Here is a 113,775-nt window from a genome sequence, read left to right on the forward strand (position 1 = left end):
AAATCCTGGCGATAAGGGCGATCGCGTCCGCTTAAAAATACGCGGACACCATCGCCCTTAATGCTGGAGTTCGGTAGGTGACTTGGCCGGACGCTTACGAAATATCCCCTGACATTGCAAGTAATCGCCCTGGAAGCGCCTCCTTTACTCTGGTGACCGCAGATCACCGATCTGCGGTCACCAGCAATCGCAAGGAGCGAGCAATGTATTTTGAGATTTACAGACAAATCCGCGGCACTGTCCTGACTGGCAAGGGCCAATGGCGTTGGCGGTTGAGGGCAGGGAATCATGAAACGATTGCCAGCGGGGAGGCGTACGTCAACAAGGCCGATTGCCTGCATGCAATCAGTTTGATCAAGGGGACCTGCGAGCAGACCCCGATCAAGGAAATCTAGTTTGAGGAGGATGAAGCTGCTCGTTCAGGGCAGCTTCGTTTTCAATCTGCGTCAGGCTGTTGGACCTGAGTCGGATAGACGGCAGTCGCATCCGCTACCTAAACTGTCTGCAGATTTAGGGATCGGGGGGCAGTGGATGAATCGCAACGAACTTCGCAAGGCGGATATCAACCTGATGGTGGTATTCGAAACGCTGATGCTCGAGCGCAATGTCACTCGGGTGGCGGAGAAGCTGTTTCTCGGTCAGCCGACCATCAGTTCCGCGCTCAACCGCTTGCGTGCGATGTTCAATGACCCGCTGTTCATACGTGTTGGCCATCGCATGGAGCCGACGGCAAGGGCCGAAGAAATCATCAGGCACCTGTCGCCGGCGCTGGATTCGTTGTCCGTGGCCTTGAGCCTGACCCATGATTTTGACCCGGCCAGCAGCACGATGTCGTTCCGCATCGGGTTGTCCGACGATGTCGAGTTCGGCCTGTTGCCGCCATTGCTGCGAGCGCTGCGCCAGGAAGCGCCCAACGTGGTATTTGTGGTGCAGCATGTCGATTACTGGCGGATTCCCGATTTGCTGGCGTCCGGCGATATCACGGTGGGTATCAGCCAGACCCGTGGCTTGCCGGCCAATGCCAAGCGCAAGTTGCTGCGGCACATCCAGCCCAGCATTTTGCGCGCCGATGCCTCCGACACACCGCTGACCCTCGATGAATATTGCGCCCGGCCGCACGTGCTGGTGTCCCATACCGCCAACGTCAGTGGCTACGCCGACGAGTGGCTGGCGGACATCGGCCGAACGCGCCAGGTGGTGCTCTCGGTCCCGCAATACAGTTCTTTGCCGGCCCTGCTTGCCGGGACAGACCTGATTGCCAGCCTGCCGGACTACACCGCCGAGGCGATGGCTGCATCGGGAGTGCTGTTCAAGGAACCCTTTCCCATCCAGACACCCACCCTGGACCTGTCCATGGTCTGGCTCAGTCATGTCGATACCGACCCTGCCGAACGCTGGTTGCGCTCGCGCCTGGAAGCGTTCATGAGTGAGCGTGCCGTTTTGCCGCTGCCCGAATGAACAGGGCGGCGCTGTGCTATATGTACGACCTTTCCACCCACTTACAGGAACTGACTCATGCCTCACCTGCACATGGAATACACCGCCAACCTGACTGATCTGAATGCCGATGTGGCATTGATGCGGTTGAACAATACGTTGGTGGGTTCCGGTCAGTTTGCTACCGAATTCGACATCAAGAGCCGCGCGGTCAAGGTCGAGACGTTCAAGGTCGGCACGGCACTGGCTGAGCGGGCGTTCGTGCATGTGAAACTGGCGCTGTTGAGTGGTCGTTCCTCAGAGATCAAGAAACAGCTGTCTGAAAGCCTGTTGGCGGTAGTGCAGGGCCTGTGTGAGTGGCCGAGCAGCATTGAGGTCCAGTTGTGCGTGGAAATTCTCGACATCGATCGCGACTCCTACAGCAAGACCGCCCTCAACAACTGAGTATCAGGCCGTTTCCTGCTCGACGCAGGCCCGGATCATTTGCGCTCGCAGCCAAATGTTGGCGCTGTCCTGATCGACACTTTGGTTCCACTGCATGTCGAGGCTGAAACCCGGCAAGCCTTCGGGCGCTTCACAGTGATTGAAGGTGTCTGCACTGGCCAGCAATCGCTGGATGCGCCGGGGCAGGGTCAGGGCATAGTCGGTGCCGGTAATCAGCTTCAGCGCTGCACTGTAGCTATTGGCGCGTGCGACGATCTGGCGCTGTTGTGCCTGCTGCGCGAGCCAGCCGTCGACCATGTTGGTGGCGGACGTCCAGGGTGTCGGGAACACATGTCGACGTTCGACATAGGTTTGCAGGCTCAGGCGTGGTTCCGTCGGTGTGGCGTGCTTGTCGAAAACACACACCAGATCATCGTCGAGCAGCGTCTGCGATTTGAAGTCAACGTGACTGCGATGAAAGTTCGGGCCGAAGCACATCACCAGGTCGAGGCTGCCTTCGCGCAACGCTTCGGCTGGGATATCGGCCTGGAGTTTGAACACATTGACCATCACCGGAAGATCGGCGAGGTCGAAGGTTTTCAACAGGCGCGGCAGGATCAGTTGCTCGAAGTATTCCGGTGCGCAGATATTGAAGGTCACGGGTTGCAGGCCCGGATCGAATGTGGGTAAGCCTGCGTGACACAGATTGATGCTTTCGAGGATTTTCAGCACGTGAGGGTACATCGCGCTGGCCTTGCCGGTGGGCTGCATGCCATCGGTACGGGTATTGATGAACAGTTCGTCCTCGAAGCCGGTGCGCATTTTTTTCAGGCAGTAGCTTACCGTGGACTGGCTGACGCAAAGCGTCTCGGATACGGCTGTGACGCTGTTCTGCTCATACACGGCGACGAACACCATGAGGTCCTGCATGTCGAGTTTTCTAAGCGAATTACTGTTCAGCATCCATGGCGTCTCGCTACGTCCCTTGCGCTGACCGTGTGCAAGGTGGGTGAATCATCCTAGCGGAATGAGCGAGCAGGGAAAACGCCTTGCAGGACGTTTCGCCCAAGACCCTGTCAGCCCTGGACCATCGCCGACACGGCGCGGCGGCTGGACATCAACAGCGCGAACATGCCGAGACCCACCAGCACCGCGCCGGCCATTTCCAGCGGCAGCGGCATCTGGCGGCCCCATAGCCAGTGAAACAAGGTGATGAACAGCGTACTCACGTAGATGTAGGAAATTACCGAGGACGGTGCGATCACGCCGATGGCCCGGTGCAGTAGCCAGAACGTCGCCAGAGTGGCGAACACCGCCAGGTACATCAGCCAATAGAAATCGTTGAGCGTCAGTAGTGATGCCGAGCGCCAACCGCCACTCAATCCACAGAACACCAGCAGAAACAGCGCACCGAACAGCATGTTCCAGAACGTCAAGGGCACCGGCCCGCGTCCCTTGAGGCTATCGGCTTTCAGGCGCTGGCTGAGGGGGGCATAGAGCGCCATCGCCAGGCAGCCGATGCCGTACACCGTCAATGCATAGGGCGATGGCAACTCGCTGGGGCCGGTGCCTTTCATGATCAACAAAACTGCCCCAGCGGCGGCGAGCAGCATCGGCACAATCCGTCGTTTCAGACGGCTGTCAGGTGCCAACACGGCTTCGAAACCCAGGGTCATCAGTGGTACCAGCGTGAACATCGTCCCGGTATTGACGGCCGAGGTGTAGCGCAGTGCTTCGAACAGCGAACCGAAGTACAGCGCCAGCAGCAGGCCGAGCACCGCGTGACCGAACAGCGCGCGGGCGGTCATGACGGCATCGCTTTTGAGCAGTAACAGTGGCAGAAACACCAAGGCGCAAAACAGCAGGCGCAAACCGGTCAGCAGGATCGGGTCGATGGCCTGGCTGACTTGCGCCGCCGCGGAAAACGATGCGGCGATCAACAAGGCCCAAAGCAGCATGCTGGCATGAGCGCCGGCAAAACCGGTGGTTTTCATGGCAGGCTCCGGATCAATGGATGTGGCGACTGTAGTGCCTTGGGTTGAAGCGCAAAACCATCAGCATCATCAGCGCCATGACCGCCGTCAGCGACCACCAGGCCCATTCAAAACTGCCGAGCCGGTCGCGGATGATCCCCGCCAGCAACGGCGACAGGCCGGCGATCAAGTAGCCGATGCCTTGCACGAATGCCGTCAGGCCACCGGCACGCACGGGATTGTCCAGGTGATCCAGCGATACGATCAGGCTCATCGGGAACAGGCCGCCAATGCCCAGCCCCAGCAGGCATGGCCATATCAGGCTCAAATGCCGTGGGCTCAGAATCAGTCCGCAGAAACCGGCGATGATCAGTGTCAGCAGCACCATCAGCACGACGCGGCGGTCGCGGCTGCGGTTGGCGATGACGGGCGTCAGCAGGCCCGACAGCACTTCCATGGCAGTCAGAAACCCGAGCAGCAATCCGGCATGCTGTTCGCTCCAGCCCTTTTCCACGTAGTACGGCGCCAGCCAGGCCAGAACACAGGTGTAGGACGCAGTGCCCAGGCCGAAGAAAATAGCGAGTAACCACGCGCGGGAATTGGCGAAGTACGAACCTTTACTGCATGCCCTCGAGTCCAGTGTCGGCATCCCCGCGCTTTGGCTACGCCAGAAGAGCAACGCCAGCACGGCGAGAACGGCCCAGATCGCCAGGCCCATACGCCAGCTGCCGGTACGCTCCATCACCAGCGGCGCAAAGGAAGCACCCATGGCGGCACCGCCCATGATCGACGTGACGTAGAGTCCCATGCACAGGGCAACGTGGTCGCTGAAGCGGGATTTGATCAGCGCCGGCATCAGGGCCTGGATCAAGGCGATCCCGATACCTGCCAGCACTGCGCTGAGGAGCAACTGCGCGGCTGAATCAAGGAACAACCGCGAAAATGCGGCCGCACCGATGATCAGCAACGAGAACACCACCGTGCGCTGCTCGCCGAATCGCTGGCTGACGCGCAGGCCTACAAACATCGCCAGTCCCATGGCCGTCACCGGCAACATGGTCAGCAGTGAAGCCTGGCTGAAGCTCAGCGCAATGTCGTCGCGAATCGCCGACAGCAGAGGCCCGACAGCCGCCATGGAAGGGCGCAGGTTCAGGGCAACCAGGACAATGCTGAACATGAGCCAGAGGGCAGGGCGGGAAGTGGCTCGGGTGTTTTCCATGATCGGACCTAGAACAATAGGGTTCCGATTAGGCGCGCGTGGCCTGGAGGCGGCAAATCAGAAATTCCGGCGAAGTATTTAGAAATTAAATACATGTCGCAGCCAAATGTTTAGCCAGACGATATCCAAGGTTCTTCAAATCCTGATTTAACGACTTAAGCTGTCGTGTGACGCTGCGGGTCATCTGTTTTCTGCGGTTCTCTCTATGGACGGTTGGCCAGTCGCAATCCACCTCAAGGCATCCATCGACGCTCGGGCGTCGAGCCTTGGTCGTCGATTCACGCCCGCCACCGCGCCAAATCTCTCTGCACTTCCGTCTGAACTGGCTTTCTGGGCGCTGTGGCATTGCCGCCATGCGCGCCCGCCGGATTCCTGCTTTTTCCGCTGATTGTTCCTACATATTCCGCTCGATGGCGGGATTAACGTGCGGGTGCTTTTGGGTGCCCGTCTGACACGGAAAAAGAGAGTTCCCATGAGTTGTGCCACGACCTCGTTTGCCACCCGACAAGAAGCCCTGACCTTTCTGGAGCAGAACCCGGACATTGAAATGTTCGAGCTGTTCATCCTCGACAACAACGGTGTGCCACGGGGCAAGTTGCTCCATCGTGACGAGTTGCTGGCGGTGTATGAAAGCGGGCGGCCATTGCCGAGCACCATCCTCGGCTTGACCATCAACGGCGACGACGTGGAAAACTCCGGGCTGGTCTGGGACGTCGGTGATATCGACTGCCGGGCCTACCCGATCAGCGGCAGCCTCACGCGCATGCCGTGGCGTCTGATACCAACCGCAGCCGTGCAGGTCAGCATGCACCCGACGGAGGGAATGCCCGCCACCATTGCCGATCCCCGTCATTTGCTGGCCAAAGTCATCGAGGGTTTGCAGGCCGACGGTTATTACCCGGTCATGGCAGCGGAACTGGAGTTCTACCTGCTCGATCAGCAACGCGACAGCAATGGCCGACCTCAACCGGCACGGGATGTCGATGGCGGGCGTCCGCACGGTACCCAGGTCTATGGGTTGCGCGAGCTTGAACAGATCGAACCATTCCTGGCCGATCTCTACAGCGCCTGCAAGCTCCAGGGGATTCCGGCGCGCACGGCCATTTCCGAATACGCGCCGGGGCAAGTGGAAATCACCCTTGAGCACCGCTCCGACGCGCTACAGGCGATGGATGAGGCGGTGCGCTACAAGCGTCTGGTCAAGGGGGTGGCGCACAAGCACGGCATGACAGCCTGCTTCATGGCCAAGCCTTTCGATGACCTGGCCGGCACCGGGATGCACATGCACGTGAGCCTGGCGGACAAGGACGGTAACAACCTCTTCGCCAGCCAGGCCCCGGATGGAACGCCACTGCTCAAGCAGGCCGTCGCCGGCATGCTCAGTACCTTGCTCGATTCGCTGTTGCTGTTCTGCCCCAACGCCAACTCATACCGTCGATTCCAGGCCAATAGCTATGCGCCCCTGGCGGCCACCTGGGGCGTGGACAATCGCACCGTGAGCCTGCGCGTACCTGGCGGGCCGGCGTATTCCCGGCACATCGAACACCGAATCTGTGGCGCAGATGCCAATCCCTATCTGGCGGCTGCAGCGATTCTGGCCGGTATTCATCGCGGTATCCGCGAACAGCTCGATCCCGGTGCGCCGGTGGAAGGCAATGGCTATGCCCAGGCTGCGAAACTGTTGCCGACAGACTGGCTGACCACCTTGCGATCGCTGGAGGGTTCAAGTTGGGCCAGGGAAGCCTTCGGCGGCGAATTCCTCGGCGTCTACCTTGCGGTGAAGCGCGCTGAATATCGTCAATTCATGGGGGAGGTCGGTGAGCAGGACTGGCGCTGGTATTTGCACCAGGCCTGAGTCGGATCTGAATCAGGGCTGAACCATTCTCAAATGCTCTGTAAGTGTAAGGCGGGATAAATAAGCCAACTAATTGTTGGCTTATTTTTCACAAAAAATTGATGGTTGGCTACCTAAAATCAGGGCTGTCTCGGTAAATGAAATTTTCACATTTGCCGAAGACACCTTTTTTCAGGACCCGCCGAAACTCATGCTTAAGATTAAATCCGTGCGCCCCGAATGGGTGACGCTGATTGCCAGTGCATTTTTGTTAGTTGGCTTCAATTATGTACTCTGGCAACACCTGTTCGAAATCACCGCGTCCGATGGCAAAGGCATCGTCATGCGCGTGGCCTTCGGGGTGATGATCTTTGCGGCTTTCAACATTGTGCTGACCCTGCTGGCATTCCGGCCGCTGCTCAAGCCGGTCCTGACCCTGCTGTTCATGACCAGCGCTGGCGCGGCGTATTTCATGAGCCAGTATGGTGTTCTGATCGACACCGGCATGTTGCGTAACTTCGCTGAAACCAATGCCACGGAAGTGCGTGACTTACTGTCGCTCAAATTATTTGTTTATATTTTTCTGCTCGGCGTTTTACCGTCCTGGCTGTTGTGGAAGATGCCGATTAATTATCGTCGTTGGCACCGTGAACTACTCAGTAAAGTTCTGGTGGCGTTTGCCTCGGCAGCGGTCATTGGTGGTGTTGCACTGGTTAACTATCAAGGCCTGTCTTCGCTGTTTCGCAATCACCACGAGTTGCGCCTGATGGTGGTGCCAAGCAACTACATTGGTGCCTCGGCTGGTTTCTTGCGTGAGCAGGTCGCGTCTGCACATCAACCTTTTGTGAAGCTCGGTGAAGATGCCCGGCGCAATCCGGTCTGGCAAACTCACGGGCGCAAATCCCTGACGGTGCTTGTCGTGGGTGAAAGTGCCCGGGCGGAAAACTTCGGCATCCTTGGCTACAACCGTGACACCACTCCGAAACTGAGTAAGGAAGATGGCCTGATCGCTTTCACCGACGTGCATTCCTGCGGTACTGAAACCGCCGTATCGGTGCCTTGCATGTTCTCCAACATGGGGCGCAAGGACTACAACGCCAGCAAGGCAAAGAACGAAGAAGGTCTGCTGGACGTGCTCAAGCACGCGGGTATCGACGTGATCTGGCGTGACAACCAGTCTGGCTGCAAAGGTACGTGCGATCGCGTCACCCTTCAGGACGTCAGCAGTCTGAAAGATCCGGCGCTGTGCGCCAACAGTGAATGCCGCGACGAAATCCTGCTGCAAGGGCTGCAGCATTTCATCGATACCCTGGACAAGGACACGGTACTGGTATTGCACCAGATGGGCAGCCACGGTCCGGAGTACTTCAAGCGTTACCCGAAAGAGTTCGAGCGCTTCACCCCGGTTTGCGAGAGTAATGCCCTGAACAATTGCAGTCGCGAAAGTATCGTCAACGGCTACGACAACACCCTGGTCTATACCGACCATGTGCTGTCGACCTTGATTGATCTGCTGCGCAACAACCAGGACAAAGTGGATACCGCGATGCTGTATCTGTCGGACCACGGCGAGTCCCTGGGTGAGTACAACTTGTTCCTCCACGGCACGCCTTACATGCTGGCACCGGAGCAGCAAAAGCATGTAGCCATGTTTGCCTGGTTCTCCGACAGCTATAAAAAATCGTTTGCGGTAGATACCCGCTGCTTGCAACAGAGCCGTGAAAAATCCCTGAGCCAGGACAACCTGTTCCATTCGATGCTTGGGCTGCTGGAGGTCAACAGCAAGGTCTACAACCAGGATCTGGACATGTTTGCAGGATGTCGTGGTCCAGTGACCGACGGCGTGTTGGCCAAGGATTGAGCACTCCCATTCTGTTTCTCGCGGCGGCCGCCGACCTGCGGTCAGTAGAACTTTTACCAAGAGCCATTGCACATGTCCGCTCAGCCCCCATCCGCCATCGAGCTTGAGATCGCCCGGCGCTACGACCAGGAGCACGCGCGCGTCTGCCTCCGGCCGCAAGCACCGGATCTGGGCGGCCGTCTGGCGCTCTGGCGTGAGGAGCGCCTGGTGCACAATGCACTCAAGGTCGCTGGCGAGCCTGGCTTGATCCTTGATGTGGCTTGTGGTGTGGGGCGTTTTTGGCCAGTGCTGGCCGAGCACGCGAATCGGGTGATCCTCGCGACGGATCCGTCCCAGGACATCCTCGATCATGCCCGGACACATCATTCGCAGAGCCTGTTGAAGCGGGTCAAGACCTTCCAAAGCTCCGCGTTCTCGATTGGCTTGTCGGAGAACGCGGTTGACTGCATTTTTTGCATGCAACTGTTCCAGCACCTCCATAACCCGCAACATCGTCTGGCGATGCTGGGCGAGTTTTACCGGGTCAGTCGCGATACGGTGATTGTCGCGGTGCGCCTCGACGGTCTTTTCAAGGGCGCGCGTTCGGGTGTGGAAGGGCCGTTACCGAGCAAGACCGAGGTGGAAAGCGAGTTCAGGCAGGCGGGTTTCCGTTTGCTCAGCCATCAGGACTTTTTCCCCGGATGCGCGCGCATGCGGGTCTACGTGCTGGGTAAGACCAGCTAGCTCGGCTTTGTAGGACTATTCTTTATGTCACGCAGTAATTTTCGCTAACGCTCTTGTTCAGTGGATGCGCGGAAATCGCCGGGGGCGATATATACTGCGCGCCATTCTTCAAGGGAGAGCCGTGTGGCCATCGATATTCACTGGATTCGCGACAACGATAGCCTCGGACGGTTGTGCGCCGAGTGGCAGCAGTTGCCATTCGTTGCCCTCGACACCGAATTCATGCGGGTCGACACCTTCTACCCAATCGCCGGCCTGCTGCAGATCGGTGATGGCGTTCGCGCCTATCTGATCGACCCGCTGACCATCGACAACTGGCAGCCATTGGCCGCGTTGCTGGAAAACCCGGCGGTGCTCAAGGTTGTCCACGCGTGCAGCGAAGACCTCGAAGTCCTGCTACGCCTGACCGGCAGCCTGCCGGCGCCGCTGTTCGATACGCAGCTGGCTGCCGCTTACCTGAACCTCGGTTTTTCCATGGGCTATTCGCGATTGGTGCAGGAGGTGCTCGGCATCGACCTGCCCAAGGGTGAAACCCGTTCCGACTGGCTGCAACGTCCGCTTTCCGAAACCCAGATCAGCTATGCCGCCGAAGACGCCGTGCATTTGGCTGAAGTTTTCGTAAAGCTGCGTCCAAAGTTGTCTGACGAGAAATACGCCTGGGTCCTGGAAGACGGCGCCGAACTGGTGGCCAACCTGCGCCGCGAGATCGACCCGTATGAGGTCTATCGCGATGCCAAGCTGGCCTGGAAGCTGTCCCGCGCCCAACTCGCCGTTTTGCGTGAGCTCTGCGCCTGGCGCGAAAAGGAAGCCCGGGTCCGCGATCTGCCGCGCAACCGGATTATCCGCGAGCATTCGTTGTGGCCGCTGGCGCGTACGCAACCGGATAACCTCGGCGCCCTGGCGAAAATCGAAGACATGCACCCGCGTACCGTGCGTCAGGACGGCGAGTTTCTGCTTGATCTGATCAAGCGCTCTGGCAGTGTGTCGCCTGATCAATGGCCGCCAGCCGTGCCGGAGCCGTTGCCGGTGGATGCTGCTGCGTTGCTCAAACAAATGAAGGCCATAGGCCAGGCCGAAGCCGAGCGCCTGAACATCGCGCCGGAACTGATGCTGCGCAAGAAAACCCTGGAAGCGCTGCTTAAAAGTGGCTTCCCCAATGGTCCCTACCAATTGCCTGATTCGCTGCGTGGCTGGCGCCGCGAATTGATGGGCCAGGCGCTGCTCGACAGCCTGGCCACCGCCGGAGAACAGCCTTGAAACGTATTTGTTCCATCTATCGCAGCTCGAAGAGAAACGAAATGTACCTGTATGTGCTCAAGAGCGATGCTCTGGAGCGCGTGCCGGAGTCCCTGATGGCAGCCTTCGGCAAGGCCATCCACGCGTTCGACCTGGTGCTGAGCCCCGAGCGCAAACTGTCGCGCGAGGACATCACGGTCGTGCTGGATAACCTCGAAAAACAGGGCTATCACCTGCAAATGCCACCTGCCGAAGACGAGTATATCGAGCACCTGCCGGAAGAGTTGTTGCGTCGCAACGATCCGATGTGAGCGGCAGACAGACTCTGTTCAGCGTGGTTATGAAACACTGATTGATTTTAGCGATTGGCAGCATCGGCGGAGCACTTGCTCCGTCGGCGGCCGTCTGCACCGTTTTTGAAAGGTTTGAAGCATGCGCGTCCTGATTGCTGAACACGACCACCCCGTGTACGCCCAACTGTTGCGCGAGGCGGCACCGGATCTGGAGGTGCTGACCAGCGGTGATTCCGCCGAACTGGCCAGCCAGGCCGCCGATTGCCCGGTGTGGCTCGGCCAGCCTGATTTGCTGGCGACCCTGTTGCGCCAGGGCCATCAACCGCAATGGCTGCAATCGACCTGGGCCGGCATCACGCCGCTGCTGGCCGATGGTTTGCCGAGGGACTATCGGCTGACCCGTGCGGTCGGAATCTTCGGCCAGGTCATGGCCGAGTACGTGCTCACGTATATGCTTGGTCACGAACGTGAAGTACTGGCGCGACTGGTCAGCCAGGTCGAGCGCAAGTGGGACAGTCGCCAGGTCCAGAGCCTGGCGGGACGCAAGGTGTTGATCGTCGGCACCGGTGATATCGGTCAAAGTGTCGCGCAGTTCCTCGTGCCGTTCGGCGTCGAGTTGTATGGCGTTGCCAGCACGGCGCGGGAGCAGGCACCGTTTATCGAGGTCGGTTCACTGGCGGATCTGCCGCGGCTGGTCGGCGAAGTCGATTACGTGGTCAATTTGCTGCCGAACACCGTGGAAACCCACGATATCTACGACGCGGCGCTGTTCAAGCAATTCAAACCGACCGGGTTGTTCATCAACGCCGGACGCGGTGTGGCGGTGGTCGATGCGGATCTGGTGGAAGCCTTGAAGGAAGGTCATCTGGCGGGCGCAGTGATCGACGTGTGCCGTCAGGAGCCCTTGCCCCAGCGTCATCCGTTCTGGACGGCCTGGGGCCTGTTGCTGACCGGCCACAGCTCGGCACCGACTTCGCCGTCGATGATGGTGAAGCTGTTTGTCGAAAACCTGCGGGCGTATCAGGCGGGAGAGGCATTGCGCGGGGAAGTGGATTTCGATCGCGGGTACTAAGGCGCAACGAAAAAAGATCGCAGCCTGCGGCAGCTCCTACAGGGTTATGTGTACACCTGTAGGAGCTGCCGCAGGCTGCGATCTTTTGCTGTTAGAGGGTGAAGTCACCTTCAGCCGCCAACTCACTCAACGGACGACGCGGGCTTGGCTCTTCACGGGCTTGCAGGTAATCCGCCAGGCTCGCCTTGTCCCCCAGCTTGCCCACCGCGACGGCCGCGTGCAGGGCGTAGCCTTCAGGAATGTTCAGCTCTTTGCGGGTCAGCTCCTGGTCGAAGCCGGCCATGCCGTGGGTGTGCCAGCCGCTCAGGCTCGCTTGCAAGGCCAGGTGGCCCCAGGCGGAACCGGTGTCGAAGGTGTGCCACAGGGCCGGGGTTTCTTCGGTGGCGCCAGGCGCGGTGAAGGTGGTTTTCGAAATCACGATCACCAGGGCCGACGCATGTTGAGCCCAGCTGCGGTTGAATTCGTTCAGCAGGCCCAGGTAACGCTCCCAGTTCGGCGTGTCGCGACGTGCGTAAAGGAAACGCCAGGGTTGCGAGTTGTAGGCCGAGGGTGCCCAGCGGGCGGCTTCGAAGAAGCTCAGCAGGGTTTGCTCTGGAATCGTTTCGCCAGTGAAGGCACGGGGCGACCAGCGCTCGGTGAACTGAGGGTGAATGGCGTAATCGGCAACGCGTGGGTTGGCACTCATCAAGAGATTCCTGGCTACGTTTGAAAGTGGGAGCAACGCAAAACCCTACTTGGCGGCGCAAAAACTGACAAGCCCGTTCTACCGACAGTCGCCAATGCTTGGCCCAAGGGGCTACGGGCACTAGACTGGCGGCCTTTTCACCACCTGATGTCGATACTCGAACCATGGCCGCCAAAGTAGAACCGTTCTGGATACGCAAGACCCTCGATCAACTCGATCAAGAGGAATGGGAGTCGCTGTGCGACGGCTGTGGATTGTGCTGCCTGCAAAAGCTTGAAGACGAAGACGACAACAGCGTCTATTACACGCGCATCGCCTGCAAGTTGCTGGATCTGAAAACCTGTCAGTGCAAGGACTATCCTAACCGTCGTGACTCCGTGCCGGACTGTATCCAGCTCACGCCGGGCAAGGCCGACGAATTCAAATGGCTGCCGCCGACCTGCGGCTATCGCCTGGTCAGTGAAGGCAAGGACCTGCCGTTGTGGCATCACCTTGTGTGTGGTGATCGCGATGCCGTTCATCACGAGCGGATTTCCCAGTCCGGGCGCATGCTCGCCGAAGGCAGCGTGCCGGAGGATGACTGGGAAGATTACCTGATTTTCCGCGCAGGCTGACTGCCTGAGGTTCAACGTTTCACGAAGGAGTGTGTATGGCTGTGGGATGGCGGCAGGCGTGGGTCGTTGGATTACTGGCCGTGAATTCGCCCGTATGGGCTGCGAACAAGGTCAATCTGGATTACCACGTGCACCTGCTGCCCCAGAGCGATCAGGCCGAAGTGCGCCTGACGCTCGCCCAGGGCACGGCGGTACGCAGCCTGGATTTCAACCTCGGCGATGGCAGCCACTACAGCGATTTCAAGGCTGACGGCCAATGGCAGATGACCCCCGGCAAAGCGGCGCGCGGTGTGTGGCATCCGGCTGCCGACAAGGCCAGCCTGACCTACCGCGTGAACATCAGCCACGGGCGCAAGAACGGCAGCTTTGACACGCGCATGACGCCAAACTGGGCGTTGATGCGCGGCGACGATCTGGTGCCGGCTGCCAGACTCGATCAACAGGACGGCATCGAACTGGTTGCACGCCTGGAGTTCGAGCTGCCCGGTGGCTGGAAAAGCATTGAAACTGCGTGGCCACGAATCGGCCCGAATAAATTCCGTATCGACAACCCCTCCCGACTGTTCGACCGGCCCACGGGCTGGATGCTCGCTGGCCAGCTCGGCAGCCGCCGTACCCGTCTGGGCGAGACCGAGGTCACCGTCGCCTCGCCGCTGGGGCAGGGCATGCGCCGTATGGATGTGCTGACGCTGCTGACCTTCGTCTGGCCGCAAGTGCAGGCGCTGTATCCGCGACACCCGGGCAAACTGCTGATCGTCGGGGCCAATGACCCAATGTGGCGCGGCAGCCAGTCGGCGCACGAGTCGATCTACCTCAACAGCCGTCTGCCATTGGTCAGCGAAAGCGGCACCAGTGCCCTGGTCCGCGAATTGGCCCAGATGTTCGGGCGGATCAAAGGCACCCAGCGCAGTGACTGGATCAGCGAAGGCTTTGCCGAGTATTACGCCATCGAACTGATGCGCCGGGCCGGCGGCATGAGCGATGAGCGCTACGAGAGCCTGCACGGCAAACTGGTCGGGAGCAGCCAGAAAGTCACCACGCTGCGTGGAGATCAGATCACTACTGTTCAGGTGACCAGGGCGGTGGTGTTGCTGCAGGAGCTGGATCGTGAGATTCGCCTGAAAACCCACAACAAGCGGTCGCTGGATGATGTGCTGCGCGGGGCGATGCGGCAGGGGGTTATCGATACCCAGGCGTTTGTTCAGCTCAGCGAGAGCGTGATCGGTGGTTCTTCAAAGGTACTGAATACCGAGTTGATTCAGTGAGTCCGTCATCGCGAGCAAGCTCGCTCCCACAGTGATTGGAGGTGAACACAAATGTTGTGAACGCCACATAATCCTGGGGGAGCGAGCTTGCTCCGGGCGGCGTTCCGACGATAGGGCCATCAGCCCGGCCGGACAAGCCTGATCAAACCCCGGCTTTGGGCGACTTCAACGAATCATTGCCGGTAACGGTGGCGGTTTTGGTCGCCGCCTCGGCATTGGCCTTCAACTGGCTCAGTTCTTCCCCCGCCCGCTGGATTTTCGCCCGCACGTTGTTCATGTCCTGGCGGCCCTTTTCCAGCAGGCTTTTCGCCGAGCTGTGGCCGGTAATGCCACGGGCCAGGGCCACGCCGCCGATGGCTACCTGGATCAGGCCGAAGATCCCGCCACGTCGCAGCCCCTTGCCCACCATCACCACGCCACCGGCCAGGGAACCGATGCGCTCCCAGCCCTGCACATTCTGCTCGGAAGGGCTCTGGAACGGGGTGGATTCGATACGCTCGACGCGTTTGAGTTCGCTCATGGTCTGTCTCCAGGCTTCAGGGATCGATAGTCAAGCTGACAGCCGGGGCGGGCAGCTCGTTCAATCGGATGTGCGGCGATTAGCGGAATTTTGGCCCGGAGCGGGTATTGAGCCCCTTGGACATGCGGTCGTAGAGCACGACGTTGACCGTGGCGGCCAGGTTCATGCAACCGGTGGTCGGAATGTAGACCACGTCTTCGCACCAGTCGCGAATCTCTTTATCCAGCGATCCGTCTTCCGGGCCGAAGATGTAGAGCGCGCGATCCGGGTGGGTATATTCCGGCAACGGGCGGGCGCCTTCGACCAGTTCCACGGCGACGGGCACACAGTTGAGGGGCAGGATTTTCTTCAGGTCGTCGATGCCGATCAGCGGGATGTCGTAGTGCACGCGCTTGGTATCGGTGACGAAGTCGGCCGCGCGCTCATAGCGCTTGCCGGTGTAGAACACCGACGCCACGCCATAACAGCCAGCGGCGCGCATCACCGAACCGACGTTCTCCGGTGATTTGGGGTTATACAAACCAATGCAGCTGTACCGTTTGTCTGCCACGAGCGGGGTGCCTTTGGGGAAAAAGCGCGATTATACGGGGATTGGGGCGGGGGTGTTCGGTTTGAGATTGGTGGCGAGTGGACGTCCGTCTTCGCGAGCAAGCCCGCTCCCACAGTTGACCGAGGTGTCCGGACGGACGCGATTCAATGTGGGAGCGGGCTTGCTCGCGAGGAGGCCAGTTCAGGTACCGAAGAACTTCAGTCTTCTTTCTTCATCAACCCCGCCAACGCCGCAAACGGGTTGTGCGTGGCCTTCGCGATTTTCGGCGTGCTCAGCGAGCCTTCGTCGAAATACTGCTGGTCGGTATAACGCGAGTGCTCGTTATCGTGGCAGTACAGGCACAACAGCTCCCAGTTCGAGCCGTCCTGCGGGTTGTTGTCGTGGTTGTGGTCGCGGTGGTGCACGGTCAGTTCGCTCAGGCGCTTGCCGGAGAATTCACGGGCGCAACGGCCACAGACGTGCGGGTACATCTTCAGGGCCTTGTCGCGGTAGCCCATTTCCTTGTCGCGCTGGTTGTCGGCGAGGATGCGATCCAGCTTCGAAGTGTTGGTCGGGGTGGACGAACTCATGGGTTCACCTTTGTAGAAAGACTAATGACGGTTATAGGGTGAAGTTTAGCCTAGCCCTTGAGCTTCTCGGCAATCCAGATGGTGTGGCGGGTGCCCTTGTTGCCGTGGGCGAAGACCTGTACTTCCTCGGCCTTGAAACCCGCTTTTTTCAGTTTGTCGGAAAATTGCCGGTCAGCGCTGGCCGACCACACGGCCAGCACGCCTTTTGGTCTCAGGGCCTTGGCGCAGGCGCTCAGGCCGCCGGCGGAGTACAGCCAGCTGTTGGCTTTCTGGGTCAGGCCTTCGGGGCCGTTGTCGACATCGAGCATAATGGCATCGAAGCCTTGGGGCTCGGCCTGCAGGACTTTGGCCACGTCCTCCATGCGAATAACGGTCCGCGGGTCTTGAAGCGGGTTTCCGGCTTTCTCGCCGAGTGGCCCGCGATTCCATTCCACGACGCCAGGCACTAATTCAGCGACCACCACTTCGGCGGTCTTGCCTAGATGCTTGAGCGCCGAAGCGAGGGTGAAGCCCATGCCCAGGCCGCCGATGAGCACTCGTGAATCTGGTCGGCCGGCGACTTTGCGGCACGGGATCTCGGCCAAGGCATCTTCGGAGCCGTGCATGCGCGTGTTCATCAATTGTCCGCCGTCGCCGCCCTGGATCTTGATGACAAAATCCTCGCCGTATTCGAACAGGCACAGGGCGCCGCCGTTTTCAGGGATGGGGGTGGTGTCCAGCAGAACGAAACGTTTCATGGGGCTCACTTGAAGAAAATTGGCAGAACTCGGGAGGGCAAACAGACGCAGTTGGGAGTAGCCTGTTCATGACGACAAGGCCAACGGAGCCATTGATGAAGCGCACCATTCTAACGGTCATTGCCCTGGCCGCGCTCTCGATAACTGCAGTGCAGGCTCAACAGCTGCAATCGATTCCCGTCAGCCCCGCGCCGATGCCCGGTTCGCCCGGTACCGCGACGCCTACACCGTACCCGCAGATCACCCCGGCGCCTTTGCCTAGAGTCGGCCCCGGCAGTAGCGGTCCGCCGTTGGTGCCGATCGAGATGCCGAGCCCGCCGATCAAGGACCAGCCCGTGCCGGGCCTGGAGACCAATCCGCCGAAAGCCAAGTCACCGGGTGGCTAGACCTGCTGCGAAAGCAGTTGGCCGTCGGCCATGCGCAAGCGTTTGGAGAGGGACACGGCGAGGGCGCGGATGATTTTGGCGGCGATTTTCGGTGCGTCGTTGAGCATCTTTTCCAGCGAGTCCTTACCCAGGTTGAGCAACTGGCAGTTGCTCGCGGCCACGCAACTGGCCGAGCGCCGTTCGCCATCCAGCACGGCCATTTCACCGAATGAGCGGCCGCTGCGTAACGTGGCGATGGTGACTCGCTGCCCGTCAGCGTTGGTTTTTTGCACCGCCACCTGACCGGTGTGGATGATGCACATGAAACTGCCGGCATCACCCTCCTGGAAAATCTCCTCGCCCTGGGCAATGGTGCTGATACTGAAATAGCCCGAAGCCGCGGCGAAGTCCGCCGGCAGCAGTTGATTGAACAGGCCGCAATCCATCAGCCAGTCGCGAATTTCGTTGTTCAGAAAGGTTGGTTCAGACATGTCGTCACGGTCTTTTTTGTAGTGTCTGTTGTTCCGGGGTTGAGCCGTTCTTATGGAGATATGCAGTGTATCGGCCTGTCTTGTGCGGAATTAAGACCGGTTCGTCGGCCCAAGTTCCTCAGGCAATGCCTAGAACCTTGAACAAAAATGCATATTCGAGTGCTACGTCACGCAATCCCTGGTATCGACCGCTCATCCCGCCATGCCCGGCACCCAGTTTAGTCTTGAGCAGCAGGGGATTGCTGTCGGTCTTGGTTGCGCGCAATTTCGCCACCCACTTGGCCGCTTCCCAGTACTGCACGCGGCTGTCGTTGTAGCCAGCGATCACCAGGGTCGCCGGATAAGCTTGCGCGGTGACGTTTTCGTACGGGGCGTAGGCCTTGATCCGATCATGGACGTCCGGTTCTTCAGGGTTGCCCCACTCGTCGTACTCCGTCACGGTCAAGGGCAGGTCAGGATCGAGCATGGTGTTGAGTACGTCGACGAACGGCACTTCGGCGATGGCGGCGCCAAACAGCTGCGGCCGTTGGTTGAGCACCGCGCCGATCAGCAAGCCACCGGCGCTGCCTCCACTGATCGCCAACTGCGCTGCAGTGGTGAAGCCTTGGGCGATCAGGTGTTCGGCGCAGGCGATAAAGTCGCTGAAGGTGTTGTGCTTGTGCTCCTGCTTGCCGGCGCGATACCAGGCTTCCCCCAGTTCGCCGCCGCCACGTACGTGGGCAATGGCAAACGCCATGCCGCGATCCAACAGGCTCAGGCGCGCATGGGAAAACCATGGGTCGAGGCTTTCGCCGTAAGCACCATAACCGTAGAGGTACAGCGGCACGGGTTTGCCCAGGTCTGCGCGTTTGATCACCAGGCTGATGGGCACTTGCGTGCCGTCTGGCGCGGTGGCCCACAGGCGCTGGCTGATGTAGGCGTCGGCATCGAACGGGCCGAGCACCGGGGTTTGCTTGAGGACTTTCTGCTCGCCGGTCGCCAGTTCAAGCTGACGGATTTGCGCCGGACGGTTCAACGCTTCGTAGCGCAGGCGAATACGGTCGCTTTCGAACTCCAGGCTGTTTTGCACATGCAGGCTGTAGGCCGCATCCGGCAGTTGCACGCGATATGGCGCCCGGCCTTGTGGGTGAACTTCAATGACCGGCAAGCCGCCAACCCGCAGGCTCAGGGTCATGGCCCCGGTGTTCAGGCTGATCCCGTCGATCATCACCGTGTCGCTGTGGGGGATCAGGTTCTGCCAGTCGGCTTCGGTGGGCGCGGCTCCGGTATCGGCGGCGGTGTACAAGGCGAAATTGATGCCGTCACGGTTGCTGCGAATGAACCAGGTCCATTGGCCGTCTTGTACGCCGTGGTCGACGTCGTACTCATGATCCTCGACCCGTGGCGCGATGCAGGTAAAAGCGTGCTGCGGCTGGTTGGCGTCGAGGACCCAGGCTTCGCTGGTGGTCTTGCTGCCCACGGACAGCAGCAATTGCTGCTCGGAGCTTGAACGATAGCAATGCATGAAGAAGCGCCCGTCCGGCTCATGGAACACTTCTTCGGCCGCCGTGCCGTCCAGGCGATAGCGATACAGCTTGTGCGGACGATGGGTGTCGTCCAGCTCGCCGAAGAACAGCGTCAGGCTGTCGTTGGCCCAGGTCATGCTGCCGTCGCAGTCCTGGAATTCCAGTTCACTGACACGACCATCGGACAATTCCTTCACGAACAGCGTGTAAATCTCATCGCCCGTGGAGTCGATGCTGTAGGCCAGGCGCTGATGGTCCGGGCTGATGCTGAACGCACCCAGGGAAAAGAAGCCGCCCTTGGCCAGTTCGTTGGGGTCCAGCAGCAGTTGTTCGCGGCTTTCGTCGAGGGTCAGGCTGTCATCGGCCGGGCGCGGGCAGCGGTAGTGCCGGGCGTACTCATCGCCCGCCGTGGTGCGGGTGTAGTAAAGATACGGTCCCCACGGCGAGGGCAGGGACAGATCGGTCTCGAGAATCCGCCCCTTGATTTCCTCGAAAAGGGTTTCGCGCAATCCGGCCTGGTCGGCGGTTTGCGCCTCCTGATAGCTGTTTTCGGCTTTCAGATAGTCGAGTACTGCCTCGGTGTCGCGCTCTTGCAGCCAGGCATACGGATCGGAGCCTTCAGCCTTGCGGGCAATCGGAGCGTCGTGAATGGTGGCGGATAGGGGCATGAAGGGCTCTCGAACAGTGTACGGAATAGGGGCTTGGCAACCTGGATAGCACCCGACAGTCAGGCATTGATGCAGCCTGACGGGCGAAAAGCCGTTATCATAAGCGCCTCTTTGCCTGCCTTGCCATGGACACCATGACCGAGAACGACTATCTGATCGCTTGGGGCCTCTACGCCTTCGCCGCTTTGGGCTGCCTGTTGGTGTGGATGCGCTTGACCCGCTGGATGTGGCGTTGGCTGCGCGAGCCGCTGCGGCTGGCGATGGCCGTGCTGCTGTTCAGCCCGACCATCATCGACCCGGTGAAGGACAAAGTCGCACCGGCTGTCGCCATTACCGCACTCGACCTGCTGTTCAAGGTCGGCAACAACGCCTGGCGGGCGATTTCCGATCTGTTCATGTACAGCATGATCGCGTTCGGCCTCTATCTGGTGCTGGTGGCGATCCGTTTCCCTATCGAACGCGCCTCCAACGCCCGCAAGGAACGTGAGGCCGCCACCAAAGCCGCCGCCCGTGCCGATGAGCCCGAGGACGATCAACCGTTTGGCGGTGCCGGCGATGATCGTTACGGTCGTCCGCCTGTGCCGAGCAGCCCTCAGCGGATGCGAGTCGAACCCCGTCTGTAACCTTGCCCCTGCGATTGAGCGAGAGTCCGAGCATGTGTGAGTTATTGGGCATGAGCGCCAATGTCCCGACCGATATCGTGTTCAGCTTCACCGGGCTGATGCAGCGCGGCGGGCGTACCGGCCCGCACCGCGATGGCTGGGGCATCGCCTTCTATGAAGGCCGTGGGCTGCGGCTGTTCCAGGACCCGGCTGCGAGCAGCGAGTCGGAAGTTGCGAACCTGGTGCAGCGCTATCCGATCAAGAGCGAAGTGGTGATCGGGCACATCCGCCAGGCCAATGTCGGCAAGGTCTGCCTGTCCAACACGCATCCGTTCGTTCGTGAGCTGTGGGGGCGCAATTGGTGTTTCGCCCATAACGGCCAGTTGGCGGACTTCCAGCCAGTGGCCAGTTTCTATCGCCCGGTCGGCGATACCGACAGCGAAGCGGCTTTCTGTGATTTGCTCAACCGTGTGCGTGCGGCGTTTCCCGAGCCGGTCGAGGTCGAAGCCTTGCTGCCTGACTTGGTGGCCGCTTGCGCCGAGTACCGCAGCAAAGGCGTGTTCAACTGCCTGCTCAGCGACGGCGACTGGCTGTTCTGCTATTGCTCGACCAAGCTGGCACAAATCACCCGTCGCGCACCGTTTGGCCCGGCGCGCTTGAAAGATGTCGACGTGATCGTCGATTTTCAGGCCGAAACCACGCCAAACGATGTGGTGACCGTCATCGCCACCGAACCCCTGACCGAAAACGAAACCTGGACCCGTTACGAACCGGGTCAATGGAGCCTGTGGCGACGCGGCGAATGCGTCAGCCAGGGCCAGACCGAATAAGGACTCCTTGCATGTTGCTCAGTTATCTACGGCTGGTGTTGTTCGCGGCGGGCCTGTTGATCGGTGTCCAGGTGCCGGGCTTCATCAGCGATTATGCCAAACGGGTCGAGGCGCACCTGATCGAGGCGCAGACCAGCCTGAGCGGCTTCCAGAACACCGCCAATCAGTTCTTCAAGGGGGACATGCAAGCCTTGGTGGCCCACTACCGCGCGAGCGAAGACCCGATATTTCGCAGTGACGCCGACAGCCTGAGCAACCTGCTGACTCGTCAACTGGCGCTGGACAAGCAATTCCAGGCGATGCAGGGCCCGTGGTACATCCGCTTCCTGCAGGTGATGCTGGCTGCCGATCCGGATATCCGCAAGGAAACCTGGAATGGCTACAGCTACCAGATCCTGTTGACGCCCGAAGCGATGGTCTGGGGTATGAGCGGCGCGTTGCTGCTGTCGTTCGGGATCGAGTGCCTGTTCCGGCTGATTGACTGGGTGGTGTTGGGCGGTAAGCGTCTGCGCCAGAGCCGGCCGATCGAAGAGCGGGATTTGCGCGGCTTGTAACACCCTTGAGCGTCAAGGAGCCGGCAAGCCGGCTCCTTGTTTGATTACCAATCTATCGAATAGGTCATGCTCAAGGTACGCCCTTCGGCGTTGGGGTAGGGCGCTCTGGCGTTGGCCTGGGCGAACAGGTTGACGTATGTGCGGTCGGTCAGGTTGTACACCCCGCCTTCCAGGCGACCGACCGGCAAGTCCACGGAGCCGAGCAGGTCCACCAGCGTATAGCCTTCGATGTCGCGCCCGTTGTTGTCCTTGGCGGCGGCGTCGTAACTGGCCAGGTGCATGCCTTGCAGACGCAGGGAGTAGTCGTCTTCGGTGTAGCCGACGAACAGCGTGGTCTTGGCCGGAGAAATGCGTGTCGCCGGCAGATCGATCCATTTGCCGTTCTGCTGGGTTTCGCCTTTGGCCCAGGCATAGGTGCCACCCACCGACCAGTGATCGGTAGCGCGGTAGGTCAGGCTGTTTTCGATGCCGCGAACCCGCTCCTTCTGGTTGATCAGACGCAAGACACGTTCATTGGCATCGTAGAACTGAGTCACGTCCGAGGTGTTTTCATAGACGGTGACGTCGGCCTGCCACTGGTCCCAGTCACCGCGCCAACCCAGCTCGTAGCTATCGACCTTGATGGCCTGGGCGTTGAGGCTCTGGATGTCGAAGGTGCTGTTCACGTCACGCAAGAAGCGCTGGATGTCCGGCAGCGAAAACCCCTGGCTGTAATTGGCGAAGACGTCCTGATGTTCACTCAGGTGATAGACCGCGCCCAGGTTATAGAGCGTGGCATCGTATTTGAGGGTGTCACCGGGCAGGATGGCGCGTACGCCGGTCTGGACGATCTGACCGTAGGCGATGCTGTCGGAGACATCGCTTTCGATCCATTCGCGGCGCACGCCGCCACGCAAGGTCCAGTCTCCGATGTCCCAGGACATCTGCCCGAACAGCGCCTTGGTGGTGGTTTCGATATCCGGGCCCAACTCGTAAGTGGTGCCGGTCTTGGTGTAGGTCAGCCCATTGAGGGTGTATTGGTCACCGCGCTGGCGGGACCGTTCGTGATCATAGTCGGCGCCCCAGACCAGGTTGCCCGTGGCGCTGCCGATGGCCGGCAACGGCGTGTCGATGGCTGCACGCAGGCCGTACACATCCTGCACGCTGTTGTTGTCGGAGATCCCGGCCTTGCCCCGCGACAGGTCCGGAAAGAACAGCGCGTCGGCCCGGCGCCAGTAGCTTTCCACTTGCAGGCCCTGGCCGTAGAAGTCGTTGTCGGTGTAGTTGAGGTTGGCCGCCTGGTTATGGGTGTAGGGCTGGTCGTCGAGTTTCAGTCCTTTGACCGCCACGGCCTCTTGCCGGTTGTTCGGGTCTTTTGTGTAGCCGGTGTCCTGCTGGTCCTTGTAGTCCTGCAGCGACAGGCTGAGTTTTTTGTCGGCATCCAGTTCGTAACCGAAACGACCTTGCAGGTCATAGGTGTCGGTGTCCATGTTGCTGCCCTGGGACGTGTCCTGAGGGATGCGATTGCCGTTGCCGTCGTACTGATCGTTGCGCTGGGTCAGGTCGGCGGACACATACCAGTCCAGGGCATCCTTGCGCCCGGTCGCACTCTGAAAGGCCTCGTAGGCGAAACCCTTGCTGTTGAGGTTGTTGCCGGTGGTCAGGCCCAGTTTACTGCTGTAGGCGAGGTCCTGACCCTGATTGCGCTTGGTGATGATGTTGATGATACCGCCGGAAGCACCGGCGCCATAAATGCTGCTGGCGCCGGAAACCACCTCGATACGTTCGATACTGGCCGGTGCGATGCTGTTGAGCTGGCGGAAGTTGTCACGCGTGGCGTTCTGCGACACGCCGTCGATCAACACCAGCATGTTGCGCCCGCGCAGGGTCTGGCCGAAGTTGCTCATCCCGCCGCTGGACGGCGCCAGGCCGGGAACCAGTTGCCCCAGGATGTCGGAGACCCGACGCCCGGCGCCACTCTGTTGGCGGATCTGTTGTTCGTCGATCACCTGGACCGAGCCTGGAATCGAGGCAATGGTCGCTTCACTGCGCGTCGCGGAAACGACGGTGGCCTGCATGTTTAAGGTGCCGGGTTGCTGGTCGGTGTCTTCGGCCCAGGCCTGGGCGCCGACGGAGCCGAGCAACGGAATCAACAGGGAAAGTTTGGTTCGGGTCATGAGGTGGTCTTTTTTTAGTCGTGATAAGTGTGGGCAGATACGATTGCGGGGGCAGGTGTGGAGCTGAAAGAGCGCACCCAGCGGATCCCGATGGCGGCCAGTGCGTAGGTCAACGCTACCAACCAGAAACTGTGGGCCAGCCCGACCAGCCCCATGCCGATCCCGCCGAGGACGGCACCGAGCAGAGCGCCAGCCTTGGCCGCGCTGTTGCCCAGGCCGAGGGCAAAACCCTGCTGGCTTGAAGACACGGTGTTGGCGATCAGCGCATAGGCGACGGGGAGCAGTGCGCCTTGCCAGATGCCCCAGACCAACCGGCTGACGAGAAAACCCAGCCATTCGCTGGCCAGTGCCGTGGCCGCGAGCGTCAGGGCGCAGAGCCAGGCAACGCCTTCGATGACGCGCAAGGTGTAAGCCGGCTGCCAGCGGTCGAACAGACGCCCCCACAGCGGTGCGGAGATGGCCAGGGTCGCGGCGCTCGCCGCGTAAGTAGCGCCAATCAGCCAGCCCGGCGCGCGCAGAATGTCGGCGACGTACAGCGCGTAGAAGGGTTGCGGCATCATCTTCGCGGTTTGAATCAACACGATCACCAACAGGATTCCACTGAGCCAGCCTTTAGGCAGGGCCACAGGGGCAACCGGTTTCTTCGTCGAGGCACGCGCCTTGTCGGCCGGCAGGAAAAAGCTCCCCAGTGCACACACCAGGCAAATCGCCGACGCGCCATAACAGAGCAGGGCAAACCCCGAGATGTCCATCAGCCAGCCACCCAGTACCGGGCCGATCAGCGAGCCGACGGCGGTTGCCGACTGCAGGCGGGCCAGGGTGTGACCGCGCCGGGAGCTGTCGCAACAGGTCAGGGCATAGGCTTGCGCGGCGGCGAGAAAACCGGCCAATGCGCCTTGCATCACGCGAATGCCCACCAGCAGCCACGGGTCGAGGGTAATCGCCGCCAGCCCCTGGCACAGCGCAAGTGCCAGCAACGCCCGAACGATCATCGGCTTGTGTCCGGTGCGATCACCCAACCGTCCCCACGCTGGCGTCAGCAGCATGGCCGCCAGCATCGGGCCGGCATACACCAGCGCCGATAGCAGTGCGGTGTAGCCGGCGCCCTCTGGTCCAAGCAGATGCTGGATCTGCAAGGGCCAGAACGGGCCGCTCATTTCCATGGCGCCCATGGAGACAAACTGGATGACGATCAGCAGTCGTAATGCACGACCATCAGCGAGCATTGGCGTTGGTTCGCAGCGGATTACTCAGGCGTCCGACGATGTCGGCGTGGCTGTCGTGCAAGCGCATGCGCATGAACGATTTGGCCGGCCAATCCTGTTCCAGCAGGGCGTGACGCTCGCTTTCCCAGCGCGCCGGTTCGACGTGCTCGCGCACGTTCTCGAAGCACTGTTCAACGTGCATGGCCAAGCGATCCCAAAGGCTGTTTTCCGGCACATTCCAGTGGCGGGCGCAGAGCAACGTCAACTCACCGAGGTGGCACATGAACGTGGTGTGCAGGAGCTTGTCGCGGACAAAACCGGCGTCGTCGAACAGGGTCATTTTCGGATCGTGCAGCTGGATATCCAGACCCTTGGCGTGCAGGGTTTTGCGATCAATGCGAATGTCGCCGAAGTCTCGCAGCAGCAGCCGATTCAACTGCCCGTCAGCACCCATCACCATGAAGCTGTTTTGCTGGTGCGCTTCGAACGCCACGCCATACATCAGGTAGATGCCCAGCAGGCTCGGGACGGCAATCGACAGGTAATCATCGAAGAACGCCAGCATGGTCTCGCTGTCGTCACGGCCCTGAGCCAGTTGCACCCAGTCACGCAGCAACGGTTGTTCGAATTCGTTGACGGCGAACAGGCTGCCGACCGGCACGGCCAGTTCGCCTTCTTGCAGCAGGGTCAGCGGGTTGTCGCGGTACAACACGGCGGCATGCCGGGACCGTTCGTCATTGGCCGGTTGTGGCGCGTAATGAACGCCGATGCGCTCCGGCACGATGTTCAACAGGCGTTGAATCTGCGGTTCATGATCGAGAATCTGCAATATCAGTTGGCTGATGCGCGGTCCCATCCGGGCCGAGCGCGGCGATACGGTGCGCTGTACGCTGGTCAGTCGCAAGGCCACCGGCAGTTTGACCATCGGCGCAACGCGGCTGGCCTCAGGTACGACCGTGCGGAAGGACATGGTCGGGTGGCCGGTGAAGGCAACGATGTCGGTGACGATCAGCAGGTTGTCGGCGATCTCGCCGGCAAACGAATTGGACAGTTCTTGATTGACTTGCCATGGGTGCGACGGCAGCGGGAGATAGTCCGCTGCCTCCAGGCCCCGTTGCTGCAAATGGTGCTGCAATTGTTCAGCGGCCTGCGGGAAGTGGCCCTGCCACCAGTCCCAGTAATCGGCGGTGCCGGCCAGTGACTCGACGTGTGCGTACTGACGGTGCAGGGCGCACAGCAGAATCGGAAAACTCGCTTCGAATTCCGGCGAGAACGCGATGACCTGTGCAGCGCTCAAGCCCAGTTTGGTCTTGTAGTTCGGATGCCAGGGGTGGCCGAGCGTGCCCCACTGTTCGAGCAATGACGTCGGGTTCTGATGGTCGGGGCTGGCTTTGAGCCAAGCGAGTAAGTTGTCGTCGTGCTCGGTGTCGATCTGCTCTCTCAGGCGCTCGGTCCATCCATGGTGGAACGCCAGGCACAGGGTGTCGTTGCTGTAGCTATCGTCCAGTTCGCGGGCCAGACGTTCCAGTACCTGCGGGGAGGCGGGCGGGTTGAGCTGAGTGCCGAGGTGAGCGAGCAGTTCGCTGGGCAACTGGATTTTGTGGGGCAGGCTGTCGGGGGTGTGCAGGACGATGCTGCCGCGAACGTCCCAACTGTTCATTCTTCCGCTCGACAGGTGATCGAAGCAAAGCCGCGCACCGTCGCCAAGCGGCAACCAGCAACGGCTGTTGTCGTCGTATTCGCAGGCGTCAGGGTTGATCAGGCCTTCGCGAAACAGCGCCTGGATCAGGCGTTGGAAGCTGCGCTGCGCGGCGGGCTCCAGGGCATTGCTCAAATGGTCGAGGGTGATGCGTTGGGACTGGAAGGCCGGAGTGCCGAGAGCTTCGCTCCAGTTTGAGAGCAATTGCTGCTGTTTTTGCGTGTAAGCGCGCATCGAGTCCGACTCCTTCTGGACAGTGATTTAGCTAAGTGCGCGCAGAGAATACATTTTCAAAATATTAATGCAAATGATAGCAATTACTACTTATGACATTAGGGGTCGCCTTTTCAGGGGCTGGCCAGGGGTTTGCTCAAGACCATGTAGCGCTCTCCCACCTTTCGCGCATATTCCTCCAGCACTTGCTGACACAACGTCACAATCTCCTCGACCCATTCCACGCCCACTCGCCACGACACCACCACCTGCAGGTCGGGTGGTCGCTGATCGATGTCCAGCAGGGTCAGTTCACCCCGTGCCAGCTCTTCGGCCACCAGCACCGGAGGCAACGCGCCGATGCCAAAGCCGTCGCGCAGCAGCCGGGTAATCGCCGACACCGAGTTCACACAATTCAGCCGTGGCGCCGTCACGCCATTGGCCTGCATCAGGGCGAGCACTTGCTGATGCGGGTGAGAGTTTTTCGAGTAGGTAATGATCCGCTCTTTCGCCAGATCGGCGACGCCTGAATACTCACGGTTGTACAGGGAGTTGCTGGCGGCAATCCAGCCCATCGGGTGGCTCGCCAGTTCCAGGCTGCGCACGCTTTCCTGGCGCAGCAGGTCGGTTTGCAGGATCACATCGAGGAAGCCTTTTTGCAGCTGATCGCAGAGGTTGAGCGAGGTATCGGCCACCAGTTCGATTTCCACCAGTGGGTAGTGATCGGTCATCTGCGCCACCAGCGGGCTGAGCCAGGTGTGGATCACTGTGTCCATCACGCCGATGCGCACCCGTCCGGCCTTGCTCGAGCGGGTCTCGATCGACTGCTTGAGTGCCTGCATGGTGTCCATCATCTGCTCGGCGTAATCGAGCACCTTGAGGCCTTCGGGCGTCAGGCTTACGCCGCGTGAATCCCGCAGAAACAGCTTTACCCCGAGCTCGCCTTCAAGCACTGCGATGCGGCTGGAAATCGAGGCCTGGGTGGTGAAGAGCTTGTCGGCGGTCAGGCGAAAACTCTTGAGTCGGGCGACCCAGACGAAGGTCTCGAGAAACTTCAGGTTCATGGGATAAAGATTTCTTATGTCTAAGGCGGGTTTTTATTAGTTGGACGCAGCAGGGGCACGCGTCCAAAAATCGGCGCATCCGGTTCCCACGATAGGCGTCGTCGGGGCTCAGAACAATACCAATAAAATCAGCGCGGAGATTTGCCATGAGTGCGCCCGACACCCCCTTCATTCCGAAAGCCTCGGCCCGCCCGGGACCTTTCGACTGGTATCGCAACATCAATCAGCAGGAACGCCGCACCTTCTGGAGCTGCAAGATCGGCTATGGCCTGGACGGCATGGACACCCAGATGCTCAGCTTCGTGGTGCCGACCCTGATTGCCATGTGGGGCATCACCACCGGCCAGGCCGGGCTGATTCACACCAGCACGCTGATCGCTTCGGCCATCGGTGGCTGGGTGGCGGGGATTCTGTCCGACCGCATCGGTCGTGTGCGCACCTTGCAACTGACCGTGCTGTGGTTTGCCTTCTTCACCTTCCTCTGCGGCTTTGCCCAGAGCTATGAGCAACTGCTGATTGCCCGCACGTTGATGGGATTCGGTTTCGGCGGCGAGTGGACGGCCGGAGCGGTGCTGATCGGCGAAGTGATTCGTGCCCAGGACCGTGGCAAGGCGGTGGGCATGGTGCAGTCCGGCTGGGCGCTGGGTTGGGGGCTGACCGCGATTCTATATGCGCTACTGTTCTCGGTATTGCCACCGGAAGACGCCTGGCGCGCGCTGTTCATCCTTGGCATCGTGCCGGCGATTTTCGTGATCTTCGTTCGCCGACTGGTGAAAGACCCGGAAATCTACCGTGAGGCCAAGGCTAAACAGGAGCCGAGCAATCCGTCGAAGTTCTACGAGATCTTCGCCCCCGGCATGCTGTTCACCACGATTCGCGCTTCGTTGCTGACCACCGGCGCGCTGGGTGGCTACTACGCGATCACGTCCTGGTTGCCGACTTTCCTGAAAAACGAGCGCGGTTTGAGCGTACTCGGCACAGGCGGTTATCTGGCAATGGTGATCGTCGGGTCCTACGTCGGTTATGTCATCAGCGCCTATTTGACCGACATCCTCGGACGCAAAAAGAACTTCATCCTGTTCGCCGTGGGCTCGTTCACCATTGTCTTGCTGTACACCCAACTGCCGGTCAGCAATGGCGTGATGCTGTGGCTGGGCTTTCCGCTGGGCTTCTTCGCCTCGGGGATTTTCAGCGGCATGGGCGCATTCCTGACCGAGTTGTTCCCTACACGCATTCGCGGTTCGGGCCAGGGTTTCTGCTACAACATCGGCCGGGCGCTGGCGGCGTTGTTTCCGCTGCTGATCGGCCTGCTCAGCCAGACCGTGCCACTGAGTGTAGGCATCGGTGCCTTTGCGGCGGTTTCCTACGGGGTGGTGATCCTCGCGGCCCTGAGCCTGCCGGAAACCCGTGGCAAGCAACTCGACGCCCAGTAACTGATAACCTGCGGGGCTGTCTTATAGATATGTCCCACAGCTGAAAAGAATAAAGCCTACAGGAGTGTTCAGTGTGAGCCGCCTGCTATTGAACTGCGACATCGGCGAGAGTTTCGGCAGCTGGACCATGGGTCTGGACGCGGAAATCATGCCCTTCATCGATTGCGCCAACATCGCCTGCGGTTTTCACGCCGGCGACCCGAGCATCATGCGCAAGACTGTCAGCCTGGCCCTCGGCCACGGTGTGCAAGTTGGTGCGCATCCGGCCTATCAGGACCTGGTGGGGTTCGGCCGTCGCTCCATGGCCTATGCCACCCAGGAACTTCAAGACATCCTGCATTACCAGATCGGCGCCCTCGACGGTATCTGCCGGGCCCAGGGCGGGCGGGTCAGCTATGTCAAACCCCATGGCGCGATGTACAACGACATGATGGCCAACCCGACACTGCTGCGCGCTGTGCTGCAAGCGGTAGCGTCCTATGACCGCAACCTGCCGTTGATGTTGATGGCCACCCGCGACAACAGCGCCGCCCAACAACTGGGCGATGAATACGGCGTGACCCTGTGGTTCGAGGCCTTTGCCGACCGTGCTTATGACAGCGCCGGCAGGCTGGTGTCACGACAACTGCCGGGAGCGGTGCATCACGACCCGGAAACAATCATCGGGCAGGCACTGACCATCGCCCGTGGCGATCCGCTCACCGCCAGTGACGGCAGTGCCCTGCATTTGCAGGCCAATACCCTGTGCGTGCACGGCGACAACGCCAGTTCGGTCGCTGCCGTGCAACGTATCCGTGAAGCCTTGAACCGGCAGAGCGCGTCATGAAGCTGCGGGTAGAGGTTGTGGCGCTGGATTGCCTGATGGTGCGCCTGTTCGATGAAATTGCCGAAACCAACATGCCGTGGATGCTGGCGGCCAGTGAAAGTCTGCGCGCGGCATTCGCCGGGCATCTGATCGATCTGGTGCCGTCCTACACCACCTTGATGGTGCATTACGACTTGAACGCACTGAGTCCCGCCCAGGCCCGCGAGTTGATTGCCCTGGCACTGATCGATCTGTCGCCCAATGCGCGTACGCGCGGTACCTGCCATGTGTTGCCGGTGTGGTACGACTTGAGTGTCGGGCCGGAGCTGAGCCTGTTGTCGCAACGCAGCGGATTGGCGGTGGAGGAGGTGATCCGTCGTCACTGCGAGCGTGAGTACCAGGTGTTTGCCCTGGGCTTTGCGCCGGGCTTCGCCTTCATGGGGTTGGTGGAGGAGGTGCTCGCCGCGCCGCGTCTGAACACGCCACGCAAGAAAGTCGCCGCCGGCAGTGTCGGCATCGCCGAACGACAAACGGCGGCCTACCCGGTGGTGTCGCCGGGGGGCTGGAATTTGATCGGCCGCACGCCGACCAAATTGTTCGATCGCAACCGTGACGGCTACAGCTTGATGCAACCCGGTGACACCGTAAGGTTCGAAGCGGTCGGCCATGCCGAATTCATTAACCTGGGCGGTGACGATACGCCGCTGGAGGCCCAGGCATGAGCCGTCTGATGATTGAAGCGAGTACGGCGCTGTGCCTGTTGCAGGATGCCGGCCGATTCGGCGTGCGGCATCTGGGCGTGACCCAGGGCGGAGCGGCCGATTGGCGTTCGATGTCTTGGGCCAACTGGCTGTTGGGCAACGGACTGGATGCGTCGGTGATCGAAATCACCCTCGGCGGGTTCACCGTCGTTGCCGAGGATGATTGCGTACTGGCGCTGGCCGGAGCGGATTTGGGTGCGCAGGTGGATGGCGAGGCGCTGGCGCCTTGGCGCAGTTTCAGGTTGCACAAAGGTCAGCGTTTGCAATTCACCCGGCCGCTACTCGGTGCCCGGGCCTATCTGGCGGCGCCGGGTGGGTTTGATGCACCGAAAGTGCTGGGCAGCAGCGCGACGGTGGTGCGTGAGGAACTCGGCGGCCTGGACGGAATGGGCCATGCGCTGGGTAAAGGCGCGTCCTTGAGCTACTCGGGGAACTCGCTGGTATTGCTCCGGGAGTTGCCGGGCCAATGGGTGCCGGATTTCACCGGTGAGCCATTGCTGGATCTGGTGCTCGGTGCGCAGATTGGCGAGTTTGGCGGGCAGAGCCTGTTCGATGCGTTCAACAGCGTGTGGAGCATCGACAGCCGAGCCGACCGGATGGGCATTCGCCTGTTGGGCACGGCGCTGCAGTACCAGGGCCAACCGATGATTTCCGAAGGTATTCCGTTGGGGGCAGTCCAGGTGCCGCCCGACGGGCAGCCGATTGTGTTGCTCAACGATCGACAGACCATTGGCGGTTATCCGCGATTGGGAGCGTTGACGCCGTTGGCGCTGGCGAGGCTGGCGCAGTGTTTGCCGGGGGCGAAGGTGCGGTTGCGGCCGGTGGTGCAGGAAATGGCGCATCGCGAACAGGTCGAGTACTTGCAGCGTTTCACTCACCGCTAAAAGCTTCGTCGGATCGCCGCCCGGAGCAAGCCCGCTCCCACATTTTATCTGTGTCGTGCACAAAACCAATGTGGGAGCGGGCTTGCTCGCGAAGAGGCCTTCACAGGCGACGAATTTCTACTTGGACAAAAACCGCATCCCTTCCTCCAACCCCCGAAGGGTCAGCGGATACATCTGGTCCTCGATCAAATCCCGCACGATATTGGTCGACGAGGTATAGCCCCAGGTGTCCTTCGGATACGGGTTGATCCAGATGAGCTTCTTGTACTTCTCCTTGAACCGCTGCATCCACACGTAACCGGCTTCTTCGTTCCAGTGCTCGACGCTGCCGCCCGCCTGGGTGATTTCATAGGGCGCCATGGCGGCGTCACCGATAAAGATCACTTTGTAGTCGGCACCGTACTTGTGCAGCAGGTCCATGGTCGACGTGCGCTCGGAGGTGCGGCGCATGTTGTTCTTCCACACCGATTCATAAATGAAGTTGTGGAAGTAGAAGTACTCCAGATGCTTGAACTCGGTCTTGCAGGCCGAGAACAGCTCCTCGCAAATCTTCACATGGGCGTCCATCGAGCCGCCGATGTCGAACAGCAGCAATAGCTTGACGGTATTGCGCCGCTCCGGTCGCATCTGGATGTTCAGCAGGCCGGCATCCTTGGCGGTGTGGTCGATGGTGCCATCGATATCGAGTTCTTCCGCCGCGCCCTGACGGGCGAATTTGCGCAAGCGACGCAGCGCGACCTTGATGTTGCGCGTACCCAGCTCAACCGAGTCGTCGAGGTTCTTGTATTCGCGCTGGTCCCAGACCTTGGCCGCCTTGCCCTGGCGTTTGCCGGCATCACCGACCCGAATGCCTTCCGGGTTGAAACCGCCGGAGCCGAACGGGCTGGTGCCACCGGTGCCAATCCACTTGTTGCCACCGGCGTGGCGTTCCTTCTGTTCTTCGAGGCGTTTCTTGAACTCTTCGATCAGCTTGTCCAGGCCACCGAGGGACTGGATTGCCGCCCGCTCTTCGTCGGTCAGCGAACGCTCGAATTCCTTGCGCAGCCAGTCTTCCGGGATCAGTGCCTGCAGGTGGTCGTCGAGCTTTTCCAGGCCATTGAAGTAGGCGCCGAAGGCCCGGTCGAACTTGTCGAAATGCCGTTCGTCCTTCACCAGGATCGCCCGGGACAGGTAATAGAACTCGTCCATGTCGGCGAAGGTCACGCGCTGTTTCAGCGCGTTGATCAGGTCCAGCAGCTCGCGCACCGAGACCGGCACCTTGGCTGCGCGCATTTCATTGAACAGGTTGAGCAGCATGGCATCAGCCTCTTAGCGGGTGCCGCGACGGCTCATGAACGCCAGACGCTCCAGCAGTTGCACGTCCTGTTCGTTCTTGACCAGCGCACCGGCCAGCGGCGGGATAGCCTTGGTCGGATCGCGCTCGCGCAGCACCGCTTCGCCGATGTTGTCGGCCATCAGCAGCTTGAGCCAGTCCACGAGCTCGGAGGTCGAAGGTTTCTTCTTCAGGCCCGGCACCTTGCGCACGTCGAAGAACACGTCCAGCGCTTCGCTGACCAGGTCTTTCTTGATGTCCGGGTAGTGCACATCGACGATCTTTTGCAGGGTGGTGCGGTCGGGGAAAGCGATGTAGTGGAAGAAGCAGCGGCGCAGGAAGGCGTCGGGCAGCTCTTTTTCGTTGTTGGAGGTAATGATGATGATCGGACGTTTCTTGGCCTTGATGGTTTCGTCGATCTCGTAAACGTAGAACTCCATCTTGTCGAGTTCTTGCAGCAAGTCGTTGGGGAACTCGATGTCGGCCTTGTCGATTTCGTCGATCAGCAGGATCACCCGCTCTTCGGATTCGAAGGCTTCCCAGAGCTTGCCCTTTTTCAGGTAGTTGCGTACGTCGTGGACTTTTTCGTTGCCCAGTTGCGAGTCGCGCAGGCGGCTGACCGCGTCGTACTCGTACAGGCCCTGGTGGGCCTTGGTGGTGGACTTGATATGCCAGGTGATCAGCTTGGCGCCAAAGGATTCGGCCAGTTGCTCGGCGAGCATGGTCTTGCCGGTGCCCGGTTCGCCCTTGACCAGCAATGGCCGCTCCAGGGTGATGGCGGCGTTGACCGCCAGCTTCAGGTCATCGGTGGCGACGTAGGCCTGGGTGCCTTCGAACTTCATCTGCTAATCCTCGAACGGTAACGCCGACCTGAACGAGGCAGGGCGGGGGCGCAATAAAATGGTCAGCCCCGACTATAACGCGCAGCCCGGTCGACTGTGAACGCAGACGGCTTATTCAGTCTCTGAATGGGGCGTCACATCTTGACTCAGTCTCGGTTACTGGCCAGCATAGAGATATCGCCATTTTGGCGATAGCATGCCGGGCATGTCTACAAAATACCGATTTCGAGATACATACCGCATTCAGTTGCGCGAAAAGGATCATCCACCGCCACACGTTCATCTGACGGGTGGCGGGCTGGACGTCATGTTGAGCCTGGAAACTGTCGAAGTGATGGTGGGCAAGGCGCCGCCGCTGATTCTCAGGGAAGCTCTGGAGTGGGTCAGAGCTCACCAGACTCAATTGCTGGAGGATTGGAAACGATGCTACCCATGAAACGACCACGGCTATCGGCAGTGCAAGCGTTGTCGGATTATCGTCTGGCGCTGACATTTATCGATGGCCAGCAGCTGCTGCTCGATTTGAGCCGCGACCTGCATGCCTATCCAGGCCTGCAACCTTTACAGGGCGTTGCTTTTGAGTATGTAGCGTTGGGTGACGATGGCTGGAGTGTCGAATGGCCTGAACTTGATATCCAGATTGGTGCAGATACTCTCTACTTGGATGCCTTGGCGCAAAATGCAGCCGACGAGAACACCCGAATCTTTATCGATTGGCGTGCTCGCACCGGGTTGCCGCTAAATCAAGCGGCTGAAGCGCTGGGGGTCAGTACCCGTAGCATCACCCGATACAGCAGTGGTCGCGAAGCGGTGCCGCGATCGTTGGCCTTGGCCTGCCTGGGGTGGGACTTCCTGCAACAGCAAACGAATTCATCCCGTGCGGCAGAAGACACCGGCCGGTACATCGTCACGCGCAAAAGTTAGCCAGCATCCGGTTGGGGTCGCTCATACCGCGCATTGAATGCCTGGATGAAACCATTGCGTAAAATCTGTAAAAAAGCCTGGAATGCGCTGACATCTTTCTGATGCACGTTGCCCTTGAGTTCAACCCGTGTCGCAAACTGGTTTTTGCCCTGGTTTTTCAGGACGGTCTCGGTACCGCCGACGAGGGCCTCCCAAATCGAGCGGAACAGTCCTTTGTCCTTGTTTTGTACATCCTGCTGCCAGTTGAACACATCAACATCGCGCAGCAGTGGCTTTATATAGCCGGTCAGTCGCCCCTTGCTGGCCGAGGCTTCGATCACCACGTCGCCATGGCCGGCATTGAAGTCGAACTTGCCGTAGGCCGCGGCGAAGTCGTTCAAACGCTTGAGTTCGATATCCGTGGTGCGCAAGCGAAACTCGAAGTCTTCGAAGTCGCTCAAGGGATCGAAAGTGGCCGTGGTTTCCAGTGGCGCGTGCCCCAGCAGCAGGGCTTTACCTTTGAAGCGCGCATCACGCTTGCCTTTGGTGTCGACCACGTTGGTCAGGTTGTAGATGTTGGCATCCACTTTTGTGGCATTCATGTTTACGGGTGGTTTGGAGTTGAAGTTGCGAAAACTGATCTTGCCATCGTTGATCTGCACTTCGTTCAGGGTAATGGGCAGTAGCTTGCCTAGTTGCGCGCGCCAGTCGGTACCCTCGCCGGTCTGGGAGTTTTTCTTGTTGGCCCCGCCGTCGACGAAGTTGATCTCGGGATTGATGAACTGCACTTCGGCCACTACCGCCCGGTCGTACCACAGCGAATGCCAACTGACCGAGAGGTCGATCAACGGCGCGTTGACGAAAGGCACCGGAACCTTGCCATCGATCTTGACGATTTTCAGTCCGTTGATTTTGTAGGCCCCGCGCCACAGGGCCAGGTCCACGTCGGTGATCTGGCCACGGTAGTCGCCCATGTTCGCCAGCCGCTCATTGAGGTAGTCGCGCACCAGATAGGGCAAGGCGATGTGGAGCGTTATCAGCAACACAACGAGGCCGATGAGGGTTAGCAGGGGCCAACTGTATCGACGTTTCATGGCGGCAAATCTCTGGCGATCTAAAGCCATTGACTGCACTGATAAGCGGACGTTCGACCTGACTGGACGCCTGCGGGCAAGAGGGCTTACCTTGATGCCCTATTTCAATGCTGTCGTTAAGGACCCAGCCATGAGCCGCATTTTCGCTGACAACGCCCACTCCATCGGCAACACGCCTCTGGTGCAGATCAATCGCATTGCGCCGCGTGGTGTGACCATCCTGGCCAAGATCGAAGGGCGCAACCCCGGTTACTCGGTAAAGTGCCGGATCGGCGCGAACATGATCTGGGATGCCGAGGGTAGCGGCAAACTCAAACCGGGCATGACCATCGTCGAACCCACCTCCGGCAATACTGGCATAGGCCTTGCCTTCGTGGCCGCCGCCCGGGGCTACAAGCTGATGCTGACCATGCCGGCGTCCATGAGTATCGAACGCCGCAAGGTGCTCAAGGCACTGGGCGCCGAACTGGTGTTGACCGAGCCGGCCAAGGGTATGAAGGGAGCGATCGAGAAAGCCGGTGAAATCGTTGCCGGCGACCCGTCGAAGTACTTCATGCCGGGGCAATTCGACAACCCGGCCAACCCGGCCATCCACGAAAAAACCACCGGCCCGGAAATCTGGAACGATACCGACGGCGCGGTCGACGTGCTGGTGGCAGGCGTCGGAACCGGTGGAACCATCACCGGGGTTTCACGGTATATCAAGAATACCCAGGGCAAACCGATACTCTCGGTGGCGGTGGAACCCGTGGTGTCTCCGGTGATCACCCAAGCCCTGGCCGGTGACGAAATCAAGCCGAGCCCGCACAAGATCCAGGGCATCGGTGCCGGTTTTGTGCCGAAGAACCTCGATTTGTCGATTGTCGATCGGGTGGAGCTGGTCAGTGACGAAGAGTCCAAGGCCATGGCCTTGCGCTTGATGCAGGAAGAAGGAATCTTGTGCGGGATTTCCTGCGGTGCCGCCATGGCAGTGGCCGTTCGGCTGGCCGAGACCCCGGAAATGCAGGGCAAGACCATCGTGGTGATTCTTCCGGATTCCGGTGAACGTTACCTGTCGAGCATGCTGTTCAGTGATCTGTTTACCGAACAGGAGAATCAGCAGTAAGCACTAAACATTGGCCGATTGTGGCTGGCGGTGATGGCTGAGGCGTTATCGCTGGTTGCGATCCATTGAACTGGTCCGGTTGATGATGGATTACATCAGCCAGCGTTCAGGCACCTTATGTTAATAAATGCTTTGTTGCACATTCATTAACATTGAATGTTGAAAAGTGCAGGTTTTCACCGGGTCGGTAGTGTTTATCATACTGGCAGCCATGTCGGGCAATAGACGTGGTGCAGTGCAGTCTATCTTCAAAGGAGTTGTTGATGACCTTATCGGTTGCCGCGAAGGCATCGTTGTTGTTGCTGTTTCTCGGCAGCACCCTCTATGTGCATTTGCGTGGTAAGGCGCGCCTGCCGGTTCTGCGCCAGTTCGTTAACCATTCGGCACTGTTCGCCCCCTATAACGCCTTGATGTACCTGTTTTCCGGTGTGCCTTCGAAACCGTATCTGGATCGCAGCAAGTTCCCGGAACTGGATGTGCTCAAGGACAACTGGGAGGTGATTCGCGATGAAGCGATGCACTTGTTCGACGAGGGGTATATCCGCGCGGCGGCAAAGAACAACGACGCCGGTTTCGGATCGTTCTTCAAGAAGGGCTGGAAACGTTTCTATCTCAAGTGGTATGACAAACCGCTGCCTTCCGCCGAGGTCTTGTGTCCGAAAACCGTGGAACTGGTCAACAGCATTCCCAGCGTCAAAGGTGCAATGTTCGCGCTGCTGCCGGGCGGCAGCCACCTCAACCCGCATCGTGATCCGTTTGGCGGCTCCCTGCGTTATCACCTGGGCCTGTCCACCCCCAATTCCGATGCTTGCCGCATCTTTGTCGATGGGCAGGTTTACGCCTGGCGCGACGGTGAAGACGTGATGTTCGACGAGACCTACGTGCACTGGGTCAAGAATGAAACGGAAAAGACCCGTGTCATTCTGTTCTGCGATATCGAGCGTCCACTGAGCAATCGCTTCATGACCCGAGTCAATCGCGGTGTCAGCACCTGGTTGGGTCGCGCCACAGCCCCTCAGAACCTGGACGACGAGCGTGTGGGGGGGATTAACCGGGTCTATGCCTGGAGCAAGAGTTCCAGTGATAAATTCAGTGGCGTGGTCAAGCAATTGAAGCGGCGCAACCCCAAGGCCTACCGCGTACTACGTCCGGTGCTGGCGGTGGCGGTGGCGACGTTGTTGGGGTATTGGTTGTTCGGCTGAAGCCGTAGACAGAATAAAAAACCGCTCGTTGTGAGCGGTTTTTTATGGATCTTCACGTAATCCCTGAGTGCTCCTCCACCGCACAATGCGGACTCTGTGCCGACTGTCGTTGCCGAGTCGTTGCAATCCATGTCGTACGCTGGTTATAGTCGGCGCACGGTGAGTTTCGGACTCACTTTTTATCCTTCGAGAAAAGATCAGCCCAATGCCTGCATCCCTCATCAACGCGGTAGTCGATTCAGCGGTCAACGCTGGCGTCGTGCCGTGCGGGAATCAGCAGCCCGGGCAGATCAGTCATTACCCCCCACCTGTCAGTAGCACGCCGGTGTGCGCAGTCGTATCACCGCCAGGCGTTGGAATTTCGGGCTGATCAGCTGCTTTGTGCTGTTCCCCTGCCTGCCTGGAAAAACTACTGAATTTCAGCTTCGGCTGAGTTGGCTTTTTGCCTGACTACAGGTGGTCTTCATGTTTGTCCTTTCGAAAAAGTCCGCGCTCGCGGCGGCGTCCACGAGCCTGTTCGTTCTGCTGTGGAGCAGCGGGGCGATTTTCTCCAAATGGGGGCTTGCCCACGCGTCGCCCTTCGCCTTCCTGATGTTTCGTTTCGTCATCGCCCTGGGCGGCCTGGCGTTGCTGGTGCCGTTGCTCAAGCTGAAGTTGCCCGCGGGTGGCAAGCCGATGCTGTATGCGATGGCCACCGGCGTGGTGTTGTTGGGGGCGTATCAGATTTTCTATCTGCTGGCCCTGGACCTTAAAGTCACGCCTGGGGTGATGGCGACCATCATGGGCGTGCAGCCGATCCTCACCGTGGTGCTGATGGAGCGCCAGCGTTCCTGGAGCAGGATGTTCGGCCTGGCCCTGGGGCTGACCGGGTTGGTCATGGTGGTCTATCAGGGCATCGGGCTGGCCGGGATGTCGCTGGTCGGGATGCTTTTCGGTCTGCTGGCGCTGGCGAGCATGACCTTCGGTTCGATCATGCAGAAACGCATCACCGACAATCCCCTCGGCACACTGCCGGTGCAGTATCTGGCCGGACTGCTGTTGTGCGGGATTTTCGTACCCTTCCAGCCGTTTCACTTCGAGCACGGCAGCGGTTTCATCCTGCCGGTGCTATGGATGGGGCTGGTGGTGTCGGTGCTGGCGACACTGTTGCTCTACCGCTTGATCGCCCGGGGCAATCTGGTGAATGTCACCAGCCTGTTTTACCTGGTGCCGGCGGTCACGGCGGTGATGGACTATCTGATCTTCGGCAATCGCCTGGCGCTGTTGAGCCTGTTCGGTATGCTGTTGATCATCGTCGGTCTGGTGTTTGTGTTCCGTAAAACCGCGTAATTGCGGGCAAACCCGGGAAGGCCTGGAGCAATGCTCCAGGCCTTTGTGATTTTTGGCGTCTGATCAGCCGCCTTCGCGGGCAAGCCCGCTCCCACAGTGATTGATGTCGTACACGGATTTTGCGTACAACACGGAACCCTGTGGGAGCGGGCTTGCTCGCGAAGGCGTCATCCACAACACCACAACTCTATCGATTAGCCGCCAAAGCTGGTTTCACCACAGCCGGCTTCAACACCAGCCACAACGCCAGCGCAATCAACAACCCGCCATAGATATGCGCCAACGACAGCGGCTCATCGAGAAACAGCGCCCCCCACAACACGCCGAATAGCGGGATCAAAAAGGTCGTAGTCATCGATTTCACCGGACCAATCGAGCTCAGGAGCCGGAAGTAAATAATGTACGCAAACGCCGTGCATCCCAGACCCAACCCCAGCAACGAGAGCCAGACACTCCAGCCGCCCCAGCTTGCGGGTGGCTGGCTGATCACGCTGTAGCCGAACAGCGGCAGCAGGAACAACGTCGCGCCGAGCATGCTGCCCAGTGCCGACAAACGGCTGTCCAGGCCACCGGCCTGATCGAGCCAGCGGCGGGCCAGAAACCCCGCAAATCCGTAGCAGGTGGTCGCAAGCAGGCAGGCGACGGCACCCATCAGCAGTTCCATATCGAACGCCACCGGCCCGGCACGGGTCAGCACGCCCACGCCGAACAGCCCCAGAAACACGCCGCCAAGTTTGGCGCCAGTGAGCCTTTCATGGAAAAACAGGCCGCCGATCAGCACGCCCATCAAGGGTGTCGTGGCATTGAAGATCGACGAGTAACCGGCCGGCAGCACCTGCGCGGCCACCGAATAGAGCGTCGCCGGAATTCCGGAGTTGATCACCCCGAGCAGCATCACGGTCTTGAGTTTGCCCTTGAAATCCCAACTGATGCGCATCAGCCCAAGAATCACCAGCAGTCCGGCAGCGGCTATCGATACTCGGAAAAAAGCGGTAGGAATGCTGCCAATCACCGGGGCGATGATGCGCATGAACAGAAAACTCGCACCCCAAATGGCCGCCAGGGACAGTAAACGGAAAATATCGACGGGGTTCACAGCGAGGTCCTTCCTTGGGGGAGGGGCGAAAGTGTTGCTGAGTGTGTGATCGATGGCAACCGAAAACCGGGCATTTAATTCGGCTGGAAAATTACGCTTCTCCTGCACCCGGTTCACTGGCTAAGCTCAAGCCTCCCGAATTCCCGAAGAGGTCTCACCATGCCGCAGCAATGGCCAGCCGCCGACATCGCCCGCTTGATACTCGATGGCTTCGACGATTACCGCGAGCATTTTCGCCAGATCACCGACGGCGCCCGGGCCCGCTTCGAACAGGCCAGGTGGCAGGAAACGCAGACGGCGTCGGCGGCACGGATCAATCTGTACGAAGACAAGGTCGGTGAAACGGTGGAGCGACTGCGCACCGCGTTTGACGCCGACACCCTGGACGTCAGCTGCTGGCCGCTGGTCAAAAACGCCTACATCAGCCTGATCGACCTGCGTTTTGACGATGAACTGTCCGAGACCTGGTACAACTCGATCTTCTGCGGGCTGTTCAGCCATGACCTGATCAGCGACGGTTGCATGTTCATCCACACCACCCGGCCGAGCCTTCGCCGTGCCCGGGCCGCGCAAACCCGCACCTACAAGCCGCAAGGCCAATTGTCGGCGATGCTCGCCAGCATCTTCGCCGACTACCGCTTCAGCGAGGACTACGCCGACCTGGCCGGGGACCTGAAGCGCCTCGAAGCGCAACTGCGCGAAAATCTGCCGGACTGGGTGTGCAAAGACCCGGAGCTGAGTGTCGAGCTGTTTTCCTCGGTGCTGTACCGCAATAAAGGCGCGTACCTGGTGGGGCGCATCTACACCGCCGACGAGCAATGGCCGCTGGCAATTCCATTGCTGCACCTGGAGGGTCGCGGCATCCAGATCGATGCGCTGATCACCGATGAGGCGGACGTATCGATCATCTTCTCGTTCACCCGTTCGTATTTCATGGTGGATGTGCCGGTGCCTGCGGAGTTCATCGGCTTCCTGCGGCGTATTCTGCCGGGCAAGCACATTGCCGAGCTGTACACCTCGATTGGCTTCTACAAGCACGGCAAGTCGGAGTTCTATCGGGCGCTGATCAATCACCTGGCCAACACCGACGACCAGTTCATCATGGCCCCAGGCGTGCGCGGCATGGTCATGAGCGTGTTCACCCTGCCGGGTTTCAACACCGTGTTCAAAATCATCAAGGACCGTTTCTCGCCGTCGAAAAACGTCGACCGCGCCACGGTGATCGAAAAGTACCGCCTGGTGAAAAGCGTCGACCGCGTCGGGCGCATGGCCGATACCCAGGAATTCGCCGATTTCCGTTTTCCGCTGAGCAAGTTCGATCCGGCGTGCCTGGAGGAGCTGCTGGAAGTCGCGCCGTCCACGGTGTCGGTGGAAGACGATACGGTGCTGATCCGCCACTGCTGGACCGAGCGCCGCATGACCCCGCTGAACCTCTACCTGGAACACGCCAACGAGGCGCAGGTGCGCGAGGCCCTGGAAGACTACGGGCTGGCGATCAAGCAACTGGCGGCGGCCAACATCTTTCCCGGCGACATGCTGCTAAAGAACTTCGGTGTCACCCGTCACGGTCGGGTGGTGTTCTACGACTACGACGAGATCTGCTTCCTCACCGAGGCCAACTTCCGCCATATCCCGCAACCCCGCACCCCGGAAGATGAAATGGCTTCCGAACCCTGGTATTCGATCGGGCCGCTGGATGTGTTCCCGGAGGAGTTTCCGCCGTTCCTGTTTGCCGATTTCGGGCAACGCAAGTTGTTCGATCAACTGCATGGCGAGCTGTACAACGCCGATTACTGGAAGAGCCTGCAGGAAGCGATTCGGGCGGGGAAGGTGATTGATGTGTTTCCGTATCGGCGTAAAGGCCTCGATAACGAGTAGGAGCTGCCGCAGGCTGCGATCTTTTGATTTTGTTTTTCAGACGCGTCGACAAGATCAAAAGATCGCAGCCTTCGGCAGCTCCTACAGGGGAACCAGCCAATCCATGCCAAATCTGCGACAATCCGCACCCTGCGCCACTAGACGACTGAATTGCGTACCCGATGACCGACGAATCGCCCTCCATCGACAAACTGCTGAAAAACCTCGATCACGCCATGCTCGCCGACCGCCACCGGCTGCGGCGGCAGTTGCTTGAGCTTCGCAAGAAAACCGACGAGGCCAAACTGGGCCAGTGGGTGACGCGGATGCAGGCGTCCTGCGAGCAGGTGTTGGCGCGCAAGGCCAGCCTGCCGGTGATTCGTTACGACGACAGCCTGCCGATCGCCGCCAAGCGCGACGAAATCAAGAAGGCGCTGGAACAACACCAGGTGCTGATCATTGCCGGTGAGACCGGCTCGGGTAAAACCACTCAGTTGCCTAAGATTTGCCTGGAAATCGGTCGCGGCCAGCATGGCCTGATCGGCCACACCCAGCCTCGACGGATCGCTGCGCGCAGCGTCGCCAGCCGTGTCGCCGAAGAACTCGGCACGCCGCTGGGCGCGCTGGTCGGTTATCAGGTGCGCTTCGAGGATCAGAGCGATTCCAGCACCCTGATCAAGCTGATGACCGATGGCATCCTGCTGGCGGAAACCCAGAACGACCGCTATCTGGAACGCTACGACACGATCATCGTCGACGAAGCCCACGAACGCAGCCTCAACATCGACTTCCTGCTCGGTTACCTGAAAACCCTGCTGCCGCGTCGTCCCGACCTGAAGGTCATCATCACTTCGGCGACCATCGACCTGGAGCGTTTCTCCAAGCACTTCGATGACGCGCCGATTGTCGAGGTATCCGGCCGCACCTACCCGGTGGACACCTGGTATCGCCCGCTGACGCTTGAGCAGGACGAAGAGGGCAACCGCGTCGAGGACGACCTGACGGTGGATCAGGCGATCCTCGCCACCCTCGACGAAATCGCCGCTTATGAGCGCAGTGAACGCCGCAGTCCCGGTGACGTGTTGGTGTTCCTGCCTGGCGAGCGCGAGATTCGCGACGCCGCCGACATGCTGCGCAAGGCCCAGCTCAAGCACACCGAAATCCTGCCGTTGTACGCGCGGCTGTCGCCGGCCGAGCAGCAGCGGATTTTCCAGTCGCACCCGGGCCGTCGCGTGGTGCTGGCAACCAACGTCGCGGAAACCTCGCTGACCGTGCCGGGCATACGTTATGTGATCGACAGTGGCACCGCGCGCATCAGCCGCTACAGCTACCGGGCCAAGGTCCAGCGCCTGCCGATCGAAGCCATTTCCCAGGCCAGCGCCAACCAGCGTAAAGGTCGGTGCGGACGGGTCGAGCCGGGCATTTGCGTGCGCCTGTACAGCGAAGAGGACTTCCTCGGTCGCCCGGAATTTACCGATCCTGAGATTCTGCGCACCAACCTTGCGGCGGTTATTTTGCAGATGCTGCACCTGCGCCTCGGCGAGGTCAGCGAGTTCCCGTTCATCGAGCCGCCGGATGGCAAGGCCATCAGCGACGGTTACAACCTGCTGCAAGAACTCTCGGCAGTGGACCGCAACAGCCAGTTGACCCCGCTCGGTCGGCAACTGGCGCGCCTGCCGGTGGACCCGCGCATGGGCCGCATGCTGCTCGAAGCGGCGAAGCTCGGCAGCTTGCAGGAAGTGCTGATCGTCGCCAGCGCCATGTCGATCCAGGACCCGCGCGAGCGTCCGCCGGAGCGTCAGCAAGCAGCGGATCAGGCCCACGCCCAGTGGAAAGACGCCGACTCGGATTTCGCCGGGCTGGTCAATCTGTGGCGCGGTTTCGAAGAGCAGCGCCAGGCGCTGACTGCCAGTCCGCTGCGTAACTGGTGCCGCAAGAATTTCCTCAACTACCTGCGCCTGCGCGAGTGGCGTGACTCCCATCGCCAATTGAGCCTGATCTGCCGCGACATGCAGTTGAGCCTCAATAAAGAGCCGGCGGACTATCCGAAACTGCACAAGGCGGTGCTGGTGGGGTTGCTCAGCCAGATCGGGCAGAAAACCGAAGACGGCGATTACCTTGGCGCCCGTCAGCGGCGCTTCTGGATTCATCCGTCCTCGGGCATCGGCAAGAAGCGCCCGCAGTGGCTGATGACGGCCGAACTGGTGGAAACCACCAAGCTATATGCGCGTATGGTCGCCAAGATCGACGCCGACTGGATCGAGCCGCTGGCCGGTCACCTGATCAAGAAAAACCACTTCGAACCCCACTGGGAGAAGAAGCGCGGTCAGGTCGTAGCGTTCGAGCAGATCACCCTGTTCGGCTTGATCGTGGTCGGGCGCCGGCCGGTGCATTACGGCCCGATCGACCCGGTGGTGTCCCGCGAGTTGTTCATCCGCGAAGCGCTGGTGCGCGGCGAAATCCAGTCCAGGGCCAAGTGCCTGACGGCCAACAAGCAATTGCTGGAACAGCTCGACGAACTGGAAGCCAAGGCCCGTCGTCGCGACATCCTCGCCGACGAAGAAACCCTGTACGCCTTCTACGACGCGCGGCTGCCGGCGGAGATCCACCAGACCGCGACCTTCGACAGCTGGTATCGGATCAACAGCCAGAAAGACCCGCAGCTGCTGATCATGCGTGAAGAAGACGTGCTGGCCCGTGAAGCCAGTGAAGTCACTGCCCAGCACTACCCGGATACGCTGCACATCGGCGATCTGGAATTGGCCCTCAGCTACCACTTCGAACCGAATCACCCGCGCGACGGCGTGACCCTGCGCGTGCCGGCACCGTTGTTGCCGATGCTGCCGCCGGAACGCCTGGAATGGCTGGTGCCGGGTGTCATCGAGGCCAAGTGCATTGCCCTGGTGCGCAACCTGCCGAAGGCACTGCGCAAGAATTTCGTGCCAGTGCCAGACTTCGTCAAGGCGGCCTTGCAGCGCATGACCTTTGCCGAGGGTTCTCTGCCCCAGGCCCTGGGTCGCGAACTGCTGCGCATGACCGGTGCCCGCGTCAGCGATGAAGCCTGGGCCGAGGCGGCACAGCAGGTCGAAAGCCATCTGCGGATGAACCTGGAAATCGTCGATGCCCAGGGCAAGTTCCTCGGTGAAGGTCGCGATCTGGCTGAACTGACTGCGCGTTTCGCCGAGGCCAGCCAGGCAGCATTGGCCGTGCCGCAAACCGCGAAGAGCCAGCAGCCGGTGGAGCCGAAAGTGTTCGCCGCGGTGGCCGAGAAAACCCAGCAGAAGATCGCCGGGCTGTCGATGACGGTCTACCCGGCGCTGGTGGAAGAGGGCGGGACGGTCAAGGAAGGGCGTTTTTCGACCCCGGCCGAGGCCGAGTTCCAGCATCGCCGTGCCTTGCAACGCTTGCTGATGCAGCAACTGGCCGAACCTGCCAGGTTCCTGCGTGGCAAGTTGCCTGGCCTGACCGAACTTGGCCTGCTGTACCGCGACATGGGCCGCGTCGATGCGCTGGTGGAAGACATTCTGCTGGCCAGTCTCGACAGCTGCATTCTTGAGGGCGAAGACCCGCTGCCCCGTGATGGCGCCGGTCTGGCGTCCCTGGCTGAGCGCAAGCGTGGCGCCTGGACCGAGCACGCCGAGCGTGTGGCGAAGCTGACCCTGGAAATCCTCAAGCTCTGGCATGGCCTGCAAAAACGCTTCAAGGGCAAGATCGACCTGGCGCAAGCCGTGGCCCTGAACGACATCAAGCAGCAACTCAGCCACCTGGTGTATCCGGGGTTTGTCCGGGAAACGCCGATGCAGTGGCTCAAGGAATTGCCGCGTTACCTCAAGGCGATCGAGCAGCGCTTTGAAAAAATCGCTGCCCAGGTGCAGCGCGATCGGGTGTGGAGCGGTGAGTTGAGCGGGCTGTGGACGCAATACCAGACCCGCGCCAACAAACACGCCCAGGAAGGCAAGCGCGACCCGCAGTTGGAGTTGTATCGCTGGTGGCTGGAGGAATATCGGGTTTCGTTGTTCGCCCAGCAATTGGGGACCAAGGTGCCGATCTCCGACAAGCGATTGAACAAGCAGTGGAGCCAGGTCGAGCCCTGAACCCGAGGTTGGCGCAATACCTGTGGGAGCGAGCTTGCTCGCGATAGGGCCATTACATTCAACATCTATGTTGCATGTCAGGCCGCCATCGCGAGCAAGCTCGCTCCCACAGGTTTTTGTATGGCCTGCAAGTGGGAGTTATCCAGCAAAAAGGGGCCAAAACCCACGGTTTATGGCAAACTTCGCGCCTATAAACGCCGGCCCCGCGGTTTTGAGCCTTCACGGTCTCGGGCAGGTCGGAATAAAGCGATGCCAGGTTTTCGTCCCACGGATGGGAATAGACCCTTTGTGTGTTGGTACGAAGGTACCAATGCTTTCTGCCTGAACAGATTAGAGACACGACCATGCATAACGTCGTCATCAGCGGCACCGGCCTGTACACCCCGGCCAACAGCATCTCCAACGAAGAGCTGGTGCAGTCTTTCAATACTTACGTCGCGCAATTCAACGCCGACAACGCCGACGCTATCGCGCGCGGCGAAGTGGAAGCATTGACCGAGTCCAGCGCCGCGTTCATCGAAAAAGCTTCCGGCATCAAGAGCCGCTTTGTCATGGACAAGGAAGGCATCCTCGACCCGCAACGCATGGCCCCGCGCCTGCCGGAGCGTTCCAACGACGAGTGGTCGGTGCTTTGCCAAATGGCTATCGGCGCTGCCGAACAAGCCTTGCAGCGTGCCGGCAAGACCGCCGCGGACATCGACGGCGTGATCGTCGCCTGTTCCAACCTGCAACGTGCCTACCCGGCCATTGCCATCGAAGTCCAGGAAGCGCTGGGCATCCAGGGTTTCGGTTTCGACATGAACGTGGCGTGCTCGTCCGCAACCTTCGGTATCCAGACTGCCGCCAACAGCGTTCAACTGGGCCAGGCCCGGGCAGTCCTGATGGTCAACCCGGAAGTCTGCACCGGCCACTTGAACTTCCGTGACCGCGACAGCCACTTCATCTTCGGTGACGCTGCCACTGCGGTGATCATCGAGCGTGCCGACCTGGCGACGTCCAGGTACCAGTTCGACATCGTCAGCACCAAGCTGCTGACCAAGTTCTCCAACAACATCCGCAACAACTTCGGCTTCCTCAACCGCGCGGCGGAAGAGGGCATCGGCGCCAAGGACAAACTGTTCGTGCAGGAAGGCCGTAAGGTGTTCAAGGAAGTCTGCCCGCTGGTTGCCGAGCTGATCAGTGAGCATCTGCAAGAGAACCAGCTCAACGTCAGCGACGTGAAGCGTTTCTGGCTGCACCAGGCCAACCTCAGCATGAACCACCTGATCGTCAAGAAACTGCTGGGTCGCGACGCCACCGAACAGGAAGCGCCGGTGATTCTCGACACCTACGCCAACACCAGTTCCGCCGGTTCCGTGATTGCGTTCCACAAGAATCAGGACGATCTGGCCGCCGGTTCGCTGGCCGTGCTCAGTTCGTTCGGTGCCGGTTATTCGATTGGTAGCGTGTTGCTGCGCAAGCGCTGAGTCTGCGGCTTAAAAAGATCGCAGCCTGCGGCAGCTCCTACGGGACTGGATTTCAACGTGATATCGCGGTGAATCCGCTCTGTGTAGGAGCTGCCGAAGGCTGCGATTTTTTTGCGGGAGAGAAAACAGTCTCGCGTTGATGCATCGGAGGATGATGGGGACCGACACATCAACAGCCAGGCTGTAAAAGGGGCCCGGGCTTCCTTGCCCGAGTCGTGTAGCGGGGGGGGAATCAGAACTTGGCTTCGGCATCCAGTTGCAGGGTGTTGATGTCCGAATCCTTCTTGTTGATGTTGGCGTTGGTCTGGTCCGAGGTCGCCATGAAGTAGGTCGCGCCCAGGGCAAAGTTCTTGTCCAGGTCGTAGCTCACTTTCAGCTTGCTGCCGCGCGAACCGGTGTAGCCGTTGGCGAAGTCGGAGTCGGTGAAGGCACCCACCACAGCGTTACGCTGCACGTCGCGGTAGTTGTAGTCCACGTTGAAGCCGTAGAGCTTTGACTTCACGCCGGCCAGCCAGCCGGTGTCCTGGTCGTTGCTGGCATCGGTGTTGTTGACGTACTGACCGTAGATCGACAGCGGTACTGGCAGGTTGCTGAAGTCCAGCTGACCAAAGCCTTCGTACAGTTTGAACTGCTCGCCCGGGCTGTTGCCGTTGACGGCCAGTGCGCATGGCGCGGTGACGGTACCCGAGGTAGGGCAAGCGCTGCTGTCGTCGTTGTCGTAGGCGTAGAGACTGCCGCCCAACGTCATTTTCATGCTGTCGGTGATGGCGAAGCGCGCACCCAACTGGCCGGCGTACAGACGCAGGTCGTGCTTGAACTGCACGCCTTCGCCGTCGACGTTGTCCTTGAGGGTGTAGTGACCGGCGCTACCGAACAGCTCGGTGCTGCCGCTCAGTGGGTATTTGTAGGTGACGGCCAGACCTTCCGGGTTGATGTCGCTATCCCAGATGATGTCGCCCATGCTCACCCATTGTTGCGGCATCTTGCCGCCAACCAGGTGCAGGTTCTTGATCGCGTCCGGGTGGTAGTCGATGTAACCCTGGTCCAGCCAGATCTGCTTCTTGTCGAAGTAGTTGTTCAGGTCCTGGTTGGTCGAGCGAGCGTCGTCGTTGCTGCCGGTGGCGATACGGATACCGGTGTCGACCTGCGGGTTGATTTCGCTGTAGGCACCCAGGCGGGCACGAATGCGCTGACGGTCCTGGTCCTTGTTGTTTGGCACGCCATCGTTGTGCACGGTTTCCTGACGGAAGCGTACGTCACCCTTGAACTGGGTCTTTGCCGCCCATGCAAGCTTCTGGTCGAAAGCGCTCAGTGTGTCGGTTTTCTTCGCGGTGGCCGCGATTTGCTCGTTGGTCTCTTGCTGAGCCTGACGGGCGATCTGCTGGTCTTTCTGATCCCTGGCCAGCTCGGCTTGCAGTTCGCTGTACTGCGCGTTGGTGATCGAGCCGTTAGCCTTGAGCATGTCGAGCAGTTTGGCGTCGACTGCGGCACTGGCCGGAACACTCATGGCCAGCAACAGGCCACCGCACAAGGCCGCCGCAGTTTTCATGGAAGCAAGACGCATATCAATCTCCGAAGATGAGAGGGGATGACAGAGCCATCCGGGACACAACCGACCGTAAGGGGCGGAAAACAGTGGCCGGGTATAACCCGACGCTCTAAAAACAGGCGCCAGTATCGCGATGGTTTATTACAGACCGGTGGCAATGTGATGTCATGTCGGTGACGATACAAAGTCGCCGTGAACTATTGAGTTAGAACACTGCCGTCGTTTTGCCCGTGTGCATTGCAAAGCGATAGGCGATACTCGCGGGGCTTTCACGCCATGAAGAGTGAGGATGGTGATGCCGTTGCAACGCCTGCAAAAACTGTCAGAAATCGCCCCGCAGACGTGGGACGCACTGGTGCCCGAGACTCAGCCTTTTCTGCGTCACGCTTTTTTGAGTGCACTGGAAGACAGCGGCAGCGTCGGACCCCATACAGGCTGGCAGCCCGAGCATTTATTGCACGTCGAAGGAGATCGACTGATCGCCGCGCTGCCTGGTTACCGCAAGTGGCATTCCTACGGCGAGTACGTGTTCGATCACGCCTGGGCCGATGCCTGTGAACGTGCCGGCATCGACTACTACCCCAAACTGTTGAGCGCGGTGCCGTTCAGTCCCGTCACGGGACCACGGCTGTTGGCGGCCACGGTCGAAGACGGTTTCGAGTTGTTGAAAAGCCTGCCGGGCTACCTTGAGCTTGAAGGGCTCTCCAGCGCCCACATCAACTTCACCGATCTGTTCACCGACGCGGCACTGAGCGAGCAACCGGGCTGGCTGCAGCGCGTTGGCTGTCAATACCACTGGCAGAATCGCGGCTACCGGGATTTCCAGGACTTCCTCGACGTGCTCAGTTCGCGCAAGCGCAAACAGATGCGCAAGGAGCGCGAACAGGTGGCGGGGCAGGGCTTCGATTTCGAATGGCTCGAAGGTCGGGAACTGAGCCAGGCGCAATGGGATTTCGTTTATGCCTGCTACGCCAATACTTACGCAGTGCGCCGGCAAGCGCCGTATCTGACCCGGGAGTTTTTCAGCCTGTTGGCCGAACGCATGCCGGAGTCGATTCGCGTTGTATTGGCCAGGCAAGGTTCACGGCCGGTGGCGATGGCGTTCAGTCTGGTGGGGGGCGACAGCTTTTATGGGCGTTACTGGGGATGCCTGGCGGAGTTCGATCGCCTGCATTTCGAGACCTGTTTCTACCAAGGCATGGACTATGCCATTGCCAACGGTTTCCAGCGTTTTGATGCCGGTGCCCAGGGCGAGCACAAGTTGATTCGCGGATTCGAGCCAGTCATTACCCATTCCTGGCACTACTTGCGACATCCGGGATTGAAAGCGGCGGTGAAAGACTTTCTGGAGCAGGAACGCCTGGGAGTGCTGGCTTATGCAGAGGATGCGAAGTCAGCCTTGCCTTATCGACAAGGCTGATCTTCAGCGTTTCAGCTTTCTTCCTTGCCCAGCCAGCGATACAGCACGCCGCCGGCCACTGCGCCGAGTAGCGGTGCGACCCAGAACATCCACAGTTGTTGAATCGCCCAGCCGCCGACGATCAATGCCGGGCCGGTGCTGCGCGCCGGGTTGACCGAGGTGTTGGTGACCGGGATCGAGATCAGGTGGATCAGCGTCAGCCCCAGGCCAATGGCAATCGGCGCCAGTCCTGCCGGTGCACGCTTGTCGGTGGCGCCGAGGATGATCAGGATGAACATCGCGGTCATCACCAGTTCACAGACAAACCCTGCCGCCATCGAGTAGCCGCCAGGGGAGTGTTCGCCGTAGCCGTTGGACGCCAGGCCTCCCGCCAGTTCGAAACCGGGTTTGCCGCTGGCAATGAAGTACAGCAGGGCGGCGGCAATCACGCCGCCGATGACCTGGGCAATGATGTAGGCCGGCAATTCCCTGGCCGGAAATCGCCCACCCACCACCAGGCCGAGAGATACCGCGGGATTGAGATGACAGCCGGAAATATGGCCGATGGCGAAAGCCATGGTCAGCACGGTCAGGCCAAACGCGAAGGACACCCCGAGCAGGCCGATCCCCACCTCCGGAAAAGCCGCGGCCAACACCGCGCTGCCGCAACCACCCAACACCAGCCAGAACGTACCTACCAACTCAGTCGCCGAACGTTTTAACAGAGACATAAGAGAGTGCCCTTTCGAGATTATGCTGCCTTGAGCATCCAGCCGATGGACTGCAGAACCATCTCCAGAACGTTGGAGTGAGTACAGCACGGTTTTTTCATAATTCCAGCAGGCATAAAAAACCGCCAGGCCCCGTTGTTGAGGGGGCCTGGCGGATATCTGTGATCGATCTGCTTCACTGGGGACCCTGTGGGAGCGAGCTTGCTCGCGATAGCGGTGGACCAGGCAACATTGCTGTCGACTGACACTCCGTCTTCGCGAGCAAGCCCGCTCCCACAGGTTTTGTGGCCGCCGCAATACTCAATCGATCCCGACAAAACCACCGGTCTGGTGTTGCCACAACCGCGCATACAAACCGCCATGGGCGAGCAGTTCGGCGTGGGTTCCGGTTTCGGCGATCTTGCCGTTTTCCAGCACCACCAGCCGGTCCATCCGGGCGATGGTCGAGAGCCGGTGAGCGATGGCTATCACGGTTTTGCCCTGCATCAGGGTTTCGAGGCTTTCCTGGATCGCTGCTTCGACTTCCGAGTCCAGTGCCGAGGTGGCCTCGTCCATGATCAGGATCGGCGCGTCCTTGAGCAGTACCCGGGCGATGGCGATGCGCTGGCGCTGGCCGCCGGAGAGTTTCACCCCGCGCTCACCGACGTGGGCATCGAAACCGGTGCGGCCTTCACCGTCCGACAGTGATGGAATGAAACCGTCGGCCCGGGCCTTGTGCACCGCTTCCCAGAGTTGCGCGTCAGTGGCGTCGGGTTTGCCGTACAGCAGGTTGTCGCGGATCGAGCGGTGCAGCAGCGAGGTGTCCTGGGTGATCATGCCGATGCGTTCGCGCAGGCTTTCCTGGCTGACGTCGGCGATGTTCTGGCTGTCGATCAGGATGCGTCCACCTTCAACGTCGTACAGGCGCAGCAGCAGGTTCACCAGGGTCGATTTGCCGGCGCCGGACGGGCCGATCAGGCCGATTTTCTCGCCAGCCTTGATGGTCAGGTTGAGGTCGCCGATGATCCCGCTCTGCTTGCCGTAGTGGAAATCCACCTGTTCGAATCGCACTTCGCCACGGGCCACCGCCAGGGGTTTGGCCTGGTCGCGGTCGGTGATGCCGACCGGTTGCGAGATGGTCTGCAGACCGTCCTGCACCATGCCGATGTTTTCGAAGATGCCGGTCACCACCCACATGATCCAGCCGGACATGTTGACGATGCGGATCACCAGGCCGGTGGCCAGGGCAATCGCCCCGACGCTGATCAACGACTGTGTCCACAACCACAGGGCCAGGCCGGTGGTGCAGACGATCAGCAAGCCGTTCATGCTGGTGATAACCACGTCCATGCTGGTGACCACGCGGCCGGCCAGTTGCGCTTTTTCGGTCTGCTCCTTGATGGCTTCGCGGGCGTATTGCTGTTCGAAGTTGGTGTGGGCGAACAGTTTCAGGGTGGTGATGTTGGTGTAGCCGTCGACAATCCGCCCCATGAGTTTGGAGCGCGCATCGGACGCCACCACCGAGCGATCCTTGACCCGTGGCACGAAATAGCAAAGGGCGGCGATGAAGGCGAAGATCCATGTCAGCAGCGGGATCATCAGGCGCCAGTCGGCTTCGGCGAACAGCACCAGGGAACTGATGGCGTAGATCAGCACATGCCACAACGCATCCACCGCCTGCACGGCGGAATCGCGCAGTGAGTTGCCGGTTTGCATGATGCGTTGGGCGATGCGCCCGGCGAAGTCGTTCTGGAAGAAATTCAGGCTCTGCTTGAGCACGTAGCTGTGGTTTTGCCAGCGGATCATGCTGGTCATGCTGGGACTCAGGGTCTGGTGCACCAGCAGGTCATGCAGGCCGACAAATATGGGGCGCAGCACCAGCGCAACCACCACCATCCAGGTCAGTTCGAGGGCATGATCCTGGAACAGACTGACGTTTGGCGTGCCTTGGGCCAGGTCGATGATGCGGCTCAGGTAGCTGAACAGCGCCACCTCGATCAAGGCACCAATCAGGCCGACGATCAGCAGGGCGGCGAAGCTCGGCCAGACCTGCTTGAGGTAATAAGTGTAGAAAGGGAAAACCCGGTCCGGCGGAGACGCCGTCGGTGCTTCACGGAAAACATCGATCAGTTTTTCAAAGCGGCGATAAAGCATTGGTTGTTCACCCGCGAACGGGCTCTCCTTTTAACGTGTTGAGCGTTGCCGGCAGACACCGGCAACGGCTCGGACATCCTTGTCCAGCTTAGTCTCAGTCGATGCGCTTGGCCGACTTGATGAACACCGGGTCCGCCGGCACGTCTTTCATGCCGCCACGGGCGGTGGTTGGCGAGTTGACGATGATGTCCACCACGTCCATGCCTTTGACCACTTTGCCGAACACCGCGTAGCCGTCGCCCTGGTCAAGGAAGTCGTTGTCCTTGACGTTGATGAAGAACTGGCTGGTGGCCGAGTCAGGCACCGACGTACGGGCCATGGACAAGGTGCCGCGCACGTTATGCAGGCCGTTCTTCGATTCGTTCTTGATCGGTGCGTTGGTGTCTTTTTGCTGCATCTGTTGAGTGAATCCGCCGCCCTGGACCATGAAGCCCGGGATCACCCGGTGGAAAATCGTGTTGTTGTAGAAGCCTTTGTCGACGTACTCAAGAAAATTCTTGGTACTGATCGGGGCCTTGACCGCGTCCAGTTCGATTTCGATCTGGCCGTTGGTGGTGTCCAGCAGCACATGCGGTGCCTTTTCCGGCGTCGCGGCCATCAGGTTGGCGGCAAACAGGACGGAGCCTGCGGCGAGGGCGATTTTTTTCAGCATGGGTCAGTGATCCTGAGTGGTGGTATCGACTGCGGTCAGAAACTCCAGCAGTGTTTGGTTGAAGTGTTCCGGCTGGTCCAGCGGCGTGGCGTGGCGTGAATCGGCGATCACCACCAGCCGCGCGTCGGGCAGCAGTTTTACGTAGTTTTCCTTCAGCGCCACCGGCGTGTAGTCACGGTCGGCGCTGACGATGAGGGTTGGACAGGTGACCTTCGAAAGTCGTTCCTGAACCCCCCAGCCGACAATGGCGTTGAAGCTGGCGAGATAAGCATGTTTGTCGTTTTTTGCCCAGCGCTCGGCCATTTTTTGTCGCAAGTCGGCCTGCTCGGGTTTCGGGAACAGCTTGCCGCCCAGCGCCTTGCCGATGGTACCCAGGCTAAGGGCGCGCATCAGGCTCCAGCGCTTGAACCACTGCCAGTAATCGTCGCGGCTGCGCAGTTTGACCTCTGGCGCGCTGTTGACGATGCATAGGCTTTTGAGCAGTTGTGGCTGATCCACGCCCAGCTGGAAGCCGATCATGCCGCCCATGGACAGGCCGACATAATGTGCCGGACCGAGATTGAGGTGTTCGATCAATGCAATCAGGTCGGCGCTGAATCCGGCAATGCTGTAGCGCTCCCGGGGTTTGTCCGAACGGCCGTGACCGCGCACATCCGGGACGATCACCCGGTAGCGGGTGGCCAGTGTCGGGATCTGTTTTTCCCAGTCCAGGGTGCTGGAGCCCAGGCCATGGACCAGCAGCAGCGGCGTGCCGTGGCCATATTCCTCATAGTGCAGGTTGCAACCTTCGTGTTCGAAATAGGCCATGCATACACTCCGTGTCAGGCTTGTTCGGGGGCGGCGAACGGTGCGTCCAGTGGTGCGGTGTCAAAGGTACGCAGCAGTTCGATGAGAATCTGCGTGGCCGGCCCCAGCGGTTTGTCCTTGTTCGAATACAGGTAGAAGCTCGGGTTACGGCTGCCGCCCTGATCCAACGGTAGCAGCTTGAGCGTGCCTTCCTTGAGTTCCCGTTCGATCATGTGCCTGGGCAGCCAGGCAAAACCCAGGCCGCTGCTGACGAAGGTCGCGGCGGTGGCCAGGCTGCCGACGGTCCAGCGCTGTTCGGCGCCGAGCCAGCCGACGTCCCGCGGTTGCTGGCGGCCTGAGTCGCGGATCACCACCTGCATCTGGCTTTCCAGGTCCTGGAAGCTCAGTTCGCGGTTGAGGCGGTGCAAGGGATGCTCCGGGTGGGCGACTGCGACGAACTCGACGTCGCTCAATTCCGCGCCCAGGTAACCGGGAATACTGAAGCCCGTGATGGCCAGGTCGGCCACGCCTTCGAGCAAGACTTCCTCCACCCCCGACAGCACTTCCTCACGCAGGCGCACCCGGCAGCCACGGCTTTGCGGCATGAACGCGGTCAAGGCGCGGACGAGGCGGGCGCTTGGGTAGGCGGCATCGACCACCAGGCGCACTTCGGCTTCCCAACCCTGCTCCATGTGATGGGCCAGGTCTTCGAGTTGGCTGGCCTGTTTCACCAGTTGCCGGGAGCGGCGCAACAGCACCCCGCCGGCTTCGGTCAGTACGGCTTTGCGTCCGTCGATGCGCAGCAACGGCACGCCAAGTTGATCCTGCATGCGGGCCACGGTGTAGCTGACTGACGATTGCGAGCGATGCAGCGCCTCGGCGGCCTGGGCGAAACCACCGTGATCGACCACGGCCTGCAGCGTTCGCCATTGATCGAGGGTCACGCGGGGCGCTTTCATGTTGAGCTCCTCTTGTCCTAAGCTGGCAGCCCTTATTGGAGGCTGCCGAATGAAAAAAATCTGTTGTGTGCTGCTGGCGCTGCTGCCGCTGACGGCGTTTGCTTATCCGATTGATGTGCAGAAGAACCTCAACGGAATGAAGATAGACTTTGAAACCTTCGACACCGACAGCGATATCGGCTCCATCCGGGTCGCCAACTACGGCGACGTCGATGCGAGCTGCAAGGCGGTTTTCAGCAATGGCCCGGAAGCCCCCCGCACTCGCAAGATCGATGTACCGGCCGGCAAACACAAAAACGCCACGGCCAAATTCAGCCGCAACATCATCAAATTGCGCATCGAGCTGACCTGCACCCCGAAATGACGCCAGGCTCTTCTGTGGGAGCGAGCCCGCTCTCACAGGGTATGCAGAGCTTATAAACGAATTTCTTGATGGGTTATAGCAGTTATTTGCGCTTTTTCATCGATATGACTCTGTTTAACCTTCACTCCATCGACCTACCGCATTCTCAGATGGAGGCTACATCCCATGTCCCGCGTTCTGATCATCGAAAGCAGTGCCCGTCAGCAAGACTCGGTTTCCCGCCAGTTGACCCAGACCTTCATCAGCCAGTGGAAAGCCGCTCACCCGAATGACCAGATCACCGTCCGGGACCTGGCCGTCAAGCCCGTGCCGCACCTGGACATCAACCTGCTGGGTGGCTGGATGAAGCCCGCCGAGCAGCGCAGCGACATCGAGCAGGCGTCCCTGGAGCGTTCCAACCAGTTGACCGATGAATTGCTCGCTGCCGACGTACTGGTCATGGCCGCGCCCATGTACAACTTTGCGATCCCCAGCACCCTGAAAGCCTGGCTCGACCATGTGCTGCGTGCCGGCGTGACCTTCAAGTACACCGAGACCGGTCCGCAAGGCCTGCTCAGCGGCAAGCGTGCCTATGTGTTGACGGCTCGCGGCGGCATCTATGCCGGCAGCACCGCCGATCACCAGGAACCGTACCTGCGCCAGGTCATGGGCTTCATCGGCATCCACGACGTGACGTTCATCCACGCCGAAGGCATGAACCTGGGCGGCGACTTCCAGGAGAAAGGCCTGAACCAGGCGAACGCCAAGCTTTCGCAAGTGGCCTGACCGGTTAATCGCCAGATAATCGCTGGATGGTCTAGTGACCTGGCGCAACCCTTCAAGCCTGTACGCGCATCGAACCTCCCTTCGCACTTGTTGCTCCTGAGTGCCCTGGCCCGATTGAACGCTTTAGCGAGATCGGGCTTTTTTTTGCCTGCGATCTGACGAACACCTGCAAAACCCTGTGGGAGCGAGCTTGCTCGCGATTGCGGTGTGTCAGACAAGGTGTTGTCGACTGACACTCAGTCATCGCGAGCAAGCTCGCTCCCACAAGGAATTTGTATTATTTGGGTGTTCGCGATCAGCAGCAAAAACCGCTATCGTCGCCGCCATTCGAAATGAGGCGAGCATGGGCTATCTACTTTTTGTCACGCTGATCCAGGCGTTTTCCTTCAGTTTGATCGGCGAATACCTGGCCGGTCATGTCGACAGTTACTTCGCCGTGCTGGTACGCGTGTTGCTGGCGGGGCTGGTGTTCATCCCGCTGACCCGCTGGCGTTCGGTGGAGCCGGCATTCATGCGCGGCATGCTGTTGATCGGCGCGTTGCAGTTCGGCGTGACCTATGTCTGCCTGTACCTGAGCTTTCGCGTACTGACGGTGCCGGAAGTGTTGCTGTTCACCATCCTCACGCCGCTGCACGTGACCCTGATCGAGGATGCGCTCAATCGTCGTTTCAATCCATGGGCCCTGGTCGCGGCTCTGGTGGCGGTGGCGGGGGCGGCGGTGATTCGCTTTGACCGGATCAACCCGGACTTCTTCATGGGCTTCCTGTTGCTGCAACTGGCCAACTTCACCTTCGCTGCCGGGCAGGTGCTCTACAAACATCTGGTCGCGCGTCATCCGAGCGATCTGCCGCATTACCGTCGCTTCGGCTTCTTCTACCTCGGTGCTCTGGCGGTGGTGTTGCCGGCGTTTCTGCTGTTCGGCAAACAGGACTTCCTGCCTGAAGCACCGTTGCAATGGGGCGTGCTGCTGTTCCTCGGACTGGTCTCGACCGCTTTGGGTCTTTACTGGTGGAACAAGGGGGCGTGTCTGGTCAGCGGCGGGACCCTGGCGGCGATGAACAACCTGCATGTGCCAGTGGGGCTGCTGATCAATCTGCTCATCTGGAATCAGCACGAAGAACTGGGGCGGTTGTTGCTCGGCGGTTCGGTGATTTTGCTGGCGGTGTGGATCAGTCGGTTGGGCGTACGCCAGTCGTTGGTGGCACGCTGAACCCTGTGGGAGCAAGCCCGCTCCCACAATAGATTGTGTGATCTTCGAAAATCACTTCGGCGCCAGTTGCCCCACCAGAAACTCGATAAACGCCCGGGTCTTCTGTGGCACCCGCCGCGCCGACGAATACACCGCATTGATGGTGATCGCCGGGGCCTGCCATTCACACAGCACTGGCACCACTCGCCCGGCCGCCAGCGCATCCTCGACGATGAAGTCGGGCAGCAGGGCGATGCCCATGCCGGCTTCGGCGGCCTGGGCGAGCAGGTCGCCGTTGTTGGCGTGGAGTGGGCCGGTGACGTTCACCCGTTGGGTATCCTTGCCATTGCACAGTTGCAGGCTGACACCGCTCTGCAGATACCCGTAGTTCAGGCATTGATGGGCGCGCAGATCCTGCGGAGTCTGCGGAACGCCCGCGCGCTCGAGATAAGCCGGGGATGCCACCATGATGCGTGGTGCGGGTGCCAGTTGCCGGGCGATCATCGTCGAGTCGGGCATGCTGGCGATACGGATGGTCACGTCAAACCCGCCCCGCACCGGGTCGACCTGCTGGTCGCTGAGCACCAGTTGCAACTCGATGTTCGGGTGCTGTTCGTGAAACAGCGGAATCAATGGCCCCAGCCGCCGAAGACCGAACGACATCGGCGCATTGACCCGCAACACACCGCGTAACTCACCGATGCCGTCACGGGCGCGTTGCTCGGCCTCGTCCAGTGCCGCCAACACCTCCCGTGCAGCATCGAAATACTCGGCCCCGGCTTCGGTCAGGTGCAGGCTGCGGGTGGTGCGTTGCAGCAATTGCACACCGATGGCTTCTTCCAGCGCCTGAATCTGTTTGCTGACTTTCGAGCGCGGCACATCCATGGCCCGGGCGGCTGCGGCGAAGCCGTTCTCGCCGACCGTGACGACGAAGGCGCGCATGCATTCGATGCGATCCATATTGTCCCTTTTTTAGAATCAATGTTTCTCGATTTTAGGTAATTGTCCCTTTTATCGCCAGCCCCTAAAGTGACATCCAAGCCGACAACAACGCCGCAGAAGGCACGGTCGACTACCCCCTCACCCATTCGAAGTATCGACATCAAAAGGAACGCGCCATGTCTATTCGTGAACTGCTCAACCCAACCAACTCCGCCCTGATCCTGATCGACCACCAGCCGCAAATGGCTTTCGGCGTGCAGTCCATCGACCGTCAGACCCTGAAGAACAACACCGTGGGCCTGGCCAAGGCGGCGAAGATCTTCAACGTGCCGACCATCTACACCTCGGTCGAAACCGAAAGCTTCAGCGGTTACATCTGGCCCGAATTGCTGGCTGTGCACCCGGATCAAAAGCCGATCGAACGCACTTCGATGAACTCCTGGGAAGACAAGGCACTGGTAGACGCGGTGAAAGCCACCGGTCGCAAGAAGCTGATCATTGCCGCGCTGTGGACCGAGGTGTGCCTGACTTTTCCGGCATTGGAAGCCCTGGCTGAAGGCTATGAGGTGTACATCGTCACCGACGCCTCCGGCGGCACCAGCAAGGAAGCCCATGACATGTCGGTGCAACGGATGATTCAGGCCGGCGCGGTGCCGGTGACCTGGCAACAAGTGTTGCTCGAATACCAGCGTGACTGGGCGCACAAGGATACTTACGAGGCGGTGATGGAACTGGTGCTGGAACACAGCGGCGCGTACGGCATGGGCGTGGATTACGCCTACACCATGGTGCACAAGGCACCGCAGCGGCAGGTGAAGTAACCCGCAAATTCTGAAAATGATGTAACCCCTGTGGGAGCGAGCTTGCTCGCGATTGCGGGCTGTCAGACGACACATATGTTGACTGACACGCCCTCATCGCGAGCAAGCTCGCTCCCACAGGTTTTGTGGTGTTACACCCTGCGCTTTTCAGCTTCGGGAATATGGCTCGCCCCCAGCACCGCCGGCAATACTCCCGCACGCAAATCCATACCGCTCGGCTGCTGATACAGGCTCAAGCCAAACTCCGGCAGCACCGCCAGCAGGTAGTCGAAAATATCCCCCTGAATCCGCTCGTAATCAGCCCACGCCGTGGTGCCGGTAAAACAGTAGATTTCCAGCGGAATACCCTGGGCCGTGGTCTGCATCTGACGCACCATGCAGGTCATGTTCGGCTGGATCCCCGAATGACTCTTCAGGTAGGCCAGCGCATAGGCGCGGAAAGTGCCGATGTTGGTCATCCGCCGACGGTTGGCCGACATGGCCGCGACGTTGCCCTGGGCTTCGTTCCAGGCCTTGAGTTCGGCCTGTTTGCGGGTCATGTAGTCGGTGAGCAAGTGCACCTGGGACAGCTTCTGTTCTTCGTCGTCACGCAGAAAGCGTACGCCGCTGGCGTCGATGAACAGGCTGCGTTTGATTCGGCGGCCACCGGAAGCCTGCATGCCGCGCCAGTTCTTGAACGACTCCGACATCAGGCGCCAGGTCGGGATCGAGACAATGGTCTTGTCGAAGTTCTGCACCTTGACCGTGTGCAGCGTGATGTCCACCACATCGCCGTCGGCGCCCACCTGGGGCATCTCGATCCAGTCGCCGACCCGCAGCATGTCATTGCTGGTCAGTTGCACGCTGGCGACGAACGACAGCAGCGTGTCCTTGTAGACCAACAGGATCACCGCCGACATGGCGCCCAGGCCTGACAGCAGCAACAGCGGCGAGCGATCGATCAGTGTGGCGACGATGATGATCGCGCCAAACACGTACAGCACCATTTTCGCCAATTGCACATAGCCTTTGATCGAGCGGGTGCGGGCGTGCTCGGTGCGGGCGTAGATGTCCAGCAGGGCGTTGAGCAGGGCGCTGACCGCCAGCAGCAGAAACAGGAAGGTGAAGGACAGTGCGACGTTGCCGAGGAAGTTCAGGCTGGTTTTGCTCAGGTCCGGCACCAGATTGAGGCCGAACTGGATCACCAGTGAAGGGGTGATCTGCGCCAGGCGATGGAACACCTTGTTCTGTAGGAAATCATTGACCCAGTGCAGGGCCGGCTGGCGGCTGAGCATTTTTGCCGCGTGCAGAATGAGGTAACGCGCCACCCGTCCGAGGAACAGCGCAATCGCCAATAGTAGCAACAGCGACAGGCTGGAGTGCACGAGCGGGTGCTGGTCGAGGGCACCCCAAAGGTCCAGGACGTTGGTCCAGAGCTGTTTGATATCCATGGTTGAAACGATTCTTCTATAAGGCACGAGAGGGGATTAGAGCATTTAAGACGCTTTGTATTACGTTTCGGGAAAAATCAGGCAACAAAAAACCAACTGTTTACCGCCATTTGTATAAAGAAACTCGGCCTGAGCGCTCGAAACCGTTACCCTATGCAGCTGTTTTTTTGCATTTCTTCGAGGTAGCACCCGTGTTTTCCCAATTCGCCCTGCACGAACGCCTGCTCAAAGCCGTGGCCGAGCTGAAATTTGTCGAGCCAACGCCTGTGCAAGCCGCGGCCATCCCGCTGGCGCTCCAGGGGCGTGACCTGCGGGTGACGGCGCAAACCGGTAGCGGTAAAACCGCTGCATTCGTTTTGCCGATTCTCAACCGTCTGATCGGCCCGGCGAAAATCCGCGTCAGCATCAAGACCCTGATCCTGCTGCCGACCCGCGAACTGGCCCAGCAGACCTTGAAGGAAGTTGAACGCTTCTCGCAGTTCACCTTCATCAAGTCCGGCCTGATCACCGGCGGTGAAGACTTCAAGGTCCAGGCCGCCATGCTGCGCAAGGTACCCGACATCCTGATCGGTACCCCGGGCCGGATGATCGAGCAATTGAACGCCGGCAACCTCGACTTGAAAGAAGTTGAAGTGCTGGTGCTCGACGAAGCCGACCGTATGCTCGACATGGGCTTCGCCGACGACGTTCAGCGTCTGGTGGACGAGTGCACCAACCGTCAGCAGACCATGCTGTTCTCCGCCACCACCGGTGGTTCGGGCTTGCGCGAGATGATCGCCAAGGTCCTGAACAACCCTGAGCACTTGCAGCTCAACGCGGTCAGCCAGCTGAACGAAACCACTCGCCAGCAAATCATCACCGCTGACCACAACCAGCACAAAGAACAGATCGTCAACTGGTTGCTGGCCAACGAGACCTACCAGAAAGCCATCGTGTTCACCAACACCCGGGCCATGGCCGACCGCATCTACGGCCGCCTGGTGGCGCAGGAATACAAGGCGTTCGTGCTGCACGGCGAGAAAGACCAGAAGGATCGCAAGCTGGCGATCGACCGCCTGAAGCAGGGCGGCGTGAAAATCCTCGTGGCCACCGACGTCGCAGCCCGTGGTCTGGACGTGGACGGCCTGGACCTGGTGATCAACTTCGACATGCCACGCAGCGGTGATGAGTACGTGCACCGTATCGGTCGTACCGGTCGCGCCGGCAACGATGGCCTGGCCATCTCGCTGATCTGCCACGGCGACTGGAACCTGATGTCGAGCATCGAGCGCTACCTCAAGCAGAGCTTCGAGCGCCGCACCATCAAGGAAGTCAAAGGCACCTACGGCGGACCGAAAAAGGTCAAGGCCTCGGGCAAGGCTGTTGGCGTGAAGAAGAAAAAGACCGACGCCAAGGGCGACAAGAAAAAAACTGCCGCCAAGACCCCGACCAAGCGCAAGAGCGCCAACCGGCCCAAGAGTGATTCCCTGGTCAGCAAGGACGGCATGGCCCCACTCAAGCGCCGCAAGCCGGAAGCACCGGCGGCTGAGTAAGTCGTTGTAGACGATCAGTGAAAAACCCGGACAGTGTCCGGGTTTTTTTATCCCTGGTGTTTTATCAGCCTTCGGCTTTCTTCTCGGCAGACTCCAGTTCCTTCAAGCGCTGGTCGATCAACTGGCACTTGTCCGGCAGGTCCTTGGCGGCAGTGCCCAGATCCATCTTCTGCAACTCATCATTGATCTCCTTGGCCTTGGTCGGATTTTGCTCGGTGAGCCTTGCCACTTCCCGGGCCAGTTGCTCGCGCTTGGCAGTGGCTTCGTCGGGGGTGCAGGCCCAGGCGGGCAGGGCGCAGGCGAGGGTGATAGCGAGGGTCAGCTTGCTCAGGGTTTTCATAAGCGTCCTCTGTTCCGGCAACGGCAGATATCCGGTTGAGGGGACAACGGCAAGAAAAGTTCAGCCGAGGTGGCGGATAAGTCTGGTATAGGGTGGCCAACAAAAAACCGGACAATGTCCGGTTTTTCTACACTCGGCAAAGTGATGAAAGAGTCGTTCCGTTTACTCAAGCCTCGATCACTTGACCGCAATGAATCCTCTTTCCATCGAGATATGCTTGTTTCCATATTTATGAAAAATCGGTACTACCCGTGCCGAGGCACTGCAGACTTTCTGTAACAGATCGATGGGACGCTGGCCCATGGCCGCAATCTCCCACTCAGCGCCTTTCAAGAACGGCACGCCATAATGGAAGCTTCCAACTGTTGAGAAGCCGATCTCATGTAATGTTTTTTCGATGAGTTCCCTGGAGTGAAATACGTGTTTCGACCAGTTTTCAGGGCACCAGTTTTTCCACAGTTGCGCGCCAACAGCTTCCATGTTCGGCATCGAAAAAAGCAGCCTGCCGTTACTCTTCAAGGCGGAAAATGATTTCTCAAGCATAGGCCTTGGATCAATGAAATGTTCCAGGACACCCCAGTGAACGACGGTGTCGTATTGCTGGTCGGGTGTCCAGTTGCATATGTCGGCGTTGAGGAAGTGGCCTGAGCATTGATTGATATCAAACAGCTCCTTGACTACTTTCAGACCTTCATCGGAGAAATCGAGCGCAGTGACGTCTGCGTCCATCCATTTATTCATGGACAAGAGGCGTTTGTTTTCACCGCCACCTCCCAGTTCCAGAATACGAGTGCCCTTGATCGAGCCAAGCCGCGCATGAATCAACCTGGCGAAGAGGCCATTTTTCCCGTAGTAGAAATCTGAACCGCTCAATGCAGACAGCGAGGACTGTGCAGGGGACCACACACTGTCCCAATAGCTTTCGTCAGTCACTTTATTCTGGTCTTGTCGTCCTGACACAGTTCTCTCCAATAGTTTTTTTAGTGTTGTAACTGTCAGAAAGTCTTGAGCGTAGCTTAAAGAAATGACAGTTCACCGGTCATTTCATCGGCTGAGCACTATTTCTTTTCGGGCGGATCGGGCGCTCTTCGCGAGCGGTCCCGATTCAGTTTCAAGGCTAACCCCCATGGCAGCAACCAGGTTCAGCCTGTTCTTCGTACCGGTCGTGATGCCGCACCCACTCCATGATCTCGTCCTCGTTGCGGCCCTTGGGCGTCAGGTCGAGGTAGTTGTAGGCGCCGACCAGCATGTCCAGGCCCCGGGCATAGGTAGAGTAGGTATGGAAAATTTCTCCGGCGTCATTGCGATAAAACACGCTGAGACCGGGGAGTTCTTCTTCGGCGCCGTCGGTTTTTTCGTAGTTGTATGTAGCCTTTCCGGCGGCGACGTCTTCAGCTCGGGCGGTGACGCCAAAGTCGTAGTTGAAATCGCAGCCTTCGGACGACACCCAGTCGAACTTCCAGCCCATGCGCCGTTTGAAAGCCTGGAATTCGGCGAACGGTGCGTGGGAAACCACTACCACGGCCACGTCATGGTGGGCCAGGTGCTGGTTGGCGCCGTCGATGTGATCGCTCAGGTACGAGCAACCAGGGCAGCCTTCATCCCAGCCCTCGGCGAACATGAAGTGGTAGATCACCAACTGGCTGCGCCCCCCGAACAGGTCCGCCAGTTTCAGTTCGCCGTCGGGCCCCTGGAAGTGGTAGTCCTTGTCGATTTTCACCCAGGGCAGGGCGCGGCGTTCGGCGCTGAGTCTGTCCCTTTCCTTGGTGAAGGCTTTTTCGTGGGCCAGGTGCTGTTTGCGGGCGGCGAGCCATTCTTCCTGCGATACGACGGGATGGTTCTGAATGTTCATGTTGTTTTCTCCTGCATGGGGCGGGGAGGTGACTTACACAGACTAGTCGTTTGGCTTGCGTGGATTTCGACATGCCGTCGGTCGGTCGTCTGCAAACGCCCGGCTGAACGGCGGGCGGGCGTACCGGTCACAACCTGTAAGGTCCGTGCAATTGCACGGGCATCAATCGAACGGGCACCGGAGGTTGAATCAGGATGACGACTTACAATTGGGACTTGATTGAGCGCTTGCTGCATGAAGTGCAAAACAGTGCGGGCCACAGTTTTACGCCGCGGCCTTACGCCGAACAGCATGCCGCGCAGAAGGCTGCGGAAGGTGAGCCGATTGAAAATCTTGATCACTTGAAAACGGTGGCTGGAGAGTACGAAAAGTTACTGCTGGCGCGTGGCTATATCGAACCGCGACCGGAGGACGAAGGTGGTACGGGCACCAATTACATTCTGACGGCGCGGGGTTCGCGTTTGTTGAGCCTGATCGACAGCAGCATCCCTGGCAATGATCACCCGCGGCAGGTGCTGGACGAACAGGAGGATGCGCTGGATGAGGTGACGTTCGATGAGGTGGCGTCGAGGGCGCAGATTGCCTGATGTTCTCATGCAATCCTGTGGAATCACCCTGTGGGAGCAACTCGCTCCCACATTGGTCTTGTGTTGTCCTCAGCCTTGTTTCCCGGCTTTCAGGCACTTCAAGTCGCTGAAGTCTTTCCTCACACCCTCGATTTTCTTCAGCAACCGTGCGCGTTGGCTCGGCGTGCTTTCAGCCATCAGATCCACGAACAGTGAACGCGCCTGGGCTTCGGTGTTGGCAAAGGCCTGCCGATAGGCGGGTGTCCACAAGCTCTCACGATTGACCAGAAGTGTCTCGATGCGTTGTGGGAATTCGGGGCTCTGGCGTTGGGCAACAGCTGCACTGAACTGTTTCTGCCAATGGACGCGGTTGGCAAGCCACTGGGTGTTCTGCTCGCCCAGGGTCCTGGACCATGTGGCTACCCGTTGTTGCTGGGTAGTGTTCAGAGGCCCGAGCCAGTCGTTCAGGCGCTTCTCCATGCGCGCGCCGCGTTCCTTGATCTGCTGGTCGAGGGAAGGTTTGAGGTATTCCTGCTGGCGTTTGCGCTGGTCCTTGGCAAAGGCGTCGTTCATTTCGGCGACTTGCTTGTCATCCAGCCCTTTCAGCAACTCGATGGCCGACGGGGTGATTTCCCGCGCGGTCTCGGCGATCGCCTGTTCGGCTTCGTGGGCGCGGGCTTGCAAGGCTGCATCGGTGACCTGGTTGGTGGTGATCATGGTTTGCAGACGGTCCAGCCAGTCGAGGTAGCCGGGCAGTTGGGTGGTGCAGTGCCAGCTCAGGTGTTCCTTCAAGCGTTCGTCCAGCCAGCTTTTTTGCTCGCCGTTCATGTCCAGGTAGTCACTGAGCGTCCACGGGATGATCACATCGAGATTGCGGTAGGCCAGGCCCACGCGGCTGCACGCGCCGAGGGCAAGGGCAACTATCAGCATAAAGGCGATATGTTTGAACCAGCGGGACATGGGCGAGTCCTTGCGAAAGCCAGTCTTCGGTGTCTGATTCTCATGTGAACCCAAGAGGAGCCCGGCAGTTCAGCCGATCAATAGAACGCGTGTTCGGCCTTGAGCGTCACCAGCCCGTCGCACTGGTTGTTGTGCCCGGCATAGGCCGAGCAACCGCTGCCGCTCAGGTTGGAGTCACTGTAGATCAGGTCGAGGTCGATGCCCATGAACGGGCGGGACAATTTCAGCGACCAATCGGTAAAACTGCCTACATACCCGCCATCCACCGCCACTGGCGTATTGAATTGGTGGGTGGTGTATTTCAGGCTGATGCCTACACCGAAAGGTTGATTGCCGCTCAAGTCAGCGAACAGAGTGTTGTTCTGTTTGTCCGGGTCATTGCTGAAGGCGATGCCGAATCGGCTGCCGAGCAAGGTCAGGCCGCCGAACAGTTCCTGGCTGTCAGGGGTCGTGACTTCGGGGTAACTGTAGCGGATCAGGCCCACTTCGTAGCCGAGGGTTTGGTCGAAGGGTTGTTTAAAACCCATGTAGGAATCGATCTCGAGGTCTTTCCCCGGGCTGATCCCCACGCTGGGCGACCATTGGCCCACGTAGAAACCGCTGTCGTGGCTCAGATCCAGGCCGCCGTGGAACGAACCGACGGCCGACGGTTTGACCAGGCCCTGGGCCATGCTGCGGGTGGGGGTGGTGCCGAGCTTGAGGTCGAAGCCCCCCAGCTCACGCTGAAAGATTTGTGCGTGTGCCACGGAGCAGGCCAGCAGGCTGGCGAGCAATGCCGATAGATAGAAAGGTTTGAACATGCGTCACTCCATGAACAGCGAGGACAGGCTGGCGGGCCCGCTGAAACGCTTGATCCAGACGTGTGCAAGAATACCGGCGAATGATCGGCAATGAAGGCCGTTCGTCGATTTCCGAACGATTTGAAGGAGTGGCGGGGGGAATAACGAGGGTTCCAGTCCAAGCGCTTCGAAGCTCAAAGCGCTTTGGGACCAGGTGACGCGGGGGGATTACTTTTTGCCCAGGGTGATCTGCTTGGACGGGCCGAACGTCTGGCCGCTGACGCCTTTGGCAATTTGCTGGATTTCACCGCCGGACTTGAGGAACGCAGCGATCTGGCTGTTGATCGATTCGCTGGTTTCGACGGCTGGAGCTGGCTTTGCTTTGCTGGTGGATGCTTTTACGCGCATGGCGGCCATTAACCTGTAGAAAATTAACTTGGCCAGGCATCGTACAGGAATTACCTGATAATTGCTTGGCAAATATCCCCTCGGCATATTCTTGAGGACGGGGTAATCAGTCACCGGACAATATCCGAAATATGCACCTAAGCCGCTGTTTTAACTAAAAACATTGCCCGAAAAAATATCGTGTTGCGCTTGCCTGGGCATGGCGTAAATGCCCGGAACGGCCTGACGAGCGGCCAGACGCGGGATGAAACCCCGGGAAAATTAAGGGTTTCAGAGGATTTTCTCGCGCCACCGGGCCGGCTGCCGAACGCAGCGCTTAAAACCGGGTAGAATGCCGCCCACGCAATGAGGGTATTGGACATGGCTTTAGTCGGGCGTTACAACAGTTTGCAAGTGGTTAAACACACTAACTTCGGTTTATATCTGGACGGTGGCGCGGATGGCGAAATCCTTCTGCCTAATCGTTATATTCCAAAAGATATTCCTACCGAAGATGAAGACTGGCTCAACGTTTTTATTTATCTGGACAGCGATGACAAACTCATCGCAACTACTGAAAAACCGAAAGTTCAAGTCGGTGAATTCGCCAGTTTGAAAGTTGTTGAAGTCAACAGCATCGGCGTATTCCTGGACTGGGGCTTGCCGAAAGACCTGTTGCTGCCGTTCTCCGAAGAGAAGCGCCAGATGACGGCGGGTGAGTATGTGGTGGTGCACGTCTATCTCGACAAGCACACCCGTCGCATCACCGCGACCGCGCGCCTGGACCGCTACCTGGACAAGACCCCGGCCAACTACACCGCGGGCCAGGAAGTGGATCTGCTGGTGGCCGAAGCCACGGACATGGGTTTCAAGGCCATCATCAACAACAAGCATTGGGGCCTGATCCACAAGAACGAAATCTTCAAGTTCATGCGCGCCGGTAAAGAAGAAAAGGGCTTCATCAAGGAAGTTCGCGCCGACGGCAAGATCAGCCTGAGCCTGCAACCGGTCGGCCAGGAAGCGGCCACCAGCCTGAACTCGAAGATCCTCGCCAAGTTGCGCGAAAACAACGGCAGCCTGGCGGTGAGCGACAAGAGCGATCCGGCATTGATCAGCAGTCTGTTCGGTGTCAGCAAGGGCAACTTCAAGAAGGCCATCGGTGCGTTGTACAAGAACGGCCAGATTGTCATTCATGCCGATCGTATCGAGCTCAGTTGACCCCACTCTGACGTGTAGGAGCTGCCGAAGGCTGCGATCTTGATTTTTAGAGATCAAAAGATCGCAGCCTTCGGCAGCTCCTACAGGGGCATTTTCTGGCCTTCTGGTTAATAATCGACAACATGATTCATCGCCCCGGTGATTTCTTTTCAACGAGAAGGCCGGGGTTTTGCTTTTTTCTGCCGAGTCTTTGCCATGGATTGTGTCTTCGAGGTGTTCCGGTGAGCGCCACCCGGCGCAGCACCGACGGATTTGCCCTGCAAGTGATGGTCGGGTTGTGCCTGGTCTGGGGCGTGCAGCAGGTGATGATCAAGTGGGCGGCGGCCGATATCGCGCCGGTGATGCAGGCGGCCGGACGTTCCGGCATGTCGGCGTTGCTGGTCGGGCTGCTGATCTGCTGGAAGGGTGGCTGGAACCAGGTGGGGGCGACCTGGCGCGGCGGTCTGTTGGCCGGTGCCTTGTTCGGCCTGGAGTTCTTCTTCATTTCCGAAGGCCTGCAACTGACCACGGCGGCGCACATGTCGGTGTTCCTCTACACGGCGCCGATCTTCACCGCCTTGGGAGTGCACTGGTTGCTGCCCAGTGAGCGATTGCGGCCGCTGCAATGGCTGGGGATTGTCCTGGCCTTTATCGGGATTGCCATTGCGTTTGCCGGCGGGGTGTCCTGGGACAACCTTGATTACCGCATGTTGATGGGCGATGCCCTGGGCGTGCTGGCGGGTGCCGCCTGGGGCGCAACCACGGTGGTGGTGCGCGCCTCGCGCCTGTCGGAAGCGCCGGTGACCCTGACGCTGTTCTATCAGTTGATTGTCGGCTTCTTCGGCTTGTTGTTGATTGCGCTGCTCAGCGGCCAGATCACCCATGTCAGCCTGACTCATGTGGCGGTGGCCAGTGTGCTGTTTCAGGGCGTGGTCGTGTCGTTCTTCAGTTACCTGATCTGGTTCTGGCTGCTGCGCCGTTACCTGGCGGCCAACCTCGCGGTGTTTTCGTTCATGACGCCATTGTTCGGCGTCACCTTCGGCGTGGTGCTGCTCGGCGAGGAGCTGAGCCTGAACTTCGTCATCGGTGCCGTACTGGTATTGGCGGGCATCACTTTTGTCAGCGCCGAGCAGTGGTTGCGCCGTCGTTTGCGCAAAGCTCTTGGGCAGCACTGACCGGCGCGAGCAACAGACCGCCGGCGAGCAACAAGCCGCAGCCAGCGACTACCAGTGCCGGCTGCAAACCGCCACTGAAATGACTGCTCAGCGCCGCCAGCAATGGTCCGCTGAGCTGGCCCACGGCAAAGCAGGCTGTCAGCAGGCCGGCATTGCGCTGGGTGGCATGGGGCGCCAGTTCCCGGGAGCGTTGCATCACCAGTTGCATGCAGGCCAGGAACGGCGTGCCGCACAGGATCACACCCAACGCCAGGCCTGGCCCGTTACCCAGCAGGCAAGCGAACACGCCAGCGGCTTGCAGCCATAACGTCGCCATCAACCAGTGACCGGTGGCGCGAGGTTTTTGCCGCCGCAGACACACCAGCACCACACCGGTTGCCGCCGCCAAACCAAAGCATGGCCAGAACAGGTCGGCCTGCCATTGGCCATGGAATTGCGCATTGGCCATTTGCGACAAGAAAGTCGCCGGAATGATGTAGCCCAATCCGTACAAGGCATAGATCCAGCCCAGGCGAGCGATACCTTGATTACCCGAGGCGCTGGCGCTGGGCGCAGCAGTCGCGGTGGCACCCGGTTGTGGCAGGAACGGCAGGATCCCCAGCAGCATCGCCAGCCCTGCGGCGGCGTACACCAGCCACAAGGTGGCGGACGTCTGGCCCAGCAGATTCGAGCCCAGGGCCAACAGACCTGTCAGGAAAATCCCCAAACCCGGCCCGGCGAAGACCAGGGCGCCGAGCCGAGGTCGACCGGCCTCTGCTGCGAGTGGCTGGCTCAGGGCGGTAATCATCACCAGCACCCAGGCGCTGGCCACGCCGGTGCCAAAACGCAGCAGCAGGTGCGACCAGAAACCATTGGCCCAGAACGACGCCAGGGTCAACAGCACGCAGAGCCACAATCCGCCGAGCAAGCGCCGGTGCACTTGCGCCGGACGCCGGGAAAACATGGCGTCCACCGCACCAATGAAATAACCGAGGTAGTTGGCGGCGGCAATCAGTCCGGCGGCGGTCAGGTCGATCTGGCCTTCGCTGAGCAGGTGCGGCAGTTGCGGTGTCAGGGCAAAACGGCCGATGCCCATGGCCATCATCAGGGCAACGAAACTGGCGGATAAGCGGATCAGGGGAGACATGGTCTGGATTCCGTCTGGGGGATCAATGACCGTCAGGCTAGGACTGATTGACTTTCTTTAAAAATGAATAATAGTGAGTAACTTGTTCTTTTTTGGAGAATATCGTGGAGTTCAGCCAATTGCGCATCTTCCAGGCAGTGGCGGAAGAAGGGTCCATCACCCGGGCCGCAGAACGGTTGCATCGAGTGCCATCGAACCTGTCGACCCGGCTCAAACAGCTGGAAGAGCAACTGGGCGTCGAACTGTTCCTGCGCGAACGTCAGCGCTTGCAGTTGTCGCCTGCGGGAAAAGTCCTGCTGGACTACACCGCCAGGCTGTTTGCCTTGCACGATGAGGCCAGCGCGGCAGTGCAGGGCGGTCAACCGGCGGGCGACTTCGTGCTCGGCACCATGTACAGCACGGCAGCGATTCACCTTCCGGGGCTATTGGCGCACTACCACCGCTTGTATCCGGCAGTGAACCTGCAAGTACAGTCCGGGCCCAGCGGTGAACTGCTCGAAGGCCTGCTCACCGGCCGGCTCGATGCGGCGCTGGTGGATGGCCCCCTGGAGCTGGCCGGTCTCGACGGGGTGCCCTTGTGCGACGAGCGCCTGGTCCTGATCAGCGAGGCCGACCATCCGCCCGTGCGCAGCGCGCTGGATGTGCAAGGTCGTTCGGTGTTCACCTTTCGCCAGGGCTGCTCCTACCGCATGCGCCTGGAGGCCTGGTTCGCCCATGACCACGCGGCCATGGGCCGGGCGATGGAGATCGAGTCCTATCCGGGGATGCTGGCATGTGTGATTGCCGGTTCCGGTGTGGCGCTGATGTCGGAGTCGATGCTCGCCAGTCTGCCGGGCCGCGAGAGTGTGGCCGTGCATCCGTTGGCCGAGCCGTTCGCCAGTGCGACCACCTGGCTGATGTGGCGCAAGGGCATGGTCGGGGCCAACCTGAATGCCTGGATCGAGCAGCAACAGGTGGTTTTTCCGCCGACACGGGTGCGGGCACAGGACATTGCCTGAACACAGGCTGATTGTGATGGATTCAGTAACAGATCATTGTGACTTTGCGCGAGCATTGCGTAGGACTTCGGACTATTATCTGTACGAAGGGGCTACAGAACTTTGGCCGCTCGGCACTACCCTGAAGGGGGCACCATGAAAGAGAAAATCCAAAACTGGCTGCATGACCTGGGCGTCGCTCTCGGCTTGATCGAGCCGCCTCTGCAACCCGTGCCAATTCGTACTGACGACGAACAACGTCGACGCCAGCAACGACGCCGGTAATGGCAGATATCATCTGACAGGTGATAGGTTTCCAGTGGCGAGGGAGCAAGCTCCCTTGCCGCTTCGTGTACGTTTGATCACCAGCCTTAGTACCGCCCGATCTCCAGCAAAAACCGGCTCAAATCATTCGCCGTCCTGGCGGTCTTGAGCATCCGGTCTTCCTCCACGGTAAACGCCGTGACACCCAGTTCATCTTCCAGATGGAAGATCAGCTCTTCGATATCATTTTTATCCAATCCCAACTGCGCCAGGCTGGCGTTGTCGTCGAAGTCGTCCCGACCTTCCAGCAGGCGGCTGATGTAGCGATGTACGACAGCACGAAGGGCGGCTTCTTTCATGATCGTTCTTCGAGGAGGCGGGTGTCGTTCTTCCTGCCGGTGCAGTTCCTGTCGTTGAGTACAGCAGGCTTTAGCCGTGTGAGCGCTGCCATTGGTCAATCATGTTGCGTAAGTGCTCCCCGGAAAAACTCCCGAAATGCCCGCCATGCACCGTGCGGATTGACAGCCCGTGCAAGCGTTGCAGGCTGCGGGCGTAGTCATCGAGGTTGGAGTGGTAGGCGTCTTCGATCAGCGGGCCGTCGTAGATGATGTCGCCACTGAACAATGTTTCGGTGGCGGCTTCGTACAGGCAGATGCCGCCCGGCGAGTGTCCCGGTGTGTGCACGACCTGCAATACCCGGTTGCCCAGGTCCAGCACATCCCCATCTTCGACAAACCCTGTGGCCGGTGCGGCCTTGACCCGGTATTCGGCGTAGCACAGCGGGCAATCGGGGTGCGCCTCGAACATGTCGTCGCCGACGAAGGCTTTACTCAGGTCGTTGTCGCCATCGGGCGCCGCGAGAATGTCCGCCTCGGCCGGATGCACCAGGCGTTCAGCGAACTCGTGATGACCGGCGATGTGATCGAAATGGCAGTGGCTGGCCACGGCCACCAGTGGCCGTTCGGTGATCCACGGCAGTTGCTCGCGCAGGCTGACCAGGCCCGAGCCGCTGTCGAGCAGCAGGTCTTTGTCGCGGCCCTGGATGTGCCAGAGATTGCAGCGGTAGAAAGGCCGGATGTAGGGCTCGTGAATCAGGCGGATGCCGTCGCTGAGATGTTTGACTTCGAACCACTGGTCACGGCTGACGATCTTCATGAGCAGTTTTCTCCAGACGAAAAAAAACGAGTGTGGCAACCGACGCCACACTCGTCGAAGAAAGCATCAAGTCGTTATGTTCAGCTTAGGCCGCGCTGGCCACAGTCACCGGGCGACGGGACAGCAGGCTGACAGCAACAAAGCTCACCAGGCCTACACCGAGGCTGTAGTAGATCGGGGTGTTGGCGTCCAGTCCGTCCTTGAACATGAACAACAGCGCGGTGGCGAAGCCCATGCCCATGCTGGCGATAGCGCCGGCGGTGGTGGCGCGCTTCCAGAAAATCGCACCCATCAGCGGGATCAGCATGCCGCCTACCAACAGGTTGTAGGCCAGGGTCAGGGCGCTGATCACGTCGTTCACGATCAGGGCGATGCCCAATACCACGATGCCGGTCAACAGGGTGAACAGGCGGTTGATCGCCAGGCTCGACTGTTTACCGCCACGCAGTTTCGGCAGCAGGTCTTCGGTCAGGGTGGTTGCAGCGGCCAGCAGGCCGGCGCTGGCGGTGGACATCATGGCGGCCAGTGCGGCAGCGATCACCAGGCCACGGATACCGTCCGGCAGGGACAATTTCACAATCGCGGCGAAGGCGTTGTTGACGTTGTCCAGGTCCGGGATCAGAACGTGGGCAGCCATGCCGATCAGGGCGCAGGCCAGGCCGTAGAGGATGCAGTAGATACCGGCAGCGGTACCGGCAACCTGAGCCACTTTGGCGGTCTTGACGGTAAACACTCGTTGCCAGATGTCCTGACCGATCAGGATGCCGAAGAAGTAGATCATGAAGTAGGTGATGATGGTGTCCCAACCGATGGTGGTGAAGCTGAAGCTCGCCGCCGGCAGTTTCAGCACCAACTCATCCCAGCCGCCGACGCGGTACAGGCAGATCGGCAACAGGATGAACATCAGGCCGACAGTCTTGATCACGAACTGGACGATGTCGGTCAGGGTCAGGGACCACATGCCGCCGATCGCCGAGTAGACCACCACCACGCCGCCGCCGAGCAGTACCGAGATCCAGAACGGCAGGCCGAACAGCACTTGCAGCACGGTGCCGATTGCCAGGATCGAGGTCACGCCGATCATCAGCGCGTAGGCCAGCATGATTACCGCGCTCGCGGAGCGGGCCATCGGGTTGTAGCGTTTTTCCAGGACCTGGGTAACGGTGTAGATCTTCAGCTTCAGCAGCGGTTTGGCGAGGAACAGGTTCAGCGCCACGATCCCGCAACCCAGGGCCGCACACAGCCAGAAACCGGAGATGCCATGCACATAGCCCAGACGCACGGTGCCCACGGTGGACGCACCGCCCAGGACGGTGGCAGCCATGGTGCCCATGTACAGGCTTGGGCCGAGGTTACGACCGGCGACCAAAAAGTCTTCGTTGGTCTTGGCCTTGCGCATGCCGTAGTAGCCGAGTATCAGCATCGCGGCGGCGTAGATGAGTACGACGAATAAATCCAAAGCCATTATGGCGTGTCTCCGATTGTCTTTTTTATGTGAGGCTGAAAATCAATCCCTGTGGGAGCGGGCTTGCTCGCGAAAGCGGTCTGTCAGTCACATCAATGTTGGATGTGCTGCCGTCTTCGCGGGCAAGCCCGCTCCCACAGGTAGTGCGTTTAGTTCATTGAATCAGGCGGCTTGACGCATCGCCGGTTTAGCGAGCGAATCCGTGCTCTTGCTGCGAGGGTCGTTCGGACCGAACACTGCGCTCGATTCCGGGAACAGGCTCAGCAGCGCCAGGTACACCAGCGAGGCCAGGCCCAGGGTCACCGGCAGGCTGATGTCGATACCACCGGCCATTTCGCCCAGCGGCCCGACAAACTGGCCCGGCAGGTTCACGAAGCACAGGCCGACGGCCGCGCTCGGGATCCAGGCGCCCAGGCCACGCCAGTTCCAGCCGTGGGTGAACCAGTAGCGGCCACCTTTCTCGCCACGGGTGAACACTTGCAGGTCATCCGGGCAGTAGAAGCCGCGACGCACCAGCAGGCCGATGATCATGATCACCATCCACGGGGTGGTGCAGGTGATGATCAGCACGGCGAAGGTCGACACGCTCTGCACCAGGTTGGCCGCGAAGCGCCCGATGAAGATGAACGCAATCGACATCACACCGATCAGCAGCGTGGCCTTGACCCGCGACAGCACCCGAGGAAACACGCTGGACATGTCCAGGCCGGTGCCGTAGAGCGAGGTGGTGCCGGTGGACATGCCGCCGATGACCGCGATCAGGCACACCGGCAGGAAGAACCAGCTCGGCGATACCGCCAGCAGGCCGCCGACATAGTTGTTGGCCGCAATGTAGTCCGGCGCCTTGACCGCTACGATGGTGGCGGTGACGAGGCCGAACAGGAACGGAATCAGCGTGGCGAGTTGCGCGGCAATCACCGATACCATGATCCGGCCTTTGGGCGTATCGCGCGGGATATAGCGCGACCAGTCACCGAGGAACGCACCGAAGGAGATCGGGTTGCTCATGGCGACCAGTGCTGCCCCGATGAACGCAGCCCAGAAACCGGCCTGGCCCATGGCGACGGTGCCGGCGTACTGGCTGTCGAATGCAGGGGCGAACGCGAAAACCCCCAGCAGGAACAGCAGGCTGGCCGCCCACACCGCAATGCGGTTGACCCACAGCATGAAGCGGAAGCCATAGATGCACACGGTCAATACCAGCAGCGCGAACAGACCGTAGGCCAGGCCCAGGGTCAGATCGGTTTCCGGCAGATCGATCAGGCGCTTGGCACCGCCCACCAGCGCATCGCCCGAACTCCAGACGGAGAGCGAGAAGAACGCGATTGCGGTCAGCAACGACAGGAAGGAGCCGACGATTCGCCCGTGCACGCCGAAGTGTGCGCCGGAAGAGACGGCGTTGTTGGTGCCGTTGATGGGGCCGAACAGGCCCATCGGCGCCAGGATCAGCGAACCGAGTACCACGCCCAGCACAATCGCCCAGACGCCCGCCTGAAAGGACAGGCCGAACAGTACCGGGAAACTGCCGAGCACGGCGGTGGCAAAGGTGTTGGCGCCGCCGAAGATCAGGCGAAACAGATCGCTGGGCTTGGCGTCACGCTCATTGTCCGGGATCTGTTCGACCCCGTTTGTTTCGATGCTGCTAAGGCTTTTTTCGTTGTTTTTGTTATTCATGACCAGCTCCGATCATAAAGGCGCGCTCATCGTGCGTGAGCATCACCTGTGTTGGCTAAGGGGGTGGCAGCCCTTCCGGCATCGCGGACAAATGTTCGTGGCAGGCCAGCCATAGGCCTTGTTGTTCTTGGCCAGACGCTTGTTTCTTGAAAACAATCGTCTCGCGCTCCTGGCTGAAGTGTTGCTCCCCTTGCATGCGCAACTCGGTGGCCACGTCATGGATGAAAATCGCCACGTCACCCTGCAGGCTGACGAAAGCGTTGCTTGAGGTGCACGAGAGCACCTCGAAGCCATCCTCGGAGCGCCAGCCGTCCCACATCGCCTGATAGGCGTCGCGCGACAGCAGGGGCTGTTCGAGGGTGTAGAAGACGAAGCTGGCTTCAACGCTGAACGCGCCGAAGTAGGCTTCGCGATCGTTACGGGCAAAAGCGGACACCAGATCGGCGGCGGCTTTGAGCACCTGATCACGTTCGTTCATGACCGATCCTCAGCGGTGGACTACGCCAGGCAGTACGCAGAGCATTTCGTACAGCAGGTTGGCGGCCAGCAGCGAGGTGTTGCCGGTGGTGTCGTAAGCGGGCGAGACTTCTACCAGATCGCAACCGACCAGGTCGAGGCCTTGGCAGCCACGAACGATCTCGATCGCCTGAATGGTCGTCAGACCGCCGATTTCCGGGGTACCGGTACCCGGTGCCCAGGCCGGGTCGATGCCGTCGATGTCGAAGCTCAGGTACACCGGGCCGCCGCCGACTTTCTCGCGGACTTCAGCCATCAAGGGCTCCAGCGATTTGTGCCAGCACTCTTCAGCCTGAACCACACGGAAGCCCTGGTTGCGGCTCCAGTTGAAGTCGTCAGCGGTGTAGCCCTGGGCGCGCAGGCCGATCTGCACGACGCGGTCCGGATCCAGCAGGCCTTCTTCGACAGCGCGACGGAAGGTGGTGCCGTGGGCGATCTTCTCGCCGAACATGTGGTCGTTCACATCGGCGTGGGCGTCGATGTGCACCAGGCCGACCTTGCCGTGCTTTTTATGAATGGCTCGCAGGATCGGCAGGGTGATGGTGTGGTCGCCGCCCAGGGTCAGCGGGATCACGTCGTGTTCAAGGATGTTGTTGTAGGATTCTTCGATGATCCGTACGGCATCCAGCAGGTTGAACGTGTTGATTGCGATGTCGCCGATGTCGGCAACCGACAGCGAGTCGAACGGGGCAGCGCCGGTGGCCATGTTGTACGGGCGGATCATCACCGACTCGGCGCGGATTTCGCGAGGTCCGAAACGGGTGCCGGGGCGCAGGGAGGTACCGATGTCCAGGGGCACGCCTACAAAGGCAGCGTCCAGGCCGGCAGCGGTATTCAAATGGGGGAGTCGCATCATGGTGGCGATGCCGCCGAAGCGCGGCATTTCGTTGCCGCCCAGTGGTTGGTGAAGAATCTTGTCCACGGGTAGGGCCTCATCGTCGTTGTTTTATTTATGTCGGTTGCCGTTAACGGAAGTACGGGCGAACCTTGTGGCGCCGATTCTGCGAAATGTAGTGACCGGGAAGAATCGCTACGGGCAAATACTTAGTTCAGATTTTTCTAAACTAATGTGCGAGAGATCGATAGACTTCACCGCAACACGAAAGCTGCAGATAAACCTGTAGGAGCTGCCGCAGGCTGCGATCTTTTGATTTCCAGCGGTCTCAGATCGCACAGAGTCAAGATCAAAAGATCGCAGCCTGCGGCAGCTCCTACTGGGCTGTAGCCAGAGCCAGCTGAAATTCGAGCGGTGTTTGGAGAGTCCCAATGGCCAACGCTTTACCCGACCTGAAACTATTGCGCATCTTCGTCAGCGTGGTGCGCCATCAGGGGTTCGCCAACGCCCAGCAGGAACTCAATCTCTCGACGTCGGCCATCAGCACCTACATGAGCCAGCTCGAAACCGCCCTCGGCCTGGTGCTGTGCCATCGCGGCCGTGGCGGTTTCAGCCTGACCAGCAAGGGCGAGCTGTTCCATCAGGAAACCCTGCGCCTGTTGGGCGAACTCGAAGGCTTCGAGCAGTACGCCGCCGCCCTCAAGGGAGAGTTGCGCGGTACCTTGAACCTCGGGGTGATCGACTCCACCGTCAGTGACAAGGCCCTGCCGTTCGCCGAAGCCATCGGCGCCTACAGCCAGGAGCACCCGGCCGTGCACTTGCACCTGTCGGTGATGAGCCCTTATGAATTGCAACTCGGGGTGCAGGACAACCGTCTCGACCTGGCCATCGGCGCGTTTTCCACGCGCATGAGCGGCCTGGTGTACATGCCGCTGTACCGTGAACAACACTGGTTGTATTGCAGCACGCGGCATCCTCTGTTCAACGAGCGGCGCATCCCCGAGCAAGTCATCACTCAACAGCGCATGGTCGGTCGTGGCTACTGGAGCCAGGCCGAACTGGCGCGCCACGGGTTCAAACACAGCGCCGCGACGGTAGAAAGTATGGAGGCCCAGTTGATCCTGGTGCTGTCCGGCGCCTACATCGGCTACCTGCCGGAGCACTACGCCCAGGCCTGGGCCGACAAGGGTGATTTGCGGGTGTTGCTGCCGGCGACCTTCGGTTATCAGGCGCCGTTCTCGATGATCGTGCGTCGGGGGCGCAGCCGCGAGCCGCTGATCCAGACATTCCGTGATTTGCTTAAAGCCCAACTGAATCAGGCATAAAGACGATGTCCAGAGTTCAATGTCCGCGCTGCCTGCGCCCGCAAAGCCACTGCCTGTGCCCGTTGATCCCAAGCCTCGACAGCCGCACCCGGGTACTGTTGTTGCAGCATCCGAGCGAAGTGAATCATGCGTTGAACACCGCGCGTCTGGCGGCGCTTGGGTTGAAGAATGCCGAGTTGATCGTCGGCGAGGTGTTCGAGGATTTGCCGACGCTGTTGAATCAGCCGGGGTATCGGGCGCGGTTACTGTTTCCCGGCGAAGATGCCCAACCGATGCAGGCGTGTACCGCGACGGACGAACCCTTGTTGCTGGTGGTTCCCGACGGCACCTGGCGCAAGGCGCGCAAGATGTTGCACCTCAATCCGCTGCTGGCGGCGTTGCCGAGGGTGACGCTGGCCGAGGGCGGCGTGTCCCGCTATCGCCTGCGCAAGGCGCCGGGACCGGGGGCGTTGTCGACGGTGGAGGCGATTGTGCAGGCGCTGGAAACCCTCGAAGCGCCGGCGACGTTTGCGCCGTTGTTGAAGCCGTTCGAGGCGTTGATCGAGGGGCAGATTGCGGCGATGGGGGAGGAGGTTTACCAGCGTAACCATGGACCGAAATAGTCGGTGCCTGTCATGGCCCCATCGCGAGCAAGCTCGCTCCCACAGGGTTACTGGCGTTCTCAGAATTTGCGTTCGACGCGGACACTGTGGGAGCGAGCTTGCTCGCGATGGCGGCAGATCAGTCACCGCAGATTCTGGATACTGCCTACCGCTCCCGCATCGCCTCGGTCCGCGCTTTCAACACCGGTTTAAGCAAGTAATCCAGCACCGTTTTCTCCCCGGTAATAATGTCCACCGTCGCCACCATCCCCGGAATGATCAGTAGCGGTTTCACATCCCCGCCCAAATGGTTTTTGTCAGTACGCACCTGAATCAGATAGAAACTGTTGCCCTTGTCGTCGGTGATGGTGTCGGCGCCGATCAGTTCCAGCTTGGCGCTCAGGCCGCCGTAAATGGTGTAGTCGTAGGCACTGAACTTGACCATGGCTTTCTGGCCCGGATGCAGGAATGCAACGTCCTGCGGGCGGACCTTGGCTTCGATCAGCAGGTTGTCTTCCAGCGGCACGATTTCCACCATGTCACTGCCGGGCTGGACCACGCCGCCGATGGTGTTGACCTTCAATACCTTGATGATGCCGTGCACCGGCGAGACCACGGTGGTGCGGGTCACGCGGTCGTCGATGGCGATGCTTGATGCCGTTATTTTCGACAGGTCGGTGCGTTTCTCATTCAGCTCTTTGGCGGCTTCCGAGCGGAAGGTTTGCTCCGACTCGTCGATCTTGCTTTTGATCTCGTTGATCGCCGATTCCGCCCGGGGAATCGCCAGGGTGGTGGCGTTCAGCGAGCCGCGAATCTCCACGGCGCTGCGTTTGAGCCGGAGGATTTCCACCGGTGACACCGCGCCGGTGCCCACCAGCGGTGTGGACATGTTCATCTCTTGTTGCAGCAGCGCCAGGCTCGAACTGAATTGGCCCTGTTTCGAGCGAAACTCCGCCAATTCCTGGGTTTTTTGCCGAAGTTGTTCGCTGAGAGTACGCTGCTCGCTGGCCAGTCGCCGTTGCCGTTGCTCGTAAAGTGAGCGCTCGTCTTCGGCCACTTGCGGGGCCTTGGCGATCACTTCTTCTGACAGCTTGAACGGCCGGCCTTCGGCTTCGGCCGAAAGCCGTTCGACCTGCGCGGTCAAGGCGTAGCGATCGGCTTCGCTTTCACCCTTGTTCGACAGGTAGCGGGTGTCATCCAGACGCAGCAATGTATCGCCCTTGTTCACCATTTGCCCTTCGCGGACGAAAATTTCAGTGACGATGCCGCCCTCCAGGTTCTGGATCACCTGGACCTTGCTCGACGGAATCGCCTTGCCTTCGCCCATGGTCACTTCCTGCAACACGGCGAATTTGGCCCAGACCAGCGCGCTGACCAGCAGCGCGGCGGCCAGCCACACGGTGATTCGCGACCAGCGCGGTGAGTCCTGCAATGAGGCGCCGGCGGTTTCCGGCATGAACTCGGTCTCGGCACTTTTGTTGAAACTGTCGAAGTAGCCACGGGATCCTTGATCGGCAGACATGGGCTACTCCTAGACGGCCGCAGAGCCGACACGGCCCTTGCGCAGTGCATCGATGACAGCTTCCTTCGGACCGTCGGCGACGATCCGTCCGCTGTCCAGTACCACCAGCCGGTCCACCAGGCTCAGCATCGAGGTTCGGTGGGTCACCAGCAGGATGGTTTTGCCCTGGACCCAGTCGTGAAGTTTTTGCCGCAGGACGTCTTCGCTGCTGTTGTCCATGGCGCTGGTGGGTTCGTCGAGCAGCATGATGGGCGGGTCGAGCAACATCGCCCGGGCCATCAATACGGCCTGACGCTGGCCGCCGGACAACAGTTGCCCGCGTTCGCCCACGGGCCGGTCGAAGCCTTGCGGGTGTTGCCGGGCCAGCTCGGTAACGCCGGTCATTTCCGCCACTTCGAGCATGCGTGAGTCGCTGATATAGCGCGCGCCGAGGGTCAGGTTATCGCGCAGGCTGCCGGCCAGAAGCGGCAGGTCGTGGGCGACGTAACCGATTTGATGGCGCAGGTCGGCGACGTCCAGTTGCCGCAGGTCCAAGCCATCGAGCAGCAGTTGGCCTTCATCCGGTTCGTAGAAGCCCATCACCAGGCGCGCCAGGGTGCTTTTGCCTGAGCCGCTGCGACCGATGATGCCGACGCGCTCGCCGGGTTTCACACTGAAGCTGACATTGGCCAGGGCGGGAGTACTCTGGCCGTTATAGTGGAAGGTCACGCCGACAACATCCAGCGCGCCTTGCAGTTGGGTGCGCTCCAGCGGCCGTTGTCTGGCATCGCGCTCCTGGGGCAGGCCCATCAGCGCATCGGTGCTTTTCATGGTCAGTTGCGCTTGCTGGTAGCGGGTGATCAGGCCGGCGATTTGCCCCAGTGGCGCCAGTACCCGACTGCCGAGCATGTAGCTGGCCACCAGGGCACCGACGCTCAGGTTGCCGGCGATGATGCTGTAGACCCCGGCGACGATGGTGGCCATGCCGGACAGTTGCTGGATGAACAACGTGCCGTTGGTGGCCAGGGCCGAGAGGTTGCGTGCGTGGCTGTCGAGACGGGTGAGGGCGCCGTGGGTGCTTTCCCATTTGTGCTGGCGTTCGCTTTCGGCGCTGCAAGCCTTGAGGGTTTCCAGGCCACTGAGGGTTTCGATCAACAGTGCCTGGCGTTCGGCGCCCAGGCTGAGGCTTTTCTGCACGGTATCGCGCAGGCGCACCTGGATCACCATGGCGAAGATGATGGTGAGGGGGAACGCCAGTATCGGGATCACCACCAGCCAGCCACCGAGCAGGCCGATCACCAGCAGCATCAGCAGGCAGAAGGGCAGGTCGATCAGGCTGGTGAGGGTCACGGCGGTGAGAAATTCCCGCAGGCCCTGGAAGTCATGAATGCTTTGGGCGAAGCCACCGATGGTCGCCGGCCTTGCCTTCATCGCCATGCCGGTGATGCGCTCGAACAGGGTGGCCGACAGGATCACATCGGTTTTCTTGCCGGCGGTATCCAGCAAGTGCGCACGCACGACCCGCAGCACCAGTTCGAAAGCGGTGCCGATCAGCAAGCCGATCGCCAGCACCCACAAGGTCGAAGTGGCCTGGTTCGGCACCACGCGATCGTAGGTTTGCATCACGAACAGCGGCACCATCAGGCCCAGCAGGTTGATCAGGAAACTCGCCAGGATTGCATCGCTGTACAGCCATTTCGACAGCTTCAGCGTATCGCGAAACCAGGCCTGCACCCGAGGCACCAGTGGCGAGCGCAAGTCTTCGAGTTCGTGGCGTGGCCGGGCAAACAACGCCTGGCCACTGTAGTGTTCAGCCAGCTCCTCGGGGCTGAGCCATTGTTCGCCACCGTCGGCTTCGCTGGGCAGGATCAGCACCTTGCCGTCCTCGCCATAACGGCGCAGCACGGCCGTGCGGCCGTTGTTGAGCAACAGCAGCACGGGCAGGTTGAGTGGGGAGATGTCCTTGAGGTCGCGGCGCAGCAAGCGCGCCTGCAAACCGGCCCGGGCCGCTGCACGGGGCAGCAGGTCCAGGCTCAGGCGTTGGTGTGCCATGGGCAGCCCGGCACTGAGGCTGGCGCGACTGACCGTCGCGCCGTGGAGTTTGCAGAGGATCAACAGACCGTCCAGAAGCGGGTCATCGAAGCTCAGGCGCGGATCGACACCAGTGTTGCCGGGTTCCATGCTGGTCACATTGATTGCTCCCGTTGCTCTGCGGCAATCGACAGATATCTGCATATCTCACTGTAGGAGCTGCCGCAGGCTGCGATCTTTTGATCTTGATTGCTCAAAAGCAAAGTCAAAAGATCGCAGCCTGCGGCAGTTCCTACGGTTATTTCATTTCAGGCAGACGAGCTTCGTTTTTCACTTCGGTCTGGGCGATCGCGTCGGCGGGCAGTACGACCCGTTGCTTGCTCAGCAACTGGCCCATGTTCGCCAGGACACGGTACATAGAGAACTCTTCGGTATAGCGCACTTCGGTGTAGCGACGGTTGGCGTTGTAGAGCTCGTTTTCACTGTCGAGCAGGTCCAGCAGGGTCCGTTGGCCGAGGCCGAACTGATCCTGGTAGGCGATGCGTACACGCTTGCTGGTGTCGGCGTACTCACGGGCGGTCGGGGTTTGTTTCTTGGCATTGACCATGGCGTTCCAGGCCAGGTGAATGTTCTCGTTGAGCTGGCGCAAGGCATTGTTACGGATGTCCATGGCCTGGTTGATCTTGTGCGAGTCGGAGGCCAGGCGCGCCTTGTCGCTGCCTCCACGGAACAGGTTGTAGTTCATCACCACGCCAACCCGCCATTCGTTGTCGTGACCTTCGTCACCCTGCACGTTGTTGTTCGCGCCTACTGCCGCCTCGGCGTCCAAGCGCGGGTAGAACGGTGACTTGGCGACTTCGTACTGGCTTTCGGCCGATTGCACGTCGGCCTGGGCGGATTTCAGGTAAGGGTTGTTTTCCACCATGCTCTGCTGGGCTTCGGGCAGGGTGGGGGGGACTTCGCCGCGAATCGACGGCGGGGTTTCGAGCTCATCGGGCATGCGCCCCACAACGGCATAGAAGTTCGACTCGGCGTCGGCCAGATCGACTTCGGCGGTGTCGAGGTTGTTTTCCGCCAGTGCCCGGCGAGCGCTGGACTGGTCGGCATCGGCGTTGCTGCCCACGCCGCGCTGGGTGCGCAGGCCGATCTGGTCGTTGACCCGCAAGTGCGCTTGCAGGTTGTTCTTGGCCAGTGTCACCAGTTCGCGGCGCTTGAGGACTTCCAGGTAAACCTCGGTGGTGCGCAGGGCCAGATCCTGAGCCGTACCCTGAGCGTAATAGGCTCGCGAGTTGACCACGCCTTTGGTGCGCTGGACTTCATTTGAAGTGTTGAACCCGTCGAAGAGCATTTGCCGCAGGCGTAATTCCGATTGGGTGTAGTTCAAGGTTTCTGTGTTGTGTCCGCCGGGAGTGAGCGCCCGGGTATTGGTGTTATCGCTGTACCCGCGCCCGTAAGCGGCGTTCAGATCAACCGATGGATAAAAGCCCCCTTTGGCGACCTTTACGTCCTCATCCGCCGACAGTCGGCTGTCTACACGGGATGCCAGTTCCGGGTGGGTCGCAATGGTGCTCTGGATCGCTTCGGTCAGCGTCATGGCCTGAGCCTGGGACGAGCAGGCCATGGCCAAAAGAACCGCGCTGCAGAGGGGGGTTAATAGGCGCATGTACATCTCCCTGATTCCTGATGGTGCTTATCTGTCGCCAATTATTTGACGACATTTATAGGTAAAGTTGTTTCACATCTTTAACAAAAGAGCTAAGAACATTCTGGAGCGTAGCTAAGAAATTTTTTTCATAACGCTTATGCCAAAAAAAACTTATGCGCTCTGCGAAATCCAGCACATTGTTCAACTCGAAAGCCCTTGTTTTACGAGCTCTCTGGCGCTTATCGAGGGTTTGAGGAAAGTTCCAATCCACTTATCGACAAAGAGCGGAGAAGTGCTGGAGGGGAGGGACGCGAGCGATCTGGTGGTGACGGTTTTTTGTCACTTGAGTGATTCAAGATCGTTACGCATCGCTCACAGGCAAGGTTGTTGCGCACAGGGATCCGATGCCATTGATTGCAGAGGGGTTTTCCCGAAATCGTAAACAGCGCCGCGAGCGACTGGCTGGGCGAGATCGGTGCCGGGGCCACGGCTTACTCAAGTAATCCGGCACCCGGTGCACGATCCGCCAGACAACCCGCTCGAGCCATGAGCACGTTCTTCGCACAATCAAGGTGCCGACAGCGGTTGGCAGCGGAGGAAGTGCACATGGCAACGCTCATCGGAATCGTCAGTAAGGTCATCGGTCAGGTGTTCGCGGTTGCGAGCGACGGCACCCGGCGTGCTTTGGTCGAGGGGGACCGGCTGTTCGCTGGCGACCAACTGACCACTGGCGCTGAAGGCGCGGTGGCGGTGCATCTGCAAAATGGCCAGGAACTGACCCTCGGGCGCGACAGCAGCATGCAGATGACACCGCAGTTGCTCGCCAATCAGATTCCCCATGTGGACTCACCTGAAGCCCTGACGCCGAGCGAAGCGCAACTGACCGATGTCGAACAGCTGCAAAAAGCCATCGCGGCGGGCGACGACCCGACCCAAACCGCCGAAGCCACCGCTGCCGGGTCCGCCACGACTACCGGTGTACCGGGTGGCATCCCGGGCAGTGGCCATAGTTTCGTCATGCTCGAGGAAGTGGGTGGGCGAGTTGATCCGGTCATCGGCTTCCCCACTGCCGGGTTCAATGGCATTCCCGAACTTCCCGAAGAACGCCTGAACGCTAATCCGGACAATGCTGTAGCGGAGCAAGCCCCTGTTGTGCCGCCGGTGGTTGCGCAGGTGCCGAACAATCCGGTCACTTTCGAAGACCTGTCGGAACAGAACGGCGAGCGGACTGTCAACGAGGCCAACCTGGCCGATGGTTCGGCGAGGAACGAAGGCTTACTGACGCGAAGCGGCACCTTCACCATCAATGCGCCAGACGGGCTGAGCAGCCTCAGCATCGGCGCGATCAACTTGATCAGCGGCGGCGTTGCGGCAGGTTTCCCGCAGTCGCTAACCTCCCCGTTGGGCGGCACGCTGACCGTCACCGGTTTCGACCCGGCCACGGGCGTGGTCAGTTACAGCTACACCCTCAACCGTGCCGAATCCCACGCGAGTGGCGAGGGTGCCAATAGTCTTGTCGAACACGTCACCGTGGTGGCCAGCGACAGCAATGGCGACAGCACTACCGGCACAGTGACAATCAACATCATCGACGACGTACCGCAAGCAGTCGATGACAACAATGGCACCGCCTCGGAAACCCTGCTGACCCTCAATGGCAACGTGCTGGGCAACGACGTGCAAGGCGCCGACCGCGTGACGGTTGGGGAGAATAGCGGCCCCATCACCCCCGGCACCTTCACCGGCACCTATGGCACCCTGGTGCTGAATGCCAATGGCACTTACACCTACACGCTGAACACCAGCGATGCCGATTTCAAGGCGTTGCACGGCGGTGGCAACGGCACCGAAACCTTCACCTACACCCTCACCGATTCGGACGGCGACAGCAGCACCGCGAACCTGGTGCTGCAGATCCACAACAACGATGACCCGATCACGATTGGCGGTTTGAATGTCGGGGGCGGCGAGTTGACCGTCTTCGAGAAAAACCTCAGCGACGGCAGCAACCCGGATGCACCGGCGCTGACCCAGAGCGGCACTTTCACCGTGACTGCCCTCGACGGTGTAACCACCCTGACCGTGGGCGGTATTGCCGTGGTCACCGCTGGTGTGGCGGCGGGCTTCCCGCAATCGATCACCACACCGCTGGGCAGCACGCTCACGATCACCGGCTTCAACGCGGCGACCGGCGTGGTGAGCTACAGCTACACACTGGTCGATAACGAAGCCCACTCGACCGCCAACGGCGCCAACACGTTGCCCGAACAGCTCGCCGTGACCGTGGTGGATGACAACGGCACCACTGCCACGGGCAACCTCGACGTGAACATCGTCGACGACCTACCCAACGCCGTGGGCGACAGCAACGCCAGTACCGCTTCGGAAACCCTCTGGATAACGTCGGCAATGCTTTGAGGGATATNGGTGACCGTGGTGGATGACAACGGCACCACTGCCACGGGCAACCTCGACGTGAACATCGTCGACGACCTACCCAACGCCGTGGGCGACAGCAACGCCAGTACCGCTTCGGAAACCCTGCTGACGTTGAACGGCAACGTGCTGAGCAACGACGTGCAAGGCGCCGACCGCGTGACGGTTGGGGAGAATAGCGGCCCCATCACCCCCGGCACCTTCACCGGCACCTACGGCACTTTGGTGCTCAATGCCAACGGCACCTACACCTATACCCTCAACACCAGYGATGCCGATTTCAAGGCGTTGCACGGCGGTGGCGACGGCACCGAAACCTTCACCTACACCCTYACCGATTCGGACGGCGACAGCAGCACCGCGAACCTGGTGCTGCAGATCCACAACAACGATGACCCGATCACGATTGGCGGTTTGAATGYYGGGGGCGGCGAGTTGACCGTCTACGAGAAAAACCTCAGCGACGGCAGCAACCCGGATGCACCAGCCCTGACCCAGAACGGCACCTTCACCGTCACGGCCCTCGACGGTGTAACCACCCTGACCGTGGGCGGTATCGCCGTGGTCACCGCTGGYGTGGCCGCCGGCTTCCCGCAATCGATCACTACGCCGCTGGGTAGCACCCTGACCATCACCGGATTCAACGCGGCGACCGGCGTGGTCAGCTACAGCTACACCTTGGTCGATAACGAAGCCCACCCAACTGCCAATGGTGCCAAYTCACTCCCTGAGCAGTTCGCCGTCACCGTGGTCGACGACAACGGCACCACCGCCACCGGTTCACTCGACGTCAACATCGTCGACGACCTGCCCAACGCCGTGTACGACAGCAACGCCAGTACCGCTTCGGAAACCTTGCTGACCCTCAACGGCAACGTACTGAGCAACGACGTGCAAGGCGCCGACCGCGTGACGGTTGGGGAAAATAGCGGCCCCATCACCCCCGGGACCTTCACCGGCATCTACGGCACCCTGGTGCTGAATGCCAACGGCACTTACACCTATACCCTCAACACCAGCGATGCCGATTTCAAGGCATTGCACGGCGGCGGCAATGGCACCGAAACCTTCACCTACACCCTCACCGACGCCGACGGCGACAGCAGCACCGCGAACCTGGTGCTGCAGATCCACAACAACGATGACCCGCTGGTCATCAACGGCCTCAACGTGTATGGCGGTGAACTGACGGTCTACGAGAAAAACCTCAGCGACGGCAGCAACCCGGATGCCACGGCGCTGACCCAGAACGGCACGGTCTACGAGAAAAACCTCAGCGACGGCAGCAACCCGGATGCCACGGCGCTGACCCAGAACGGCACCTTCACCGTCACGGCCCTCGACGGCGTGACGACCCTGACCGTGGGCGGTATCGCCGTGGTCACCGCTGGTGTGGCCGCCGGCTTCCCGCAATCGATCACCACCCCGCTGGGCAGCACCCTGACCATCACCGGCTTCAACGCGGCGACCGGCGTGGTGAGCTACAGTTACACACTGGTCGATAACGAAGCCCACTCGACCGCCAACGGCGCCAACACCTTGCCCGAACAGTTCGCGGTGACCGTGGTGGATGACAACGGCACCACTGCCACGGGCAACCTCGACGTGAACATCGTCGACGACCTACCCAACGCCGTGGGCGACAGCAACGCCAGNTTGCCCGAGCAGTTCGCCGTCACTGTGGTGGATGACAACGGCACCACTGCCACGGGCAACCTCGACGTSAACATCGTCGACGACCTRCCCAAMGCCGTGGGCGACAGCAACGCCAGTACCGCTTCGGAAACCCTGCTGACGTTGAACGGCAACGTGCTGAGCAACGACGTGCAAGGCGCCGACCGCGTGACGGTTGGGGAGAATAGCGGCCCGATCACCCCCGGTACCTTCACCGGCACCTACGGCACCCTGGTGCTGAATGCCAACGGCACCTACACCTATACCCTCAACACCAGCGATGCCGATTTCAAGGCATTGCACGGCGGCGGCAACGGCACCGAAACCTTCACCTATACCCTYACCGATTCGGACGGCGACAGCAGCACCGCCAACCTGGTGCTGCAGATCCACAACAACGACGATCCGCTGGTCATCAACGGCCTCAACGTGTATGGCGGTGAACTGACGGTCTACGAGAAAAACCTCAGCGACGGCAGCAACCCGGATGCACCAGCCCTGACCCAGAACGGCACCTTCACCGTCACGGCCCTCGACGGCGTGACGACCCTGACCGTGGGCGGCATCGCCGTGGTCACCGCTGGTGTGGCCGTCGGCTTCCCGCAATCGATCACCACACCGCTGGGCAGCACCCTGACCATCACTGGGTTCAACGCGGCGACCGGCGTCGTGAGCTACAGCTACACCCTCAATGATAACGAAGCCCACCCAACTGCCAATGGTGCCAACTCACTGCCTNGCTGGTCATCAACGGCCTCAACGTGTATGGCGGTGAACTGACGGTCTACGAGAAAAACCTCAGCGACGGCAGCAACCCGGATGCACCGGCGCTGACCCAGAACGGCACCTTCACCGTCACGGCCCTCGACGGCGTGACGACCCTGACCGTGGGCGGCATCGCCGTGGTCACCGCTGGTGTGGCGGCGGGCTTCCCGCAATCGATCACTACGCCGCTGGGCAGCACCCTGACCATCACTGGGTTCAACGCGGCGACCGGCGTCGTGAGCTACAGCTACACCCTCAATGATAACGAAGCCCACCCAACTGCCAATGGTGCCAACTCACTGCCYGAGCAGTTCGCCGTSACCGTGGTCGACGACAACGGCACCACCGCGACCGGTTCACTCGACGTGAACATCGTCGACGACCTGCCCAAAGCCGTGTACGACAGCAATGCTTCAACGGCCTCGGAAACCCTGCTGACGTTGAACGGCAACGTRCTGAGCAACGACGTGCAAGGCGCCGACCGGGTAACGGTTGGTGAAAATGCCGGCCCGATCACCCCCGGCACCTTCACCGGCACCTACGGCACCCTGGTGCTGAATGCCAACGGCACCTACACCTATACCCTCAACACCAGCGATGCCGATTTCAAGGCATTGCACGGCGGCGGCAACGGCACCGAAACCTTCACCTACGAATGCCAACGGCACCTACACCTATACCCTCAACACCAGCGATGCCGATTTCAAGGCATTGCACGGCGGCGGCAACGGCACCGAAACCTTCACCTACACCCTCACCGATTCGGACGGCGACAGCAGCACCGCCAACCTGGTGCTGCAGATCCACAACAACGATGACCCAGTAATCCTCAACGGCCTCAACGTGTATGGCGGTGAACTGACGGTCTACGAGAAAAACCTCAGNCCGATTCGGACGGCGACAGCAGCACCGCCAACCTGGTGCTGCAGATCCACAACAACGATGACCCAGTAATCCTCAACGGCCTCAACGTGTATGGCGGTGAACTGACGGTCTACGAGAAAAACCTCAGCGACGGCAGCAACCCGGATGCACCGGCGCTGACCCAGAACGGCACTTTCACCGTGACGGCCCTCGACGGCGTGACGACCCTGACCGTGGGCGGCATCGCCGTGGTCACCGCTGGTGTGGCGGCGGGCTTCCCGCAATCGATCACTACGCCGCTGGGCAGCACGCTGACCATCACCGGATTCAACGCGGCGACCGGCGTGGTGAGCTACAGCTACACACTGGTCGATAACGAAGCCCACCCGACCGCCAACGGCGCCAACACCTTGCCCGAGCAGTTCGCCGTCACTGTGGTGGATGACAACGGCACCACTGCCACGGGCAACCTCGACGTCAACATCGTCGACGACCTGCCCAAAGCCGTGKRCGACAGCAACGCCAGTACCGCTTCGGAAACCCTGCTGACGTTGAACGGCAACGTGCTGAGCAACGACGTGCAAGGCGCCGACCGCGTGACGGTTGGTGAAAATGCCGGCCCGATCACCCCCGGTACCTTCACCGGCACCTACGGCACTTTGGTGCTNAGCAACGACGTGCAAGGCGCCGACCGCGTGACGGTTGGTGAAAATGCCGGCCCGATCACCCCCGGTACCTTCACCGGCACCTACGGCACTTTGGTGCTSAATGCCAACGGCACCTACACCTATACCCTCAACACCAGCGATGCCGATTTCAAGGCATTGCACGGCGGCGGCAATGGCACCGAAACCTTCACCTATACGCTGACCGACGCCGACGGCGACAGCAGCACCGCGAACCTGGTGCTGCAGATCCACAACAACGATGACCCAGTAATCCTCAACGGCCTCAACGTGTATGGCGGTGAACTGACGGTCTACGAGAAAAACCTCAGCGACGGCAGCAACCCGGATGCCACGGCGCTGACCCAGAACGGCACCTTCACCGTCACGGCCCTCGACGGCGTGACGACCCTGACCGTGGGCGGCATCGCCGTGGTCACCGCTGGTGTGGCCGCCGGCTTCCCGCAATCGATCACTACGCCGCTGGGCAGCACCCTGACCATCACCGGCTTCAACGCGGTGACGGGTGTCGTGAGCTACAGCTACACCTTGGTCGATAACGAAGCCCACCCAACTGCCAATGGTGCCAACTCACTCCCTGAGCAGTTCGCCGTCACCGTGGTCGACGACAANCAGCTACAGCTACACCTTGGTCGATAACGAAGCCCACCCAACTGCCAATGGTGCCAACTCACTCCCTGAGCAGTTCGCCGTCACCGTGGTCGACGACAACGGCACCACCGCCACGGGTAACCTCGACGTCAGCATCGTCGATGACCTGCCAAGCGCCAAACCTGACTCGTCGTCGGTAGTGGAGGGCGGCAGCGTCAACATCAGTGTGCTGGGCAACGACGTCAGCGGCGCCGATGGTCCGGCGACAGTGGTCGGCGTACGTGCCGGCGGCAATACCTTGACCTCGGCCATTGGTGGGCTGGGTAGCCAGATCAACGGTACCTATGGCTACCTGACCCTCGATGCCAACGGCAACGCGGTGTATCACAGCAACCAGAATTCCGTCGGCGATCTTGGGGCCACGGATACGTTCACCTACACCGTGCGTGATTCCGATGGCGATGAAAGCACCACCACCATCACCATCGACGTCGCCAACAGCACGATCAAGGCCAACCCCGACAGCGACGTGACGGTCTATGAAAAAGCCCTCGACCTGAGTCAGGGCGGGCAGGACCTGGCCGCTGGTACGGTCACCGGCAGTGACCCGGGCAATACGGGCGAAACCGCGTCCGGGACCCTGGTCGGTTCGGTCTCGGGTGCCAGTGGCGCGCTCACCTACACCCTGGTTGGCAGCGCCATCGGCACCTACGGGCAGATCCTGATCAACCCCGACGGTAGCTACACCTACACCCTGACCTCGGCACCGAAAACCTCGCCGAACGCCAACGACGGGCCGAACAGCCTGAGTGAAAGCTTCACCTACAAAGCCACCGATGCGCTGGGTAACAGCAGCACCAGCACCATCGTGGTCAGCATCGTCGATGATGTTCCCAAGGCGGTGGCAACGGATCGCTCGGTGGCGGCGGTGGAGATCGATTCCAACCTGCTGATCGTGCTCGACGTCTCCGGCAGCATGGCCGACCCTTCCGGCGTGTTGGACGCGTCGGGCGCGAGCCTGTCACGCCTGGCCCTGGCCAAGCAGGCCATCAGTGCCTTGCTGGATAAATACGACGACCTGGGCGATGTGAAAGTGCAGCTCGTCACCTTCAGCAGCAGCGCCACCGACATGACCTCGGTGTGGGTGGATGTCGCGACCGCCAAGACACTGCTGGCCGGCCTCACCGCGAACGGCGGCACCAACTACGACGCGGCCGTGGCGACCATGCAGACTGCGTTCAACACCTCGGGCAAACTCACCGGTGCGCAAAACGTCGGCTACTTCTTCTCCGACGGCAAGCCCACCACCGATCAGGAAATCGGCACCGCCGACGAGACCGCGCTGAAAACCTTCCTCGATGCCAACAACATCAAGAACTACGCGATTGGCCTGGGCAGCGGCGTGAGCAACGCCAACCTCAATCCACTGGCCTATGACGGCAGCAGCCATACCGACACCAATGCGGTGGTGGTGACCGACCTCAACCAGCTCAACTCGGTGCTGTCCGGCACGGTGATCGGCGCACCGGTGACCGGTTCACTGCTGGGCGAAGGTGGCACATTCGGCGCCGATGGCGGCTTCATCAAGACCATCACGGTGGATGGCACCACCTACACCTACGATCCAAGCGGCAATAGCAATCAGGGCTTGCTGAGCTTCAGCGGCGGGCTCAACCACGGCACGTTCAACACCGTGGACAACACGTTGAGCATTTCCACCAACAACAGCGGCACCCTGCAGATCAATCTCGATACCGGTGAATACGCCTACATTTCGCAGAAAACCACGTCGGTGTTGATTACCGAAAACATCGGATTCACCGCCAGCGACAACGATGGCGACCTGGCCAGCTCCACCCTGACGGTCAAAGTCATACCGAACGCACCGCCAGTGGCGGCTGATGATAACGTCATCACCAACGTGCTCTCGGGCACTGTCGTGGTGCCGGGCGAACTGTTGCTGGCCAACGACACCGACCCCAACGGCGATCAACTCTCGGCGACACCGACTTCGTTCAACACCGGCTGGATCGCCGGGGACGCGGACTTCACTGGAACCGGCGCGATCAGCTTCGCCGGTCAAAACAACAATCCCGCCAACAAGAGTCTGGCCAACGTGCGCAGCGCCTTTGAGGCCAACGCGGCGACCATGACGGCGCTGCTGGTGGTCAGTGGCTATCTTGGCGCGGCGAACAACTCCAATGGCAACAATGAAGACCTCATCACGGTCAAGCTGAAACAGGGTGAGACGCTCAACCTCGATCACAACCTGGACCCTGGGCACATCACGATGGAGTATTCGCTCAACGGTGGGGGGTTCGTAAGCATCGCCGATGGCGGCACCATCACCGCAAGTGCGGATGGCACTTACCAGATCCACCTGACCAACATCACCAACACCAGTGGCAGCGATACGAATTCGGCGGAAAACTATCAGTTGACCATGACCGTAAACTACGCCGGAGCACAGGCCGTCATCACGGACTACCACGGCACCTACACCGCCAACGACAACCACGGCGGCAGCGACTCGGCCAACCTGACCATCAGCTATCAGGAAGGCCACACCCTTACCGGCACCAGTGGGGATGACGTACTGGTGGCGGGCACGGGCAACAACATTATCAATGCCGGCGACGGCAACGATGTGCTCACTGCCGGTTCCGGCAACAACGAGCTGCATGGCGGCGCCGGCAACGATCTGCTCTTCAGCGGCCAGGGCAATGACATCCTCGATGGCGGCACGGGCATCGACACGGCCAGTTACGCCCATGCCAGCGCCGGGGTGACTGTCGACCTCAGCCTGCTCACTGCGCAGAACACCCTGGGCGCGGGCTCGGACACCCTGACCGGTATCGAAAACCTCACCGGCTCGAACTTCAACGACACCCTGACTGGAGGCAACACCAACAACGTGATCAACGGCGGCCTGGGCAACGATATCCTCAACGGCGGAGGCGGGGATGACTTGCTGATCGGTGGCCTGGGCAACAACACCCTCACCGGCGGGGCGGGGACCGATACCTTCCAGTGGCTCAAGGGCAACAGTGGCCATGACGTGATCACCGATTTCACGCCCGGCACCGACAAGCTCGACCTGTCGCAACTGCTGCAAGGGGAAAACGGCACCACGGCTTCGCTGGATGACTACCTGCACTTCACCGTCATCGGCAGCGGGCCGTCGACAGTGACCAGCATCGACGTCAGCGCCATGGCCGGCGCCGCGCCGAACCAGACCATCGACCTGGCCGGCGTCGACCTGGCCAGCCACTACGGTGTTACGCCGGGGGCGGGTGGGGTGATCGCGGGCGGGCATGACACAGCGACCATTATCAACGGCATGCTCAATGATCATTCGTTGAAGGTGGATACGGTGTGAACTGAAACCTGCCAAAAAACCCGCCACCCCGGGAAGGGGGCGGGTTTTTTTTGCCCGGGACAAAGGTCGATGTCCGGTCAGGGGTTACTGACCCTCGGTGTACCCATTATCACATCGGCTCTGGCGCCCCGATCAATCGACCCATGGCCCCGAATATTCCCAACTCCCTGATTACCTCCAGTTCCCCACGGGTCTCGACCATTTCCGCAATCAGCGGCAAATCAATGCTGTGGGTCGCGCGGAAGATCGCGTCGATGAACAGCCGCTTGTCAGGCTGCTCGTCGATGTTGCGAATGTAGGCCCCATCGATTTTCAGGTACGCCAGGCCCAATTGGGTCAGGTTGCCGATCTGACTGAAGCGCCCGCCAAAGTGTTGCAGGCCGATTCGGTAACCGGTCTTGAGCAATGAGCTGCAAAGGTTTTGCAGCACTTCGGGGGAAGGCAACTGGCGTTCGTCGATTTCCAGGATCAGCAACGGCGCCAGTTCCGGCAGGGAGTCGAGCAGATCGAGGATTGTTCGCCATTGCACCGGATCGCGCAGGGTGCTCCCGTACAGGCTCAGTGCCAAAGGCCTGCGGTTGACCACCAGGTCGTCCAGCGTGGCTTCGAGCATCGCCAGGTCGAACCGTCCCGACCAGCCGAGACGCTCGATCCACGGCAGGAAATGCCCGGCGGCAATCGCCTCGCCCTGCGGGTCGAGCAGGCGTGCGAGCACTTTGTGATGCAGCACCTGGCGGGTGTCGGTGCATTGCACGACGGGCTGGAAGTACAGCTGCATTTTGCCTTCGGTCAAGGCATCGTCGATCCAGGTGCGCCAGTCGTGCTGGGAGTGATTCGGTGCCGTATCACGATGACTCAAATGGACCCAGGGGCGTTCGGGATGTTGCCGCGACTCCGTCAGCGCCTGATCAAGGCGCAGGAGTACGGTGCTGATCGGCTCACCGGGGCGGTAGGCGACAACGCCCAGATGGGCGACCGGCATGCAATCGCTGGCACCGGTCAGGCGCAGGTTCTCCAGGCTGACGCTGACATCGGCGGCCAGGCGCGCGGCACTTTCAGCATCCAGGCCCGGTGTCAGCAGGCTGAATTCGCCGCCACGATTGCGCGCCGCCAGCCAGGTTCGACGCTCCGGCAATTGAGTCAGGCGCTTGAGCAATTCGCCGACGGCAGTGATCAGCGCGTCAGTCCGTTGGCCACCCAGGCGTTGATTGAGGCCGTTCAGGTCGTTGATTCGCAACATCAGCAAATGGCCATCTCGGCTCTGTTCGCACACGCGTAAATGGTCGGCCAGTTGCTCGTCGAGCAGGCGTCGGTTGGCCAGGCCGGTGAGGCTGTCCAGATAGGATTCGGCCCGCAGTTTTTCGCTGCGCGCAGCCTCCTCGACGAACAGCGCCTTGAGCTTCTCGACCATCTGGTTCATCGCCAGCACCACCCGTTTCAGTTCCGGTGTGCGTGGCAGTTTCGGCAGGCTGATAAACTCGCGTTTGCTGATGGCCTCGGCTTGTCGGACCATGCTGTCGAGTGGGCGAAATTGCCGGCGCAGCATCCATCCTCCAATCACGGCGCTGAACAGCCCGCACAACAGCAACCAGATCAGGCTGCCGAGGGTGCCGTCCCAGAGCTTGGCCAGGGCGAATTGCGGATTGCTCAGCACTTCGACCCGTGCCAGTTGTTCCCAGCCGCGCATGATCAAGGCATCGCCACCTTCCGGGCGCAGGTCGACCAGGTTGACGAACCAGTCAGGCACACCCTTGATTTTCGTCGGTGCAGTGCGTTCCACCAGGGTTTGCTGATCTTTGAGCCTGATGACGCGAATGCTGCTGAAATAGCCGCTGTCGAAAATCGAACTGACCATCAGTTCCATCATTGCCGGGTCATCGACCTGTGCCGTCAGCGACAGCCCCAGCGCGGTGGCCGCGTCCTGGGCGTGGGCACGCAGTTGGCTGAGCGTTTGTTCGCGGGAGCTTTCCAGGCTGGCAAAAAAACTGCCGCTGAACGCCACCAGCAGGAACAGACAGATGGCCAGGAACAACTGTTTACGCAGTGTCATGCTTCGCTCCTTGCCAAGGCGGTTAGCCGTCGCCGATGTCGAACCCTTCGGCCTGCATCTTTTTCAACACTTCCTGCCAGCGCGACAGCTTTTTCGAGTCGCCGCTGCGCTGGCCGCCATTCTTGCCCGGCAGGTACAGGCCTTCGGCGTTGAAGGCGTATACCGGTAGCAAGTCTTTGCGTTGGGAGGCGGGGCGGATATCGCCGATCAGGTTGTCCAGCACCAGTGGGTCACTCGTGGGAGTGCTGTAGAACGTCAGCACCATGTGCGCCTGGTTCTGGCTCAAGGCCTTGACGTAGGTGATGCGCAGTTTTTCGCTGGGAATACCGAGCCGGCGCAGGCTGAAATACTTCGCCAGGGCGTAGTCCTCGCAATCGGCGGCGCCCTTGATCAGGGCTTCGACGGGCGTGGCCCAGTAATCGGTCTGTTGCCAGATGCGCGTGTCGTCCTGGAAGTCCAACTGCTGATCGAAGAAGCGGTTCACCGCGTTGAGCTGCTCGCGTTCGGGAGCGCCGCGTGTACTTTGCAGCATTTGACTCCAGGCCTCGATCCGACTTCGTGCCGCTCCGAGCGGGCCGTATTGTTTTTCAACGGTTTGCAGAATCCGCGCAAAATCCCAGTCAGCCCGGACCCCGTTGAATACGGTCAGTAGCAAACCAGCCAGCAGCAACCCGCCGCCGAGCCGAAGTCGGAGCGTTGGCCATCCTGGACTACGCAGACTGCGGGCCATGTCTGGCTGCTCGAGTGTAGGTGGGTGAAGTTTAGGTGGTGTTTTGGGCGCGGGAGGGCAGGTCGTCGGACGGGGCTCGCCACAAAGGGCCAAGGGCGACTTCAGGATTTATGCAGGGTTTTCTGCTTGAGGATGTAGATGGTCACGAGTACTGCACTGGTCAGCATGAAGCACCGTGCCCAAGGCAGCGGTACCAGGTAGCAGGAGAGCAGGATGCTCGCCCACATCAGGCCAATGGCGTAGACCTTGCCCCTGAGCGGAATGCCGTTGCCATCGAGGTAGTCGCGGATCCACGGGCCAAGCCGTGGATGCTCGACCAGCCATTGATAAAAGCGCGGGGAACTGCGGGCGAAGCAGGCGGCCGCCAGTAGCAGGAAAGGGGTGGTGGGCAATACCGGCAGGAAAATCCCGATCACCCCCAGCGCTACGCTCAGCCAGCCGATGGCCAGCAGCACGTAGCGCAACATCAGGGGGCGGTTGCCTATGGGGTTGTCCATAGGCAGAACCTTAGTGGTGGCGAGGCTTGAGAATCGCCGGTTTTTCGTCTGGTGCGTTGCACAGCAGGTACAGCGCGGTCAGGGCTTCCGGGATCTGTACAATCATGTCGTCCATCAGGTTGGCATCTTTGGCGATGTCTTCGAACTCCGGCTGCTCGTCGAACAGGCCCGAACCGACCATGATCGGCAACAGCATTTCGCTGACTTCTTCTTCGGCGCTTTCGAACCAGGCCGCTTCGCGCAGGAATACACCTTCCATGAAGCCGATGCACCAGCCGCGCAGGTCGGAATCATCCGGGTCGTCGCCCAGGTCCAGGTCGCATGGCAGCTCGAACTCTTCATCGGAGGCCAGCTGGCGAGCGATGTGGGCCTTGAGGCCGATCAGCGTGGCTTCGATCTCTTCACGCTGGGCTTCGCCACTGTAATGCGGTTCTTCGGCGAACAGCGCGTCGATCCACTCACGGTCAGGAACGGTTTCGGAACAGATCGACAGCGCGGTGAGGTAGCCGTGGGCGGCCACGTAGTCCAGCGCCTCGTCATGCAGTTCATCAGCGTCGAGGAAGACTTGCAGGCGGGTTAGTTGCTCAGCGAAGGACATTAAAGGACTACCTTGGGGAATGTTCGATGCGGGAATTCTAGGCCTTCTTGAGCACTTGGGCCAGCCGCACGGCATATTTGCACCTTTGTGGGAGCGGACTTGCTCCGGGCGGCGTTCCGACGAAGGCGGTGTGCCAGGTTGCATTAATGTCGACTGACACTCCCTCTTCGCGAGCAAGCCCGCTCCCACAGTCCGATTGTGTGAGTCTTATCAGCGGTGCCCTTTGCCGGACGGGGCTCGGGTATACTCGCGCGTTTTGTGATGCCCTGCTGGCGTCACGGCTGAAATGTGAAGCGTCATGCAATGCGCACTTACGATTTATCGGTGTAGCGTCGCGGGTTCTGAACCAGCCTTGCAGGGATGTTTCGGTGATTTTTGGAGTTTCTATGCTCGAACAGGCTCAACGCGTCCTCAAGGACATCTTCGGCTACGACAGTTTCCGTGGCCGCCAGGGTGCAATCATTGAGCGCGTGGCCAGTGGCGGCGATGCCCTGGTCCTGATGCCTACCGGTGGCGGCAAGTCCCTGTGCTTCCAGGTCCCGGCGTTGTTGCGCGAAGGCCTGGCCGTGGTGGTCTCGCCGCTGATCGCACTGATGGACGATCAGGTCGCCACCCTCGAAGAGCTGGGCGTGGCCGCCGCCGCGTTGAACTCCACCCTCAGTGCCGAGCAGCAGCGCGACCTCGCCGTCCGCATCCGCCGCGGTGAAGTGAAAATGCTCTACCTGGCGCCGGAACGTCTGGTCCAGCCGCGCATGCTGTCCTTCCTGCAGGGGCTGGACATCGCCCTGTTCGCCATCGACGAAGCACACTGCGTATCGCAATGGGGCCACGATTTCCGCCCGGAATACCTGCAGCTGGGCCAGTTGGCGGAAATGTTTCCCGACGTGCCGCGCATCGCCCTGACCGCCACGGCCGACAAGCGCACCCGGGAAGAAATCGTCACCCGCCTGCACCTGCAGGACGCCGAGCGCTTCCTGTCGAGCTTCGACCGGCCGAACATCTTTTATCGCATCGTGCCCAAGGAACAACCGCGCAAGCAGTTGCTGGCATTCCTCGCCGAGCGTCGTAGCGATGCGGGCATCGTGTATTGCCTGTCGCGCAAGAAAGTCGAGGAAGTCGCCGCGTTCCTCAGCGAGCAAGGCTTCCCGGCGTTGCCATACCACGCCGGCCTGCCCAACGATCTGCGGGCCTACCATCAGAAACGCTTCCTCAACGAGGAAGGCCTGATCATGGTCGCCACCGTGGCGTTCGGCATGGGCATCGACAAGCCCAATGTGCGTTTCGTCGCGCATCTCGATTTGCCGAAATCCCTTGAGGCCTATTACCAGGAAACCGGTCGTGGCGGCCGTGACGGCCTGCCGGCGGATGCCTGGATGGCCTACGGCCTGCAAGACGTGGTGATGCTCAAGCAGATGTTGCAGAACTCCGAAGGCGACGAGCGTCACAAGCGCCTGGAACAGCACAAGCTCGACGCCATGCTCTCGCTCTGCGAAGAAACCCGCTGCCGTCGGCAAACGCTGCTGGCCTACTTCGACGAAGACATGCCCGAGCCTTGCGGTCATTGCGACAACTGCGTCGACGGCGTGCAGACCTGGGATGCCACCGAGCCGGCGCGTCAGGCGCTGTCGGCGATCTACCGCACCGGTCAGCGCTACGGCGTCGGGCACCTGGTGGATGTATTGCTGGGCAAGGACAACGAAAAAGTCCGCAGCTTCGGCCATCAGCACCTGTCGGTGTATGGAGTTGGCAAGACGATGGCGGAGGGCGAATGGCGTTCATTGTTCCGCCAATTGGTGGCCCGTGGTCTGGCGGACATCGACCTCGAAGGCTACGGCGGCTTGCGCCTGAGCGACAGTTGCCGGCCGCTGCTCAAGGGCGAAGTGACCCTGGAGCTGCGCCGCGATCTCAAGGCGCAAACCGTGGCGAAAAGCAGCAAGAGCCAGGCGAGCCAGCTGGTCCGTGGCGAAGAGCGCGAACAATGGGAAGCCTTGCGCGCCCTGCGTCGCAAGCTCGCCGAAGAACATGGCGTGCCGCCGTACGTCATCTTCCCCGATTCGACCTTGCTGGAGATGCTGCGCAGCCAGCCGACCTCGCTGGCGGAAATGGCCACGGTCAGCGGTGTCGGCGCGCGCAAGCTGGAGCGTTACGGCGAGGCTTTCCTCGAAGTGCTCGGCGGGCAGGTCGAGGCGCCGAAACCGGTGGCCGATGTACGTCACGAACTGATTACGTTGGCGCGGGCCGGCATGACACCGGTACAGATCGCCGGTCAGTTGCAGTGCTCGGAAAAGAATGTCTACACCATGCTGGCTGAAGCGATCGGCAAGCAGCAGTTGTCGTTGGAGCAGGCGCTGGATCTGCCTGAAGACCTGATGGGTGAAGTGCAGGACGCCTTCCTCGACGGCGAAGGCGAGTTGCCGCCGGTTTCCGAGATCGCCGCACTGTTCGCAGGCAGGGTGCCGGAAGGGGTGTTGTACTGCGTTCGGGCGGCCTTGCAGTCGGAATTCGAGATTTGAGACATCTGCGTGCTGATGTAACGATTCACTACAGATCAAGCCTTGCCTCAAATCGAGGCTCATGCTTAGCTGACTAATAATTAGTTTTTATTTATTTCAGTCTAATCATGAGTGTTTTATGCCGTTAACCGATCAACACCGCTTTGGCATGCAATTGGCCCAGATGTCCCGTGGCTGGCGTGCCGAACTGGACCGCCGACTGGCGGGCATGGGCTTGTCCCAGGCACGCTGGCTGGTGCTGCTGCACCTGGCCCGTTTCGAAGAAGCACCGACCCAGCGTGAGCTGGCACAAAGCGTCGGCGTCGAAGGCCCGACCCTGGCCCGCTTGCTCGACAGCCTGGAAAGCCAGGGCCTGGTGCAACGCCAGGCAGTGCTGGAAGACCGTCGGGCGAAGAAAATTGTGCTCTGCGCGCCGGCGCGTCCCCTGATCGAACAAATTGAAACCATTGCCACGCAACTGCGTCACGAACTGTTCGAAGGCGTTGATGAGGCGGATTTGAAGGTGTGCATGCGGGTTCACGGGCACATCCTGGGTAACCTTGAAAAGTCTTGAGGCATAACCGAACGCCAGGTTTATGAGAGACCGCATCGGGCAGACTATAAGAACTACTCGGCAATATCGTGTTCGTAACGGATGTACGAACCCGTGCGGATGGTTTCTGTAGATCTCAAGGATGCTCATGCTCAAGTGTTGGCGATTGGTTTTACGCGGTGGTTCTCAGTGGTTGCTGGCCGGGGCTGCTGTCACATACTCGGCATGGGCGCCTGCGCTGGGCCTGGGTGAAATCACCCTGCATTCGGCGCTGAATCAACCGCTGCGTGCCGATATCACAATGGTGGATACCGCCGGCCTGGAGGAAAACCAGCTGTCGGTGAGCCTGGCAACGGCAGACGAGTTCAGCCGTGCCGGGGTCGACCGGGCATTTTTCCTCAACGACCTGAAGTTCACTCCGGTGCTGCGCGGTAATCGCCGCGTGATCCAGGTGACCTCCGCCAAACCGGTCAATGAACCCTTCCTGAATTTCCTTGTGCAGCTCAATCAGCCGAATGGGCGATTGTTGCGCGAGTACACGGTTTTGATCGATCCGCCGGGTGCGCCAGGGGTTGTTCCCGCCGCCGATGAAGCGGTTTCCATCTCCCCGGCGTCCGCATTTCCCCGTGTTCAACCGGTCCTGGCGCCGTCACCCGTGGTCAAGGCACCGCCAGAAACGGACGTCGCCGTTGTTGATCCCGCTATCGAACAACTGGCCGCCAGCACCCTGCAAAACCACGAGTTGCAAACCACGGTCGATGAGCTCAACGCGAAGCTTCAAGGCCAGGATGAGTTGATCGCCAGCCAGAAAAAACAGTTGGCCGAACTGCACACCCAACTGGCGGAGCTCAAGAAGGTAAAGGCTCAACCCATTTCCTCCGACGCAGTGCCGCCAGCCCCCGCCATTGCTGAAAAAACCGGGTTTGGCTGGCTGCCGATTGCCGGTATGTCGGCGCTGATAGCGTTGCTGGCGCTGGGCTGGTTTGTTCGCCGCCGGCGCCAGCAACATCAGGCCGCAGCTTCAGAGGCGCTGCCGTCGCAGCCGGAACCGCTGGCGGAGCTTTATGCCGAGCCAGTGACGTGGCCCACCGTCAGGCAACCCGTCGCGGTACCGGCCAACGATGAGCTTGAGTGGGTCGACAGCAGTCGTTCCACCTCGGTCGCTGCTGCCGTGGCGGTGGTTCCGGGTTTGGCGATGTCCGGTGAATCCGCCATTGATCATGAGTACCGGCTCAACCTGGAGGAGTTCTCCTTGGCGTCGAGTTGGGACCTGATCAGCCCCAGCGGGAACCCGCAGCCGGCTGCTCCGGCCATGATCGAGCCAGAGTTCGAGTTGGAAACGCCATTCGCTCCGCCGTCTCGACAGTCACCGGTCGGGCTATCATAGCGGCGTCGTCAAACTCTGGAGTCAGGCCCCATCATGACCGTCAGCAAACCGGAAATCATCATCACCTATTGCACGCAATGCCAATGGCTGTTGCGTGCGGCCTGGCTGGCCCAGGAACTGCTCAGCACCTTTGGTGATGATTTGGGCAAAGTCTCTCTGGTGCCGGGCACCGGCGGGGTCTTTCATATCTACTGTGACGCCGTACAGATCTGGGAGCGCAAGGCGGACGGAGGCTTCCCCGAAGCCAAGGTACTCAAGCAGCGGGTCCGTGACCAGATCGACCCGGACCGCGACCTGGGGCACAACGACCGCACTCAGTGAGACGCGGCCTCGGCTGCAACGGCCTTCTTGCTTGTGCCACTTGAGAACCGGCTGGACACCACAATCGCCACAATGATCAGCGCGCCCCCCAGCAACATGCGCAGGGTCGGGTTTTCGTTGAACAGCAACCAGGCGACGGTGATGCCGTAGACCGGCTCCAGGGCGAACACTACGGCGGCAGTGCGAGCCTTGATCACCGCGAGGCTGGCGACGAACAGGCTGTGGGCTACACCGGTACAGAACACACCTAGCAGGCCGATCCACAGCCAGTCGATGGCGCGCACTTCGCTCAATTGAGGCGCCGCCACCGGCAGCAGGCATAGGGCAACCACCACGTTCTGGCACAGCGCCGCCTGGACCGGCGGGACTCGACCGGAACTGGCACGGTTGGTCAGTGACAGCAGGGCGAACAACAAACCGGAACCCACGGCCCACAGCAGGCCGGTGGTGGCGCCGCTGGCCAGGTCAAAGTCGGGCGTGACCAACACCAGGCCGACACTCACCAGCAGCACCAGCACAATCTCATTGGCGCGAATGCGCTCGCGGAAGATCAGCCCTTCGAGGATCACGGTAAAGGCCGGGAAGCTGGCGAAACCGAGCGTCGCAATCGCCACGCCTGCGACTTTCACGGCAATGAAGAAGCTCACCCAGTGTCCGGCCAGCAACAAGCCGCTGAGCAGTAGTCGACGCCAGTCCACGGCCTCGAGTTTCTGCCAGCGCGTCTGGCTGGCGAACCGTGCAAAAAACGCCAGCGCGAGCACCGCAAAGGCGGCACGGCCGAACACGATGATCGCCGGGGACGCGGCGGCCAGTTTGCCGAACACGCCAGTCAGGCCGAACATCAATGCGCCGATATGCAAGGCGCCAAGGGCGGTACGGGGAGTCATTGCAATCCTTAACGACAAACGAACAGAGGCCTCATTGAAGCGCGTAATGGCCCATCAAGTCTGTCGGCAAACTCGCGTTATTTGTCGCCAGTCTCGCGCCGCAGTTTTCCGGGCGATGCCCCGAACTCGCGCAGTACCGCCGCCGCGAAGGCACTCTGGGAGCTGTAGCCGACACGGCTGGCAATTTCGCCGATGGGCAGTGCCGAGTTGCGCAGCAAGCCCACCGCTATGTGCAGGCGTCGGCTGCGGATGTAGTCCATTGGCGTCTGCCCGCATTCGGCCACGAACCGTGCATGCAGACGGGCACTGGAAAGGCCGGCTACCCGGGCCAGGTCGGCCACTTGCAGCGGGTATGCCGCGTACTGATCGATGTGCGCGTCCAGCGCCGCATAGGGCAGACGCCGACCGCCGACGGCTTCGGGCCTGACGTTGTTGAGACTGGCCAGCAACAGCACCGCGCCTTGTTGAGCGATCAGCGGATCATCCACCGGACTGTTCGCCAGCCAACTGACCAATTGGCTTTGCCCGGCATTCAGGGGCAGGCGCCCGGCGTTGTCGAGCAGGCGTCGGCTGGGCTCGGCGTGATCGCCCAACGACTGGGCAACCCATTGTTCGCTTGGCACATCCAGCACCAGGCAGCGGCTGCCATTGGCGCTGCCACAGGCGTGATGCGCTCCGGAGGGCACCACCACGAAACTCTGCCGGACCACCTGGCTGCCACGCCCGTCGACCTCGAAATCCAGGGCGCCAGAAAGCCCGAACACCAGTTGCGCGTGTTCGTGGCTATGGACGATCAGGTCGTGGCTGTATTGGCGAAGCGTGAGGATCGGTCTCATCGCGGGTCTCCCGGCTCAGGGCGTCAGTCTACACCGAGCGGGCCTGTAAGCGCTGTCACAGGACTGACTTGACGCTGTCATGGACCATTAACCGGCTCGGAGCAGACTTGGCAAAACTTGCCAGAGGGTTGCCCATGACCAGCGCCGAGCTCGCCAAACCCACCCGTAAGCAACGCGTACGGACTTTATGGATTTCCGACGTGCATTTGGGCACCCGGGATTGCCAGGCTGAACACCTGTCGCGGTTTCTCAAGGGCTACCACGCAGACAAGATCTATCTGGTCGGCGACATCATCGACGGCTGGAAACTGCGCGGCGGCATGTACTGGCCGCAAGCGCACACCAACGTCATCCGTCGCCTGCTGACCATGAGCAAGCGCGGCACGGAGGTGATCTACGTCACCGGCAACCACGACGAATTCCTGCGCCGCTATTCGAAGCTGATCCTGGGCAATATCCAGTTGGTCGACGAAGCCGTGCACGTCACCGCCGACGGCCGGCACCTGCTGGTGATCCATGGCGACCAGTTCGATGTGATCACCCGTTATCATCGCTGGCTGGCGTTTCTCGGTGACTCGGCCTACGAATTCACCCTGACCCTCAACCGCTGGCTCAATCATTGGCGCGCGCGATATGGCTACGGCTACTGGTCGCTGTCGGCCTACCTCAAGCACAAGGTGAAAACCGCGGTCAGCTTTATCAGCGACTTCGAAGAAGCCATCGCCCATGAATGCGTCAAGCGCGAGCTGCACGGTGTGGTGTGCGGGCACATTCACCATGCCGAGATTCGCAAGGTCGGCGAGGTGGACTACCTCAATTGCGGCGACTGGGTGGAATCGTGCACCGCCCTGATCGAGCACTGGGATGGTTCAATCGAGTTGTATCGCCTGGCGGATGCCCAGGCGCGCGAGGCGCAGTTGAAGGCGGCCAGGGTGGCAGAGTTGGCTTGATCATTCAGTGCCTGTGCTGGCCTCTTCGCGGGCAAGTCGGATCGCCGCACCGCCGCTCCCACAGTGGGCGAAGGTGAGCACAAGATTTGTGACCGCCTGATAACCTGTGGGAGCGGGCTTGCTCGCGAATGGACCGCGAAGCGGTCCCGCTGGATCTGTCAGGTTGGCGAATGTTCTTCCATCGCCGCCTTGTAGATCGAATTCCTGGGGTGCGCAAACAAGCGCTCCATCATCGGCTCGAAAAAGCTCAACGGCAGCGTGTCGTACACCGGATCAAACGCCGCTGCATCGTATCTGGCGCAGAATTCAACGGTCGCCTGGTACTGCGGATGCTCCTGGAATTGCTCGCGCAGATGCCGGTCCATGCCCAGGTGATGGAAGAAGTAGTAGCCCTGGAAAATCCCGTGCTTTTCCACCATCCACAAGTTCTCGGCGCTGACGAACGGCTTGAGGATCGCCGCCGCGATGTCCGGGTGATTGTAGGAGCCCAGGGTGTCGCCGATATCGTGGAGCAGGGCGCAGACCACGTACTCTTCGTCGCGACCATCGCGCCAGGCGCGGGTGGCGGTTTGCAGAGAGTGGGTCAGGCGATCCACCGGGAAGCCGCCAAAATCACCCTCCAGCAACTTCAGGTGCGCCACGATCCGTGCAGGCAATTGTCTTGCGTAGGCACTGAAGTCCGCGGCGATGATCGCCCAGTCCTCCTGAGTGCCGTCCTTCATGTGGGTGAAGCGGGCATTGGCATTCATCGGCAACTCTCTTGTGACGGATGTCAGCTAGAACGGAACGCGCCCCAGGACCATGTCCCGGTACATGACAAAATCGCCGAGCAGGCTATAGAAGGGGTGTTGAAACGTGGCCGGGCGGTTCTTCTCGAAGAAGAAATGCCCGACCCAGGCAAAGCTGTAGCCTGCCAGTGGCAGGGCCCACAACAGCATCCAGGCTCCGCGACCAATGGTCAGCGTCAGAATCAAGATAACCAGGGTCGTGCCGATAAAATGTAAACGGCGACAGGTGCTGTTGCTGTGCTCACTGAGGTAGTAAGGATAGAACTCAGCGAAGCTGTTGAATCGTTTGACGTTTTCCACGACAGCGATCTCTGTGGTTATTGTTCTTGCTGCAAGTTGTTCTGCGGGTAGTTTATTTGAGTCTAGAGTGATCAATGGCATCAGCCACTGACAATAGGCGCCACTTTAGTATCCTTCGGTCAATAGCCGTAGCATGCGGCCACCATGTAAGAAAACGCCATGAGCGAACGAACGACTTCTGCAAGCTGGGCGATGGGGATTGTCAAAGCGCTGGAGATGGACGGCCTGGATTGCCGGGCCCTGTTCAAGCAGCTGGGGCTCGACTACGCGGCACTGGACGATCCGGACGCACGCTTCCCGCAAGACTCCATGACACGGCTGTGGCAGCGCGCGGTCGAGCTGTCCGGCAATCCGGCCATCGGCCTGAACATGGGCAAGGTGGTGCGACCGGCGCAGTTTCATGTGGCCGGTTACGCTTTGATGTCCAGCCAGACTCTCGCCGAAGGCTTTCAGCGTCTGGTGCGCTATCAGCGGATCATTGCCGAAAGTGCCGACCTGAGTTTCAAGCTGCTGGAAGAAGGCTACGCGCTGATTCTGACGGTCCATGGCGATCATCTGCCGCCGACCCGGCAAAGCGCCGAAGCTTCGCTGGCCTGTGCCTTGGCGCTGTGCAGCTGGTTGACCGGGCGTACGTTGCAACCACGCAAAGTGTTGCTGCAGGGGGCCGAGCCGGCCAACCTGGAGCCCTATAAGCAAGCCTTCCATGCACCGCTGGTGTTCAACGCGCCCTACGATGCGCTGATTTTCGAGCGCGCCGATATGGAAGCGCCGCTGCCAACGGCCAACGAGGCCATGGCGCTGCTGCATGACCGCTTTGCCGGTGAGTACCTGGCGCGATTTTCCGAAAGTCGCGTAACCCACAAGGCGCGGCAGGTGTTGTGCCGCCTGTTGCCCCAAGGCGAGCCCAAGCGCGACACCGTGGCGCAGACGCTGCATCTGTCCCAGCGCACCTTGCAACGGCGCTTGCAGGAAGAGGGCACGAGTTTTCAGGCGCTGCTGGACGATACCCGGCGTGAACTGGCCGAGCAGTACCTGGCGCAACCGAACATGACCTTGCTGGAAATTGCCTACTTGCTGGGGTTTGCCGATCCGAGCAACTTCTTCCGTGCATTTCGGCGCTGGTTCGATGCCACACCCGGTGAGTACCGGATGCGGCTGATGCAATCGGCTGACGCGATCAATGACGCCAAAATGCCGGAATACAAAGCACAAACACCGTAATGATCTCCAACCGGCCCAGTAGCATGCCGAACGAGAGAATCCACTTGGCGGCATCCGGCAGGGTGGCGAAGTTGCCCGCCGGGCCGATGGTTTCGCCGAGCCCCGGGCCGACACCGGACACCGTACTGGCTGCGCCAGTGAGGGCGGTCATCCAGTCCACGCCGAGCAGCGACAGCAGCAGCGCAATCACGCAGATGGTGATCGCAAAGAAGAACGAAAAGGTCAGGATCGACCGCACGATTTCTTCGTCGAGGCGGTGACCGTTGTACTTCTGCTTGATCACCGCCCGCGGGTGAATCAGCTGGTTAAGGTTGGCCTTGAGCAGGATATAGGCCACCTGGAAGCGGAAAATCTTGATCCCGCCCGCGGTCGATCCGGAGCAACCGCCGACAAACCCCAGGTAGAAGAACAGCATCAACGAGAAATTGCCCCACAGGCTGTAGTCCCCCAGTGCAAAACCGGTGGTGGTCACTACCGACGTCACGTTCAGCGCCACATGCCGCAATGCCTCCAGCCAATGCAGCTGGGTAGTCCACCAATACCAGGTGCCGAGCACCAGCCAGGTCACCAGCAGCATGCCGAGCAGGCCTTGAACCTGTTCATCCTTGATCAGCGCACGACGGTTACCACGCAACGTGGAGACATACAGGGTGAACGGCAGGGCACCGAGAATCATGATGACGATCGCGACCCAATGCACCGCAGGCTCCGGCCACTTGGCCAAGGACTGGTCTGAGGTGGAGAAACCGCCGGTGGAGATCGCCGACATCGCATGGTTGATGGCGTCGAACAGGCTCATCCCGGCCCACCAGAACGCCAGGCTGCCGACAATAGTGATGCCGACGTAAGTCGCAACAATCAGGCGCGCCACCATGTGCGAACGGGGCATGACCTTTTCGGAACGGTCCGAAGATTCGGTCTGGAACAGTCGCATGCCACCGATGCGCAACAGCGGCAGGATCGCCACCGCCATGCCGATGAAGCCGATGCCGCCGAGCCAGTGCAGCAACGAGCGCCACATCAGGATGCCCGGGGACATAGTGTCCAGGCCGCTGAGTACGGTTGCACCAGTGGCGGTGATGCCGGACATGCTTTCGAAGAATGAATCGGTGTAGCTGATGTGCTGGGTCAGCAGGAACGGCAGCGCGGCGAAGATGCACACCACCAGCCAACTGCTGACGGTGAGCAGGTACATGTCCCGGGGGCGCAGGTGAATGTGTTCCGGGCGCCCCGGAATCACCAGCGCCAAACCAGCGACAAAGGTAATCATGCTGGCCCAGAGGAACGACGGCAGATCGCTGGTGCGGTCGAAAACGACCAGCGTGGCCATGGGCACGACCATGGAGATCGCCAGCGTGATCAGGAAGATGCCGATGATGAAACCAATGATCCGTAAGGTCGGCAACGCCATGAGGTCCGCTCGGCTGATAGTGGAAGGGCGCCATTCTACCTGCGGGGCAGGGCATGTAAACCGGCACTGCTGCAGCAGTTACCGCTAGAATAGCCGCACATATTTTTCAGGAGGTGGCCGATGCAGGCTCTCGACGCTTTGCTCAACCGTGTTTCCGTTCCGCGACTGATTGACCCTGCACCCACCGCCGAGCAGCGCGAGGTGCTGTTTGGCGCCGCCATGCGCGCTCCGGATCACGGTCACTTGCAGCCTTGGCGTTTCCTGACGGTGGAAGGCGCGGCGCGTGAGCAGATGGGCGAGCTGCTGGCTGAAGCTGCGAAACTTTCAGACAGCGAAGTCGGCGAAGCTGCCATCGACAAGGCGCGCAGTGGTCCGTTGCGGGCACCGTTGGTGGTGGTTGTGATTGCTCGCGTGCAGGATCACGTCAAATATCCGAAGTCCGAGCAATTGCTGGCGGCGGGCTGCGCGGCCCACGGGATTTTGCTCGCGGCCTATGCGCAGGGCATTGGCGCGGTGTGGCGTACCGGTGACCTGGCTTACTCGGCCCATGTGGCCAAGGGCTTGGGCCTGGCAGAAGGGGAAGAGGTGATTGCCTTCCTGTATCTGGGCACGCCGCAGAAAGAACCGCGAGTGGCGGAGAAAGTCGATCTCGCCGAATTCGTCAGCGCCTGGCCCGGCAAGGCCTGACACCACACATCAGTGTGGGAGCGGGCTTGCTCGCGAAAGCAGTCTGTCATCCAACATAGATGTTGAATAGTTAGCCGCTTTCGCGAGCAAGCCCGCTCCCACATTGGTTTTGTGTCGTTTGATCCTGTCGTGTCGGTCCAGGCTCAGGGCTGCACGACAGCCCCCGGCACCAACGGCAATTCCAGGCTGGCAATGAACCCGCCCTCAGGGTGATTGGCCAGCACCAGGCTGCCGCCATGTCGCTCCGCCGCGCGGCGGGCGATGGCCAGGCCCAGGCCGTGTCCGGCCGCTGTTTGCCCTGGCGCCCGATAGAACGGCTCACCGAGCTGGCTCAAATACTCGGCACTGACCCCCGGTCCGTGATCGCGTACGGTCACGACGATCCGTTCACCCTGACGCAGGGCCTGCATTTCGATCGGCAGGCCATCCACCGGATTGAAACGCTGGGCGTTGCGCAGCAGATTGTCCACGGCCCGTTCGATCATGGTCGGCCAGCCCTTCAGATTCAGTTGCGACTCGGCTTCGAGGTGGACGAGTTGCTCGGGTGAACCGAGTTGCGCATCCTTTTGCAGGCTATTGAGCAAGGCGTTCAGGTCCACCTCTTCGGCACTGGCGTTATCGGAGTCGACCCTCGCCAGTACCAGGATTTCGCTGATCAGCGCTTCCAGCCGGTCGCACTCGCGGGTCAGGCGCGGCCACAGCTGTTCCCGTTCCTGCGGGGTGGCCCGTTCGGCCAGTGCCAGCGCGATACGCAGACGGGCGAGGGGTGAACGCAGTTCGTGGGACACATCCCGCAGCAGTTGCCGCTGACTGCCAATCAGGCTTTGCAGGCGCGCGCCCATGCGATTGAAGTCGTTGGCCAGGACGCCGAACTCATCGCGGCGGTTGGCCAGCTTGACCAGGCTGTTTTGTTGATAGGTGGTTTGTCCCAGGTCATGCACCGCTCCGCGTAGACGGCTGAGCGGGCGAGTGATGGAAAAGGTCACCAGCAGGCTGAACAGGGTCAGCACCACCAGGGCGATTCCCAGGGCACTGAGCGGCCAGAGCAGGCTCTCTCGGTGCCAGGCATCCAGTTCCGGGTGCGGGATGCGGTAGATGAACAGGAAGGTGTCACCGGTTTTTTCGCTGGTGAATTCATCGGTCAGGCGCCGCCATGGCAGGCGTCGGTCCTCGTTGTTCTGGCGCGCCTCAAAGGCCGCCGCGCGTTTCGGGAAGGTACCGCGCACCACCGGATCGCCGCTTTCGTTAAGCACCTGAACGTCGATGTGATACTGGCGTTTGCGTTGCTGGAGAATGTCCTGGGCGGCGTCTTCGCCCTGGCTTTCATAGGTTTGCGTCCACTCTTCGGCCAGCGTGTTGAGACCCGGGTGGCGGCTGAGAATCCAGGCGTCCTGGTTGAGCATGTGTCCGAGCAGGATGGAAAGCCCTGCAACCAGAGCGATGGCCAGCCAGAAGCTGGCCAGGATACGCCAGAACAATGAACGCACAGGAAATCCTCGAACAAACGTCAAGCCATGTGGGAG

The 113,775-nt window shown here is 60.4% G+C and carries 101 protein-coding genes and 5 pseudogenes; 54 read left to right on the forward strand and 52 right to left on the reverse strand.

From position 1 onward, the window contains the following. Positions 1-203 precede the first annotated feature (203 nt). From ASD95_RS09995 to ASD95_RS10005, 3 genes are all read left to right on the forward strand, one after another. Positions 204-395 carry a YegP family protein gene (locus tag ASD95_RS09995; RefSeq protein WP_056721298.1) on the forward strand — a complete coding sequence of 64 codons (192 nt, stop codon included), beginning with the start codon at positions 204-206 and terminating at the stop codon, positions 393-395. Between the two features lie 136 nt (positions 396-531). After that, positions 532-1,458 (forward strand): LysR substrate-binding domain-containing protein, encoded by a 927-nt coding sequence (locus tag ASD95_RS10000; RefSeq protein ID WP_056721301.1) that lies wholly within the window; start codon positions 532-534, stop codon positions 1,456-1,458. 57 nt (positions 1,459-1,515) lie between these two features. Then, positions 1,516-1,881: a 5-carboxymethyl-2-hydroxymuconate Delta-isomerase gene (locus ASD95_RS10005; RefSeq protein WP_056721303.1), complete on the forward strand. Its 366-nt coding sequence runs from the start codon at positions 1,516-1,518 to the stop codon at positions 1,879-1,881. Positions 1,882-1,884: 3 nt separating this feature from the next. Here ASD95_RS10005 and ASD95_RS10010 read toward each other — a convergent pair whose 3' ends face one another. From ASD95_RS10010 to ASD95_RS10020, 3 genes are all read right to left on the reverse strand, one after another. Next, the gene (locus ASD95_RS10010) at positions 1,885-2,823 is read right to left on the reverse strand and encodes a LysR family transcriptional regulator (protein ID WP_056721305.1); all 939 of its coding nucleotides are present in this window, start codon (positions 2,821-2,823) and stop codon (positions 1,885-1,887) included. 113 nt (positions 2,824-2,936) lie between these two features. Continuing rightward, positions 2,937-3,854 (reverse strand): DMT family transporter, encoded by a 918-nt coding sequence (locus tag ASD95_RS10015; RefSeq protein ID WP_056721307.1) that lies wholly within the window; start codon positions 3,852-3,854, stop codon positions 2,937-2,939. Between the two features lie 13 nt (positions 3,855-3,867). Next, entirely contained in the window at positions 3,868-5,052 is a 1,185-nt protein-coding gene (locus ASD95_RS10020; protein WP_056721308.1) for a cyanate transporter, read from the reverse strand. A gap of 472 nt (positions 5,053-5,524) precedes the next feature. Here ASD95_RS10020 and ASD95_RS10025 point away from each other — a divergent pair, with 472 nt between their 5' ends. From ASD95_RS10025 to ASD95_RS10050, 6 genes are all read left to right on the forward strand, one after another. After that, positions 5,525-6,907: a glutamine synthetase family protein gene (locus ASD95_RS10025; protein WP_056721310.1), complete on the forward strand. Its 1,383-nt coding sequence runs from the start codon at positions 5,525-5,527 to the stop codon at positions 6,905-6,907. Positions 6,908-7,097: 190 nt separating this feature from the next. Further along, positions 7,098-8,747, forward strand: a complete 1,650-nt coding sequence (locus tag ASD95_RS10030; RefSeq protein ID WP_056721312.1) for a phosphoethanolamine transferase — start codon at positions 7,098-7,100, stop codon at positions 8,745-8,747. Between the two features lie 72 nt (positions 8,748-8,819). Then, positions 8,820-9,470: a class I SAM-dependent methyltransferase gene (locus tag ASD95_RS10035; protein ID WP_056721314.1), complete on the forward strand. Its 651-nt coding sequence runs from the start codon at positions 8,820-8,822 to the stop codon at positions 9,468-9,470. A 123-nt stretch (positions 9,471-9,593) separates the two neighbouring features. Further along, positions 9,594-10,727 carry a ribonuclease D gene (gene rnd / locus ASD95_RS10040; protein ID WP_056721316.1) on the forward strand — a complete coding sequence of 378 codons (1,134 nt, stop codon included), beginning with the start codon at positions 9,594-9,596 and terminating at the stop codon, positions 10,725-10,727. Beyond that, entirely contained in the window at positions 10,724-11,017 is a 294-nt protein-coding gene (locus ASD95_RS10045) for a YcgL domain-containing protein (protein ID WP_056721318.1), read from the forward strand. Before rnd ends, ASD95_RS10045 begins: the two co-directional genes overlap by 4 nt. Positions 11,018-11,138: 121 nt before the next feature. Further along, the gene (locus ASD95_RS10050) at positions 11,139-12,071 is read left to right on the forward strand and encodes a D-2-hydroxyacid dehydrogenase (RefSeq protein WP_056721321.1); all 933 of its coding nucleotides are present in this window, start codon (positions 11,139-11,141) and stop codon (positions 12,069-12,071) included. A 91-nt stretch (positions 12,072-12,162) separates the two neighbouring features. On the opposite strand, the gene ASD95_RS10055 is transcribed toward ASD95_RS10050, so the two are convergent. After that, positions 12,163-12,756, reverse strand: coding sequence for a nitroreductase family protein (locus ASD95_RS10055; protein WP_056721323.1), 594 nt, complete (start codon positions 12,754-12,756; stop codon positions 12,163-12,165). A 164-nt stretch (positions 12,757-12,920) separates the two neighbouring features. On the opposite strand from ASD95_RS10055, the gene ASD95_RS10060 reads away from it, so the two are divergent. Both ASD95_RS10060 and ASD95_RS10065 read left to right on the forward strand, forming a co-directional pair. Then, complete coding sequence (locus ASD95_RS10060; protein ID WP_056721325.1) at positions 12,921-13,370, forward strand: YcgN family cysteine cluster protein; 450 nt, start codon at positions 12,921-12,923, stop codon at positions 13,368-13,370. A 35-nt stretch (positions 13,371-13,405) separates the two neighbouring features. Beyond that, on the forward strand, positions 13,406-14,635 hold the full coding sequence (locus ASD95_RS10065; protein WP_056721327.1) for a hypothetical protein: 1,230 nt from the start codon (positions 13,406-13,408) through the stop codon (positions 14,633-14,635). A 142-nt stretch (positions 14,636-14,777) separates the two neighbouring features. Here the strand turns inward: ASD95_RS10065 and ASD95_RS10070 are convergent, their stop codons facing one another. The 4 genes from ASD95_RS10070 to ASD95_RS10085 all read right to left on the reverse strand — a co-directional run bounded on the left by ASD95_RS10070 (position 14,778) and on the right by ASD95_RS10085 (position 17,011). Continuing rightward, on the reverse strand, positions 14,778-15,155 hold the full coding sequence (locus ASD95_RS10070; protein WP_056721330.1) for a YgaP family membrane protein: 378 nt from the start codon (positions 15,153-15,155) through the stop codon (positions 14,778-14,780). Positions 15,156-15,234: 79 nt separating this feature from the next. Continuing rightward, entirely contained in the window at positions 15,235-15,705 is a 471-nt protein-coding gene (locus tag ASD95_RS10075) for an RNA methyltransferase (RefSeq protein ID WP_007993783.1), read from the reverse strand. Between the two features lie 197 nt (positions 15,706-15,902). Continuing rightward, positions 15,903-16,274, reverse strand: coding sequence for a YajD family HNH nuclease (locus ASD95_RS10080; RefSeq protein ID WP_007898702.1), 372 nt, complete (start codon positions 16,272-16,274; stop codon positions 15,903-15,905). Positions 16,275-16,324: 50 nt separating this feature from the next. After that, a complete protein-coding gene (locus ASD95_RS10085) occupies positions 16,325-17,011 on the reverse strand; it encodes a spermidine synthase (RefSeq protein WP_056721332.1) in 687 nt (228 codons plus the stop codon). Between the two features lie 95 nt (positions 17,012-17,106). Between ASD95_RS10085 and ASD95_RS10090 the strand changes: the two genes are divergently transcribed. Beyond that, positions 17,107-17,397, forward strand: a complete 291-nt coding sequence (locus tag ASD95_RS10090; RefSeq protein WP_056721335.1) for a hypothetical protein — start codon at positions 17,107-17,109, stop codon at positions 17,395-17,397. Here the strand turns inward: ASD95_RS10090 and ASD95_RS10095 are convergent. Next, the gene (locus ASD95_RS10095) at positions 17,394-17,867 is read right to left on the reverse strand and encodes a cyclic nucleotide-binding domain-containing protein (RefSeq protein WP_056721336.1); all 474 of its coding nucleotides are present in this window, start codon (positions 17,865-17,867) and stop codon (positions 17,394-17,396) included. The genes ASD95_RS10090 and ASD95_RS10095 overlap by 4 nt on opposite strands. Before the next feature lie 118 nt (positions 17,868-17,985). Next, positions 17,986-20,040, reverse strand: a complete 2,055-nt coding sequence (locus ASD95_RS10100) for a S9 family peptidase (RefSeq protein WP_056721338.1) — start codon at positions 20,038-20,040, stop codon at positions 17,986-17,988. A gap of 125 nt (positions 20,041-20,165) precedes the next feature. Between ASD95_RS10100 and ASD95_RS10105 the strand changes: the two genes are divergently transcribed. From ASD95_RS10105 to ASD95_RS10115, 3 genes are read left to right on the forward strand one after another with little or no spacing between them, the layout of a single operon-like run. Continuing rightward, a complete protein-coding gene (locus tag ASD95_RS10105; RefSeq protein WP_056721340.1) occupies positions 20,166-20,663 on the forward strand; it encodes a hypothetical protein in 498 nt (165 codons plus the stop codon). Positions 20,664-20,695: 32 nt separating this feature from the next. Next, a complete protein-coding gene (locus ASD95_RS10110; RefSeq protein WP_056721341.1) occupies positions 20,696-21,472 on the forward strand; it encodes a class II glutamine amidotransferase in 777 nt (258 codons plus the stop codon). 11 nt (positions 21,473-21,483) lie between these two features. Next, positions 21,484-22,026, forward strand: coding sequence for a DUF2937 family protein (locus ASD95_RS10115; RefSeq protein ID WP_056721343.1), 543 nt, complete (start codon positions 21,484-21,486; stop codon positions 22,024-22,026). Positions 22,027-22,070: 44 nt separating this feature from the next. Here ASD95_RS10115 and ASD95_RS10120 read toward each other — a convergent pair whose 3' ends face one another. The 4 genes from ASD95_RS10120 to ASD95_RS10135 all read right to left on the reverse strand — a co-directional run bounded on the left by ASD95_RS10120 (position 22,071) and on the right by ASD95_RS10135 (position 28,363). After that, entirely contained in the window at positions 22,071-24,182 is a 2,112-nt protein-coding gene (locus ASD95_RS10120) for a TonB-dependent receptor (RefSeq protein ID WP_056721345.1), read from the reverse strand. A gap of 14 nt (positions 24,183-24,196) precedes the next feature. Further along, complete coding sequence (locus ASD95_RS10125) at positions 24,197-25,408, reverse strand: MFS transporter (RefSeq protein ID WP_056721347.1); 1,212 nt, start codon at positions 25,406-25,408, stop codon at positions 24,197-24,199. Next, entirely contained in the window at positions 25,398-27,320 is a 1,923-nt protein-coding gene (locus ASD95_RS10130) for an IucA/IucC family protein (protein ID WP_056721349.1), read from the reverse strand. The genes ASD95_RS10125 and ASD95_RS10130 overlap by 11 nt, the downstream gene beginning before the upstream one ends. A 113-nt stretch (positions 27,321-27,433) precedes the next feature. Then, positions 27,434-28,363 carry a LysR family transcriptional regulator gene (locus ASD95_RS10135; RefSeq protein ID WP_056721351.1) on the reverse strand — a complete coding sequence of 310 codons (930 nt, stop codon included), beginning with the start codon at positions 28,361-28,363 and terminating at the stop codon, positions 27,434-27,436. 146 nt (positions 28,364-28,509) lie between these two features. Between ASD95_RS10135 and ASD95_RS10140 the strand changes: the two genes are divergently transcribed. From ASD95_RS10140 to ASD95_RS10155, 4 genes are all read left to right on the forward strand, one after another. Then, positions 28,510-29,796 carry an MFS transporter gene (locus ASD95_RS10140; protein WP_056721353.1) on the forward strand — a complete coding sequence of 429 codons (1,287 nt, stop codon included), beginning with the start codon at positions 28,510-28,512 and terminating at the stop codon, positions 29,794-29,796. Between the two features lie 73 nt (positions 29,797-29,869). Next, positions 29,870-30,622 carry a 5-oxoprolinase subunit PxpA gene (locus ASD95_RS10145; protein ID WP_056721355.1) on the forward strand — a complete coding sequence of 251 codons (753 nt, stop codon included), beginning with the start codon at positions 29,870-29,872 and terminating at the stop codon, positions 30,620-30,622. Beyond that, entirely contained in the window at positions 30,619-31,323 is a 705-nt protein-coding gene (locus ASD95_RS10150) for a 5-oxoprolinase subunit B family protein (RefSeq protein ID WP_056721357.1), read from the forward strand. The genes ASD95_RS10145 and ASD95_RS10150 overlap by 4 nt, the downstream gene beginning before the upstream one ends. After that, positions 31,320-32,246, forward strand: coding sequence for a biotin-dependent carboxyltransferase family protein (locus tag ASD95_RS10155; RefSeq protein ID WP_056721359.1), 927 nt, complete (start codon positions 31,320-31,322; stop codon positions 32,244-32,246). The genes ASD95_RS10150 and ASD95_RS10155 overlap by 4 nt, the downstream gene beginning before the upstream one ends. A gap of 117 nt (positions 32,247-32,363) precedes the next feature. On the opposite strand, the gene ASD95_RS10160 is transcribed toward ASD95_RS10155, so the two are convergent. After that, positions 32,364-33,542: a vWA domain-containing protein gene (locus ASD95_RS10160; RefSeq protein ID WP_056721361.1), complete on the reverse strand. Its 1,179-nt coding sequence runs from the start codon at positions 33,540-33,542 to the stop codon at positions 32,364-32,366. Positions 33,543-33,554: 12 nt separating this feature from the next. After that, a complete protein-coding gene (locus ASD95_RS10165) occupies positions 33,555-34,400 on the reverse strand; it encodes an AAA family ATPase (RefSeq protein WP_007911294.1) in 846 nt (281 codons plus the stop codon). Between the two features lie 205 nt (positions 34,401-34,605). Here ASD95_RS10165 and ASD95_RS10170 point away from each other — a divergent pair, with 205 nt between their 5' ends. Further along, a complete protein-coding gene (locus ASD95_RS10170) occupies positions 34,606-34,836 on the forward strand; it encodes a DUF4160 domain-containing protein (RefSeq protein ID WP_056721363.1) in 231 nt (76 codons plus the stop codon). Then, positions 34,824-35,324, forward strand: coding sequence for a DUF2442 domain-containing protein (locus tag ASD95_RS10175; RefSeq protein ID WP_056721365.1), 501 nt, complete (start codon positions 34,824-34,826; stop codon positions 35,322-35,324). Before ASD95_RS10170 ends, ASD95_RS10175 begins: the two co-directional genes overlap by 13 nt. Here the strand turns inward: ASD95_RS10175 and ASD95_RS10180 are convergent. Continuing rightward, positions 35,321-36,397, reverse strand: coding sequence for a DUF748 domain-containing protein (locus tag ASD95_RS10180; protein ID WP_056721367.1), 1,077 nt, complete (start codon positions 36,395-36,397; stop codon positions 35,321-35,323). The genes ASD95_RS10175 and ASD95_RS10180 overlap by 4 nt on opposite strands. A 130-nt stretch (positions 36,398-36,527) precedes the next feature. Here ASD95_RS10180 and cysK point away from each other — a divergent pair, with 130 nt between their 5' ends. The 3 genes from cysK to ASD95_RS10195 all read left to right on the forward strand — a co-directional run bounded on the left by cysK (position 36,528) and on the right by ASD95_RS10195 (position 40,033). Then, positions 36,528-37,502: a cysteine synthase A gene (gene cysK, locus ASD95_RS10185; RefSeq protein ID WP_056721369.1), complete on the forward strand. Its 975-nt coding sequence runs from the start codon at positions 36,528-36,530 to the stop codon at positions 37,500-37,502. Between the two features lie 263 nt (positions 37,503-37,765). Then, on the forward strand, positions 37,766-38,704 hold the full coding sequence (locus ASD95_RS10190) for an aspartyl/asparaginyl beta-hydroxylase domain-containing protein (RefSeq protein WP_056721371.1): 939 nt from the start codon (positions 37,766-37,768) through the stop codon (positions 38,702-38,704). Between the two features lie 465 nt (positions 38,705-39,169). Further along, entirely contained in the window at positions 39,170-40,033 is an 864-nt protein-coding gene (locus ASD95_RS10195) for a DMT family transporter (RefSeq protein WP_056721373.1), read from the forward strand. A gap of 187 nt (positions 40,034-40,220) precedes the next feature. Here ASD95_RS10195 and ASD95_RS10200 read toward each other — a convergent pair whose 3' ends face one another. After that, positions 40,221-41,129 (reverse strand): DMT family transporter, encoded by a 909-nt coding sequence (locus ASD95_RS10200; RefSeq protein WP_056721375.1) that lies wholly within the window; start codon positions 41,127-41,129, stop codon positions 40,221-40,223. Between the two features lie 159 nt (positions 41,130-41,288). Between ASD95_RS10200 and aceK the strand changes: the two genes are divergently transcribed. The 3 genes from aceK (at position 41,289) to ASD95_RS10215 (ending at position 48,546) form a co-directional block, all read left to right on the forward strand. Continuing rightward, positions 41,289-43,007: a bifunctional isocitrate dehydrogenase kinase/phosphatase gene (gene aceK, locus ASD95_RS10205; protein ID WP_056721377.1), complete on the forward strand. Its 1,719-nt coding sequence runs from the start codon at positions 41,289-41,291 to the stop codon at positions 43,005-43,007. 161 nt (positions 43,008-43,168) lie between these two features. Beyond that, positions 43,169-47,080, forward strand: coding sequence for an ATP-dependent RNA helicase HrpA (gene hrpA, locus ASD95_RS10210; protein ID WP_056721379.1), 3,912 nt, complete (start codon positions 43,169-43,171; stop codon positions 47,078-47,080). 344 nt (positions 47,081-47,424) lie between these two features. After that, positions 47,425-48,546, forward strand: a complete 1,122-nt coding sequence (locus ASD95_RS10215; RefSeq protein WP_056721381.1) for a beta-ketoacyl-ACP synthase III — start codon at positions 47,425-47,427, stop codon at positions 48,544-48,546. 232 nt (positions 48,547-48,778) lie between these two features. On the opposite strand, the gene ASD95_RS10220 is transcribed toward ASD95_RS10215, so the two are convergent. Further along, positions 48,779-50,110 carry a putative porin gene (locus tag ASD95_RS10220; RefSeq protein WP_056721383.1) on the reverse strand — a complete coding sequence of 444 codons (1,332 nt, stop codon included), beginning with the start codon at positions 50,108-50,110 and terminating at the stop codon, positions 48,779-48,781. Positions 50,111-50,390: 280 nt separating this feature from the next. Between ASD95_RS10220 and ASD95_RS10225 the strand changes: the two genes are divergently transcribed. Next, positions 50,391-51,515 carry a GNAT family N-acetyltransferase gene (locus ASD95_RS10225; protein WP_056722284.1) on the forward strand — a complete coding sequence of 375 codons (1,125 nt, stop codon included), beginning with the start codon at positions 50,391-50,393 and terminating at the stop codon, positions 51,513-51,515. 11 nt (positions 51,516-51,526) lie between these two features. Here ASD95_RS10225 and aqpZ read toward each other — a convergent pair whose 3' ends face one another. The 5 genes from aqpZ to ASD95_RS10250 form a co-directional block, all read right to left on the reverse strand. After that, a complete protein-coding gene (aqpZ, locus tag ASD95_RS10230; protein ID WP_056721385.1) occupies positions 51,527-52,225 on the reverse strand; it encodes an aquaporin Z in 699 nt (232 codons plus the stop codon). A 300-nt stretch (positions 52,226-52,525) separates the two neighbouring features. After that, positions 52,526-54,358, reverse strand: a complete 1,833-nt coding sequence (locus tag ASD95_RS10235; RefSeq protein WP_056721387.1) for an ABC transporter ATP-binding protein — start codon at positions 54,356-54,358, stop codon at positions 52,526-52,528. A gap of 94 nt (positions 54,359-54,452) precedes the next feature. Continuing rightward, on the reverse strand, positions 54,453-55,010 hold the full coding sequence (locus ASD95_RS10240) for a peptidylprolyl isomerase (RefSeq protein ID WP_056721389.1): 558 nt from the start codon (positions 55,008-55,010) through the stop codon (positions 54,453-54,455). Positions 55,011-55,013: 3 nt separating this feature from the next. Next, positions 55,014-55,817: an alpha/beta fold hydrolase gene (locus ASD95_RS10245; RefSeq protein WP_056721391.1), complete on the reverse strand. Its 804-nt coding sequence runs from the start codon at positions 55,815-55,817 to the stop codon at positions 55,014-55,016. A 14-nt stretch (positions 55,818-55,831) separates the two neighbouring features. Beyond that, positions 55,832-56,755: a LysR family transcriptional regulator gene (locus ASD95_RS10250; protein WP_008018223.1), complete on the reverse strand. Its 924-nt coding sequence runs from the start codon at positions 56,753-56,755 to the stop codon at positions 55,832-55,834. Positions 56,756-56,804: 49 nt separating this feature from the next. Between ASD95_RS10250 and ASD95_RS10255 the strand changes: the two genes are divergently transcribed. The 3 genes from ASD95_RS10255 (at position 56,805) to ASD95_RS10265 (ending at position 59,094) form a co-directional block, all read left to right on the forward strand. Beyond that, positions 56,805-57,119 (forward strand): hypothetical protein, encoded by a 315-nt coding sequence (locus ASD95_RS10255; protein ID WP_056721393.1) that lies wholly within the window; start codon positions 56,805-56,807, stop codon positions 57,117-57,119. Between the two features lie 165 nt (positions 57,120-57,284). Next, positions 57,285-57,884, forward strand: coding sequence for an FMN-dependent NADH-azoreductase (locus ASD95_RS10260; protein ID WP_046043697.1), 600 nt, complete (start codon positions 57,285-57,287; stop codon positions 57,882-57,884). A 343-nt stretch (positions 57,885-58,227) separates the two neighbouring features. Further along, on the forward strand, positions 58,228-59,094 hold the full coding sequence (locus ASD95_RS10265) for a carboxylate/amino acid/amine transporter (protein WP_056721395.1): 867 nt from the start codon (positions 58,228-58,230) through the stop codon (positions 59,092-59,094). A gap of 51 nt (positions 59,095-59,145) precedes the next feature. On the opposite strand, the gene ASD95_RS10270 is transcribed toward ASD95_RS10265, so the two are convergent. Continuing rightward, positions 59,146-60,033, reverse strand: coding sequence for a LysR family transcriptional regulator (locus ASD95_RS10270; RefSeq protein WP_056721397.1), 888 nt, complete (start codon positions 60,031-60,033; stop codon positions 59,146-59,148). 158 nt (positions 60,034-60,191) lie between these two features. Here ASD95_RS10270 and ASD95_RS10275 point away from each other — a divergent pair, with 158 nt between their 5' ends. Then, positions 60,192-60,836, forward strand: coding sequence for a hydrolase (locus tag ASD95_RS10275; RefSeq protein ID WP_008018228.1), 645 nt, complete (start codon positions 60,192-60,194; stop codon positions 60,834-60,836). Between the two features lie 131 nt (positions 60,837-60,967). Here ASD95_RS10275 and ASD95_RS10280 read toward each other — a convergent pair whose 3' ends face one another. Beyond that, the gene (locus ASD95_RS10280) at positions 60,968-62,266 is read right to left on the reverse strand and encodes a mechanosensitive ion channel family protein (protein ID WP_056721399.1); all 1,299 of its coding nucleotides are present in this window, start codon (positions 62,264-62,266) and stop codon (positions 60,968-60,970) included. A 191-nt stretch (positions 62,267-62,457) separates the two neighbouring features. Here ASD95_RS10280 and ASD95_RS10285 point away from each other — a divergent pair, with 191 nt between their 5' ends. Continuing rightward, the gene (locus ASD95_RS10285; RefSeq protein WP_046043701.1) at positions 62,458-63,798 is read left to right on the forward strand and encodes a DEAD/DEAH box helicase; all 1,341 of its coding nucleotides are present in this window, start codon (positions 62,458-62,460) and stop codon (positions 63,796-63,798) included. A 64-nt stretch (positions 63,799-63,862) separates the two neighbouring features. On the opposite strand, the gene ASD95_RS10290 is transcribed toward ASD95_RS10285, so the two are convergent. The 3 genes from ASD95_RS10290 to ASD95_RS10300 all read right to left on the reverse strand — a co-directional run bounded on the left by ASD95_RS10290 (position 63,863) and on the right by ASD95_RS10300 (position 65,990). Then, entirely contained in the window at positions 63,863-64,138 is a 276-nt protein-coding gene (locus tag ASD95_RS10290; RefSeq protein ID WP_056721400.1) for a hypothetical protein, read from the reverse strand. Between the two features lie 177 nt (positions 64,139-64,315). After that, positions 64,316-65,071: a class I SAM-dependent methyltransferase gene (locus tag ASD95_RS10295; RefSeq protein ID WP_162252401.1), complete on the reverse strand. Its 756-nt coding sequence runs from the start codon at positions 65,069-65,071 to the stop codon at positions 64,316-64,318. Positions 65,072-65,255: 184 nt separating this feature from the next. Next, entirely contained in the window at positions 65,256-65,990 is a 735-nt protein-coding gene (locus ASD95_RS10300) for a DUF899 domain-containing protein (protein WP_056721404.1), read from the reverse strand. Between the two features lie 194 nt (positions 65,991-66,184). Here ASD95_RS10300 and ASD95_RS10305 point away from each other — a divergent pair, with 194 nt between their 5' ends. After that, the gene (locus ASD95_RS10305; protein WP_056721407.1) at positions 66,185-66,577 is read left to right on the forward strand and encodes a hypothetical protein; all 393 of its coding nucleotides are present in this window, start codon (positions 66,185-66,187) and stop codon (positions 66,575-66,577) included. A 69-nt stretch (positions 66,578-66,646) separates the two neighbouring features. Here the strand turns inward: ASD95_RS10305 and ASD95_RS10310 are convergent, their stop codons facing one another. From ASD95_RS10310 to ASD95_RS10320, 3 genes are all read right to left on the reverse strand, one after another. After that, complete coding sequence (locus tag ASD95_RS10310) at positions 66,647-67,516, reverse strand: DUF6279 family lipoprotein (RefSeq protein WP_056721408.1); 870 nt, start codon at positions 67,514-67,516, stop codon at positions 66,647-66,649. A gap of 77 nt (positions 67,517-67,593) precedes the next feature. Beyond that, positions 67,594-68,316: a TorF family putative porin gene (locus tag ASD95_RS10315; protein ID WP_056721411.1), complete on the reverse strand. Its 723-nt coding sequence runs from the start codon at positions 68,314-68,316 to the stop codon at positions 67,594-67,596. Positions 68,317-68,523: 207 nt separating this feature from the next. Beyond that, positions 68,524-68,712, reverse strand: a complete 189-nt coding sequence (locus ASD95_RS10320) for a hypothetical protein (protein ID WP_015096330.1) — start codon at positions 68,710-68,712, stop codon at positions 68,524-68,526. Between the two features lie 351 nt (positions 68,713-69,063). On the opposite strand from ASD95_RS10320, the gene ASD95_RS10325 reads away from it, so the two are divergent. Both ASD95_RS10325 and ASD95_RS10330 read left to right on the forward strand, forming a co-directional pair. Next, entirely contained in the window at positions 69,064-69,900 is an 837-nt protein-coding gene (locus ASD95_RS10325) for a CvfB family protein (RefSeq protein ID WP_056721413.1), read from the forward strand. A 221-nt stretch (positions 69,901-70,121) separates the two neighbouring features. Beyond that, the gene (locus ASD95_RS10330) at positions 70,122-71,054 is read left to right on the forward strand and encodes a DMT family transporter (RefSeq protein WP_056721415.1); all 933 of its coding nucleotides are present in this window, start codon (positions 70,122-70,124) and stop codon (positions 71,052-71,054) included. Here ASD95_RS10330 and ASD95_RS10335 read toward each other — a convergent pair. Beyond that, on the reverse strand, positions 70,999-72,180 hold the full coding sequence (locus ASD95_RS10335) for an MFS transporter (protein ID WP_056721416.1): 1,182 nt from the start codon (positions 72,178-72,180) through the stop codon (positions 70,999-71,001). The genes ASD95_RS10330 and ASD95_RS10335 overlap by 56 nt on opposite strands. 104 nt (positions 72,181-72,284) lie before the next feature. Between ASD95_RS10335 and ptrR the strand changes: the two genes are divergently transcribed. Then, positions 72,285-73,178, forward strand: a complete 894-nt coding sequence (gene ptrR, locus ASD95_RS10340; RefSeq protein ID WP_056721418.1) for a putrescine utilization regulator PtrR — start codon at positions 72,285-72,287, stop codon at positions 73,176-73,178. A 135-nt stretch (positions 73,179-73,313) separates the two neighbouring features. After that, positions 73,314-73,442: a PA1414 family protein gene (locus ASD95_RS30090; RefSeq protein ID WP_007914492.1), complete on the forward strand. Its 129-nt coding sequence runs from the start codon at positions 73,314-73,316 to the stop codon at positions 73,440-73,442. A gap of 86 nt (positions 73,443-73,528) precedes the next feature. Here ASD95_RS30090 and ASD95_RS10345 read toward each other — a convergent pair whose 3' ends face one another. The 6 genes from ASD95_RS10345 to speB all read right to left on the reverse strand — a co-directional run bounded on the left by ASD95_RS10345 (position 73,529) and on the right by speB (position 79,153). Beyond that, positions 73,529-73,780 (reverse strand): phosphopantetheine-containing protein, encoded by a 252-nt coding sequence (locus ASD95_RS10345; protein ID WP_056721421.1) that lies wholly within the window; start codon positions 73,778-73,780, stop codon positions 73,529-73,531. Positions 73,781-73,850: 70 nt separating this feature from the next. Further along, positions 73,851-74,576, reverse strand: a complete 726-nt coding sequence (locus ASD95_RS10350; RefSeq protein ID WP_056721423.1) for an MBL fold metallo-hydrolase — start codon at positions 74,574-74,576, stop codon at positions 73,851-73,853. 85 nt (positions 74,577-74,661) lie between these two features. Beyond that, positions 74,662-76,041, reverse strand: coding sequence for a sodium:solute symporter (locus tag ASD95_RS10355; protein ID WP_056721425.1), 1,380 nt, complete (start codon positions 76,039-76,041; stop codon positions 74,662-74,664). Positions 76,042-76,203: 162 nt separating this feature from the next. Continuing rightward, entirely contained in the window at positions 76,204-77,715 is a 1,512-nt protein-coding gene (locus ASD95_RS10360) for a purine-cytosine permease family protein (protein WP_056721427.1), read from the reverse strand. Positions 77,716-77,770: 55 nt separating this feature from the next. Next, positions 77,771-78,193, reverse strand: coding sequence for a YybH family protein (locus ASD95_RS10365; protein WP_056721429.1), 423 nt, complete (start codon positions 78,191-78,193; stop codon positions 77,771-77,773). Positions 78,194-78,202: 9 nt separating this feature from the next. Then, positions 78,203-79,153 carry an agmatinase gene (gene speB, locus ASD95_RS10370; protein WP_056721431.1) on the reverse strand — a complete coding sequence of 317 codons (951 nt, stop codon included), beginning with the start codon at positions 79,151-79,153 and terminating at the stop codon, positions 78,203-78,205. 344 nt (positions 79,154-79,497) lie between these two features. Here speB and ASD95_RS10375 point away from each other — a divergent pair, with 344 nt between their 5' ends. Together ASD95_RS10375 and ASD95_RS10380 are read left to right on the forward strand one after the other, a co-directional pair. Next, positions 79,498-80,391, forward strand: coding sequence for a LysR family transcriptional regulator (locus tag ASD95_RS10375; protein WP_056721433.1), 894 nt, complete (start codon positions 79,498-79,500; stop codon positions 80,389-80,391). Between the two features lie 5 nt (positions 80,392-80,396). Further along, entirely contained in the window at positions 80,397-80,993 is a 597-nt protein-coding gene (locus ASD95_RS10380) for a tRNA-uridine aminocarboxypropyltransferase (RefSeq protein ID WP_056721434.1), read from the forward strand. Positions 80,994-81,138: 145 nt separating this feature from the next. Here ASD95_RS10380 and ASD95_RS10385 read toward each other — a convergent pair whose 3' ends face one another. The 3 genes from ASD95_RS10385 to ASD95_RS10395 all read right to left on the reverse strand — a co-directional run bounded on the left by ASD95_RS10385 (position 81,139) and on the right by ASD95_RS10395 (position 86,167). Further along, the gene (locus tag ASD95_RS10385) at positions 81,139-82,494 is read right to left on the reverse strand and encodes an HlyD family type I secretion periplasmic adaptor subunit (RefSeq protein ID WP_056721436.1); all 1,356 of its coding nucleotides are present in this window, start codon (positions 82,492-82,494) and stop codon (positions 81,139-81,141) included. A gap of 9 nt (positions 82,495-82,503) precedes the next feature. Next, positions 82,504-84,663: a type I secretion system permease/ATPase gene (locus ASD95_RS10390; protein WP_056721437.1), complete on the reverse strand. Its 2,160-nt coding sequence runs from the start codon at positions 84,661-84,663 to the stop codon at positions 82,504-82,506. A gap of 139 nt (positions 84,664-84,802) precedes the next feature. Next, positions 84,803-86,167, reverse strand: coding sequence for a TolC family outer membrane protein (locus ASD95_RS10395; RefSeq protein ID WP_056722286.1), 1,365 nt, complete (start codon positions 86,165-86,167; stop codon positions 84,803-84,805). A gap of 588 nt (positions 86,168-86,755) precedes the next feature. Between ASD95_RS10395 and ASD95_RS29755 the strand changes: the two genes are divergently transcribed. From ASD95_RS29755 to ASD95_RS28565, 7 genes and pseudogenes are all read left to right on the forward strand, one after another. Beyond that, positions 86,756-88,567 (forward strand): retention module-containing protein, encoded by a 1,812-nt coding sequence (locus tag ASD95_RS29755; RefSeq protein WP_236709734.1) that lies wholly within the window; start codon positions 86,756-86,758, stop codon positions 88,565-88,567. Positions 88,568-88,575: 8 nt separating this feature from the next. After that, a pseudogene (locus ASD95_RS29760) lies at positions 88,576-90,240 on the forward strand (beta strand repeat-containing protein); the annotation flags it as partial. Position 90,241: 1 nt separating this feature from the next. Continuing rightward, positions 90,242-90,997, forward strand: a pseudogene (locus tag ASD95_RS29765) (Ig-like domain-containing protein); the annotation flags it as partial. Between the two features lies 1 nt (position 90,998). Continuing rightward, positions 90,999-91,908 (forward strand): annotated as a pseudogene (locus ASD95_RS29770) (Ig-like domain-containing protein); the annotation flags it as partial. 1 nt (position 91,909) lies between these two features. Next, positions 91,910-92,555 (forward strand): annotated as a pseudogene (locus ASD95_RS29775) (type I secretion target); the annotation flags it as partial. Positions 92,556-92,583: 28 nt separating this feature from the next. Continuing rightward, positions 92,584-93,185 (forward strand): VCBS domain-containing protein (locus ASD95_RS29780; RefSeq protein WP_442965835.1); only part of this gene is annotated, 602 nt, incomplete at its 3' end. A gap of 1 nt (position 93,186) precedes the next feature. Next, positions 93,187-96,544, forward strand: a pseudogene (locus ASD95_RS28565) (beta strand repeat-containing protein); the annotation flags it as partial. A gap of 109 nt (positions 96,545-96,653) precedes the next feature. Here ASD95_RS28565 and lapD read toward each other — a convergent pair. The 4 genes from lapD to ASD95_RS10435 form a co-directional block, all read right to left on the reverse strand. Beyond that, positions 96,654-98,594 (reverse strand): cyclic di-GMP receptor LapD, encoded by a 1,941-nt coding sequence (gene lapD / locus ASD95_RS10420; protein ID WP_056721445.1) that lies wholly within the window; start codon positions 98,592-98,594, stop codon positions 96,654-96,656. Between the two features lie 22 nt (positions 98,595-98,616). Beyond that, entirely contained in the window at positions 98,617-99,324 is a 708-nt protein-coding gene (gene lapG, locus ASD95_RS10425) for a cysteine protease LapG (protein ID WP_056721447.1), read from the reverse strand. A gap of 101 nt (positions 99,325-99,425) precedes the next feature. After that, positions 99,426-99,821 carry a YbaN family protein gene (locus ASD95_RS10430; RefSeq protein WP_056721448.1) on the reverse strand — a complete coding sequence of 132 codons (396 nt, stop codon included), beginning with the start codon at positions 99,819-99,821 and terminating at the stop codon, positions 99,426-99,428. A gap of 10 nt (positions 99,822-99,831) precedes the next feature. Beyond that, positions 99,832-100,419: a UPF0149 family protein gene (locus ASD95_RS10435; protein WP_056721450.1), complete on the reverse strand. Its 588-nt coding sequence runs from the start codon at positions 100,417-100,419 to the stop codon at positions 99,832-99,834. Between the two features lie 386 nt (positions 100,420-100,805). Here ASD95_RS10435 and recQ point away from each other — a divergent pair, with 386 nt between their 5' ends. From recQ to ASD95_RS10455, 4 genes are all read left to right on the forward strand, one after another. After that, a complete protein-coding gene (recQ, locus tag ASD95_RS10440; RefSeq protein ID WP_056721452.1) occupies positions 100,806-102,932 on the forward strand; it encodes a DNA helicase RecQ in 2,127 nt (708 codons plus the stop codon). A gap of 118 nt (positions 102,933-103,050) precedes the next feature. Then, positions 103,051-103,485, forward strand: coding sequence for a MarR family transcriptional regulator (locus tag ASD95_RS10445; protein ID WP_007984163.1), 435 nt, complete (start codon positions 103,051-103,053; stop codon positions 103,483-103,485). A gap of 127 nt (positions 103,486-103,612) precedes the next feature. Continuing rightward, on the forward strand, positions 103,613-104,851 hold the full coding sequence (locus ASD95_RS10450; RefSeq protein ID WP_056721453.1) for a type IV pilus assembly protein FimV: 1,239 nt from the start codon (positions 103,613-103,615) through the stop codon (positions 104,849-104,851). 33 nt (positions 104,852-104,884) lie between these two features. After that, entirely contained in the window at positions 104,885-105,172 is a 288-nt protein-coding gene (locus ASD95_RS10455) for a SelT/SelW/SelH family protein (protein ID WP_056721456.1), read from the forward strand. Here ASD95_RS10455 and ASD95_RS10460 read toward each other — a convergent pair. Together ASD95_RS10460 and ASD95_RS10465 are read right to left on the reverse strand one after the other, a co-directional pair. Further along, positions 105,166-106,059, reverse strand: coding sequence for a DMT family transporter (locus ASD95_RS10460; RefSeq protein ID WP_056721458.1), 894 nt, complete (start codon positions 106,057-106,059; stop codon positions 105,166-105,168). The two genes, ASD95_RS10455 and ASD95_RS10460, sit on opposite strands and share 7 nt — an antisense overlap. Positions 106,060-106,136: 77 nt before the next feature. After that, on the reverse strand, positions 106,137-106,895 hold the full coding sequence (locus ASD95_RS10465) for an AraC family transcriptional regulator (RefSeq protein ID WP_056721460.1): 759 nt from the start codon (positions 106,893-106,895) through the stop codon (positions 106,137-106,139). A gap of 134 nt (positions 106,896-107,029) precedes the next feature. On the opposite strand from ASD95_RS10465, the gene ASD95_RS10470 reads away from it, so the two are divergent. Beyond that, positions 107,030-107,845 (forward strand): UDP-2,3-diacylglucosamine diphosphatase, encoded by an 816-nt coding sequence (locus tag ASD95_RS10470; protein WP_056721462.1) that lies wholly within the window; start codon positions 107,030-107,032, stop codon positions 107,843-107,845. A gap of 158 nt (positions 107,846-108,003) precedes the next feature. Here ASD95_RS10470 and ASD95_RS10475 read toward each other — a convergent pair whose 3' ends face one another. Further along, positions 108,004-108,594, reverse strand: coding sequence for an HD domain-containing protein (locus ASD95_RS10475; protein WP_056721464.1), 591 nt, complete (start codon positions 108,592-108,594; stop codon positions 108,004-108,006). A gap of 27 nt (positions 108,595-108,621) precedes the next feature. Next, the gene (locus ASD95_RS10480) at positions 108,622-108,933 is read right to left on the reverse strand and encodes a DUF962 domain-containing protein (RefSeq protein ID WP_008051185.1); all 312 of its coding nucleotides are present in this window, start codon (positions 108,931-108,933) and stop codon (positions 108,622-108,624) included. Positions 108,934-109,092: 159 nt separating this feature from the next. On the opposite strand from ASD95_RS10480, the gene ASD95_RS10485 reads away from it, so the two are divergent. Then, positions 109,093-110,154 (forward strand): AraC family transcriptional regulator, encoded by a 1,062-nt coding sequence (locus ASD95_RS10485; RefSeq protein ID WP_082562887.1) that lies wholly within the window; start codon positions 109,093-109,095, stop codon positions 110,152-110,154. Here the strand turns inward: ASD95_RS10485 and ASD95_RS10490 are convergent. After that, a complete protein-coding gene (locus ASD95_RS10490) occupies positions 110,111-111,565 on the reverse strand; it encodes a TrkH family potassium uptake protein (RefSeq protein WP_056721468.1) in 1,455 nt (484 codons plus the stop codon). The genes ASD95_RS10485 and ASD95_RS10490 overlap by 44 nt on opposite strands. 120 nt (positions 111,566-111,685) lie before the next feature. Here ASD95_RS10490 and ASD95_RS10495 point away from each other — a divergent pair, with 120 nt between their 5' ends. After that, positions 111,686-112,252 (forward strand): NAD(P)H nitroreductase, encoded by a 567-nt coding sequence (locus ASD95_RS10495; protein WP_056721470.1) that lies wholly within the window; start codon positions 111,686-111,688, stop codon positions 112,250-112,252. Positions 112,253-112,395: 143 nt separating this feature from the next. On the opposite strand, the gene ASD95_RS10500 is transcribed toward ASD95_RS10495, so the two are convergent. After that, on the reverse strand, positions 112,396-113,739 hold the full coding sequence (locus ASD95_RS10500) for a sensor histidine kinase (RefSeq protein ID WP_056721472.1): 1,344 nt from the start codon (positions 113,737-113,739) through the stop codon (positions 112,396-112,398). Between the last annotated feature and the right edge of the window lie 36 nt (positions 113,740-113,775).

This window comes from Pseudomonas sp. Root71, from assembly GCF_001429045.1.
Classification (GTDB): domain Bacteria; phylum Pseudomonadota; class Gammaproteobacteria; order Pseudomonadales; family Pseudomonadaceae; genus Aquipseudomonas; species Aquipseudomonas monachiensis.

Bases quoted from the DNA above. Each gene is read 5' to 3' on its own strand.
- ASD95_RS09995 (WP_056721298.1), top strand. From the start codon at position 204: ATGTATTTTGAGATTTACAGACAAATCCGCGGCACTGTCCTGACTGGC.
- ASD95_RS10000 (WP_056721301.1), top strand. From the start codon at position 532: ATGAATCGCAACGAACTTCGCAAGGCGGATATCAACCTGATGGTGGTA.
- ASD95_RS10005 (WP_056721303.1), top strand. From the start codon at position 1,516: ATGCCTCACCTGCACATGGAATACACCGCCAACCTGACTGATCTGAAT.
- ASD95_RS10010 (WP_056721305.1), bottom strand. From the start codon at position 2,823: ATGCTGAACAGTAATTCGCTTAGAAAACTCGACATGCAGGACCTCATG.
- ASD95_RS10015 (WP_056721307.1), bottom strand. From the start codon at position 3,854: ATGAAAACCACCGGTTTTGCCGGCGCTCATGCCAGCATGCTGCTTTGG.
- ASD95_RS10020 (WP_056721308.1), bottom strand. From the start codon at position 5,052: ATGGAAAACACCCGAGCCACTTCCCGCCCTGCCCTCTGGCTCATGTTC.
- ASD95_RS10025 (WP_056721310.1), top strand. From the start codon at position 5,525: ATGAGTTGTGCCACGACCTCGTTTGCCACCCGACAAGAAGCCCTGACC.
- ASD95_RS10030 (WP_056721312.1), top strand. From the start codon at position 7,098: ATGCTTAAGATTAAATCCGTGCGCCCCGAATGGGTGACGCTGATTGCC.
- ASD95_RS10035 (WP_056721314.1), top strand. From the start codon at position 8,820: ATGTCCGCTCAGCCCCCATCCGCCATCGAGCTTGAGATCGCCCGGCGC.
- ASD95_RS10050 (WP_056721321.1), top strand. From the start codon at position 11,139: ATGCGCGTCCTGATTGCTGAACACGACCACCCCGTGTACGCCCAACTG.
- ASD95_RS10055 (WP_056721323.1), bottom strand. From the start codon at position 12,756: ATGAGTGCCAACCCACGCGTTGCCGATTACGCCATTCACCCTCAGTTC.
- ASD95_RS10060 (WP_056721325.1), top strand. From the start codon at position 12,921: ATGGCCGCCAAAGTAGAACCGTTCTGGATACGCAAGACCCTCGATCAA.
- ASD95_RS10065 (WP_056721327.1), top strand. From the start codon at position 13,406: ATGGCTGTGGGATGGCGGCAGGCGTGGGTCGTTGGATTACTGGCCGTG.
- ASD95_RS10070 (WP_056721330.1), bottom strand. From the start codon at position 15,155: ATGAGCGAACTCAAACGCGTCGAGCGTATCGAATCCACCCCGTTCCAG.
- ASD95_RS10080 (WP_007898702.1), bottom strand. From the start codon at position 16,274: ATGAGTTCGTCCACCCCGACCAACACTTCGAAGCTGGATCGCATCCTC.
- ASD95_RS10085 (WP_056721332.1), bottom strand. From the start codon at position 17,011: ATGAAACGTTTCGTTCTGCTGGACACCACCCCCATCCCTGAAAACGGC.
- ASD95_RS10090 (WP_056721335.1), top strand. From the start codon at position 17,107: ATGAAGCGCACCATTCTAACGGTCATTGCCCTGGCCGCGCTCTCGATA.
- ASD95_RS10095 (WP_056721336.1), bottom strand. From the start codon at position 17,867: ATGTCTGAACCAACCTTTCTGAACAACGAAATTCGCGACTGGCTGATG.
- ASD95_RS10100 (WP_056721338.1), bottom strand. From the start codon at position 20,040: ATGCCCCTATCCGCCACCATTCACGACGCTCCGATTGCCCGCAAGGCT.
- ASD95_RS10105 (WP_056721340.1), top strand. From the start codon at position 20,166: ATGGACACCATGACCGAGAACGACTATCTGATCGCTTGGGGCCTCTAC.
- ASD95_RS10110 (WP_056721341.1), top strand. From the start codon at position 20,696: ATGTGTGAGTTATTGGGCATGAGCGCCAATGTCCCGACCGATATCGTG.
- ASD95_RS10115 (WP_056721343.1), top strand. From the start codon at position 21,484: ATGTTGCTCAGTTATCTACGGCTGGTGTTGTTCGCGGCGGGCCTGTTG.
- ASD95_RS10120 (WP_056721345.1), bottom strand. From the start codon at position 24,182: ATGACCCGAACCAAACTTTCCCTGTTGATTCCGTTGCTCGGCTCCGTC.
- ASD95_RS10125 (WP_056721347.1), bottom strand. From the start codon at position 25,408: ATGCTCGCTGATGGTCGTGCATTACGACTGCTGATCGTCATCCAGTTT.
- ASD95_RS10130 (WP_056721349.1), bottom strand. From the start codon at position 27,320: ATGCGCGCTTACACGCAAAAACAGCAGCAATTGCTCTCAAACTGGAGC.
- ASD95_RS10135 (WP_056721351.1), bottom strand. From the start codon at position 28,363: ATGAACCTGAAGTTTCTCGAGACCTTCGTCTGGGTCGCCCGACTCAAG.
- ASD95_RS10140 (WP_056721353.1), top strand. From the start codon at position 28,510: ATGAGTGCGCCCGACACCCCCTTCATTCCGAAAGCCTCGGCCCGCCCG.
- ASD95_RS10150 (WP_056721357.1), top strand. From the start codon at position 30,619: ATGAAGCTGCGGGTAGAGGTTGTGGCGCTGGATTGCCTGATGGTGCGC.
- ASD95_RS10155 (WP_056721359.1), top strand. From the start codon at position 31,320: ATGAGCCGTCTGATGATTGAAGCGAGTACGGCGCTGTGCCTGTTGCAG.
- ASD95_RS10160 (WP_056721361.1), bottom strand. From the start codon at position 33,542: ATGCTGCTCAACCTGTTCAATGAAATGCGCGCAGCCAAGGTGCCGGTC.
- ASD95_RS10165 (WP_007911294.1), bottom strand. From the start codon at position 34,400: ATGAAGTTCGAAGGCACCCAGGCCTACGTCGCCACCGATGACCTGAAG.
- ASD95_RS10170 (WP_056721363.1), top strand. From the start codon at position 34,606: ATGTCTACAAAATACCGATTTCGAGATACATACCGCATTCAGTTGCGC.
- ASD95_RS10175 (WP_056721365.1), top strand. From the start codon at position 34,824: ATGCTACCCATGAAACGACCACGGCTATCGGCAGTGCAAGCGTTGTCG.
- ASD95_RS10180 (WP_056721367.1), bottom strand. From the start codon at position 36,397: ATGAAACGTCGATACAGTTGGCCCCTGCTAACCCTCATCGGCCTCGTT.
- cysK (WP_056721369.1), top strand. From the start codon at position 36,528: ATGAGCCGCATTTTCGCTGACAACGCCCACTCCATCGGCAACACGCCT.
- ASD95_RS10190 (WP_056721371.1), top strand. From the start codon at position 37,766: ATGACCTTATCGGTTGCCGCGAAGGCATCGTTGTTGTTGCTGTTTCTC.
- ASD95_RS10195 (WP_056721373.1), top strand. From the start codon at position 39,170: ATGTTTGTCCTTTCGAAAAAGTCCGCGCTCGCGGCGGCGTCCACGAGC.
- aceK (WP_056721377.1), top strand. From the start codon at position 41,289: ATGCCGCAGCAATGGCCAGCCGCCGACATCGCCCGCTTGATACTCGAT.
- hrpA (WP_056721379.1), top strand. From the start codon at position 43,169: ATGACCGACGAATCGCCCTCCATCGACAAACTGCTGAAAAACCTCGAT.
- ASD95_RS10215 (WP_056721381.1), top strand. From the start codon at position 47,425: ATGCATAACGTCGTCATCAGCGGCACCGGCCTGTACACCCCGGCCAAC.
- ASD95_RS10220 (WP_056721383.1), bottom strand. From the start codon at position 50,110: ATGCGTCTTGCTTCCATGAAAACTGCGGCGGCCTTGTGCGGTGGCCTG.
- ASD95_RS10225 (WP_056722284.1), top strand. From the start codon at position 50,391: ATGCCGTTGCAACGCCTGCAAAAACTGTCAGAAATCGCCCCGCAGACG.
- aqpZ (WP_056721385.1), bottom strand. From the start codon at position 52,225: ATGTCTCTGTTAAAACGTTCGGCGACTGAGTTGGTAGGTACGTTCTGG.
- ASD95_RS10235 (WP_056721387.1), bottom strand. From the start codon at position 54,358: ATGCTTTATCGCCGCTTTGAAAAACTGATCGATGTTTTCCGTGAAGCA.
- ASD95_RS10240 (WP_056721389.1), bottom strand. From the start codon at position 55,010: ATGCTGAAAAAAATCGCCCTCGCCGCAGGCTCCGTCCTGTTTGCCGCC.
- ASD95_RS10245 (WP_056721391.1), bottom strand. From the start codon at position 55,817: ATGGCCTATTTCGAACACGAAGGTTGCAACCTGCACTATGAGGAATAT.
- ASD95_RS10250 (WP_008018223.1), bottom strand. From the start codon at position 56,755: ATGAAAGCGCCCCGCGTGACCCTCGATCAATGGCGAACGCTGCAGGCC.
- ASD95_RS10255 (WP_056721393.1), top strand. From the start codon at position 56,805: ATGAAAAAAATCTGTTGTGTGCTGCTGGCGCTGCTGCCGCTGACGGCG.
- ASD95_RS10260 (WP_046043697.1), top strand. From the start codon at position 57,285: ATGTCCCGCGTTCTGATCATCGAAAGCAGTGCCCGTCAGCAAGACTCG.
- ASD95_RS10265 (WP_056721395.1), top strand. From the start codon at position 58,228: ATGGGCTATCTACTTTTTGTCACGCTGATCCAGGCGTTTTCCTTCAGT.
- ASD95_RS10270 (WP_056721397.1), bottom strand. From the start codon at position 60,033: ATGGATCGCATCGAATGCATGCGCGCCTTCGTCGTCACGGTCGGCGAG.
- ASD95_RS10275 (WP_008018228.1), top strand. From the start codon at position 60,192: ATGTCTATTCGTGAACTGCTCAACCCAACCAACTCCGCCCTGATCCTG.
- ASD95_RS10280 (WP_056721399.1), bottom strand. From the start codon at position 62,266: ATGGATATCAAACAGCTCTGGACCAACGTCCTGGACCTTTGGGGTGCC.
- ASD95_RS10290 (WP_056721400.1), bottom strand. From the start codon at position 64,138: ATGAAAACCCTGAGCAAGCTGACCCTCGCTATCACCCTCGCCTGCGCC.
- ASD95_RS10300 (WP_056721404.1), bottom strand. From the start codon at position 65,990: ATGAACATTCAGAACCATCCCGTCGTATCGCAGGAAGAATGGCTCGCC.
- ASD95_RS10305 (WP_056721407.1), top strand. From the start codon at position 66,185: ATGACGACTTACAATTGGGACTTGATTGAGCGCTTGCTGCATGAAGTG.
- ASD95_RS10310 (WP_056721408.1), bottom strand. From the start codon at position 67,516: ATGTCCCGCTGGTTCAAACATATCGCCTTTATGCTGATAGTTGCCCTT.
- ASD95_RS10315 (WP_056721411.1), bottom strand. From the start codon at position 68,316: ATGTTCAAACCTTTCTATCTATCGGCATTGCTCGCCAGCCTGCTGGCC.
- ASD95_RS10320 (WP_015096330.1), bottom strand. From the start codon at position 68,712: ATGGCCGCCATGCGCGTAAAAGCATCCACCAGCAAAGCAAAGCCAGCT.
- ASD95_RS10325 (WP_056721413.1), top strand. From the start codon at position 69,064: ATGGCTTTAGTCGGGCGTTACAACAGTTTGCAAGTGGTTAAACACACT.
- ASD95_RS10335 (WP_056721416.1), bottom strand. From the start codon at position 72,180: ATGTCTCCCCTGATCCGCTTATCCGCCAGTTTCGTTGCCCTGATGATG.
- ASD95_RS30090 (WP_007914492.1), top strand. From the start codon at position 73,314: ATGAAAGAGAAAATCCAAAACTGGCTGCATGACCTGGGCGTCGCTCTC.
- ASD95_RS10345 (WP_056721421.1), bottom strand. From the start codon at position 73,780: ATGAAAGAAGCCGCCCTTCGTGCTGTCGTACATCGCTACATCAGCCGC.
- ASD95_RS10350 (WP_056721423.1), bottom strand. From the start codon at position 74,576: ATGAAGATCGTCAGCCGTGACCAGTGGTTCGAAGTCAAACATCTCAGC.
- ASD95_RS10355 (WP_056721425.1), bottom strand. From the start codon at position 76,041: ATGGCTTTGGATTTATTCGTCGTACTCATCTACGCCGCCGCGATGCTG.
- ASD95_RS10360 (WP_056721427.1), bottom strand. From the start codon at position 77,715: ATGAATAACAAAAACAACGAAAAAAGCCTTAGCAGCATCGAAACAAAC.
- ASD95_RS10365 (WP_056721429.1), bottom strand. From the start codon at position 78,193: ATGAACGAACGTGATCAGGTGCTCAAAGCCGCCGCCGATCTGGTGTCC.
- ASD95_RS10375 (WP_056721433.1), top strand. From the start codon at position 79,498: ATGGCCAACGCTTTACCCGACCTGAAACTATTGCGCATCTTCGTCAGC.
- ASD95_RS10380 (WP_056721434.1), top strand. From the start codon at position 80,397: ATGTCCAGAGTTCAATGTCCGCGCTGCCTGCGCCCGCAAAGCCACTGC.
- ASD95_RS10385 (WP_056721436.1), bottom strand. From the start codon at position 82,494: ATGTCTGCCGATCAAGGATCCCGTGGCTACTTCGACAGTTTCAACAAA.
- ASD95_RS10395 (WP_056722286.1), bottom strand. From the start codon at position 86,167: ATGCGCCTATTAACCCCCCTCTGCAGCGCGGTTCTTTTGGCCATGGCC.
- ASD95_RS29755 (WP_236709734.1), top strand. From the start codon at position 86,756: ATGGCAACGCTCATCGGAATCGTCAGTAAGGTCATCGGTCAGGTGTTC.
- lapD (WP_056721445.1), bottom strand. From the start codon at position 98,594: ATGACACTGCGTAAACAGTTGTTCCTGGCCATCTGTCTGTTCCTGCTG.
- lapG (WP_056721447.1), bottom strand. From the start codon at position 99,324: ATGGCCCGCAGTCTGCGTAGTCCAGGATGGCCAACGCTCCGACTTCGG.
- ASD95_RS10430 (WP_056721448.1), bottom strand. From the start codon at position 99,821: ATGGACAACCCCATAGGCAACCGCCCCCTGATGTTGCGCTACGTGCTG.
- ASD95_RS10435 (WP_056721450.1), bottom strand. From the start codon at position 100,419: ATGTCCTTCGCTGAGCAACTAACCCGCCTGCAAGTCTTCCTCGACGCT.
- recQ (WP_056721452.1), top strand. From the start codon at position 100,806: ATGCTCGAACAGGCTCAACGCGTCCTCAAGGACATCTTCGGCTACGAC.
- ASD95_RS10445 (WP_007984163.1), top strand. From the start codon at position 103,051: ATGCCGTTAACCGATCAACACCGCTTTGGCATGCAATTGGCCCAGATG.
- ASD95_RS10450 (WP_056721453.1), top strand. From the start codon at position 103,613: ATGCTCAAGTGTTGGCGATTGGTTTTACGCGGTGGTTCTCAGTGGTTG.
- ASD95_RS10455 (WP_056721456.1), top strand. From the start codon at position 104,885: ATGACCGTCAGCAAACCGGAAATCATCATCACCTATTGCACGCAATGC.
- ASD95_RS10460 (WP_056721458.1), bottom strand. From the start codon at position 106,059: ATGACTCCCCGTACCGCCCTTGGCGCCTTGCATATCGGCGCATTGATG.
- ASD95_RS10465 (WP_056721460.1), bottom strand. From the start codon at position 106,895: ATGAGACCGATCCTCACGCTTCGCCAATACAGCCACGACCTGATCGTC.
- ASD95_RS10470 (WP_056721462.1), top strand. From the start codon at position 107,030: ATGACCAGCGCCGAGCTCGCCAAACCCACCCGTAAGCAACGCGTACGG.
- ASD95_RS10475 (WP_056721464.1), bottom strand. From the start codon at position 108,594: ATGAATGCCAATGCCCGCTTCACCCACATGAAGGACGGCACTCAGGAG.
- ASD95_RS10485 (WP_082562887.1), top strand. From the start codon at position 109,093: ATGAGCGAACGAACGACTTCTGCAAGCTGGGCGATGGGGATTGTCAAA.
- ASD95_RS10490 (WP_056721468.1), bottom strand. From the start codon at position 111,565: ATGGCGTTGCCGACCTTACGGATCATTGGTTTCATCATCGGCATCTTC.
- ASD95_RS10495 (WP_056721470.1), top strand. From the start codon at position 111,686: ATGCAGGCTCTCGACGCTTTGCTCAACCGTGTTTCCGTTCCGCGACTG.